The sequence below is a fragment of the Rhodococcus sp. KBS0724 genome (assembly GCF_005938745.2).
Lineage (GTDB): Bacteria > Actinomycetota > Actinomycetes > Mycobacteriales > Mycobacteriaceae > Rhodococcus_F.
The window spans coordinates 2,828,356-2,943,698 of the sequence record NZ_VCBX02000001.1; the positions used below are offsets into that span (position 1 = coordinate 2,828,356).

Sequence of the window (115,343 nt, forward strand, 5' to 3'; positions counted from 1 at the left end):
TCGGGATCGACGGCCTGACCGTTCTCGCCCCAGGTCCAGACGCCGGGCTTGCGGGCTTCGACGAGTGCTTCGAGTCCGGGCGAGCTCTTGAACCGGTCCGGGTACGACGCCTGCAGAGTCTCACCGGTGTGCAGTGCCACTGCGGGTCCGACGAGGGCCAGCAAGGTGAACGGCGACATGGGCATACCGAGTTCGGCGATAGCGTTGTCCGCGACGTCGAATGGGGTGCCTTCGTCGACGGCCGACATGACCTCACCCAAGGTGCGGGTGACGAGGCGGTTGAAGACGAAGCCTGCCTTGTCGCCGCACAGGACGGCAGACTTCTTCAGGGACTTCGCGGTGGCGAAAGCCGTTGCGAGCGTAGCGTCGTCGGTCTTGCTGCCCTTGATGATCTCGAGGAGGGGAAGAACGGCAACCGGGTTGAAGAAGTGGAAGCCGACCACGCGCTCGGGATGCTTCAGCTCGGACGCCATCTCCGTGATGGAAAGTGACGAGGTGTTGGTCGCGAGGATCGTCTCGGGAGCGATGAACTGCTCGAGTTCCGCGAAGACCTTCTTCTTGACGTCCATGTTCTCGAAGACGGCTTCGATGACGAAGTCGGTCTTGGCGAACGCGGTCTTGTCGAGCGAGCCGGAAACGAGTGCCTTGAGGCGGTTCGCGGCGTCGGGGGACAGTCTTCCCTTGCCGAGGAGCTTGTCGATCTCGGTGTGGACGTAGCCGACACCCTTGTCGATGCGCTCCTGGTCGATGTCGGTCAGGATGACCGGCACCTTGAGCTGGCGGACGAAGAGCAGCGCGAGCTGGCTGGCCATGAGGCCGGCACCGACGATGCCGACGCCGTTGACCTTGCGGGCCAGCGAGCGGTCGGGCGCTCCGGCGGGTCGCTTGGCGCGCTTGTTCACCAGATCGAAGGCGTACAGGCCGGCGCGGAGTTCGTCGGTCAGGAGGAGATCGGCGAGTGCCTCGTCCTCGGCGGCAAAGCCCTTGTCGAGCGAAGCCGCATCCGTGATGTCGGTGCTGCGAGCCAGTTCGAGCAACTCGACGGCCTTGACGGCGCCGGGTGCGTTGCCCTTGGTCTTGCCGTCGACGATTGCCTTCGCGCGAGCGATCGCGTCATCCCAGCCCTGGCCGCGATCGATCTCGGGGCGAGCGGGGGTCACAGTGCCGGCGAGGACCTGCGACGCCCAGGCGAGTGACTGCTCGATGAAGTCGGCGGAGTCGAGAACGACGTCGACGACGCCGAGTTCGAGTGCCTTCTTGGGGGAGAGCACCTTGTTCTGGTTCAGCGAGTTCTCGATCACCACGGTGACGGCGTTGGACGGGCCGACCAGGTTGGGGAGCAACTGCGTTCCGCCCCAACCTGGGACCAGACCGAGGAATGCTTCCGGCAGGCCGAGTGCACCGGCGTTGGCGGCAACGGTGCGGTAATGGCTGTGGAGGCCGACCTCGAGGCCGCCGCCCAGGGCGACGCCGTTGATGAAGGCGAACGTGGGAACGGAGGACTCACGCAGGCGTCGGAACACCTTGTGGCCCAAGCGGCCCAGCTCGAGTCCCTGCTCACGTGAGGTGATAGCGGGAACACCCTTGAGGTCCGCGCCGGCGGCGAAGATGAAGGGCTTGCCGGTGACGGCGATGGCAACCGGGTTGGCGGCAAAGGCTTCGTCGAGGGCAGCGTCGAATGCTGCGAGCCCGCCGGGGCCGAATGACGACGGCTTGGTGTGGTCGAAGCCGTTGTCGAGGGTGATCAGTGCAAACGGGCCCTCGATGCCGGGAACCGAGATGATCTTGGTGTAGGCGTTCGTCACGACCTCGTCGGCGAATGCTGTTGCAATATCAGACATCACTAGACTCCAGCTTCGTAATCAGCGTGGTTCGGGTTTTCCCAGATGACGGTGCCACCCATGCCGAGGCCGATGCACATGGTGGTCAAGCCGTAGCGCACGTCGGGACGTGTCGCGAACTGGCGGGAGAGCTGCGTCATCAGGCGCACACCCGAGGAAGCGAGGGGGTGGCCGCACGCGATGGCGCCGCCCCACTGGTTGACGCGTGGGTCGTCGTCGGCGATTCCGTAGTGCTCGAGGAATGCGAGGACCTGAACGGCGAAGGCTTCGTTGATCTCGAAGAGTCCGATGTCCTCGATCTTCAGGCCGGTGCGGGCGAGGAGCTTCTCGGTGGCGGGAACCGGTCCGATGCCCATGACGGCGGGGTCGACGCCCTGGTAGGCAAAGCCGACCATGCGCATGCCGACGGGCAGGCCGAGTTCGGCTGCGGTGTCTTCGCCGGCGAGCAGGGCGGCGGTGGCGCCGTCGTTGAGTCCGGCGGCGTTACCGGCGGTGATGCGTCCGGCCGGGCGGAACGGCGTCTTGAGCTTCGCGAGGTCTTCGACGGTGGTTCCGGGGCGCGGCGGCTCGTCCTCGGTGGCGAGGCCCCAACCGGCTGAGCTGCGGGTCGCGACGGGAACCAGGGTGTCGGCGATGAAGCCGGCCTTCTTGGCGGCGTCGTACTTGTTCTGGCTGTTCACGGCGTACGCGTCCGTGCGGTCCTTCGTGATGGTCGGGAACCGGTCGTGCAGGTTCTCGGCGGTGTTGCCCATCACGAGTGCGCTCGGGTCGACCAGGCGGTCGGCGAGGAAGCGCGGGTTGGGGTCTGCGCCCTCACCCATCGGGTGGTGACCCATGTGCTCGACGCCGCCGGCGACAACAACGTCGTACTGGCCGAAGCCGATGCCAGACGCGGTGGTGGTGACGGCGGTCATCGCGCCGGCGCACATGCGGTCGATGGCAAATCCGGGGACGGTCTCGGGCAGGCCGGCGAGGATCGCGGCGGTGCGGCCGATGGTCAGTCCCTGGTCACCGGTCTGAGTGGTGGCAGCGATCGCCACTTCGTCGATCCGCGCGGGATCCAGCTGCGGGTTGCGATGAAGCAGTTCGCGGATGGCTTTGACGACGAGGTCGTCTGCACGCGTTTCGGCGTACATGCCCTTGGGGCCTGCTTTGCCGAACGGGGTGCGAATGCCGTCGACAAAGACGACGTTGCGTTGGTTGTGTGTGGATGGAGCCACGCGAATTCCTCCTGATGGAGATGCCCACCACGCACTGGGCGGATGGGACTTACGGTTCGGCAATCACGGCCAAGCGTCCGGCCTTGTAACAAGCGTACTACTGCCCATTACTCACCGGTAACTTAACGGGTCGAATTGCTCCACCCACACCCGCGGTCGCGTCAGGATTCTCCGGTCGCCGCTGCTTCCTCTTCGGCCGGGGCAGCGTCGTTCTCCGCCGGAACCACCGAGTTCAGCGCCTCGGCGAGGACTGGGACAGTGAGTTTCCGCTGCCACGCGCGAGCGCCGCCGGACGTGAGCTTCGTCTCGATCGCGTCGGTGACGACGGTGATGTCGGATGCCGGCTCGATCGTCCAGTCCCAGCACAGGCGACGGACCAGATCGGGTTGCAGCAGATTCTCGACGGGGACCGACACCTCGGAACTGAGATCCGACAGCGCGGCGCGGGCCGCAGTCAGACGATCGGCGGCCGCCGGATCTTGACGTGCCCAGCGCCCGGGAGCGGGCGGGCCGATGTTCGGCGGAGTCTTCGGCGGAAGCTCGCTGTCCGGCAGGGCACGAGCCGATTCCAGCGCCGACATCCAGATCCGTGAATAGCGTCGTTGTCTCGGTCCGCCGAACACGGGCAGCGACCGCAGTGCGTCCATCGACCGGGGATCCTTGAGAGCTGCGTCGATGATCGCCGAATCCGGCAGCACTCGGCTGGGCGAGACGTCGCGCTTACGTGCGAGATCTTCACGCGCTTGCCACAGTGCCCGCACCGCGGCCAATTGGCGAGTGGTCTTCAGGGACGTGATGTGCGACGTGCGGCGCCAACGATCCGGCTTCGGCTTCGGGGGGCCGGCAAGTCGAATGTGCTCGAATTCTTCTTTCGCCCAATCCAATTTGCCTTGCGCACGCAGTTCGGCCTCCATGGCGTCGCGCAATTCCAGAAGCACTTCGACGTCGAGGGCAGCATAGTTCAGCCAGGGTGCCGGCAGTGGCCGCGTCGACCAGTCGGCAGCGCCGTGGCCCTTGCGAAGTTCGACATGCAACGTGCGTTCCACGATTGCGGCCAGACCGACTCGTTCGAATCCGGCCAGTCGGCCGGCCAACTCCGTGTCGAAAAGTACAGCCGGATACAACCCCAGCTCGGCAAGTCCCGGCAGATCCTGATCCGCCGAATGCAGAACCCACTCCAGCGGGTTGATCGCCTCGGCCAGCGGTGCCATGTCCGCAGCGGTGGGGATCGGATCGATCAGAAACGATCCGGCGCCCTCGCGTCGGAGCTGAATCAGATACGCGCGGGCTGAGTACCGGAACCCCGACGCACGCTCGGCGTCAACAGCCAAAGGCCCCGTGCCCGCCGTCAATTGAGCGGCAGCCTTCGCGACTCCGTCGGCAGTGGTGATGACATCCGGGACACCGTCACGCGGTACGAGGAGTGGTTCGACATCGGACGTGGGCTCGGTTGCATCATCGGTGACTTCGGACATGATCGATAACTCTACGTCGCAGGAGGCGTCGTAGTTGCGCAACCTTCCCCGTTACTTTCCTCGTCGCCTTTCTCGGCCGCTCCCAGGAGTTCGTCGAGTGCCAGGGCGAATCCTTGCGCAAGTTCGTGCAATTGGGGTGCCAAGTCCGTACAACTGACGATTCCCACATCTACCTTGCCGTCGAGCGACATCACCGTCACATTGAGTCCGGCGCCGTGAAAGATAGGTCCCAGCGGGAACATTCCCGTTATGCGTGCACCCAGGAAGTACAGCGGAACCGGGGGACCGGGAACGTTCGACACGACAAGATTCGACACAACAGGGTGGCGTTCCGCCAGCTTGAGTGAGGAGTAGACGCGCATTGCGGCGCCGAACACTGCGGGCGACGCAAATTGTGACCAGTCTTGAAGCATATTTGCGCCCAGCGCCTCGTTGTGGTTTTTCGAGGTCGCGTTGTATTCGCTGATCGCCAGCAAACGGGCTAGCGGGTCGGCGATCTGGGTGCCTAGTTGCGTGAACATGCCGGAGATCTGGTTTGTGCCTGCCCGGTCGGATTTCCCGTGAACAGACACGGGAACCATTGCGACCAACGAATCGGCGGGAAGTTCGCCCCGCTCGTCGAGGTAGTTACGCAACGCTCCGGCACACAGCGCAAGGACGACGTCGTTGACCTTGACGCCGTGCCGGTCCTTCACGGCTTTCACTTTGGCCAGGTCGAGCTGGGTGAAGGCAATATTGCGATGTCCGGTGATGGCGCCGTTGAATGACGTTCGAGGGGCAGTGAACGGCGCGGGCATCGCTGTGCCCTTGCGGGCGCGGGTCACCCATTTGGGCAGCATCGCTATGCCTCCGGGGACGAGGCGGGCCAGCCGTGCAGGCCGGGAAATCACTGCGAGGAGGCCTCCGACGGCGATATCGAGTGTGCCGGCGTCACCGGCGCTCTCGGCTGTGGTGTCTACCAACGCGGGCGATTCCGGTTCGAGACTGCACAGTTGAGCCAGGATGTTGGCACCGGTGATGCCGTCTGCGGCGCTGTGATGGATCTTCGACATGACGGCGATGGTGCCGTCGGCAAGTCCTTCGATGACCCACATCTCCCACAGTGGACGGGAGCGGTCCAGCGGTTGGCTCGCAATGTGTCCCGCAAGTTCTGCCAGTTCGTCGTGGCCACCCGGCGCCGGTACCGATGTGCGATGGCAGTGGCGTTCGATGTCGAAGTCGTGGTCGTCCACCCAGACGGGGTAGTCGAGGTTCAGGCGTGAATCTTTCAGCTTGCGCCGGAAGGTCGGCATCGCTGCCATACGGGAGTCCAACTCGCCAAGAAGGGATCGATAGCGGTATCCGCCGGGGATCGTCGACGGGTCCAGTATGACCAGGCCGCAGACGTGGAGTAGCTGTGTCGACGTTTCCAGGTACAGGAAGGTGGCATCAAGTCCGCTGAGACGCTGCATCTGCCAATTTTAGAACGGGTTCTAGTTGGATTTGGGTGGAATCATCAAACCCGCACCAGGGGTCAGTCGTTCTTTCGCGACAATTCCGTTACCCCGGCAGGTGGTAGGCCCGCGGCGTAGGCCAGTACCTCGCAGAAGGCCTCGACGTGATGTCCCAATTCCGTGGACGTGGCAGTCCACGAGGCCCGGAGTTCGAGTTGATGTGCCCGCGGAGGCCCGGCGATGTCGCCGTAGCGGACCGACGTTGTTGCCGTGACCGTGCCGCCGAGCGCAACAAACGGAGCGCCGCCGGCTTCGAGGGCGTCCACCAGCCAACTCCACGCAACTTCGGGCAACAGTGGATCAGCAGCGAGCGATTCGTCGAGATCGGCTTGGATGTAGGCGACCAGACGCATGGTGCCGTTCCAGGCTTCGTCGCCGTCTGGGTCGAACAGCAGGATGAGCCGACCGAACGCGTCGCCTTCCGATTGTTCGGAAACAGTGTCCGATTCCGGATGGAGCACCTCGGCGCCGATCGCGTGGCTGTATGGGGCAAGTCGTTGTGGCGGGCGAATCGGACCGACTTCGATCTCGGACCGGACCTGTGCTGAGCCCATTGCGGCGATTGCGGCACGAAATTCGGCCGGGTCAGCGGTGGATCCGGAAGTTGTCACAGGTCAGGACGTTAGTCGGGGAAAAGGTCCCTGAGGTGGAGGCGCGCCGATCAACTGTGACGCGGCCCGCAGAGTTAAGTGTGAGCACCGTCACGAAATGTGACGTGGACGTTTCTGCCCGCTGAACATGGCAGCATTGGGGGCGGTCGAATACACATGTTGGCGGAGAGCGCGAGGATTGATGAGCGGGTTGGACAACTTGAATTCAGGCACCATCGGGTCTGCGGAGTACAGCGCACGGCGCGTGCTTCCGGATGCGCCTTTGTTGGCGGCGGCCACCGGTCGGAAGCCGGTGCGGCGTCCGGTGTGGTTCATGAGGCAGGCCGGCCGCTCGCTTCCCGAGTATCGCGAAATCCGCGCCGGAATCGGAATGTTGGAATCCTGCTTCGATCCCGCGTTGGTCTGTGAGATCACGATGCAACCGGTCCGCCGCCACGACGTCGACGCCGCAATCCTCTTCTCGGACATCGTGGTGCCGTTGAAGGCGGCCGGCATCGACCTCGACATCGTTGCCGGTGTCGGTCCGGTGGTCGCCAATCCTGTTCGGTCTATCGACGACGTCGCGTCCCTGCCGCGGTTGGTGCCCGACGAGGTCGGTGCAATTGCGCAGGCTGTGCGTCTGCTCACCGCCGAGTTGGGTTCGGTGCCGCTGATCGGATTTGCCGGTGCGCCATTCACCTTGGCGTCGTACCTGGTCGAGGGTGGACCGAGCCGCAACCACGAGAAGACCAAGGCGCTCATGCTGTCGGATCCCGCGACATGGCACCAGCTCCTCGGCAAGATCGCCGACATCACCATTTGTTTCCTGCAGGCGCAACTCCATGCGGGTGTCGACGCTGTTCAGCTGTTCGATTCCTGGGCTGGGGCACTCTCGCTCGCGCAGTACCGCGAGTTCGTACTTCCGCACTCCGAGCGCGTGTTGGCCGAGGTGGCGAGCGCCGGCGTGCCGCGTATCCACTTCGGTGTGGGTACCGGTGAACTGCTCGGCGCCATGGGTGAAGCCGGAGCCGACGTCGTGGGCGTCGACTGGCGTATTCCGCTCGACGTCGCCGCGACGCGTGTCGGCCCGGGCAAGGCGCTGCAGGGCAACCTTGATCCGGCAGTGCTGTTCGCGGGTCCCGCGGCGGTTGACCGCGAGGTCAGGCGCATCGCGGCTGAAGGTGACCGCGCGATCGAGGCCGGCGCGATCGGGCACATCTTCAACCTCGGGCACGGTGTTCTTCCGGACACTGATCCGGCGGCAATCACGGCGGCGGTGGAGCTGGTGCATTCGCTGTGACAACAACTCGGCCGTCGGTAGCGGTGATCGGGGGTGGAATCTCCGGTCTGGTCGCCGCCTACCGGCTTCGCCGAAGCCTCGGAGCTGACGCGGCGATCACGATCGTCGACCACAGCCCCAGACTGGGCGGCAAGTTGCGAACGGTTGATCTCGGCGCCGGGCCGATCGATGTCGGCGCCGAGGCCTTCATTGCGCGTCGGCCCGAGGTTCCGGCGCTTCTGGCCGAACTCGGTCTCACCGACCAGATCGTGTATCCGGCCGGACGCACTCCGCTGATCTGGTCGCAGGACTCGTTGCATCGCCTCCCCACCGGCACGTTGATGGGCATTCCGGCGAATGCCGACGCGGTCGAAGGTCTTGTCGACGACGCAACTCTGGCGCGGATCTCGGCCGAATCCGGGCGCCGAATCGACTGGACTCCCGGTTCGGATAGCAGTGTGGCCCAACTTGTTTCGGATCGTTACGGCGATCAGGTTGTGGCTCGTTCGGTCGATCCGCTGCTCGGGGGCGTGTACTCCGGGTTGGCGGAGAACATCGGAATACGGGCCGCGTTGCCGACCCTCGCGGCTGCATTGGATTCGGGGGCACAGAGTCTGTCTGAGGCCGTGACAGCGGCGCTCCCGACGCCGGCTCCCGGGCCGGTATTCGGTGCATTGAAGGACGGTTACGGAGTGCTCCTGGATGCACTTCGGCAGGCGGCCGCCGCACATGTGGTTCATGCGGAGGCCGGGGTCGTTCGCGCCGACGGGCGCCGGTGGTTCGTGGATCCGGTTGGCGCGGTCGACGCGATTGTTCTGGCAATTCCCGCGCCGAACGCCGCAGTGCTCCTGGCTGACGTCGCGCCTGAGGTCGCCCGGATTGCGGCTCGGATCGAGCTTGCGTCGTCGGCTGTCGTGGCGATGCGTCTGCCGGGCACTGTCGAGTTGCCGGAGAACTCCGGGATCCTCGTCGCGACGGACGCAGATCTGACGGCCAAGGCATTCACGCTGTCGAGTCGCAAGTGGACGCATCTCGCCGATCGGGGTGAGCATCTTGTGCGGGTGTCGTTCGGCCGCTTCGGCGCCGCGGACATCGTCGATCGCCCCGACGACGAGCTGATCGCACTCGCTCGCACCGATCTTGCAATGGTGACGGGAATCACTGCGGATCCGGCGGCGTCCTGTGTCCAGCGCTGGCATGGGGGACTGCCGCAGTACGCACCAGGTCACGTCGAGAAAGTGGCCGAAATCGAGCAGTCGCTGGCAGCGCTGGACGGTATCGAGGTGGCCGGTTCGTGGCTTCACGGCGTCGGTGTTCCGGCGTGTGTTGCCGCTGGCACGACGGCGGCGACACAAATTTTCGAACGGGTGGCACGATAGAGGTATGGCACGCCTTGATTTCGACAAACTGAACTCTGAAATCCGATACCTCATGTTCTCCGTGTTCCAGGTGGAACCCGGTGTGCTGGGCGACGATCGGGAAGCTGCGGTCAAGGACGCCCGCTTGTTCTTCGAAGGTCTCGAAGACAAGGGCGTCGTGGTTCGCGGAATCTACGACATCGCCGGCATGCGCGCAGACGCAGACTTCATGATCTGGACCCATGCGGCCAGTATCGAGCAGCTGCAGGCCGCGTACTCGGACTTCCGTCGTACCACGACACTGGGCAAGATCAGCGCTCCGGTGTGGAGCAACTCCGCCGTGCACCGTCCGGCCGAATTCAACAAGAGCCACGTGCCGTCGTTCATCGCGGGCGAAGATCCGGGCGACTACATCTGCGTCTACCCGTTTGTGCGCTCGCTCGAGTGGTACCTGCTTCCGGATGAGGACCGTCGCAAGATGCTCGCCGATCACGGTATGGCGGCACGCGGATACAAGGATGTTCGCGCCAACACGGTGCCGTCGTTTGCGCTCGGTGACTACGAGTGGATTCTGGCCTTCGAGGCACCGGAACTCATTCGTATCGTCGACCTCATGCGTGACCTGCGCGCCACCGAGGCTCGCTTGCACGTGCGCGAAGAGGTTCCGTTCTTCACCGGACCACGTGTCGGCATCGAGAAGCTGGTTCTTTCCCTTCCCTGATCGAAAGTAGCTGCTGTGGTCACCACGCCGAATCGGCGTCATCAGCACATGTCTCACTGGGGCATGTTCACTGCCGAATCGGTAGCCGGCGAAGTCACTGCGGTGCATCCGTACGAGGGAGATTCGAATCCTTCGCCGATGCTCGGCAACTTCGCCGGTTCGGTGCGCAGTCGCAGCAGAGTGGCCGGCCCGGCAGTGCGTCGCGGCTGGCTCGAGAACGGTCCTGGTCCCACGGACAAGCGGGGATCGGACGAGTTCGTCTCGGTCGACTGGGACGAGCTGACAGAGCTGTTGGCCCGCGAATTGCGCCGGGTAGTCGACACTCACGGCAACAACGCCATCTTCGGTGGTTCGTACGGATGGGCCAGCGCCGGCCGATTTCACCACGCGCAGAGCCAGGTCCACCGATTCCTGAATCAACTCGGGGGCTACACCAAGTCGGTCCACAGCTACTCGCTCGGAGCAACGGGTGTGATCATGCCCCGGGTGGTCGGGACTCACAGCCAATTATTCGAACGGTCCACGTCGTGGGACGTCATTGCGCAACATTCGGATCTGTTGGTGTGCTTCGGTGGGGTGCCGATCAAGAACACGGGCGTCAATGCCGGTGGTACCAGTGATCATCCGACCCGCGGCGCGATCGACGCCTTTCGTCGGCGAGGCGGAAAGATCGTCGCGATCAGTCCGTTGCGCGACGACGTCGACGGTGAATGTGACTGGATAGCACCGATTCCCGGGACCGACGTAGCGATCATGCTGGCGCTGGCGTTTGTCCTCGCTTCCGAGGATCTGCACGACGCCGCGTTCTTGAACCACTACTGCGTCGGCTACGAACGGTTCGAGGATTACCTCCTCGGACGAAGTGACGGTATCGCGAAGGATCCGCACTGGGCTCAGGCGATTTCGGGAGTGTCCGCCGAGACGCTGGTCGACCTGGCCCGCCGGATGGCAACCGGTCGCACACTGGTTTCTGTCACGTGGTCACTCCAACGCATCAAACACGGTGAGCAAGCCCCGTGGATGGGTGTGACGCTCGCCGCGATGCTCGGTCAGATAGGTCTTCCCGGAGGAGGATTCGGGCACGGCTACGGCTCGATGAACGAGCCGGGAATGACCTCGATCCCATATCCACTGCCCACCCTCCCGCAAGGACGAAATCCGGTCACGGACTTCATTCCGGTGGCCGCGGTCTCCGATCTTCTGCTCTCGCCCGGCGAAGGTTTCGACTACGACGGCAGACGCCTCACCTATCCCGACATTCGCCTGGTCTACTGGGCAGGCGGCAATCCGTTCCACCATCACCAGGACATTCCGAGGCTGCGGCGGGCGTTGGCACGTCCGGACACGATCGTCGTTCACGATCCGTACTGGACGCCAATGGCCAAACACGCCGACATCGTGGTGCCCTCGACCACGTCATTCGAGCGCTCGGACCTCAGTTGTACGCGCAACGACGCGTTGCTGGTCGCGATGCACCAGGTCACCGAACCGTTTGCAGGTGCCCGCGACGACTACGAGACCTTCGCGGCGCTCGCCGACGCTCTCGGATTCGGCGACACGTTCACCGAGGGACGATCATCACAGCAGTGGATCGAGCACCTCTACGGTCAGTGGCGGCCGAGTGTTGACGCAGACGGTGGCAATACGCCGTCGTTCGCGGATTTCTGGGCTGACGGTCACTACCGCATGCACACGCGCGGCAACGAGGTGTTGTTCGGAGACTTCCGCGAGAATCCCGAGAAGTATCCGCTTGGCACACCCAGCGGGAAGATCGAGATTTTCTCCGAAACCATCGAATCGTTCGGCTACGACGACTGCGCCGGCCATCCGCGGTGGTACGAGCCGGACGAATGGCTGAAAGGTCCACGTGCGGAGGAGTATCCGCTGCATCTCATCGCCAATCAGCCCAAGACGCGACTGCACAGCCAACTCGATCACGGTGCCGTGAGCCAGGCGTCGAAAATTCAGGGGCGAGAACCCATTCGGATGCATCCACGTGCAGCGGCAGAGCGAGGCGTCGTCAGCGCGGACGTGGTGCGGGTGTTCAATGATCGCGGCGCGTGCCTGGCGGGTGTTGTCGTCGATGCCGACCTTCACCCCGGTGTTGTCCAACTCGCGACCGGTGCCTGGTACGACCCACTCGATCCGGCCGACCCGGACTCACTGTGTGTCCACGGAAATCCCAATGTTCTGACCCCGGACGTCGGTACGTCGCTGCTCTCACACGGATGCACCGGGCAGCATGTCTTGGTGCAGATCGAGAAGTTCGAAGGGGAGCTTCCCCCGGTTCGCGCATTCGATCCGCCGGTGCTGAATCCGCGCTGACGGAACCGATCGAGGCCAGGCCGCGTCGAACTTGGTGAGCACCCGATAATCGGGTGAGCACGTCGAGCGAGGTGGGGGCCATCGTGAGTACAGCGGAATGGAATTCGACGCGGGGGAGATCGGAAGTTCTTCGCGGGCAGATCGATTCGATGATGGAGGATCTGCGCGAGCGAACGCGGTTGCTTGCGCTCGCGCAGGAGAAGATCGCGTTGTCGACTGCGTCGGCTCGGTCGGCTGACGGATTGGTGGAGGTTGTCGTCAATGCGTCCGGAGCCGTTGTCGGCGTCAAATTTTCATCCGACGCGTGCGCGAAGTCGACGCCGAAAAAACTTGGTAACTCGGTGCTGTCGGCGTCGACGGCAGCGTCCGAGGACATGCGCCGGCAGAACGCGGAGATATTGAAGCCGTTCACCAATGCGACGGCGTTGGATCTTCCGGATCTGATACCGGGAGCGCCCAGCGTGCGTGGCCTCGCCGCAGTGCCAGGGGTACCCGACGACGTCAGGATCGACGATCGGCCGGATTGGGATCAGACCGTCCTGAGGAGCGCGGGCAATGTCTGAACTGTGGATCGATGTACATGTCGTGCGGGCATTGGCACCCCGATTTGTGCAACTCGCAGAGGATCTGGAGAGGTCGAGAGCGGATCTCGAACGGGAGATGACTGCCGAAGGTCCGAGTTGGGGAAGTGACGAGGCCGGCAGCACTTTTGCGGACGCGTATCTTCCGGGATCCGAGTCGGTGCTTGCTGGTATCTCGATGATGGCCGGCGTCATGCGGAACCTCACCGACGCGCTGTATCGGACTTCTGACAACTTCGAGGGCGTCGACGCAGAACTTGCCGACAATTTTTCCGGCGGTCTCTGATGGGAATCGAGATTCCGGGATACCTGCAGGCCGTTGCGAGTGTGGCAGTGGGTAGCGACTGGCCACAGGGCGACGAGACGTCGTTGTGGCGATTGGGTGACGCGTGGACCGATGTTGCAGACCAGCTGACCAGTGCATCCACGGGCGGTGATGTCACGGTCCGAGGAGTACTGACGGCAATCACCGGCGAGACGCATGATTCGCTTGACGGATTCTGGCAAGATTCCGGCGGCGTCGCGGACGTCTTCGATAGATTGATCGCTACCGCAACGGAATTAGCGGAATCCTGTAATTCCACGGCAACGGACATCGAGTACACCAAACTTGCGATTATCGCGGCGTTGATCGCGTTGGCCATCGAGTTGGCGGCTATGGCAGCGGCTGCGATTCCCACTCTGGGTCTGAGTACCGTGGGCGCCGCGGCAGCGGAAGTCGCTACCGTCATTACGGTTCGAATGTTGCTGCGGCAATTACTGATCGGAGTGCTCGAAGCCGCTGCGGTGGAAGCAGCGTCAGCCGTCTTCTCCGGCCTGGCCATTCAGCTGGGCCAGATGACAATGGACCATCGCGAGTCCGTGGACGTCGGGAAGGTCGTGACCGAGGCGCGCGAGGGGTTTGTCACGGGCGCGGCGGATGAACTGTCCACTTCCTCAGGCGCTCTGAACTGGAACTTCTGACGCCGTACCCGGGCCCGAGTGCACACAACGTTCACTCGTGCGGCTGAATCAGCGACGTTGACGGGACTAGTGTGCAACTATTCGCGGTTCCTTCACGCCGATCAGTGGAAGCAACGCCACGGCGGCAACCAGTGCGAGTACTCCGCAGACCACCAGGAACCGCCAGTCGGCGAGCCATGCACCGAGTAGTGGTGAGCCGGCGCGGGCCAACGCTGTCGGAATGGTGATCGCGGCCAGGACACTCGCGAAATGAGTAATGCCGAAGTTGTCCGCCAGTATTGACGGCCGGGCGATCACTCCGACACCTTGGCCGAGACCTACCGCCGCGACGCACAGCAACGTCAGGGGGATCGACAATCCAGCAAGAGGTAGCAGAAGTAGACCGAACCCTTGTATCGCAAACGCACCTGACGTTACCGGTGTGATGGCCAATCGGCTGCCTGCCACGGTGAGTATCAGCCGCGAAAGAATCTGCAGGACACCGACGGCAATCGGTACCGACGTTGCGACCGCAACGGAGTGGCCCTGGTCGAGCAAGTATGCGATCACGAGCAGCAGGAAGGCCGATGCCGACCCTGCCTGGGCGACGAAGGCGATCAGCAGCAACCAGAATCGGCGCTGGCGCAGTGCTGCACCGAAAGCTGTTCCCGAGCTTTTCCGGATCCGGTTACGATGTGCGGCGCGCGACGGTACGGCCCACAGATGGCCGGGCACGGCTGTAGCGACGAGTGCGGCCGAGAGGGTGATCAAGGTTGTGCGCCAGCCGAATTCGCTGTTCATCCAGCCGAGGAGTGGATACACCAGATAGGTCGACAGTCCGGCGATCATCGTCACGGTCAGAATTGCCTGGTTTCGTTGATGCGACTCGGTCGCAACCACGATGACGGCGAAGGTCGATTCGTACGTCGACATCGCCAGGGCCAGCCCGATCAGTGCAAAGGCTGCGTACAGCGAGACCAGGTTGGTGGCCTGTGACCACATCAGCACCGAGCCTGCCCCGATCAGCGAGCCGGTGGCCATGAGCGTGCGTCCACCCCGGCGGTCGAGGATGCGACCGATCGGCAAAGCGGCCAGTCCGCCCACCAAAGTCGATACCGTCGAGGCGCCTGCCACGGCGGTGCGTGAGACGTCGAGATCGGTGGCGATAGGAATGAGGATCACCGGCAGGATCTGGATCATGGCGATGAAACTGATGGAGTTCGTGAGCGCGAACACCATCACCAGATGACGTCGGAATCTTGGGCTGAGACCAGCTGGTATGGAGGTCTCGGTGCTCATCCGCGAAGTAGCGGAAGCAGCTGGTTGCCTTGGCGTTCGATCTCGTGCAAGTACGGAGTATCCGACAGAACGAAGTGGCTGATTCCGAGATCTTCGTATTTACGAAGCGATTTCGCGACGTCTTCGGCGGAACCGACCAGCCAGGTGGTCGCAGCACCACCGCCGCCCACTTTGCCGGGGGTGGTGTAGAGGTTGTCATCGAGTACCTCGCCGCGGCCGGCCAGATCGAGGAGGCGTTGTTGTCCCACTGCGCTTCGGCGGTGCGGATTCTGCGCGAGTGATTGGGGTGCACCCTGCTCGCGCTGGCGAGCTGCCATCTGCGCGACTTTCTCCTCGGCTTCCTTCCAGGCCTGCTCGGTCGTGTCCCGGACGAAAGTCGTGATGCGCAAGCCATATTCGAGTGGGGCGTGTTCTCTGTCGATCTTTCCGCTGAGTGTTGTGAGTCTGTCGATGCGTTCGGCGACGCCGTCAAGTGTTTCGCCCCAGAACAATTGGACGTCGGCCTCGGCGGCCGCGACTCTCTCGGCGGCTTCGGAGGCGCCGCCGAAGTAGAGCTTCGGGTGCGGGCGGCCTGGTCGGGTCTCGATGCGCGGCCCCACCGTCGAGTTCTCCACCTGGAAATGCTCGCCGCGGTAGGTCACGTTCTCCTCGGTCCACAGTTTGCGAACGAGTTGGAGAAACTCTCGGGTCCGGGCATAGCGATTTGCCTGGTCGCCGTCGCTATCTCCGTAGGCGGCGAGGTCGTCCTTGCCGGATACGATGTTGACGCGCACACGACCGCCGGTGAGATGGTCGAGTGCCGCCGCAGATGCCGCAAAGTTTGCCGGTCGCCAGTACCCGGGGCGGATCGCGATGAGTGGCTCGAATGTGGTTGTCCTCGCGGCCAGTGCCGTCGCCACGGTGAATGTGTCCGGACGCCCCCAACCCGCTCCGATCAGAGCGCCAGTCCAACCGTTCTCTTCCAACGCGAGTGCCTGACGAGTGAGTGTTTCGAGGCTGTTGTGCCCCGCTTGTGTGTCGTCGCCGCGGTGGCCGGGCTCAACCTGGTTGGGGATGTACCAGAGGAATTCGGTGCTCATTGATTCTTCCTGATCTGTGCGAGATGGGACAACTGGGCGTCGCGTACTTCGGCCGTTTGTCCCTGCACCAGGACGAAGAGGGCGGCGCGCGCGTACAACTGCGCGGTGTTGTCGCGAACGATGCCGCGCCCGGCTCGGGCTATGACCAGCGCGTGGGTGAGGTTGACGAGTGCTTCGCCCATGGCAACTTTTGCCGCGAGCCGCTCATCGATTCGGTGCCTCTCGTTCCCCGTGCTCTTGGCCGCGTCGGAGAGTGCGTAGGCGTCGGCCCGAAGCTGCGCGACCCGTGGGCGCCACAGGTCGGCAAGCTCGTGGGCGGACGGATGTGCCTGCTCGAGTTCACCGAGAACTCGCTCGGCCAGTCCGAAGTGATGTGGCCGGGCATCGCTGGCCGTACTGAAATCGGCTGTGCGGTACTTGGATAGCGGAATCCTGCTGATGACGTTCTCTTCCGGTACGAACACGTCGGACAATGTCACCCGCTCTGTCCGACTGCCGGCCACTGCGCTCAACTCCAAGTCGGAGGCCTGAACGCGGTCGCTGATCGGTACCAGCGCGGTGACGACAGTGCGGGTTGAGCCTTCGACGGCAGCCACCATCAACACAGTGTTCAGACCCCACCCGCTGACCCACGAGATGGTGCCTGAGAACGTCCAGCCGGTAGATTCACGCGTCGCCGCGATGAAGTGGTCGGGGTATCGCCGGACATCGCTGATCGCCGCGCCGGTAAGGAGGCGTCCGCGGAGAATTTCGTAGCCGATCGAGGGCAACTCGGTTCCGGCCGTGTATGCGTCGGCCAGTCTCCCCACAACAGGAGCATGCTGCGCCCACACCAGCCACGTATTCAGACAGGCTCCCGCCAAGATTTCGTGGAGGAGTCGATCGCCATGACGGTCGACGCCCGCCCCGTCGAATTCTGCCGGTGCAAGATGATTCAGAAGGTGCAGCTCGGAGAACTCGGCGATGCGGTCCGGAGTGACACCCAGCCGATCTGTTTCGAGTGCGGTAGGTAGCAGCACGGCGTCGGCATACCGGGTGGCACTTGCCAGCAGGGGGTGAGTGTCGGCAGCCGTAACTGTCTGTGCCGTCACGTATGTGGCGAGTCCGGAGACAGTCATACAGGCAGGTTTCCTCTCGAGATGTACTGGATACGGGCAGCGGCAAAGAGGGGATTCGGATCGCCGCGAGAAAAAGTCATTGCGTCGATCGCACGTATCCCTACCTAGAAAACTACTGTGGCTGAGACGCTTTCGCCAGTTTGTGATCACGGTGAATGCAAGCCGTGACGTGCGCCCCGGAATCGGGTTGACTTCCTACCAGTGTCTTCCTGACCTCGGCGGCTGTGTTCTGAATTCACCCGCGACGGTGATCGTACGGTCTCTCTTCGACGCCCTTTCAAGAAAGGCGAACTGCTTTGTTCACCAATAGATTTCAACGTGTCGTCAAGTCTGCGGCAACTGTGACCGTACTCGCGGTAGCTCTTGCAGCCTGTGGTGGCGCGTCAGCGTCGAACGACACCGCCGGCACGCCGGTGGAGGGCGGGACACTGACCTTCTACGACCCCGTCGATTATGCGGCGTGGAAACCTACGAACTCCCTCTGGTCGAACAGCCAGGTGTCCAACAATCTTGCCGAGCGGCTGATCTGGCAGGACCCGGAGACCGGCGAATACAGGCCTTGGCTGGCGCAGTCCTACCAGATCAGCGATGACCATCTCACGTACACGTTCACGCTCAAACCCGGAGTCACGTTCAGTGACGGCACGGCGCTGACTGCCGGGGTGGTCAAGGCGAACTTCGACCAGCACGGCATCGGCGACCCGCAGATGGGCATCACCGCTGATCCGTTCTGGACCGACTACGCGGGCACCGATGTGATCGATGACCAGACGGTTGTGGTCAAGCTGTCGAAGCCGAACGCCGGCTTCATTCAGATTCTGTCGAACTATCGGGCCAGTTCGATCCTCGGGCAATCGCTTCTGGATCGAGATCTCAACGGTCAGAGTGATCTTCGCAACTGGGTGGGAACTGGCCCCTTTGTGGTCGAGTCGGTGAACGGAACCAGTGGCGTCACCCTCGTGCGACGCGACGATTACAACTGGGCGCCTGAAGGTTCCGGTCACTCCGGCAGGGCGTATTTGGAGCGGATTGTGTTCAAGACCGTTCCGGAGGCCGGGACGCGGGTTGGCGCATTGCAGTCCGGTGAGGCGCAGGTCGCTCGCAACATCGCGCCGTACGACGAGGAGACCGTGAGCGCGGGAGGTGGGGTTCTGCTCCCTATCTCGGTGCAGGGTGAGACCAACGACCTGACCCTTCAACTGAAGGATCCGGAGGCGCCCACTCAGGACAAGCGGGTCCGTCTCGCTCTGCAGGCGGCCACGGATCGCACGGAGATCAACCAGACTGTGCTGTCCCCGAACTACCCAGTTCCATCGAGTGCTCTGGTTCAGGGAACGCCGCTACGTGGTGACGCGAGCAGCTATCTCACCTACAACCTCGACAAAGCCAAGTCCTTGCTCGACGAGGCGGGCTGGAAGCCGGGAGCCGACGGAGTGAGGGAGAAGGACGGCAAGCGGTTGGCCTTCCAATTGCGGGTCGCGCCCTACTATCAGGTCTCGCAGTCGGTTCTGGAGGTTGTGCAGTCGCAGTGGCGTAAGGCCGGTGTCGATGTCACCCTGACCCGCCCGTCGTTGACGGAGTACGAGTCCCAGTTGGCTTCCGCACCGGACTGGTACTTCACGCAAGGTCAGACCTCCACCGCCGAGCCCAGCGTTCTGCGCACGTCGTACGGGAGTGACCGTCAGAACGGGACCAAGAACTACCAGAAGGACGACAAGCTCGATCAACTCTTGGCAGCGCAGTCGTCCGCGTTCGATCCGAACGAGCGCAAAGCCGCGATCCAGGCGATCGAAGACCACATCTTCGCCGAGGGCTACTCGATCCCGCTCTACGACGAGACCCAGGTCTTCGGGCTCGCTCCCAGCGTCCACGGTTTTGCCACTGAATCCACTGGCCGGTCGTGGTTCTACGACACGTGGGTTTCCCAGTGAGAGGCAACGGCGGAATGCGTACGTACAACCTGAAACGAATCGGGCAATCGGTCCTGGTGATGTGGGCTGCTTACACGCTGTCCTTCTTCCTCCTCAGTGCGCTGCCCGGTGACGCGGTGAACAACCGTATTCAGAATCCCGAGGCTCAACTGACCCCGGAGTCTGCGCGGGCGCTGGTGGAGTACTACGGACTCGATCGGCCGTTGTTCGAGCAATACGTCAGCGGCCTTGGCGGAATTCTGCGCGGAGACTGGGGGTATTCCCTCACCAACGGGACGTCGGTGACCGGTCTTATCGGTGACGTACTGCCGAGCACTATCCAACTCACCGGTCTGGCACTGGTTTTCGGACTCGTTCTTGCTGCTGTTCTCGCAGTGGTGGCCAACTACGCGCCTTGGGCGTCGGTGCGGAGTGTGGTCGGTTCGGTTCCGGCACTGTTCGGCTCGGTGCCCACATTTGTGGTGGGTATCCTTGTGCTGCAGTTCTTGTCGTTCAAGATCCACGTCATTCCCTCCTCCGACGACGGTTCGTTCCTCGCGCTGCTGGCGCCGGCGGCAACGTTGGCCATTCTCATCGCGGCGCCGTTGGCGCAGGTGCTCACTACCTCGATTGCCGCAACCCGAGACTTGCCGTTCGTTCACGTGCTGCAAGCGAAGGGCGCAGGGGAGGGGTATGCCTTCCAGCGGGGTGTGTTGCGAAACTCGGCATTGCCGGTGCTGACGCTGCTCGGGCTCGCCTGCGGTGAATTGATTGCCGGATCCGTGGTCACCGAGGCCGTCTACGCCCGGCCGGGGCTCGGCCAACTGACCGTGAATGCCGTTGGTACCCAGGATCTCCCGGTACTGCAGGGTGTGGTGTTGGTGGCGGCCTTGGCGTACGTGGCAGTCAACCTCGCGGTCGACCTGGCGTATCCGTTCATCGACCCGCGGATTCTGGTGGACGGGCGAAGCCAACGCGTTACGTCTCTTCGGGCCCGCGTGAAGATCGCGCTTCCCGGTCTCGGAGTGAAAGCAGCAGGCGGGGCAGTCGTACCCGTTTCGGTTCAGCGTGGCCTGCCGGTGGAGGTGTCGATGCCATGACCGCAACCATCGAAGATACGACGGGGCAGAATACGGCACCGACAGGAGCGGCAACTCCGGCCCCAGCCGCGTCGAACGTCAGGGAAGTAGTGCGATGGGCGGCCCGGAACTGGGGGTTGGTGCTGTCGACCGTCATTTTCACGCTCGCGGTACTGTGGGCGCTGCTTCCAGGTGTGTTCACCAGCTTCGATCCGATCGCCATCGACAACAGCCGTAAGCTGTTGCCGCCGTCGAGCGAACACTGGTTCGGTACCGACCTTCTCGGTCGTGACATGTACGCACGCGTTGTCTACGGCGCCCGGGCGTCGTTGCTGGGTGCGAGCATGGCGGTGGCTGTCGCAGTGATCGTCGGTTCGGTGCTGGGCGCAGTTGCCGGCTGGTTCGGCGGCTTCGTCGACACCGTCGTGATGCGGCTCATCGACGTGGTGCTCTCGGTCCCCGGGTTCTTGCTGGCGATCACGATCGTGGTGGTGTACACGGCAAAGGCCGGTCAGGCGGGTCTGATTCCCGCTGCGATCGCGGTGGGTCTGACCTCCGCGGCGACATTCGCGCGATTGATCCGATCCGAGGTCCTCAAAGTGCGGGCAAGTAACTATGTCGAGGCGGCGATCACCAGCGGGGCAACAACCTTCACGGTTCTGCGGCGACACGTGATCCCGAATTCGCTGGCTCCGACCGTATCGCTGATTGCAGTTCAGCTCGGCATCGCCATCATCTGGATTGCCTCGCTGAGCTTCCTCGGGCTCGGTGCTCAACCGCCGAATCCCGAATGGGGACTGCTTGTTTCGGATGGGCGCCAGTTCATCGCGACCCGAGGCTGGCTCACGCTCTACCCCGCGCTCACCATCATCGCCGTGGTTCTGGCGACCAACAACATCTCTCGCCACCTCACGGCAAGGAGCTCACGATGAGCCTGGATCCAGTCTTGTCCGTCAAGGGCCTTACCGTCGGCTATCGGACGAATCGCACCCTTGCGCCGGTGGTGCACGATGTCAGCTTCGACGTCGGTCCCGGCCAGGTCCTGGCTCTGGTGGGGGAGTCGGGGTCGGGCAAGACCACTACCGGCCATGCAATCCTCGGCTTGCTCCCCACGAACGGGGAGGTGATCTCGGGATCGATCACCTTCCGCGGCCGAGAATTGACCGCGTTGAACCCCAAGGGGTGGCGCGACATTCGTGGCCGTTCGGTGAGTTTGATTCCACAGGACCCGACAGTGTCCCTGGACCCGGTCCGGCGGGTAGGCCATCAAGTCGAAGACGTGTTGCGCCTGCACACCGACCTCGAAGCGCCGGCACGGCGTGACCGTATTCACGAGCTGTTCACGCTCGTCGGTTTCGATGATGTAGAACGCCGATATCGGCAGTATCCGCATGAATTGTCAGGGGGTATGCGGCAACGAGTGCTGGTTGCAGCGGCAGTCGCAGCGGAACCCGATCTGATCATCGCCGACGAACCCACATCGGGACTCGACGCGACCGTGCAAAAGCAGGTCCTCGATCTCATCGACAGTCTGCGGGCCCGGTCGTCGACAAGCATGGTTCTGGTGACACATGATCTTGGTGTTGCCGCAGACCGCTCCGATCTCATCGGAGTCATGCGCAACGGACATCTGGTCGAAGTCGGACCGAGCGCCGACGTCATCGCGAATCCGCAGCACGCGTATACCCGGCATCTGTTGAACAGCGTGCCGTCACGGTTGTCCCTGCGCGAGAATCGACGCTCAGTGCTCTCGACCCGAAAGACGGTCATCGAGGTCACCGACCTACAGAAGGATTACGGTGAAGTCCCTGCCGTGGACGGTATTTCGTTCCATGTCCAGCAGGGGGAGACGTTTTCGATCGTGGGCGAATCCGGTAGCGGAAAGTCGACCACAGCCCGGATCCTCGCGGGCCTCACCAACGCGACGTCGGGTCACGCGTCCGTGCTGGGCACTGACATCACAGCACTGAGTCGTGCGGAGTTTCGGCCACTTCGTCGGGACGTGCAAATCGTGTACCAGAATCCGTACTCGTCCTTCGACCCCAGGTTCACAGTCTTCGACGTGGTCGAAGAACCGCTGCGGTCATTTCAGAAGGCGCGGTGGGGGCGGCGCCGGGGCAACGTCGACAGGGTGGCCGCGGCGCTGGAAGCCGCTGCACTTCCGGCGGACTTTGCGCGGCGTCATCCACGTGAACTCTCCGGTGGCCAACGCCAACGCGTGGCGATCGCCCGCGCGCTTGTGGTCGAACCGAAAGTGGTCGTGCTCGACGAACCGATCTCGGCGCTGGACGTATCGGTCGCCGCACAGATTCTCGAACTCTTGCAGCGCCTCCAAGAAGACCTTGGTCTCACCTATGTCTTCATCTCGCACGACTTGTCCGTTGTCTCCGCAATCTCCGACCGAGTCGCAGTGATGCAGCGCGGACGAATCGTCGAACAAGGTTCTGTGGAACAGGTCTTTTCGAATCCGACGGACGACTACACCGTGCGGTTGCTGGACGCGATCGCCGGACGCGAACTCACCACTACCCGAGGAATCTCATGACTACTCGACCCGACACACTCGAAGCCGCACTGGTTCGGTTCCGGTCCATCTTCGGCGAACTGGCAAAAGGTGCCGGTGAGCGTGATCTTGTCGGTGAACATCCGTACGAGCTGGTACAGGAGCTTGCCGACGCCGGATTCGGCAAGCTGCGGGTGCCCCGTGAATACGGCGGATTCGACGTTGACCTACCCACCTTGTTCGCCTTGCTCGCGGAGGCAGGCCAAGCCGATTCCAACGTGCCGCAGATCTGGCGCGGGCATTTCACCACTACGGAGATCCTGCGGTCGGAAACCGATTCCGATGTGCGTCGGCAGTGGTTGGCCGCCGTCGCCGGCGGCGCGGTATTCGGCAACGCGCAGTCGGAGCCGGCCGATCGTGTGGCAGGTCTGGATACAGGCTCGGGTTGGGGCACGATCACCACGCGGGTCAGGAAGAGTGACGCGGGCGAGCGAGTAGTCTCCGGCACCAAGTTCTACTCGACCGGCTCTCGCTTCGCCGATTACATTCGGGCGGCGGTTGTCGACGGCGACGGACACCGGGAGTTCGTGGTGCTGCCCGCCCGGCACCCGGGCGTGGACCACGTTGACGACTGGGACGGCGTCGGGCAACGTCAGACTGGCAGTGGTACAACAGTTTTCACCGACGTCCCGGTGGAGTCCCACGGTGAGATCGGCCGCCACACCGAATCTCTGCGCGGACTGGACTCGTTCGTTCAGATCGTGCATCTGGCGAATCTGGTCGGGATTGCGCGCAGTGTGCTTGCCGAGACCGTCGACATCGTCCGGAATCGAACCCGCACCAGCCGACATGCGCTGACTCAGGACGCGGCAGCCGATCCGGACGTGCTCGGTGTTGTCGGAACGCTCTACTCCCGCACGCTCACCGCCGAGACCTTGCTGGCTCACGCCGCGCGGCGACTCGAAGACGCGCATGGCACTGGCGACGAGGCCGACTACGCCGATGCCTATATCCAGTCCTCTGCAGCGCAGGTGGCGGTCATCGATGCCGTCCTTGCCAGTGCCACTGATGCCTTCAATGCCGGTGGTTCGTCAACGGCTCGCGCGCGAGTACATCTCGATCGGCACTGGCGGAACGCGCGCACTCTCGCGTCGCACAACCCGGTCATCTACAAGCCGAGGGTCATCGGCGACTACTACGTCAACGGAAACGCGCCGGTGTCAGGCTATTACGCGGATCGACCGTCCGCCGCCGATGCCGACGGGGACATCGAAAGGGCTCAGTCGTGAGCAGGCAACTGCACCTGAACGTCAACATCCTCAATGCCGGTGTGTTCGGAGGTTCCTGGCGGTTCCCGGATACCGACGCACTGGCGAGCTACACGATCGACCACTACACCTCGATCGCCAAGAAGGCCGAGGCTGCCAAGCTCGACGCGGTCTTCCTCGCCGACGGTCCATCGCTGGACCCGAGTATCAGGCACCGACCCGGCAACAACCTGGAGCCGACAACGGTGTTGGCGCGTGTGGCCGCACAGACCGACAAGATCGGACTGATCGGGACACTGTCGAGTTCGTACAACGATCCGGAAGAAATCGCCAGGCGGCTGGGCGACCTCGACTACGTCAGCGGCGGCCGATTCGGGTGGAACGTGGTGACAACGGCAGGTCCGGTCGCAGCACGCAACTTCGGCCACATCGGAGAGCCGGAGCACGGTCTCCGCTATCGCCGTGCCGCGAGTGTCGTCGAGCAGGTAGTGACCAGGTGGGGCGCGCGAACCGAACTCGTATCACCACAGGGGCGGCCGGTCATAGTGCAGGCGGGAGGTTCCAGTGACGGTAAGCGATTGGCCTCGCAGATAGGCGAGGTGATCTTCTCCGCTGAACAGGACTTGGACAGGGCACGAGCATTTCGCACCGAGATCCGGGAAGGTGCAAGGAAGTTCGGTCGTTCCCCGGACGAGGTAGTTGTTCTGCCGGGGCTGTCGACGGTGTTGGGCAGCACCGAGGCGGAGGCCATCGCGCGGCGGGAACTGCTCGACGAACTGTTGCCCGACGCCTACGCGCGCGATCGCCTGGCCGGACAACTCGGGTCTTCCCTTGACGGGCTCGACGACGATCAGCCCATTCCAGCTGAGCTGCTGGGAAATCCAGACCACGCCGGCGGATCTCAGACGTTCTACCGGGTGGTGCTCGGCATCATCGAGCGTGAGAATCCGACCCTGCGTCAGTTGTTGAAGAAGCTCTCCGGAGGTGGTGGTCACCGCATTGTCGTGGGTACACCGGAACAGATCGCCGACGACATCGAGCGCTGGTACCGGTACGGCGCGGCGGACGGATTCAACGTGATGCCGGATGTGTTGCCTTCCGGGTTCGACGATTTTGCCGATCATCTTGTGCCCGAACTGCGCCGGCGAGGGCTGTTCCGCACCGAATACGAGGGGACAACCCTGCGTGATCATCTCGGGCTCGGCGTTCCGGGCGTTCCCCACAGCACCATCACAGACGAGTACCCGCTCGTGAGCGCGGAATGAGGAGAAACAGATGACTGTGTTCGTGGAGTTGGCGGTGGGTGATTCGGAGGGACAGGTGTCCGTCGCCGCCGCAGATGCAATCGCACGAGTTGCCCAGAGCGTGAACGCGAGTGGGATCAGACTTGTCGACGCCGTCGACGGTCGGCCCACGATCGATCCTTCGATCGTCGGCAGTTACCTGGCCGGTCGGTACGGCCATCTCGGATACCTGATCGATGCGCGGACAACGCACAATGCGCCGTACAACCTGGCGCGGCGAGTGCTCTCGCTCGATCGCGCGACCGACGGCCGTGTGGGTGTTGTCCTTCAACCGGGAGACAGTGACGAGGTCAGCGCTGCGACAACGCCGGATCCGCCGGCGTCGGACCCCAGCGAGCGGTGGGTTGAATATGCGGAGATCGTCTCGCGGCTGTGGGAGTCGTTTCCACGGGAAGCGCTGCTCGGAGACCAGGAGCGTGCCACCTTTGTCGACGACACGTTGATAGCTCCGATCAATCACGAGGGTCGGTTCTATCGCGTGGCCGGACCGTTGGATGGACCGGCGTCGGTGCAAGGCCGGCCCGTGGTCGTCGCCGCGGCCCCTGTCGCTCTGGGATGGTCGCAGGTTGCGGTACTCGCCGACGTCGTCATCGTCGAGCGCGACAACATCGAGGGCGCGGACGCTGCCCTGTCGGCAGCCCTCGATTCCGCCGGGCGTCGGCGAACAGATGTCGCACTGCTGGCCAGACTGACCGGTGCCGTCGATGCGGTAGAACTCAAGAAGTGGGCGCCGGACAACGGTGTCGACGGTTTCGTTCTGGCAACAACCGGCCGTGACGACGCTGCGGTTCTGGACCTGGTGAGGGACGTGGTTCCTCAACTTGCGGGGCCGATCGGGCGCACGCTGCGTTCGACGCTCGCCTTGCGTGAGAGCGCGGAGGTGTTCGCGTGACGGCCGTGGATGTGTCTCCGGCATCTGCACCGGAACACGCTGGAGAACGTCAGGCGGAAAAGCTGACCGTCGCCGGAATCCGCGCAGCCGCCGCTCCGGTGTTGGCCCGACTCGGTGCCACTGTCCGGGTTCGTGAAGAGTCACGTGACTATGCGTTCGACGATGTTCGTGAACTTGCGGACCGCGGAATAGCGCTGACCGGTATTGCGACTGTCGACGGCGGCGGCGGTGGCACCGTCCGGGATGTCGTGGAACTTGTCATCGATATCGCGCGCGCCGATTCCAATGTCGCACAGGCGCTTCGGCCGACATTTCTTGCCGCGAACCAGGTTGCCAGTCGTGAGGACGTTCCACTTCGGGAGATCAATCTGGAGCGTCTACGCCAGCGGGCGCTGTTCGTAGGGACCGGTAACGAGCGCAACGGCGGGGCGAGCGGCAGCGTGTCCACCACAGCCCGCCGTGACGGCGACGGTTATGTCGTGAACGGACGAAAGTTCTACTCGACCGGTGGTTTGTACGCGACGTATTTCTCTTCGCAAGCCGTCACCGAGGACGGAACCACCATCCGATTCACCGTGCCGGTTGATCGCGCGGGAGTCGACCGGCGTGATGACTTCGACGCTATCGGCCAGCGGCTGACGCAGAGCGGTTCCACATGGTTCGACGACGTGCGGGTGAGTGATGACGAGGTTGTCGTCGCGGGGGAGTCGCTCCCGGACAATCCGTGGCAGGGCTCTTTTGCGCAGCTCTATCTCGCTGCCGTACAGGCAGGTATCGCGGCGCGCGCACTCGATGATGCGGTGTGGTTCGTTCGGGAGCAGGCTCGCCCGATCAAGCACAGCTCGGCGACACGGAGTGTCGATGATCCGTATGTGCGTGCGACCGTCGGCGAACTCGGCGCGCGGGTACGGGCAGCACGTGCGGTGGTGTTGTCGGCCGCCGAAGAGCTCCAGAATCTGCGAGGGTTGACGGGCGAGGACGCACGCCGGGCCGGTGCGAATGCGGCAGTTGCTGTTGCCGAATCAGGCGTCATAGCCATTGAATCCGCGCTTCGTGCTGCGGAATTGCTCTTCGACGTCGGTGGAGGCTCGATCACCAACCGGGAGTGGGGTTTCGACCGTCACTGGCGCAATGCCCGTACGGCCGCGAACCACAATCCGCGTCAATGGAAAGCGGCGGTTGCCGGTGCCTACCACCTCACGGGCGAAGAGCCCCCGACTACGGGGCTGTTCTGAACACATGCGTGCACAGCACTATCGAAGGAGAAAGGGAACCAATGACCATCGAGGTTGACCGCGTGCTCGGACGAACCGGGGTCCGGATCACTCCACTGACACTCGGGACGATGAACTTCGGACGCTGGCAGGAAGAAGGCGAGAGCCTTCGGATCATCTCGTCCGCTCTGGATTTGGGTGTCTTGGCGATCGACACGGCAGACGTGTATGCCCAGGGCGTGTCGGAGGAGATTGTCGGGAAAGCGATCGAAGGTCGGCGCGACGACGTGTTCCTCGCGACCAAGTTTCACGGCCAGATCGGGACCGACCCTCGCCACGCCGGAAATTCGCGCCGCTGGATCACGCGGGCGGTCGAGGACAGCTTGCGCAGGCTGAGGACCGACTACATCGACCTCTATCAGGCGCATCGCCCAGATCCGGATACGAGCCTGCTCGAGACGTTGCACTCGCTCAACGATCTGATCCGTCAGGGCAAGATCCGCTACTACGGAACGTCCGCTTTTCCGGCACACCTGCAGGTCGAAGCTCATTGGCTTGCAGAGAAATACGGCCTCGTCGCGCCGCACACCGAGCAGCTTCCCTACTCACTGCTGGTGCGGGGCGCCGAGCGCGAGGTGTTCCCGGTGGTGCGGAAGTACGGAGTTGGCGTCCTTTCGTACGGTCCGCTGGCTGCCGGATGGTTGTCGGGCAAGTATCGCGTGGGTGCGCAGCAACCTGAATCGGCACGAGCCGACCTGATCCCGGGTCGCTTCGACGTGAGCAACCAACGCAACCAGCGCAAGCTCGTGGCGGCTGACGCGCTTGCTCAACTGGCGGAGGACAACGGAATTACGCTTGTCGATCTGTCGATCGGATTTGCCCTCAATCATCCGGCTATCAGCAGCGTCATCATCGGGCCACGAACGCAGGAACATCTCGAAGCGTATGTGAAGGCAGCGACCGTGCAGTTGAGCGATCAGATCCTGGACCGGATCGATGAGATCGTCGATCCGGGTACGCAATTCTCCGAGCGAGACACCGGCCGGGACACTCCTTCGTTGACACCGGCCGAGCTTCGCCGCAATCACCGCTGACTTGTCGAAAACTACTGAAAGACTATAAAACTCATGAGCTATGGCACCTTCGAAACCACCTACACCGCTGACGCCGACCGCTACACCAAGATCCCGTACCGCAGAAGTGGTGCGTCCGGGCTCGATCTTCCGGCGTTCTCTTTCGGACTGTGGCAGAAGTTCGGTACCGATTACGCGTACGAGACGCAGCGGGAGATCATCCTGCACGCTTTTGATCTCGGGATCACCCACTTCGACAATGCGGACCGCTACGGCCCCCCGCACCGCGCTGCGCAGAAGAACTTCGGGAGGGTTCTCGCCAAGGACTTGGCGTCCTACCGGGACGAGATCATCCTGTCGACCAAGGCGGGGAACGCGATAGGACCCAGCCCGTACCTCAAGGGCGGCTCTCGCAAGTCCCTTCTGGCCTCGCTCGATCACAGCCTGCGTGACTTCGGCACGGACTACGTGGATATCTTCTACAGCCACAGCCCGGATCTGTCGACTCCCCTCGAAGAGACTGTCGGAGCACTTGTGTCGGCGGTGCAGCAGGGTAAGGCCCTGTACGTGGGACTCTCGAACTATCTCCCCGAACGTGCGCACGAGGCCGCAGTGTTACTGCGCGAGGCTGGTGTTCCACTGCTCATCCACCAGCCGAGGTACTCGATCTTCGATCGGCGCATCGAACAGAACGGATTGCTCGAGCTGGCGCAAGAGGACGGCTTCGGTCTGGTCGTGTATTCGCCGCTGGCTCAAGGCTTGCTCACGAACAAGTACCTGGAGACCATCCCGGCTGATGCCCGGGCAGTCAACAGCACGTTCCTTAGCCCTGATGTCCTCACCGACACCTACCGGCAGCGTGCGTCCGAGCTCAACAAACTGGCTGAATCGCGTGGACAGTCGTTGGCGCAGTTGGCGCTTCAATGGGTTTTGCGGCAGCCCGCGGTCACGTCGGCGCTGGTGGGAGCCAGCTCGACGTGGCAGCTCGACCACAATCTGCAGGCTCTGAGCTTCCCGGACTTGACGGATGAGGAACTCGCAATCATCGAAGAGCACGGTGTCCATGGCACCGGGCTGAACCTCTGAGATGACAGGCGTCGCAGCGCCGATCGGCGCCGGTGTTGCAGCGCCGATCGGCGCGGGCATCGAGGATGGACGACCGTTCCGGCTTAATTTCCTGCTCCACCTGGACCGGGATCTGTCACCAGCGGAGGCCTACCGCGAGGCGATCGAATTGTTCGTTGCCGTTGAGGAATTGGGCTACGACTCCGGGTGGGTGATCCAGCGGCATTTCCGTCAGGGCAATGAACACATCTCGGCCCCGCTGGTGACACTGGCGGCGATCGCCCAGCACACAAGCAGGATTCGTTTGGGCACAGGGGTATTGGTGCTTCCGCTCGAGGATCCGCTGAAGGTTGCCGAAGACGCTGCGACGCTTGATGTGATCAGTAATGGGCGGTTGGAGTTGGGCCTGGGTTCAGGACCATTCCCGGGGGCATGGGAAGCGTTCGGGAGGGATCTCGCCGGCAAACAGCGGTTGGTTGACGAGTCGATCGACCGACTGCACAGCGTGCTGGAGGGGAAGTCCCTCAACAGCATCGGGGAGGTCCTGTATCCACCCGGCCAGGGTGTGCGGGATCGACTGTGGCAGGCAACGACGAGTGACCCCGAGCGCGCTCATGCGGCGGCCGAAGCCGCGGCTCGGGCCGGCGACGGCTTGCAGTTGTCCAGGGCCAACACCTGGCGGGGCGGAAGTTCACGGGAGGCGCAGGAGCGGCAGGCGACGTGGATCGAGACCTACCGCGCGGCCTGGAACGACCGGGTGCGCTCACCGCGGGTGCAGGTATCGCGTGCGGTGTATCCACACCCGGACCGCGCAGCGGCGGTCCGGCTGGTGGCTCCGGGGGTGCGGCGTTGGCAGAGCTGGAACACGTCGGGTGAACCGACCCGCAGCCAGAGCGTCGAGGACTATCTTGCCGCAGACCGGGCGTTGATCGGACCCAGCGAGACGTTGGCAACCGAACTCGCAGCCGACCCGGCACTGCGTGACATCACAGACTTGCTGGTGAGCTTTGTGCCCGGCGTACCGGACCGGGATGAACATCTCCGGTTGCTCGAAACCAGCGCCCGGGAGCTGGCCCCGTTGTTGGGCTGGCGACCGGCAGCTGTGCCCGTTCCTTCATAACCTGATTGTGAGATTTTTGCGATGACTGGATTGCACCTGAATTTGTCCCTCATGACACCCGGACATTTCCGGCACGCGTGGCGGTTACCTCACGCTGATCCGGTGGCCTATCTGGACGTCGATCATTTTGCGCGGCTTGCTCGGATCGCTGAAGCGGCCAAGATCGACGCCGTTTTTCTCGGTGACGGTCCGGCGTTGCGGGGAGAGATCGAGGAAGCACCAGGCACCGGAATTGACCCGCTGGTGCTGCTGGGCCACCTGGCAGCGATCACCGAGAACCTTGGCGTGGTGATCACCAGTTCGACTACGTATAACTCGCCGTACAACCTGGCCCGCCGATTTCAAGCACTCGACCACGTCACCAAGGGCCGAGCCGCCGTCAACATCGTGACCACCGGGACGCCGGCTGCGGCCGCGAACTTCGGATTGTCCGAGCACCCGGACAAAGAGACTCGCTATCGTAGGGCCTGGGAGTTTCTCGAGGTCGTGACCAGCCTGTGGGACAGCTGGAAACCGGATTGGCTTGTCGCGGACAAGAAGTCGGGGCACTACGCAGATGTCTCCAAAATTCGCGCCAGCGACCATGTCGGGGAGTTCTTTTCGGTGGCCGGTCCGCTTCCGGTCCCGCCGGGGCCACAGGGGCGTCCGGTGTTGGTGCAAGCCGGCGGATCAGAGGGTGGGTTGAAGCTGGCCGGAGATTTTGCCGATGTCGTGTTCACGGTGGCACAGACGCAGTCGAAAGCGGTGGAGTTTCGCGATGACATCCGCCGTCGGGCCGCCCTTGCCGGTCGCCGCGAAGACGACGTGAAGATCTCACTCGGAGTGGTTGTACTGGTTTCGGCAACGGAGGCGCAGGCGCGGGCACGAGAGAAGGAACTGTATGCGACATTGCCGATCGAACGACTGACTGCGGTGCTGCTTGCCAATCTGGGTCTACCCGAGGGCTCGTTCGGCCCCGACGACGTGATCTCCGAAGCCGATCTACCGGAAGAGATTCCGACCGGGGCGTTCTCGACCGGATTCAGTGTGTCGACGCGGGCCCTGATCCACGAGCGTCCACTCACCCCGCGTGAACTGGTCGCGCGCGGGGCGGGCGGATCGGGACATCGGCTCGTGGTGGGTTCGGCGGAGCAAGTTGCCGACGATCTTCAGGCCTGGTTCGAGGCCGGAACAGCCGATGGTTTCACCATCATGCCTGCGGATACCGCCGTCGACCTCGAGAACTTCGCAACCCTGGTCGTGCCCATTCTGCAATCGCGTGGTCTGTTCCAGCGTGAGTACACAGCACCGACGCTGCGAGAGAGATTGGGCCTGTCCTTCGGGACTCGTGAAAGCCCCGGGCCGCAGCGGTCTAGCGCAGAGTTTTCCGATGGATCGACTCGAGTGGCGGCGCCGCTCCCGGTGTAAACCTCGATTCAGATTGAAAACTGTTGTGGAGGTGCCGGACTACCGGGCGGATACCGCGGCGTGCTCCGAACGCGTCAACACGAGTGGAGTACCGTCGGCACGTCCCATGTTGGAGACGTGTGGGTCTTCGTGCATGGTGCGACCGAGATATCGCCCAAGCGGTTGCCAGGCAGCGCAGCGGCGATCCCTGCTGCCAACGCACGTTCGGTGGCTTCGATGAGGCGCACGTCCTGAGCTCGGGGGACGCCGACGATGACACTCCGAGCCGGATCGGCGGCCCAACCGTCAATCGACACTGCGATGTCCATGGTCAGCAGGTCGGCATCGCGCAGTGCATAATCATGTGGCATCCCGTGCAGCACTGCGTCGTTGACTGCCAAGCAGACGACGTTGCGGAACGGACCTCGCCCGAACGACGGCGCGTAGTCCCAGTAGCACGACTGAGCGCCGCGCTGGTTGATCAGATGGCGGGCGCGATGTTCCAGGTCGAGTAGGTTCACCCCCGGCTTGGCCCGGACGGGGAGGTCGTCGAGCAACTCTGCGATGAAGGTGCCGGGGTTTCCTCTCCAACGGGCCCCGTGGCCGGTATTAAAATACCGGAGTCAGGCCGACGAAGGCGGAACCGCAGTCGCGGAGAGTAGAGCGGATGGCAGGATTCGAACCCACGTGGACGGTTTTGCAGACCGCTGCCTCGCCTCTCGGCCACACCCGCAGTGGTAACCAATTATGTTTGCAAAAACCAACATTCACCAGGTTTGCAATCACGATGAGTTGAATGAACCGAGCAATCGACAACGAGCGGTGGGGAGGTCGCTGCCGCTTCTCGGACTACTTGTCACGTCTCGGTATCGGGCCGCGCTTCGATAAAAGTACCGATCATCGGGAATTATGCATGTGAACTTCGATCGACGACCCGCATCGTCTCTGTGTCAGCCATCACAACGATGTGTTCGAATGACTACGAGGTGAATCATGCGTCACGAAGGAAGTACCACCGAGCAGCTCGCACTACCGGCCAGGACGGTCCGGAAAGTCATGCTCCGTTTCATGCCGGTCATCGGATTGGCCTACATCGTCCTGTATCTCGATAGATTGAATATCGGTGTCGCAGCATTGACGATGAACAAGGAACTCGGCATATCTGCATCGATGTTCGGGTTCGCTGCCGGGATCTATTTCTGGAGCTACACGATCTGCGAACCGCCGAGCAACTACATTCTCACGAAGGTCGGCGCGCGCCGCTGGATCACCAGAATCATGATCACGTGGGGGATCGTCACCATCGGAACGGCATTCGTGCAAGGGGCTTCGGGCCTGGTCGCGGCACGATTCCTACTCGGTATCGCCGAGGCCGGATTCTCGCCCGGAATGCTGTTCTTCGTATCGAAGTGGTTCCCTAATCGTGACCGGGGCAAGGCGATGGCCTGGATCGTCACGTTCATCTGTTTTTCGGGGCTGGGTACGCCGATCACTACGCATCTGATGGCTATCGACGGATTTCTCGGGCTTTCGGGTTGGCGGTGGGTCTTCATTCTCACGGGCGTCCCGGCTGTCGTGATGGCCTTCGTGATCTACAAGGTTCTGCGTGACAAGCCTTCCGAGGCCGAGTTTCTCACCGAAGAAGAACGTGGTTGGCTCACCGACACTCTCGAAGCCGAGGCGCAGGAGCGTGAAGCGGTAGTCGGTAAGCACAGTTTCCTGCAGGGCCTAGTGCATCCACGTGTCCTTGTTCTGATCGCCGTCTTCATCTGTTTCACATTCAGTCTCAACGGGTTCCAGATCTGGATGCCACAGATCTATGCGCAGTTCGGGATGACCACCACGCAGATCGGCTGGGTTGCCGCGTTGCCTGCTCTGATCGCGATCGGGCCGATGATCTGGTGGACACGGCATTCGGACCGCGCCGGTGAACGTCCCGTGCACTTTGCCATAGCGGCGTCGGTGGCCGCGCTCGGATTTGCCATCGCCGCACTGTTTTTCACCACTCCCGTCGTCGCGATCTTCGGATTCTGCATCGCTGGTATCGGTCTCTACAGTTCGATGAGCATTTTCATCACCATGCCGTCCAGCTTCCTTACCGGCGCCGCTCTTGCTGCCGGATTCGGAGTGATCAACGGAATGGGCAATCTCGGTGGCTATTTCGGCCCTCAGGTGACCGGCTGGATCAAGGATGCGACCAACAGTTTCACGCCGGCCATCGGCGTGTACTCCGGGGTGCTCGCCATGGCGGCACTGATCGTGCTGATCCTCAAGCTACTCACGAGGAAAGCCGACAAGGCGAATGCTCAACTGACGCTGGACTACCGGTCGGAACGGGACGCAGGCACTCTCGTCACACCCGAGCAGGGTTGAGCGCACACGTTCGAGCAGCAACAAGTCCCGATCAACGGGAATTATGCATTCTCCGTGCGCTCTGTCGCGGGACATCATCAGAGCATCCGGATCACGGCCGTCGACGGTCGGGGCCGGCGCCAACGACAAACGAGGACCTTCGTGAGTAAATACTTTGGGCCATTGCGCCAATTGGGCTACGTCGTGCGCGACATCGACAGTGCCCTGAAATACTGGATCGACGTGGTCGGCGTCGGACCGTTCTTCTTCGTGGAGGACCAACCCTTGAACGACTTCGTCTTTCGCGGCGAACCGAGTGCACCGCGATTCAGTGTTGCGCTCGCGCACAGCGGTAGTGCACAGATCGAACTGATTCAGCAGCACAACAACGAACCGTCGGCATTCCGCGAGTTCACCGATCGTGGTCTCGAAGGACTTCAGCATGTCGCCTACTGGACTACGGATTTCGATCGCCATCTGACGGAATCCAAGCAGCGCGGACTCGTCGAACTGCAGAGCGGACGCTCCGGCAGTGGTGCTCCCGACGAACGCTTCGTCTACTTCGAGGAAAGTGTGTACCCGGGAACCGTCGTCGAACTCTCCGAGGTCAGTGGGCGCAAGGGGAATCTGTTTCGCGCCATCGAGGCGGCATCGCAGGGATGGGATGGGTCTGACCCCATTCGCGACATGCGGAAGGTGCTGTAGCCGTGAGCCGAAAGGTAGCAATCGTGACGGGCGGCGCTTCCGGGATCGGGCTGGCTACATGCAGGCGCTTTGTCGCCCAAGGCTGGAACGTCGTGTCCGCAGATCTGTCGCACGCACCTGGCGACGGTGTTGCGTCTGCGGACAATCGGTCGATCGACATTCGGACGGACGTCACCGATGAGGGTGATCTCCGCCGACTGCGTGACGTCGCCGAAGGAGCGTTCGGCCGCGTCGACGCCGTCGTGACCTCCGCCGGAACTGCGGACAACGCTCCGGTTCGCCAGACGACACCCGAACGATTCAGACGAACACTCGAACTGAATCTGGTCTCCACGTTCGCCGTTGTACGTGAGTTCGTGGACCTACTCGCTGCCGACGGCGGCGGGTCGGTAGTCACGATCGCCTCGGTATCGGGTCTGCGCGGCAGTGTCGACCGGGCGTCGTATTCGGCTTCGAAGGGCGGAGTGATCGCCCTGACCACTCAGCTCGCGATAGAGCTGGCAAGTGAGGGCATCCGCGTGAATTGTGTGGCCCCCGGATCCACACTGACACCCTTGGCGCGGCGTGCGCAGAGTCCTGACATGCAACGCGCGATCCTGGAATCCATTCCGATGCACCGCTATGCCGACCCGAACGAGATCGCCGAAGTCGTGACGTTTGTCGCCGGTCCCGCTGCCGGTTTCGTGACCGGTCAGACCTGGACGGTTGACGGTGGTCAGTCGATGGGCGCCGGCTGGAATCTACCGAAGGATCGTCATGACAACTGATCAATGGACCGCTACGACAGACAAGCCGGTGGTCATCGGTGTTCACGTCAACGAAAACACCATGCGCGAACCAAATCCCCACATACCGTGGACACCTGACGAAATTGCGCAGACCGCGCGAGCGTGCGAGGACGCGGGAGCATCGGTGATGCACTTTCACGGGCGAACGGTGGACGGCGGCGCCGATCACTCGGCGGCGACATACGGTGCGATCATCGAGCGAGTTCGCGCGGTGTCGAATCTTCTGCTCGCACCGTCCATGGCAAACGTCCCCGGGCGCACAGTCGACGAGCGACTGGCGAATCTTGCTCCGAATCAAACGAATCCGAATACACGTTCCGACTTCTTGGTCATCGACATGGGTTGCGCGGCGATGGACCTGATCGACTCGAAAACCGGTCACTACGTCACCGACTCCGCTGTCTTCGTCAACGACACCCGAACGCAGATCGAACTTCTCTCCCGAGCGGCCGAACTGGGAATGGCGCCGTACCTGACGTCGTTCAACGTCAGTTGGACACGCGCCATCGTTGCACATGCCAGATCGCAGAGTCTGGCATTGCCGTTGGTCGTTGCGTTCATCCTCGGCGGCGACGAGTTCCCGGCGGCGCATCCCGCTACTGTCGCCGGGGTGCGTGCACAATTGGACCTACTGCCACCAGATCTGCCGATGGAGTGGATCGTGTCCGCCTATCGCGGCAATGTCCTTGCAGCAGCAGAGGAATCGATCAGGCGCGGCGGCCATGTGGCGATCGGTGCGGGTGACTATCACTACGCGGAACTGGGACATCCGTCGACACCTGACTTGGTGAAGGAAGTTGCGGCTATCGCTCGCCGGTACGGTCGCGAACCCGCAACTCCGGACCAGGCGCGTCGGATTCTGGGGGTGGATGTTCATGCGAGTCGTTGAAACAGAAGGCGCCGAACCCACTTTGGTGCTCACCGCGAACGGGCAGCGTGTCTGGATCATGGACTCCATAGCGTTCGCGTCGCGTGCGCAGGGTGGTGACGTGATCGTGACCGGTTCACACGGCGGAACGAGTGCCGGGGAATACGCAGTGGAGTACGGCGTGCGCGTAGTGGTGTGCAACGACGCCGGCGTCGGAAAGAACCGAGCGGGTATCGCGGGCTTGGCGGCGGTCGACGCACAAGGCATTGCGGGTATTGCAGTCGGACACAACAGTTCGCGCATCGGCGACGGCAAGGACGTGTGGGAAAGCGGCATCGTCACTTACGTCAATCCGACTGCTGCTCGAGCAGGAGTGCGTCTGGGAGCGCGCCTGTCGGAAGAAATTCTGGCGCTGGTTCAGAGAGGAGTCGGTTGATGTTTCGGGGCATAGTCGGTGAGGAGAACGGCAGGTTGATCGTTGTCATGGACAGCATGTCGCAGATCGAACAGGCGGATCGAGACCGCATCGTTGTCGCGGCCTCCAACGGTGGCCAGGAATCCGGACGGATGGCGATTGCAACCGGTTGTGCATTGGCCGTCATGAACGACGCGGGCGTAGGCAAGGACCAGGCAGGGATCATCGGAATTATTCACATGGGGGAGGCAGGTCTTGCCGGCGTCGCGGTCAGTCATGACTCCGCCGAGATCAGCAATGGAATGGATATGTGGCACAACGGAACAATCTCGTACGTCAACGGCCCCGCTGCCTCCGCGGGGATGAGGGTGGGCGACAACGTCCGTACGAGCGTGGCCGGATTTGCTCTGCGCTTTCCCCTCGGCGCCACCATCGGATCCGAGAGCCCGTCATGAGCAGCCACGTTGTCAACCGGCCCGAAAATGTTGTGCGAGAAGCACTTGAAGGTCTTCAGATTCTTTATCCGACCACGATCTCGTATCACCGAGACCCGACTTTCGTGACGCGGGCGCAGGGCAGTCGAGGCAAAGTTGCCCTCGTGTCCGGCGGCGGTGCCGGACACGAACCGCTGCATTCGGGATTTGTGGGGCTGGGCATGCTCGACGCGGCCGTTCCCGGAGCGGTCTTTGCAAGTCCCACGGCATTCCAGATTCGCGCAGCGGTCGAGGCAGTCGAGAATGGCCAAGGCGCATTGCTGATCGTGAAGAACTACACCGGCGACAAGCTGAATTTCTCGATCGCTGCAGAGCTCCTGGGCACCGAACGGCAACTGGAGATCGTGGTGGTCGACGACGACCTCGCGACAGTGTCGACAGACAACGACGGCCCTGGAAGGCGAGGCACTGCGGCAGTGATTGCCGTGGAGAAGATATGCGGCGCTGCAGCGGAGCGAGGGTTCGCGCTTGCCGAGGTAGCCGAACTGGGCCGTCGGGTGGTCTCGGCCTCGGCGACGCTCAGTGCCGCCTTCCGCTCATGTACACCTCCGGGACAGACCCGCCCTTCGTTCGAACTGGCACCAGGCGAGATGGAATTCGGAGTCGGTATCCACGGCGAGCGTGGCCGGGAGACTCGGCCGGCTGTGACCGCAGCGGAACTGGTGGAACAACTGGCAGCGCCGATCGTCGAGGCGATCAGCGCCGAGCGCGGCGGCGGAGTCATTGCGATAGTCAACGGTCTGGGAGCCACCCACGACCTCGAATTAGCTATCGCCACTGCCGAATTGAAATCATTTCTGGACGGGGCCGGTATTGCTCTGGACCGCGTCATTGCCGGGTCGTTTGTCACAGCCCTGGATATGCACGGACTCTCGATCACTCTGGTTCGTTCGACCGACGAGTTTCTGGATCTGTGGGATGCGCCGGTTCGAACCGCCGCGCTGTCCTGGTAATTCACATCTGCACTACCGAAAAGAGCTTCATGATGACAACGCTGAACGTCGGCGACACGCATGCTTGGATCAATCGATTTGCCGCCCAGGCCGAAGACCAGTTCGATGCCCTCACCGACCTCGACCGGCTCGTCGGTGACGGGGACTTCGGTATGAATCTGCGCTCCGGTCTGCGCGGCGCGGTGCGCCGGATCGACCTGGATCCGCCGTCTGACCCCGGTGGGATATTCGCTCGCGTGTCCGACGCTTTTCTCGACACCGGCGGCACTAGCGGACCACTGCTCGGGCTGTGGTTCGGCAGGATCGGAGCGATAACCGGAGATGCCGTCACCGCAGAAGATTTTGCGTCTGCTCTGACGGCGGCGACCTCGGCGGTTCAGCGCTTGGGCAATGCGCAGGTGGGTCACAAGACAATGGTCGATGCCATGGTTCCAGCCGCTGACGCGTTGTCGGATGCCGCAGCCTCCGGATCGACCGTCTTTGCTGCGCTGGACGCTGCCGCCGGCGCGGCGCGGCGCGGGGCAAAGTCGACGCGCTCGATGCTTGCGCGGCGTGGACGCGCTACGTACGTGGGTGAACATGCCCGTGGTGTCGAAGATCCGGGTGCAGCCGCGATCGCGATGTTCTTTTCTGCGGCGCAGCGGGAAGGTGATCCGGCGTGAACGATCTCAGGGACAAGGTGATTGTGACGGTTGCCCCCACAGGCGGCTTCCTCACAGCGGCGGACAACCCACATATCCCGACACAGCCCCAGCAGATTGCCGCGGATGTTGCGAGATGTCACAGCGCCGGCGCGAGTGTGGCGGCGCTGCACGCACGCAGACCGGACGATCAAGCGACGTGCGACGCTGCCATCTATCGCCATATGAACACGCTGGTCCGTGAACGTTGCGACATCGTGCTGAACAACTCGACCGGTGGTGGCGTCAACGGTGACATGGTGCGTACCCGCAGCGACGGAAGTCGCGTCGTCGACTGGGACGCGAGGCTGCAGGGCCTGTACGGCGGCGCCGACACGTGCACGCTGGATGCGATCACCGCGTATGTGATCTCTCCGGTTGGTGAGGTGCTGATGGATACGCCGCCGAGTCGCGCAGCCGAACTCGCGTCCGCCATGCGCGCGCTGGGAATCACCCCGGAGTGGGAAGCGTTCAGTCCCACCCATCTGCTGCAGGAAATCCGGGACCTCACCGCCGGATATCCGGGGCCCCACCTCGTCAACCTGGTTCTCGGTCTCGACCACACTTTTCAGAATGCGATGCCGTACTCCCCGAAGAACTTGCAGGAGATGGTGGAGTACTTGCCGGAGAATTCCGTCTTCTCGGTGAGCATCAGTGGTAGCGATCAAATACGTGGACTCACCCATGCGCTCGTGCTCGGCGGACACGTACGGGTAGGGATCGAGGACTATCCATTTCTCGAGACCGGCGAGCCGGCCGAGAACGTCCGGTTGGTGGAAAACATCGTCGGGATCGTCGAGAGTCTCGGATTGCAACCGGCGACCCCGGACGAAGCCAGGGCCATACTCGGATTGGACCGCACTGATGGATAGAACACTACGATCACAGGATTGGTTCGGTGGCAACGATCTCAATGCCTTCATCCACAGATCGTGGATGAAAAACCAGGGCATCCCCGACCGAATGTTCGACGGACGTCCGGTTATCGGAATCTGCAACACCTATTCAGAACTCACTCCGTGTAACGCCCATTTCCGGGACTTGGCCGAGCAGGTTCGCCTGGGAATCATCGAAGCTGGAGGATTCCCCGTCGAGTTTCCGGTGATGTCGCTGGGAGAGACAATCATTCGACCGACGACGATGCTGTACCGCAACCTCGTGAGCATGGATGTGGAGGAGTCGATTCGGGCAAACCCTGTCGACGGCGTCGTATTACTCTGCGGCTGTGACAAGACCACTCCGGCGCTGGTGATGGGCGCCGCGAGTTGCGACCTTCCGACCATTGTCGTCTCCGGCGGGCCCATGCTCAACGGCCGTCATCAGGGTAAAACTGTGGGATCGGGGACGTCGGTATTCGAGATGAGTGAAGCCGTTCGAGCCGGTTGCATGAGCGAATGTGAGTTCAGGGCAGCCGAATCGGCGATGTCGCGGTCGCCGGGCCATTGCAACACGATGGGTACCGCCTCGACGATGGCATCGATCGTGGAGGCGCTGGGTCTCACTCTTCCGGGAAATGCGGCGATTCCCGCGGTGGACTCACGGCGGCGAGTCCTGGCGCGAGACAGCGGGGTTCGGATCGTGGAGATGGTGGCCGAGAATCTTACGATGTCCGCGGTGGTGGACCGACGGTCGCTGGAGAACGCGATCAGAGTCAACACGGCCATCGGTGGTTCCACCAACGCTGTGGTGCACTTACTTGCCATCGCGGGAAGGCTGGAGATACCACTGGAACTCGCTGACTTCGGTGAGCAGAGCCGAGACGTTCCGCTACTGGTCAACCTCATGCCTTCTGGCACATTCCTGATGGAAGACTTCTTCTACGCCGGCGGCCTGCCTGCAGTGATCGCCGAACTCGGCGACGCACTTCACCGGGATGCACTGACAGTCACCGGTAAAACGCTGGGCGAGAACAATTCCGGTGAAGTGGTGTGGGACTCTGACGTCATCCGCAGCACGGAAACTCCGCTGCGTGAGCAGGCGGGAATCGCAGTGCTGACGGGGAATCTCGCACCGAACGGTGCCGTGATCAAGCCGTCCGCCGCGTCACCTGAGTTGCTGAGTCATGTGGGGCGTGCAGTCGTCTTTCACGGAATGGACGACTTCACTGCACGTATCGACTCACCGGATCTCGACATCGAAGCTGATGACGTCATCGTTCTCACGGGTGCGGGACCGAAGGGATTCCCCGGGATGCCCGAGGTGGGTAACCTGCCGCTTCCACGGAAACTGCTGGAGCAGGGCGTACGAGACATGGTGAGGATCTCCGACGCGCGAATGAGTGGAACTGCATTCGGTGCCGTGGTGTTGCACGTTGCGCCGGAGGCGGCCGCGGGTGGACCGCTTGGCGCCGTCCGAGACGGTGACATGATCGAACTGGATGTTCAGCGTGGCGTGCTGCGCCTTCTCGTCGACGACGAGGAGTTGGCGCAGCGACTTCTGGCGTTGCCGCTGCCCGCGGCGAAGTTCACGAGTGGGTATCAGCGACTGTTCGTCGATCATGTGATGCAGGCTGACAGGGGAGTAGATTTCGACTTCCTCGTGGGGAAACGCGGAACGGAGGTCCATGGTGACAATCACTGAGCGGGCCGCTCGCGTTGCAACTGAGCGGGCTGGTCGGGTTGTAGTGGTGACGGGTGCGGGATCGGGGCTCGGCCGCGCCATGGCCACGGGCTTACTCGATGCCGGACACCATGTCGTGTTGGTTGGCCGGAACAGGGAGAAGCTCGAAGCGGTAGCCGAAGGGTACGAGCGTGCGAATGTGCATTCCGCGGACGTCTCGTCGGCCGACTCGGTTCGCGAACTCTTCGCTGCGGTGTCGGCAAGATTCGGCAGACTCGATGTGCTGATCAACAATGCGGGGACTTTCGGGCCCTCGGGAAGCGTGGACGAGATTGATCCGGCTGCCTGGAACGAGACCGTCGCGGCCAACCTCACCGGCGTGTTTCTCTGTGCACGGGAGGCAGTTCGGATCATGAAGACTCAAGATCCTCGAGGTGGCCGCATCATCAACAACGGTTCGCTGTCCGCGCACACGCCGAGACCGGCGAGCGCTGCTTACACGGCCACCAAACACGGCGTTTCCGGATTGACGAAGTCGATATCCCTCGACGGCCGCGAGTTCGATATCTGTTGCAGCCAAATCGATATCGGTAACGCCTCAACGGATATGACTGCGGGTGTCAGCCACTCGGCCAGGCAGGCTGACGGTACAACGAAGCCCGAACCGACTTTCGATCCGCGTCATGTGGCCGATACCGTTGTGCAGCTGATAGATCTGCCGTTGGATGTCAACATTCCGACGTTGACCATCATGGCCAACCGCATGCCGTACGTCGGACGTGGCTGAGACTTCAGCGTCGCTGCAGCACCGGCCGGACAACGGACTGTGCGTTCGACAGGTCACGTGAGATAGCGATTGCAGTGGTTCGCACGGCCGCATCGATCCGGGTCAGATTGATGCGGCCGGCCATTCCGGAGATGGAGATGGCGCCGAGAACGTCCTCGTCGGGACCGAAGATAGGCGCAGCTGCGCCGACAATTCGAGGAAGGGCTTCTTGGCGGTCGAAGGCAACGCCTCGCTTTCGGACCCGATCCAGTTCGCTGTGGAAGAGTTCGGGATCTGTGATGGTGTTCTCGGTGTGTGCTTTCAGGATGTCGGGAATCGCGACGTCGGCTAGGTCGGTGAACGCCAATATTGCTTTGCCGGAACAACTTGCGTGTGCCGGCCATCGACCCCCGATCTGTTGTGGAAGGCGTGGACCGTCGTCGCCGCGGAAGACATCCAGGTACACCACGTCGAAACCGTCCAGGACTGCGAGGCCGACATTGTGCCCGGTTGCTTCACGAAGGGCCGAGAGGTGCCGCCGCGCTGCTTCACGGAGGTTGCGCTGCCGTGGAACGGATTCACCGATCTCGAACAGCAGCAGGCCGAGTCGGTAGTTGGTACCTTGTCGTTCGAGCAACCCGACGCGGACAAGATCGTCGACCATTCGATACACGGTCGTTTTTGCCATGCCGGTACGACGGACCAGCGCTGCAGCGCTGAGAACGCCTGAGCTGTCACGGAATGTCTTCAAGATCTCGGTGGATCGACCGATCGCTGAAATCTCGCCATCGGTCCGATGAATGGGACTCACTCTGAGTATTCTGTCCGCCTGGCGACGGATTGTCGAGCGGCTGATGGACAGACGAAAGCAACAGTGAGAGGCGCGCTACCCGAAGACTTTTTCGAAACAGTTCGAAAACGGCATTACTTCGTAAGGAGAGAAGATCGGTATCCGCGAATATCCGCTCTTTTCATACAATCTGACTGCGTCGGGTTGACGGTCCCCGGTCTGGAGAATCAGGCGTGGCCGCCCAGCCTTCCGGGCTGCATCCTCGACCGCGTCCAAGAGGAGAGTGGATACTCCGCATCCGCGATGTGTGGGGCTGACGTACATCCGCTTCAATTCCAGATCCGCGCCGTTCCAACGAAGTGTGGCATGACCCACCGCTTGTGGTTCGACGGTTTCGCTGTCACTGGCGTACACCACCACAGTCAGGTGAACTGATTGTGGGTCAACCGAATTTGCAGCGGCACGGTCGACGTCGGATACGCGATCGGAGTACCGCGGTCCCACTTCGGCAGCCATTGCGCCGCGTAGTTCCTCGGCATCAGGATCGGACCACGGCACCTCGCGAATATGCAGGGACGAAGTCTCGATGTCTTGTGTCATACGTGGTGTCCATCCGAAAATTTACGGCAGGTGCGAGTTCGAACATCCTGACGCAGGGGTGTGGTCAGTTCGACACGAATAGTATCCACAAGTGAAACTCTGCGGCGGCCGGACGCCCGGAGGCTGAGGTCCCGGTGCCTACCTGAGGAAGATGGGACTGGCGAGAATTGACAGCTCGATGACCGATGAATCCTGGAATCGGACCGAAGCGGATCCATTCGGATCCGAACGATTGCAACTCGTCTCGCATGAGCGTGTGCCCGTGTGATGGGGAATAGGTCCGATGATCGGGAATTGATGGTTGAGGCCGCAGTGGTGTGCGGTCAGTATTTTGTACGGTGCGCATTACACTGATGTGCCCGAGTGAATCGAAGGGCAAGGCGGATGAGCTTCGGCATCGACATCGGATCAGCGCACGTAACACAACTGACAGAATTGGCGTACTGGCCGTTTCCGGCGCGCGATCTGTTTCCGATGATCAGCGAGGCGGAAATCGACGCTGCGTCCGGTCTTTTGGCGGAGCCTTTCGTGGACAGGCGCAGTGGGGATCTCGTGCTCGCGATCCACACCTACGTCGTGGAAATCGGTGGTAAGACGATTGTTGTGGACACCGGAAACGGCAACGACAAGAATCGGCCGAATCTATTGCCGCACCACATGTTCGATACCGATTACCTCACGCGTTTTGCGGCCACCGGAATCGACGTCGACACTGTCGATCTTGTCATCAGCACCCACCTGCACCCCGATCACTGCGGTTGGAACACCACACTCGACTCGGGTGTATGGAAACCGACATTCCCAGGTGCCACATACGTTTTCGGACGCATCGAACTCGAAGGACTCCAGCAGCTCGCCGCATCAGGTGCTGACGACGGGGTGGTCTCCGACCTGGTGAAGACCTTCGAGGACAGCGTTCGTCCGGTACTCGACGCGGCGGCATGGGTGGCCGTCGACGACGGCCATATTCTGGTGGAGCACGAAGAGACGACGGTTGTGGTGCGGGTTGCGCCGGGGCATACCGGTGGTCATCTCACGGTGGAGATCCTGACTCCCGATGGCGGCGCGGTCATCTCGGGTGATGTCATTCACCATCCCATCCAGTTTCTGTACCCGGACCTCTGCCAAGCCGGCGACGCTGATCCAGCTGTGTCGTTGCGTACCCGCACCGGGTTGGTCGATCGGTGTGCGCGCGAAGGAATCCTGCTGCTACCAGCGCACTTTCCGCTCGATGAACCGATCGTAGTCGGATTCAACGCAATCGGAGTGCCCGAGGCAGCGTCTGTTCTTGCTGTGAGGGAACCTGCAGACGGCGTATGACGGCAGCGTTGACGTCGGTTTTTCCGGTTCGGACCGGGTACTGCTGCGCCAGCAGCTACGGTGAAGAGACACTGTGCCGAGGTCAGGAGTCCGTCGTGCCCAAGTTGGAGATCAAGCGGAAATCCGAGCTGTCCCGGAAAGAGGTCTCCGAGCGGCTCATTGCGCTCGGACATGCCCTTGCGAGCGGTTCGGAGGTGGAGCTGGGCTCGGAGGGCGACTCTATTGAAATCGTCGTCGCCAATCGGGTCCGGTGGGAGTTCGAGATAGAGGTCGACGGAGACGAGACCGAGATCGAGATCGAGATCAGTTGGCGAGACGATCCGTCCGGTGACACGAAGGTCGAGGAGACGCAAACGAAAGCGTCGACTCCGCCTCCGGCCAAAACTGCGCGTCGTGGCCGGCCGCGCAAGAACCCCGCCACCTGATCGGCATGCAGCGCCAGGCGAACCGCTAGCCGACCGGGCTCCGTCAGCGGTTCGACGGAGTCGGTTTCAGCTGGGCGTCCTTCTGGGCGTCGAGAGTTTCCTGGGACACGGGGGCTTGTAGTAGTGCTTCCCATCCGTCGATCAGGGCGCACAGCTGCGCATGGCTGGGGCGCGTGCTTTGTCTGTCGTAACCCGCCAACACCCGAAGATAACTTGTGTACACGATCTGGATGCGTTGCGCTCGAACGTCTTCGGAGAATTCGGCCAGGCTGTCGTTGAGGCTCTGATTGACGGCGGATCCACTTGTTGTCACGGTCGGGTCTGCGGTGGTGAAGACGCGACCGAGGATAGCCGTTTCCATCAGCCGATCGAGTAGCGCCACGTAGTGGTTGTCCGGGCCGATGCTGTTGGCCAAGGGCTGCACGATTGCCCACAACGCCTCGCGCGTGGTCAGATTCGCACCCTGTGAGCTTGTCCGGAGCATCATTGCTTCCCTGTCCGCGTTGATAGCGGGTAGGCGATGAGCGAATATCGCGTGAAGCAAATTTTCCTTCGAGCCGAAGTAATAGGCGATTACCGATGCATTCTGCTGGCCTGCCGCAGTGCGGATGTCGGAGACGGAGACGCCCTCGTACCCGCTGAGTGCAAAGAGTCGCTCCGCGGTTTCGATGAGTTGTACGCGTGTCTGTTCTCCCGCGCGGTATCGGCCACGTTTTGAGGTCACACTCGTCGACCCTACCGGCGACTGTGTTGCTGCCTGACCCGTCAGGGGGACTTCCCGCGGCCGTCAGGGTATCGGCTCGCCGTCAATACTTTTGCGCTGGGGGATCGAATGTGGCGGGACGGCATGAGCATTGGCGAATTCCGGTGCCCGAACATCGGAAGACCCAGTGGCGGCGGTGAAACCGATTGCGCTGCTGGGGTTGTGGGTCGTGTCAGAGGCGAGCGGCCTGGCAATGGTGACGGGTGCGCGAATATACGGGTCAACGAGCCGTTCGTCAATGCTTAAATCATCGAAATTTTAACGATGCTCAAAATAATAAAAGTTGATTACTTTGAACGCAGTCCAATTTGCACACACCCGCATACGTTTCGAGGAAGATTGATGACCGCAATCGCAGAACCCACGACAACTACAATCGTGCCCCTCGCCGGCAAGATCGGCGCCGAAGTGCGGGGACTCCGGGTGGACTCTCTGACGGACGCCGACGTTCGACTGGTCAAGGACGCGCTGTACCGCTACGGCGTGCTTTTCTTTCCCGAACAGGGCCTCGATCCGGCAATCCACCGGGCGTTCGCGCAGCACTTCGGCGAGGTAGTTCTTCCGCACGAGCACCTGTCGAACCTCGGCGACGAGGGCTACCGCGAGATCAGCGTGATCGGCACCGAGAACGGAAGCGCGTACCAGGCCAATCGCTGGCACTGCGACGTTTCGTGGCGTGACGCTCCGTCCAGGTTCAGCATTCTTCACATGCAGGTTCTTCCGGAGTTCGGCGGCGACACCATGTGGTCCAACCAGTCCGAGGCACTCGACGCTCTGTCGGCGCCGTTGCGTGAACTCCTGTACGGCTTGACCGCTAAGCACCGCATCGCACCGAGGGAGAATGTTCCCGAAGCCGATCACCCGTTGGTGATCCGGCATCCCGAGACCGGGCGCGAAGCACTCTTCATCAACGACCTGTTCACCAGCTACATCAACGAACTCGACGCGGACGAGAGTGCTGCGATCCTGGGCGTACTCAAGGCAGTGTCGATCCGGCCGGAATTCACGGTCCGCCGCCAGTGGACCGTTGGCGAAATCGCTATCTGGGACAACCATTTTGTCCAGCACAATGCGATCTACGACTACGCGGATCAGCCGCGCCGCATCCATCGCATCGAGGCTGCTCCCGAAGCTCCCATCCCTGCTCGCTGACACTGAAGTCGTCGCGCGTCTCTCCCTGCCGTTCACGAACCACTGTCCGTGAGCAGCATGATCTTTCATCCCGACCACCAGCAGCACTTGCCCCTGCAGGGCCCCTCGAAAGGTTTCTCCGTGAACAGCCGCTCCATCCTCAGACGTCCCTCCCTGCGGGGGCTGGTCGCCGTTGCTCTCTTCGGTGCTCTCACCGTGACGGGATGTAGCTCGGCCGTGGATCAGGCCGGTGCGGGAACGGAGGTTGTCGAGGGCGGCATCTTGCGGATCGGCGACAGTGGGGATCTGACCCCGGCCTCGTTCTTCTCGGGCGTTCCGGTGAATGCCGCGCTCTCCGGACTCGTCTACGACACGCTGATTACCTATCCGGCGGGAAGCCTCGACCCGCAGCCTGCGCTTGCCGAATCGTGGCAGGTGTCCGAAGACGGGTTGACGATCACGCTCACGCTGCGGCCCGACGTCACGTTCCACGACGGACGCCCGATGACGTCGGACGATGTGCAGTTCAGCCTCGAAACCTACGCGGACCCAGCCCGTTCCGGCCAGCTCGCACGAACGGCGCAGCTGATCACCAACTACAACAGGCCTGATGATCACACGATTGTGCTCACACTCGCGCATTCGGCCGGCAACTTTTTCGATCTGCTCGATGTCGTGCCCGTCATCGACCGCAACACCATGGCCGACTTCGATTCGGGTAAGGCATACAACGGAACCGGAGCTTTCACCTTCGCCAACTGGCAACCCGGCACCGGAATGACCTTCGAGGCCAACGAGCAGTACTGGGACGGCGCACCCAACCTCGACGGCGTCGAGTACGTCATTGTTCCCGATGCCCAGACGCGGGTGTCGCAACTTCGGTCGGGGCAGCTGGATCTGCTGCTCAACGCGGCTCCGCGTGATGCCGATATGCTCGCCGCCGACCCCAACTTCGAGGTCGTCGATCAGACCGGCGTACTGCGCACGTGGTACATCGGTGCGAATGTGCAGGCCCCGGGTCTGGGGGATGTCCGCGTCCGCCAGGCAATCGCTCATGCTGTGGATCGCGAACGGCTACTCGACGACGTGAATCAAGGGCATGGCACATCCGACAACCTGCCGTGGCCGGAGTACTCGCCGGCGTTCGATGCGAGCCTCAACTCCACGTACAACCATGACGTCGACAAGGCGAAGGCACTCGTCGCCGAGGTTGGCGACATCCCGGTCATTCCGATCAGCTACACCGCGGGATCGAGCGAGTCGGAATCCATCGCTCAGATCATTCAAGCGGACCTTGCCGCAGTCGGTATCACGACGGTCATCGAACCAATCGATGCTGCGACGTCGGTGAAGAATCTGATCGGCGGAACGTATGGCGGGCTCTGGATCACCTCGCATGTATTCGCGCAGTACACACCCTCGACGCTGCCGACCAGCGCCTATCCGTTCAATGCCTACAAGAACACGTCGAATTTCATCGATGCGGATTACCAGGCTGCTACCGAAGCGGTGTGGCGAATCACCGATCCGAAGAGTCCGGAAGCTCTTGCGGCATACCAGGTTCTGAACCACGAACTGCTCGACAATGTCGTGGTGATCGGACTGCTCAATGCAGACAATACGCTCGCGATGTCCGCAGCTGTCCACGACGTGGACTGGTCGAAGAGGGCGGAACTCGATCTGAGCAATGCCTATTTGAGCGAGTGATCGGTCATGCTCTCGTATGCACTTCGCCGACTGCCCTCGGCCTTGCTGGTTCTGGCAGTCGGCTCGATAGTGATCTTCACTCTGTTGCGACTGGTACCTGGTGACCCAGCCAGTGTGTTGGCCGGTCCGGATGCAACTCCGCAGGCTCTGGAAGCACTGCGTGACGAGTTGGGGCTGAACGGTTCCCCACTGGTCCAGTACTTTTCGTGGATCGGCGGAATTCTGACCTTCGACCTCGGTCGGTCGTTGATTCTCGGTGGCGAGATTTCCGCGCTGATGCTCGATGCGCTTGGTAATACCTTGCTCCTCTCGATCACCGCGTTGATTTTTGCGGTTGCTGTTGCCCTCGGCTTGAGTACGGTGTCGGTCATCATCGATCGGCGGTGGCTCAACAGCATCGTGACAGCGTTCGGCACTGTCGCCGTCGCGATCCCGAACTTCGTGACGGGAGCGCTCCTGGTGGTGTTGTTCGGTGTGGTCTGGGCGGTGTTGCCGGCCGGTGGAATTCCCCGCAAGGGTTTTCTGGACGACCCGGGCATCACGGTGCAGTATCTGATCCTTCCCGCGATATGTCTCGGGCTTCCGATTGCGGCCGCGCTGACCCGGTTTCTCACCGAGTCGCTTCGCAGTCAACTCGCCGAGTCGTACGTCACAACGGCTCGAGCCCTGGGTATTTCGCGTCGACGGATCATTCTGACTCAAGTGCTGCCCAACGCGCTGCCGTCGACCGTGACGGTATTGGGGATGCAGATCGGTCATCTCCTCGGTGGCGCCGTACTCGTCGAGGCGATCTTTGCCTGGCCAGGCCTCGGAAACCTCATCGAGCGTGCGATCTCGAGCCGGGATTACCCGGTGGTCCAGGTAATGCTGTTGTTCTCCGTGGTTCTTTTTGTCATCGTTCAGCTCGCCACGGATCTCGTCAACGCGTGGCTCGACCCTCGAATTCGATTGGGGAGTCAGCCATGACCATGTCTCTCGAGAAGTCTGCCGACGGTACCGGCGCCGACCGGGACGACCGCTGGACTGCGCTGCGAAGCGGTCGCGGACTGATCGGCGCCGCGTTGGTCGGGGCAGTTGTCCTTGCCGGACTGCTCGCGCCGTGGCTCGCTCCGTTCGCACCGGACGAACAGATACGTGGGGCGACTCTGCTCGGCCCGAGCAGTGATCATTGGTTCGGTACGGATTCTGTTGGACGCGACGTGTTTTCGCGGACGCTGTACGGTATTCGCATCGACCTGCTGGTGATCTTCGTAGCTGTCCCGGTGGGAGCTGTGATCGGCTCGTTCCTCGGTCTGGCCGCATCGCGCGCCGCCTGGCTCGATACCGTGCTTCAACGCTCTTTCGACCTGATTCTCGCATTCCCGACAATCGTTCTCGCTATCGCATTGACGATGGTTATCGGCCCGGGAATCGTGACGATCTCGGTTGTTATCGTGCTCGCCGAAATCCCGGTGTTCGGCAGGCTGATGCGAACGTCGGTGCTGACTGTGCGCGAGCTGCCGTACGTCGAATCGGCCCGAACTCTGGGTGCGGGTGAAGGTTGGATCTTACGACGCCACGTTCTGCCCAATTGCCTTGAACCACTTACCGTTCAACTCGCACTGGCGATGTCGGTCGGTGTGTTCGTCGAAGGCGCGATGAGCTTCCTCGGGCTCGGTGTCATTCCGCCGATGCCGTCGCTGGGTTCACTCATCAAAGAGGGAACCCAGAATGCCTATCATTCGCCGTTCTTTGTTTTCGGTCCGCTTCTGGTCGTTGTTGTTCTGGTCCTCGGACTGCTCCTGATTTCGCAAGCGCTGGCCGCCAGGTCTCGGCGCCGATAACTACTCTTCTTCCGAACAAGGACACCCTCGTGCGAACTGCTCTCCTCTCCGTCCGCGACCTGCATATTGCCTTCGGGCAGCAGCCTCCCGCCGTCAACGATGTCACTCTCGAGGTGTGCCGGGGTGAGGTCGTCGCCCTCGTGGGGGAGTCCGGTTCGGGTAAGTCGATGACGGCCCGCGCGATCCTCGGTCTACTCCCTGACGGAGCCGAGGCGCGCGGTTCGATCGACCTGGACGGCACATCCGTACTCGATGCGACCGAGGACGAATTGAATCGGCTGAGGGGCTCCACAGTCGCGCTGATTTTCCAGGAACCGCAGAGCGCGCTCAATCCCGTCCGTCGTGTCGGATGGCAGATCAAAGAAGCGATTCGCGCACATCGCACAGTCACATCCCGTGATGCTCGCGCCCGCGCAATCGAACTCCTCGAGCAGGTGGAGATTCCGGATCCACAGCGCCGCGTCGATTACTTTCCGCATCAACTCTCCGGCGGGCAGAAGCAGCGTGTTGCGATCGCGTTGGCGCTGGCCAACGAGCCCGATCTGCTGATCGCCGATGAACCGACCACCGCGCTCGATGTCACCGTGCAAGCCGAGATCCTGGCACTGCTCGACCGGATCCGTCAGCGGACCGGAATGGGAATTCTGCTCATCACTCACAACATGGGAGTTGTTGCGCAGCATGCAGATCGAGTGATCGTCCTCCGGCATGGTGAAGTTGCCGAGGTGGGGGACACGCACGCACTGTTCGCAGCGCCGACCCACCCGTACACCCGCCGACTGCTGGCTGCAGTGCCGCGCCTTCCCGAGGAGGCGGCTCCGGTTCCGGTTTCGGTTCCGGTGGAGTCGACCGAGGATACTGTGCTCGAATTCGCGAGCGCCACAGTGCAGTTCCCGGCCAGACATGGCAGTCCTGCCTTCCTGGCAGTTGACGACGTGAGCCTTACGGTCCGCCGGGGCGAGGTCCTCGGTCTTGTCGGTGAGTCGGGTTCCGGAAAGACCACGCTCGGCCGCGTTGCTGCCGGTTTGGTGCCGTTGGCGGCTGGACGTGTTCTGTTCGGTGACCACGATCTTGCTGAAACACCGCCACGGCAGCTGCAGGAACTACGCCGTGATCTCGCATTTGTTCACCAGGACCCCGCCGCCTCCCTCGACCCGAAACTGACGATCGCAGCAACCATCCGTGAGCCGTTCGACGTCCACAAGATCGGTACGGCGGGGGAAAGGCGCGCTCGCGTACTCGAGATGCTCGACGCCGTTCGGTTGCCCAGTACGTTGGCCGACCGTTTTCCACATCAACTCTCGGGTGGGCAACGGCAGCGCGTTGCACTCGCCCGCGCACTGGCGCTGACGCCCAAGCTGGTGATTGCGGACGAGCCGACCAGCGCGCTCGACGTCTCGGTGCAGGCCGAGGTGCTGGAGCTGTTCACCGAGGTGCAGCGTGATCTCGGGTTTGCTTGCCTGTTCATCAGCCACGACCTCGCCGTTGTCCACCAGGTCGCGGACCGGGTTGCAGTGCTGCGATCCGGCTCCGTTGTTGAGATCGGCAGCGTCGACGCGGTCTTCACCGCACCGCGTGATGCCTACACGAGGGCCTTGATCGACGCCGTTCCGGTGCCTGACCCCACGATTGCCCGCGATCGCTCGACTCACTTGGCCTCGCTCGCTGTGTAACCGTGCGCAGTGGTGCGTGCACACGGGTCACAGCTAGGCGCTTGCCGGGGCACTGGTGTGAAGGCAACGCAGAAATTCCGTGACGATGACGGAATCTTCACCTGCGCGGGTGGCGACCATCAGCGACGAGGACGGGGCGCCGTCGATCGGCAGGATAACAGTGTCAGGGGTCTGTACTCGTGACACCGACGCAGGCAGTATTGATATCCCGACGCCGGCGGACACCAGGCCTACCACGGTTTCGTGATGGATCGCTTCTTGGACAACATTCAGTTGGACAGTGTGGTCGCGCAACATGTCCCACACTTGACCGACGAATCCCGGCATCATCTCACGTGGAAACAGTACGAGCCGTTCGTGTGCTAGTTGGGCGGGCGCAACCGATCGTAGACGCGCCAGCGAATGCTCCTTGGGTACTACTGCGACCATTGGCTCTGTAAGCAGCGGCTCGATGTTGATGTCGTCGTCGACCGTGGCTGTCCGAACAAGACCGACGTCGAGGGAGTTGGTACGTAGGGCTTCGAGCTGCTCTCGGGTGGTCAAGGGATCCAGCTTCACCTCCACTGAAGGGTGCGTGTCCCGGAATCGTCGCACCGCGCGGGGCAGGATGGTGACGCTGGCAGAACTGACGAAGCCGACTCGCACGCGGCCTCGTTTCCCAGCGCCGAAATCTGCAGCTTCGATGACGGCATCCTGGAGTGTTGCAAGCAGCACGGTCACTCGTTCCCGGAATGCCTCCCCGGCAGGCGTCAAGCTCACCCGTCGGGTCGACCGATCGAACAACCGCGTACCGATCTCGGACTCGAGCTCGCGAATATGCACGCTGAGCGGAGGTTGTGAGATATGTAGGCGTGCAGCCGCTTTACCGAAGTGCAGCTCTTCTGCGACTGCGACGAAGTAGCGAAGATGTCGAAGTTCCATTCGATGATTATTCCGTATCTGTTATCAATTACCCCAATTTAAGTATTGGACTGCAAACAATTAGTGCGATGTACTGAATGAACGAACATCGTCACGCCATCCGGACCCGGTCCATGACTTCGATGTCCGCCAGCCACATTGAACGCCACGCTTCTGCCCGCGCGGGGGCGTCGACCCGCGATGACAACTTTATCCAATTGCGTTACGCCGTCATTTATTTCGTATCCTCGCCGTCCCGTCATGTAATCCTCCAATGCTGCACCGATTGGGTGCGGCCCGACGAAAGAACTCGCTTGTGAATACATCCACAGTCGGCCCGGCAACCGTGGTCGGCCTGATGTCCGACATAGCCGCTGTCGGAAACGATCCCACTCGTGGCGGCTATAGCCGACCCATCTACTCCGCCGCTGACATGGAACTTCGCGAGTGGTTCATTTCCGAGGCGCAGCGTCGCTCGCTTGACGTCGAAACCGACCGCAACGGCATCATCTGGGCGTGGTGGAACCCGGCAGGTCTGCCCCTGTGTGACGCCGTAGCCACCGGCAGTCACCTCGATTCGGTTCCGGGGGGAGGCGCCTACGACGGCCCTCTCGGCGTTGCGACGGCATTGATCGCCATCGATCTTCTTCGGGCGCGCGGCTTCGTTCCCCGTCGTCCCGTCGTGTTGGCCGTATTCCCGGAAGAGGAAGGTTCACGCTACGGACTCGCCTGCCTCGGTTCGCAATTGCTCACCGGCGATGTCGATCCTGACCGCGTCCGCGGGCTCGTCGACTCCGACGGTGTCACATACGCCGAACTCGCGATCGCGAATGGGCACGATCCACGGCACATCGGCCCCGATCCGGAGCGACTCGCCGGCATCGGGGTATTCGTCGAGCTTCACGTCGAGCAGGGGAGGGGCCTGACCGACCTTGGTCGGCCGGTTGCCATCGGCTCGTCGATCATCGGGCACGGCCGATGGCGTCTGTCGTTCAACGGCCAAGGCAACCACGCCGGAACCACATTGATGACCGATCGACGTGATCCGATGATCGCAGCAGCGCAGACGGTCCTTGATGTGCGACGTCTCGCGGGCAATCACCGCGACGCCCGCGCGACCGTCGGCAAGCTCGATCCAATCCCAGGTGGTACCAACGTGATCGCGTCGCGGGTCGACGTATGGCTCGATGTCCGCCATGACTCCGATGCCGTCGTCGCCGCGATCGTCTCCGATATTGCCGATGCAGCCCACCGTTCCGGTGCCGACGAAGGATGTGACGTCACCCTGACTGAAGCATCCATTTCCCCTACCGTTTCCTTTGATCCGATCTTGCGTGACCGGATCAGCCGTGTTCTGCCGGACGCGCCGATTCTGGCCACCGGCGCTGGGCACGACGCCGGCGTGCTGGCTGCATACCTACCTACCGCGATGTTGTTCGTCCGAAATCCCACCGGAATCTCTCATGCGCCACAGGAATACGTCGAGGACGTCGATGCCGAGGCTGGTGCCGTCGCTCTCGCCGACGTACTTCAGGACTTGTCAAATCGCTGATATCCACTGGTAACCAACAGATTTAACATGTGCATCGTGTAAGTACCGGACCGAAGGAATAAACAAGATGACCGAGACTACCAACTACCTCATTGTCGGAGGCGGCCTCGAGGGATTGGCGATCGCGTGGTCGCTTGCCGACCGCGGTGAGACCGACATCCTCGTAGTCGAACGAGACACAACCTGTTCCGGTATGACCGGCAAGTCAAGCGGAGTTGTCCGGTCTCATTACGGCACTCCGTCGCTGGCCGCCATGTCCTGGTACAGCGTCGATGTCTTCGAACGAGCGACGGAACTGTTCGGCGACGACATGGCCTTCCAGCAGTGTGGATACGTCGTGGGGGTAGCGGAGAACAACGTCGAACCGCTCCACAAGAACGTCGCCATGATGCAAAGCTTGGGAATCGACGTCGATCTGATCGGCCATGACAAGATGCATGAACTCTGGCCCCAACTTCATCTCGACGATTTTGCCGCTTTTGCCTACGAGCCTCGCGGTGGACGCGGGGAGGCGTACATGGCAGGTATGGCGTTCGGTGCTGCGGCCCGTCGGCTCGGCGTAACGATTCGGCAGTCCACTGAGGTCGCCGAATTACTTCGCGGCGACGACGATCGCGTCTACGGTGTGCGCCTTGCCGACGGCAACGAGATTCACAGCGGCACAGTTATTCTCGCGACAGGTCCCTGGGCGCCTGCGCTCACCGCGCCGCTGGGCTTCGATCTGGACGTCAAGGCGCAACGAGCTCAGCTCGTCCTCGTCGATCAGGGCGAGCCGACGCCGGTGGTGCCGGTACTCTCCGACCTCGCCGGCCTTTCCTATGTGTGCCGTGAGCCGAATGGTGAATTGTTGGTGGGTAATTCGGATCACCAAGCCCCGCAGTACATCGACCCGGACAACTACATCAATCGCGCGGACGAGAGCACGCTCGAGATGATCGTCATGAAGATGGGGCACCGACTCCCTGACATGCCGGACCCGCGTATCACCAGCTCGTACGTCGGGGCGTACGACGTCACGCCGGACTACAACCCCATCATCGGTCCGTCGCCGGTGGACGGCTTGTTCTTGGCCACCGGATTCTCCGGGCACGGATACAAAATCTCCCCGGCAGTCGGCAAGCTTGTCGCTGAATTGGTAACCGACGGTTCGACTACTCTGCCGAATGTGGACCCCCGCGACTTCCGGTATTCCCGTTTTGCCGAGAACGACCTGCTGGTGAGTCTGAACCCCTACGAAGGTGCCGGCGAAATGCGCTGACGAGAGGTCAGAGCGACGTCGGTTGCGCGGGAACCGCAAAGACCAGCTGACCGCCACCTCGAAGAGACGACGACGTTGGCGTTCGCTTCGAGGTGGTGGTCGTGGTGGGGCAAAAGGGTTTCGCTGGACCTGTTGCCCACTCAGGAAGTGGGCAACAGGTGCGCGTCAGACCCGAGGCGGTGTGCGGGAGACAAGGCCTCGGAAGTTGCCGGCGTGATGTACGAGCGGATCTCGTTCGGTGTCGACGTCAAGCCCGAGCACCCGGAGCAGCACGATGACGTGGTCTCCTCCAGGAAACAGGCTGTGAATCTCGCACTCCAGCCACACGCCAGCTCCCTGCACGAGCACTGCTCCGTCGGACGTCACGACGGTCTCCACGCCCGCGAATCGATCCCCCTCCTTTGCGCCCAGGGTGCGACACAGCGTTCCCTGATCCGCTGCCAGCACGCTGACACCGAGCCGCGGCGTGTCCTGAAGGCGCCGCCAGGTCCGTGAGCCGTTCATGGCGCACACCGAGACCAGCGGCGGATCCAATGACACTGCAGTGAAGGAACTTGCCGCCATGCCGACCAGCTCACCGTCGATTTCGGCGCACACGGCAGTTACCCCGGATGGCAGGTTGGCGTATGCGGTCCGCAGGGCCATCACGTCGTCGCCGATCGTCGTCAATTTCATGAGCCTGCTCCCGTAGTCGTGATGGCCTGTCGGTGGGTAGTGGTGGGTGTGAGCGGTCAAGCGTTGGTCGGAGTGAGGCCGCCGTTGCCGTTCACCGAAAATCCCTGCGCGAGTAGCGAAGCACCGAGGTTGCGGGTGTAGTTGTCCACCCGGTAGTGCAGTGAGAATGCCCTGGTGTCGCGGTAGAAGCGTTCGAGCGGGTATGTCTTGAACATGGAGCGTGAGCCGCAGATGTCGAGGCAGCGCCCCGTGACCTCGAGTGCTACTTGCTTGGCCGTCGTGAGTGCGTGGACTCCGCGGAACTCGCCCTCCGACGGCTGGCCGGCATCCCATACCGCTGCGGCGTCGAACAGTGCGGCGCGAGCGGTCGACAGCTTGGCTGCCAGTTCGCCGAGCTGGAACTGGATCAGCTCGCTGGTGGCCAACTGCGGACGCTCGCGCACCCATTCGAGAGTGAAGTCGAATGCTCCCCGAGCGGCGCCGAGGTGGTTGGCCGCGAACGCGAGTGTGAATGTGCGGGTGTCGTCGGTCTCCCACGCACCGGGCTTACCGAAGATCGCGTCGTCTGGCAGTACGTAGTCGGTGACCTTGACGGCCCAGCTGACGGTGGAACGCATTCCGAGCACGTCCCAGTTGTCGATCAATTCGACCTCGGGTACATCGCGCGGCACGAGCACGGCAACCGTGCGGTGGTCGTAACTCTCCGTTCCCGGCAATGCGAGCCAGATGATGTAGTGCGAGGCGCCGGGGCCGAGAGAGGCGAAGTGCTTGGTGCAGTTGAGAACCCACTGACCATGATCATTGCGGGCCAGCTGGTTGCTCGAGGTTCCGACGTTGTTCTTGCCGGGTGTCGCCTCACTGCCGACCGACGCGACCAGTTCGCCGGCCTTGGCGATCGGGACGACGTACTTCTCCATCTGGGCGTCGGTGGCCGCGTGCGCCAGCATGCCGATGGCGTGGGAGTGGACCTGGAACAGCTGTGCAGTCGGGGCGTCGATGGCGGCCATTCGCTCGATGAGCTCGTAGTAGTCGGCGAATCCGCCTTCGCTCCACAGTCCGGGTCCGCCCCACTTCTCCGGGAGGGTCAGCGCGAGGAGGTCCGCCTCGTGCAGTTCGGCGAAGTTCTCGGTCGGGAAGATCGCTTCGTCGTCGTAGCGGCGGGCACGGGCTCGGAAACCTGCTGTGAGGGCGTCGATCGCGGCCAGGCGTTTGGTCTGCTCGGGGGAAGTCATGGTTTCTCCTTCAGTGCTGGAATGTGAGGGCTGGAATATGAGGGCTGGTGTGTGAGTGCAGGGCGAGGGCGATCAGTGTGTGTTGTGGTGCCTCATTTCAACTGGGTAGGTCAGCGCGCACATCGGATCGACGGCCACCAGGTTTCGGGTCTCGGCGGGCAGCGGTTCGGCATCGAAAGCGAACCAGCGCTCGTCGGGGATCGTGGGGAATTTGTTTCGCACCACGGACTCCCAGTGCGGGTCGTCCGCGTTTCCGGCGGCCGAGCACAGCCCGCTCTCTACTGTTCGGCCATCGGCCAATGTCACTGTGAGAGAGCTGCGTCGGACTGCGGGGAACCCGGCTTCGAGGTCGGGATCGACGACAATCTCCACGACGCCGGCTGTCCGAGCGATCGCCGGATCCCCGAGATCACGCGTGATCGACTCGAGTCCGAAGCCGCCGGTGGTCAGGTACGCGGCCAGCGGCCAGATCAGGTTGAACTGGGCCTCTTCGCTCGTGGACGGCACCATCCGGGCCAGGTCGGCCGCGGCTTGGAAGGTGCGCACCTGGACGCGTGTTACTTCGGCGGCATCAAGGCGCTCCCGCCCTAGCCGGCGCAGGATCTGCTCGGCGCCGGCCAGCGCCGGGTGCACCCAGCGGCAGCACGGAAACGGTTTGACGTAGGTATCCATCAGCTGCCATCGGCGGCCCAGATCGGCGACCACGCTACGAAGGCGGTCGGCGACGAACTCGGAGCGATGGGCAGTGAAGCCGGCCGCAGCGAGCTGGGCGCTGGTGACACCGACGTGCGCTCCCCACCCCATAGCGTCCTTGGCCATGGTGGGCTCGGCGACTGCGCGCATGATCAAGTCGACCGGGGCGTGATACTCCGCCAAACCGATCGCCGCGTCCACTCGCTCGGGCGCCAGCTTCAGAAGGCGGGCGCTGGCAGCCGCGGCTCCGACGGCGCCCCACGTGCCGCTGCTGTGAAAGAGAGGCCAGCGATCGTGCTGCGCAATCGCGGCGCGGAGACCGACCTCGTAGCCGATCACTATGGCGAGGAGGAATTCCTCATGGCTGGCGCCGGTCGATTCGGCCATCGCGAGCGCGGCCGGGATGATCACCGCTCCGGGGTGGCCCTTGGCGAGTGAATGTCCGTCGTCGTAGTCGACGGCGTTCATCACGGTCCCGTTGGCGAGCGCTGCGCCGGGTGCCGAGACTCGGCGTCCGTCGAGCAGGCACGTTGCCTCGTCGCCGCGCATGGTTGCCGCGACGTAGTCGGTGATGATGCGCGCCGAGCGCAAAGGGGTTCCGGCGCGGGCCGCAACGGAGGCGTCAAGGCACAGCATTCCCAGCCGGCGTCGAACCTCGGGCGGTAACTGCTGCCAGGTGAGCCCGACGACGAACTCCAAAACGTCGCTCACATCAGTTGTTGGGTTATGCACAACTGTGATCGTCATATTTGCAACACCTGAAATATGCGTCGGCGACTCGTTTTTCATACGTGGTCCTCCTGGTTCGGCAGGTGTTCGGCGAGGCGCGCAGCGTGGCCGATGAGCGCGGCGAGCATGGCAGTGCGCGGAACAACCGAGTCGCGCACTACCGTCTCGGCGCGACTGCACTGGTCGAAGGCTGTCGGTCCAAGTCCGTCGAGCGCGAGGGGTGCGAACTGGGCGACGATGCTGGCGTCCGATCCACCCATCTCGTCGATCCGACGCAGCGCCAGTCCGGCGGCGGACGCCAAGTCTTCGGCGAGTGTGTAGACGGGGCCGGTGGAGGTTCGGGGGAGTGCGGGTCTGGTGATGCCCCCGGAGATTTCGACGGTGATGCCGTCACCCGCGCGTGCCTCGGCCAGGCGGCGAACTTCGGTGACCAACGACCGGCCCGCTGCGTCATCGGGGGCTCGCAGGTCGAGGTGAAGTTCTGCATGATCTGGCACGACCTGGCGCGCGGTGCCGCTGCGCAGGATTCCGACACTGCAGATCGTCCGACGATCCCGGTCCGTGAGCGATTCGAGTTCCTCGACGAGCGGCGCCAACGCACGGAGGGCACTCTCTCCGGTGACGTCGGTGGAGTGTGCCGTGCGACCGTGGCCGGTGATGATCATGGCCCCGACCGCGCCGCGGGAGACGATCACTCCACCGTCGATCAGACCGGCCTCGAGCGCGAGACACACGTCCGTGCGCCGCCCGAGGTCCGCTAGCCAACTTCGGCTGTCGACGCTGCCGAGTTCCTCGTCGGGTACCAGTGCGTACGTGATCGTGGCGATGCCAGGCACCGACGTGTTGAGGGCTGCCTCGATAGCGTGGACCGCCATCGCGAGGGCACATTTCATGTCGCCGAGTCCGGGCCCGGACATGATCGGCGCGTCGGTAACGATTGGCCAGTCGTTTGTCGTGTCGGCGGGCCACACCGTGTCGGCGTGGCCGAGTACGAGGAGCCTGAGCCCTGGTCGACCGGTCTCGAAGGTTGCTTCGAATGCCTTACCCCGATCCGGTGCGATTGTGTGCCAACTCGTGGTGAAGCCCAGTGCCACAAGCTGTTCCGCGACAATTCTGCTCACCTCGTCGACTCCGGCCGGCAGGAAGGATCCGCTCTCGACAGCCGTGAGTCGCTCGGCAAGATCGAGAATGTCGGGCAGTCGCGGTTCGAGTAACAGGGTGAGCTCGGCGACAGACGCGGGCACCGGCGATGGCTCGGACGGCATCAACTCAGACATCGGCATCCTCCGCGCCGGGGGCTATGCCACGCGCAGCTTCAGGATTGAGGGCCCGGCTGACGTACTCTCCCGCGGCTGGTCCGTACAGCTGCCACAATCGGCGAAGCTCGCGCAGGGGTTCGGGGTGCTCGTCCACCCGCAGGTCGACGAGTGGGAACGATTCGTGCCCGTGCACACGCAGGCAGGCCGACCGCAGCGGGTCCGGCTCGCCGCCGGCAACCAGTCCGGCCTCGAGCGCACGGACCAGTCGCTCGCCCAGCTCCATTTCGGCGTCGGCATCGAAGGCTGCACTCGCAGCCACGCCGACGGCGTCACCGACCAGGATGTTGCCGACGACGACATGATCGGCAGCAGTGACAACGGAAACCCCGTTCGGGTCGACGTGAGCGCCGGTCCAGCCGACGCCGGGCCCGGTGATGCCGATGGCTGCGAGCTGGCGCCAGTCTGCGTGGACACTGGAGTGGCGAACTCCCTCGACGGCTTCGATGGCGCTCGCTCCGAGCGTCATCAGATCGAGCATCCGTGGTCCGAGGCGGGGATCGGTGCGATGTTGGGTGACGACGGCGCCGACTCCACTTCGCAGCCACGGCACGCGTGCGCCGACCGCGACGTCGGAGGTACTGGTCGCGACACCGAGCTGCCCGGTTCGCTCGCACCGGGCGACGATGGAATAGGTCATCGGGTCACCGCCCACATGTCGGTGCGGCCCCATGAGACTCGGCAGGGCGCGCCAACGGTGACACTGGCGGGCAGGGTGCGGCTGGCTAGGTCGGCTGTGATGACCTGGCCGTTGGCGAGTTCGACGCGCACCGAGGTGCGTGCACCGAGAAAAGCGATATCTGCCGCGATGCCCTCGGCACGGAAATCGGCGTCGTCCTCGGACTGGAGCGCGACCATTTCGGGGCGAAGGATCAGGGTCACTTTCTTGTCGGCCGGGACCTCGCCCACTCCGGCGACGCGGCCTTGACCCACACCGGGAATGACCACGTCGTACGAGCCTGATCCTGCACCGGTGACGGCTGCGTCCAGGCTGTTCGACGCGCCAACGAATCCGGCAGCGAAGCGTGTGGTGGGTTGGTGGTACACATCGGTGGGTGTCGCGACCTGCACGAGGTCGCCATTATGCATGAGCCCGACCCGATCGGACATCGCGAACGCTTCCTCCTGATCGTGGGTGACGTAGACGAAAGTGATGCCCAACTCGTGCTGCACCGACTTGAGCAGAACCTGCATCTGTCGTCGCATGCGTAGATCCAAAGCGCCAAGAGGTTCGTCGAGCAGTAGCACCCGCGGCCCCAGGACGAGCGAGCGCGCCAGCGCGACACGCTGTTGCATACCGCCACTGAGCTGGCGTGGGCGGTGATCCTCCTTGCCTCCCAGTTCGACCAGATCGAGGAACCGGGTGACCTTCTCCTTGATGGCGTGCTTGTTTTCCTTGCGTTCGCGAAGTCCGAACGCGACGTTCTCGAAAACATTCAAGTGTGGAAAGAGCGCGTAATTCTGGAAGACGGTGTGCACCGGTCGCTTGTGTGGTGCCACGCCCTGGATCTCCGTGTCGTCGACGAAGATGCGGCCGGCGGTGGATTGCTCGAGACCGGCGATCATGCGCAATGTCGTGGTCTTGCCGCAGCCGCTCGGCCCGAGCAATGAGAAGAACTCGCCGCCCTTGATATCGAGGTTGATGCCTTTGACGACTTGATGGTCGCCGAAGGCGCAGGCGAGGTCCTCGAGCCTGAGCGAGGCGGGGTTGTGGTCCCGGTCGGCGGTGGTTGTCATGAGATTTCTTCTTCCGAGGTGACGCGACGTGCCTGCTTCGTGGGCCAGAACGAGGCCAACGCGACCAGAGACATCAATACGAGCGAGACGAACATGAAGGCGACAGCGATTGCGTTTACTTCCGGCGACGTTCCGTGGCGGGAGAGGCTCAGGATCAGTACCGGTAGCGTCTCGGTCTCCGGCCCGGCCAGGAAGACTGTGCTGACGACGTCGTCGAACGAGAAGGTGAAGGAGAGCAGCGACGCAATGACGACGGCGGGCATCATCATGGGCCACAACACCCGCAGGAACACCCGGTACGGCGGTGCGCCCAGGTCGGCGGCAGCTTCGTCATACGTCCCGGTCAAGGTCGCGAAACGCGATTGCAGTACCAGTGTCGCGTAGGCCGAGCAGAACACGATGTGTCCGGCTACGACCGACCAGGTGCCGGTGGTGAGCCCCAAGCGCTGGATGACGACGAGGATGCCTGCGGCAATGACAACTTCCGGGATCATCAATCGGGCATAGGTGAGGGTCTGCAATACCGCGCCGGTCCGCTTGGGTAGGCGCGAGACAGCCATAACGGCGGCCAGCGACAGAATCACTGCGATCACCGTGGAGAGCATTGCGATCAGGCAACTCGTCAGGAAATCCTGGCGGACCCGTTCGTCGGCGAACACCCCGGTGATCCACCGCAGAGTCGCACCACCCCAACCGATCAGATTTTCGTTTGCATTGAACGCATTGACGATCACCATGCCGATGGGCAGGTAGAGGAACGCGAGGACGAGGCCGGTGACGATCGCTGCCGGGCTGATCCGACGCTTCATGTGATGTCTCCCAGACGGTCGAGTCGCTTACGCGAGGCGAAGAGCACGGCGAGCATGACGACCATCAATGTGGTTGCGATGGCCGCGCCGAACGGATAGTTGCCGGTGGACAGGAATTGTTCCGCTTCGACATTGCCGATCATGAGAGTCTTCGAGCCGCCGAGGATTGCGGGGATGGTGTACTCCCCGGTTGCCGGAATGCCGACCAGGAGGACACCCGCGATGCTGCCGGGCATGGCCAGTTTCACCGTGATCTTCCAGAAGGTCCGTCGCCTGCTCAAACCCATGTCGGCGGCCGCCTCTTCCAAGCCCGGATCGATGCGATCGAGTGCCATGAACATCGGAAGGATCATCAGCGGTAGGTAGCCGGCGACCATGCCGATACCGATTGCGAGCGGCGAGTATCCGAGCTGAGTGCCCTCCGGGACGATCCCCAGAAGCGCGGCAAGTTTCGAGACTGCGCCGCTCGGTGAGAGTAGTTCGAGCCACGCGTAGGTGCGCACCACGAAGCTGATCCAGTACGGCACGATCACGGCGACCAGGAGAAGTGCCTTGAGCTTGCCCGTCGCACGCGAGATCGTCAGCGCGACAGGGAATCCGAGTAGGACACATACCGCAGTCATGAGAGCCGTCATGCCCAGTGAACGCACCACTGCGCCGACGTAGGTACTACTGAACAGTTCGCTGTAATTCTGGAGTGTGAAACCTGACTGCACCTCGAACGTGAGCAGGTCGAACTTGGAGACGCTGTAGACCACAAGGAATGCCAGCGGGACAACGAAGAAGGCCACGACGTAGACCGTCATCGGTGTCGCGAGCAGGATTCCGGACCAGCCTCGACCCCGCCGCAGCGCGTTGCTCTGGCGGGGAAGCCGCGGCGAGGGCGGGGTGCCCTCCACCCGGTCCGTCGATTCGCCGGGCGGAGCGACGAGTTGATCCTGGGTCATCAGTTTGCCTTGATCCGGTTCCACATCTTGGCCCGTAATTCGGTGTCCTCGGCGGACAGGAACTTCTCCGCTACGAATGGCGAGTTCGGGTTCGGTTGGAGCGCAGGGTTTTCCAGGATTCCAGGCTCGATGTACTGCTCGGCCGATGGCATAAGGTATGAGGCGCCGGTGTTGTTGATGAACCCGCCGTACGTCTGCGGCTCCAGGCGGAAGTCGAGGAACTCGAGAGCTTCCTCGGTGTGCTTGCTCCCGGGTAGGAGAGCGACGCCCTCGATGTAGCCCGGAGTGCCCTCCGTCGGCGAGACCCAGCCAAGCGAGTCGTTCTCGGCCCCCGCGTATGCGTAGTCGTAGGCGACGGCGATGAGTGCCGAGCCGTCGATGATCGCCTTCGCCTGACCTTTTTGCTGGAATGAGAGAAGGTGCGGCTTGATGTCCTTGATCTTCTCTTCTGCTTCGGCGAGCTGGCCGCTGTCAGTGGTGTTGATGTCGTAGCCGAGCGCCAGTAGGGCGATGGACACTACGTCGAGGTCGTAGTCCGGCAGCACGATCTTGCCCGTCCACTGCTCGGCGTTGTCGAAGAGTTCCTTCCACGACGTCGGGGGATTAGGCACCTTCGTCTTGTCGAAGATGATTCCGACCTTGCCGAGGTCCGTAGGGATTCCCCACGGGAACTGGTCGCGGTACTCCTGCGGCACGTTCGCGAGGTTCGGAACCTGGGCAGGGTCGAAGTCGGCCAGTAGATTGCCGGCCTCCAACCGGGCAGCCGTGGCGTTGCCGACCGCGACGAGATCGTAAACACCTTTGTCCTTGGCCAGTTGGGCTGCCAGCGCCGACGAGCCGCCGTCGGGCAACGCGAACTGCTCGATCGTGATCCCTGGGTGAGCATTCTCGAAATCCGCGATCTCGGTCTCGCCGACCCAATCGCCGTAGTTGAGGAACTTCAAGGACACAGTGTCGGTGTCCGCCGTCCCTTCGCCGCATGCCGTGAGCGCGACTCCGAGCGTCACACATACGGTGGCCGCAGAAAGTATTCGCCAGGTCTTCCGACGCATGAGTCCTCTTCTCGAATTGGCTATATGGCAACTCCAGTTGCCGTATGGACACCATGAATACTGTCCTGACGATATGCCTGGCTGGTGTCGTCGTCGTTACAACTCTGTTTCCAATGTTGCAAAAAAGGCATCTACTGTTGCGCTATATGCAACTAATGAAGGAAGCTTGCAGCATGCCACCCACACGCGACACCAGTATTCGGCGAGGCTTGGAGGTCCTGCTTGTCCTTCAAACGAGCCGCGCCCGCGAGAAAGGGGGGCTCGGTGTCACCGAACTCGCCCAGATCCTCGACATGGACAAGAGTCAGATCTCGCGCAGTCTCAAGGTGCTCACCGAGTACGGAATGGTCGACCGGGATCCCAAGACGCGCGCTTTCCGGTTGGGCTGGCGGATATTCAACATGGCGCAGGTGAGCGGAGACCAGCGTCTATTGGAATGTGCGGGTGAGGTTCTCGACGACTTGGTCATTCGGCTGGATGAGTCCGTGTACCTTTCCGTGCTCTCGGGCTTCGAGGCTCTCACTGTTGCTGAACGGACCGCCAAACACTCGATTCAGGCGATGCCCGCACAGTGGTCGCTGTACTCGACGTCGGTGGGCCGCGTACTGCTCACCGACAGAACTTCCGCCGAAATCCGCGGGATGTACGAGGGACGGACATTGCGCACGGCGCGCGACGGTGGTGTCAGGACGGTCGACGATCTCGTCGAGACAGTCTCCAAGGTCCGCGACGATGGCCATGCGATCGTGGTCGACGAGTTCGAGGTCGGTCTGGCTGCTGTCGGCGTACCAGTACGTGATTACCGGGGTGTGCTCATCGGCTCGCTCGGCGTCTCCGGCCCGACTTTCCGCTTGGAACCCAAACTCGAGCGAGCCGTAACCGATCTGAAGCAGTCAGCGCAGCAACTCGAGGACCTCCTTGCTGCGCGCAACGTCGAGCGCTTTCCTCTCGGATGGGGCGCATGACGGCGCCGGCGCAGGTAGCAGTCATGCAGGTGGCGCCTCGCATGCTCGATCTCGACGCCAACGTGGAACTCACTGTGAGCGCCGTCAAGACAGCCCGTGAGCGAGGAGCCGACATCGTCGTCCTCCCCGAACTGTCCTTGAGTGGCTACATGTTCGAGACCATGGACGAGGTTTACTCCTGCGCCGTTACCGCCGAGCACCCGGTCTTTACGAGATGGGCGCAGGCGCTCGAGGGCTCACCGGGGTTGGTCGTGGGCGGGTTCGCAGAGCGATCGGGTGACGACGTACATATCAGTGCAGCCATGGTCAGTGCGTCGGGAGTCCAGGCCGTCTACCGGAAGACGCATCTGTGGAACCGGGAGAAGCGCTTCTTCACCGCCGGCGTCAAGGCGCCTCCGATCGTCGATACCGGTTTCGGTCGAGTGGGCGTGCTGATTTGCTACGACCTGGAGTTCCCGGAGATGGCGAGGAGCCTTGGCATACGAGGCGCCGACTTGATCGCGGTGCCGACCAATTGGGCGCTCGACGCCCGCCCATACGGTGACGAACCGCCTCAGGTCATGCTGGCCCGCGCCGCCGCGCGGACAAACCACATCTATATCGCGTGCGCTGACCGCTCGGGCCGCGAGCGAGATCAGGAATTCACCGGCGGCTCTGCTGTCATCGACACGGCTGGGTGGGTGGTCGAAAGGCCTGACGCCGCAGGGCTTGCGCTCGCTTCACTGTCTCTGTCGAGGGCGCGCGAGCGGCAAATCTCCAGCGTGAATCACGTCTTCGGAGATCGCCGCCCCGAGTTGTACACCGGGGTGTTCAAGGCCCTCGACGCAGTGTGAGGTGTTGGGGCCGGAACGCACACAAGTCTCCCTCGGATGGCTGATCCAGCCACGCAGGGGAGACTTGTGTGCACTTGTACCTGTCTCAGGGACCCCGAGGACTACTTCGCGGGATTCAGTACCAGTGAGATTGAGTTGATGCAGTACCGCTGATCCGTCGGCGTGGGGTAGCCCTCGCCTTCGAAGACGTGGCCGAGGTGGCTGTGGCACTTCTTGCAGATAACCTCGACGCGGCGCATTCCGAGGCTCACGTCTTCCTTCAGAATGACGGCGTCGGAGTTTGCGGGATCGAAGAACGACGGCCACCCGCAATGCGATTCGAACTTCTCCGTGCTGCGGAAAAGTTCGGCGCCGCACGCGCGGCAGGAGTACACACCTTCGGTGGTGGTGTCGGTGTATTCGCCCACGCCGGGCCGTTCGGTGCCGGCTTGACGCAGGACCGCGTACTCGGCCGGAGTCAGTTTTTCGCGCCACTGCTCGTCGGTGAAGGTGACTTCGGGGGTGTTCTCTGTAGAACTCATGCGTACACGCTAATCCTTTACTGCAGGTTCGGCTTTGTTTGCAGGTGGAGCGGCATCCACAGGCGGATCGAGCAGATAGACGGGATCGATTCCGCGGTCGAGACGGCCTTCGCGTCGGGCAACCAGATACCGGTATCCGAGGACGCAGAAGATCACGATCAGCAGCAGACTCCACCCGAGAGTGCTCTTCATGTACTCCGCTGCTCGGCCGAACGCGGGCCAGCGGAGTGACCACCAGTCGTCGAATGTCATGCAGCCGTACACGGCAAGCCAGGCCGGCCAGTTCCGCATGACGGAGTTCTTGAGAATCACCGACATCAAGAGCGGGAACAGCATCATCGAGTAGTACATCTGGCCGAGCGACGGGAGCAGGAACGACGCGGTCATGATGACACCGGTTGTAGTGGTGAGGAAGAACAGATCGTCGTTGCGGTAGTACCGGTAGAGAAGCCACAGCGAGATCAGAACCATGACGGCGAAGACCGCGCGCAGGGCGAAGACCAACCACTCGGGAAGCCCGAAGTAGGCGCCGTTGCCGACTATCGAGCTGTTGAAATAGTCGCGCGATTCCAGCAGATACGGCACGGTGCGTTCGACAAATGCCATCGGGTCCGCGGACAGCGGCACCGCGACAACGGTGAGGATGAACGGGATACCGAGTGCCGTGACAAAGACCTTCCACTGACCACGAACCAAGGGCAGCAGCAGCAGCGGCGCAAGAGTGGGTTTGACGGCGAGGGTGATGCCGATCGACGCGCCCGCCCACAGATCCTTACGGCGCATCAGGAGGAGTAGGAACGCCATCTCGCTGAGAAGCACGATGCCGTTGATGTTGGTGAACACCAGAGTGTTGGTGACGGTCTCCGACGAGAATGCAGCAAGCACGAGAATTGGCGCGGCGATGGAGCTGATTGTCAGGTCGAACAGACGCAGCAGCAGATAGAGCGCGACCAGGATTGCAATCGCGTTGGCGCCGATGAACAGCCAGCGCGAGCGCTCGGGATCGAGGATGGCCAGCGGTGCCATCAGCAAGGATCCCGATGGGGGATACAGGTAGTGCGGATCTACGGAGTTGAAGTCCGCGGTGTAGACCTCGCGGCCGTTCCAGAATGCCAGCGCGGCGTTGTAGACCGGCCGGAAATCATCGGTGATCGACCCGTTGACGGCTTTGACGACAACGCGATTGATCACGGTCATCACGGCGATCGGCCACAAAACGTAGTTGACGACTTGTTGGGTTGTCCGCCCGGTGCGAGGCTCGATTTGTCTAAGGAACACTTCGGAACGGTACACCGAGACACGAACAGATCTGGGGATGCACCCTGGATTGGCGGGTGAGCACCGTCATATTCGGCTAGGCAGGGCACACATTGCCGTTGGCGGGCAGGCTCTGATTCTCCAGGTAGGACACCGCGGCCTGTTGGACGCAGGCGGATTGCATCGCGGGGTGTCCGGAACCTTGCCAATCAAGGCTGGCAAATCGGGCGCCGGCGTTGGTGACAACTCCGGTGACGGTGGCCAGTCCGCTGTTGCCGACGGCGGGGTCGGCTTGGCCGCTGAGCACGAGAACAGTCGGTTTCAACGCGGTGGGCAATGGCGTCGGAGTGGTAGTCGGCCAACTCGCGCACGCCGACAATCCGAGTGCGGCTTCGTTCCCGAACACGGGGTAGGACTTACCCCATGATTGTTGGAGTTCGCGGATGCGGCCCACTCCCGGCCACTGAACGCCGTCGGTGCAGCGTCCGACGAACTGACCGTCACTGGCGAGGGCCTTCTCCGCGGCTGCGGCACGCTCGCGCATGGGTACGGGGTTCCCGGTTCCGAGCGCGCTGAGTGCGTCGGCAAGGGACGTTGTGTCCAATTGGCGATTCTGGCTCGCGATGGCGAGACTTGCCGAGATCGCGCGGGCGATCGATGCCGCGGACAGGGGGCGGAACTCACCGGCTCGCGCCCGTTCCATCAGTGCAACGACGGCGGCGTGGGGGTCGGGGCCGAGCGAGCAGGACAGCGCTGCGCAGCGAGTGGCAAACGCCGTCAACGCGGCTTCCTGGCCTTGGACTCGGCTTTCTTCCTCGGTGGTGGCATCGGTTGCGATCGGTGCCGGCGAGTCGAGGATCAACCGGGCCAGATTGTCGGGATATGTTGCGGCGTAACTCAATCCGATGTCAGAGCCGGAGCCGGCAGCCCACAGTGCGATGGTGTCGACATCCCATCGCGTGCGGAGCGCGTTGATGTCGTCGGCTGCGGCGTCGGCTCCGAATTCGAGTTCTTGTGGATCGAGGTAGTCCGTGCAGGAGATAGTTGCGTCGTGCCCGAGTGCAGCGACGGCGTCGGCCGCGTCTCCGCTGGAACTCGGCTCGAACTGGCCGAGATCAGCGAGTCCACGCCGAGTATCGGGCTCCATGCATTCGATGGGTGTGGAGCGGTCGATACCGCGGCGGTCGAGAGCCACAACGGGGTGCGCTGCGAGGACGGCGGTCAGTCCGGTTGCGGACAGCATGGCCAGGGTGCTTCCCGACGAGCGATCGGTCCCGGAGGTGAAGACGATCGGGTACGCGTTCGCGGGAGTCGACGACGTTCGGGCCCGGGTCGCCGCGGCGGTAAATGTTCCGTCGATGCGGCCGCTGGTGTCGATGGGTGCGCTGAATTCGGCGCATTCGATGATGACTCCCGTGCTGGTCGCAGACAACGCAGCGTCGGCAAGAGATGTTCCGCTGCAGTCGCGCCACGGGAGGTCACTGGTCGGGACGGCCGGAGCGGGAACCGGGGGAGTTGTCGTCGCTGATGTGTCGGAACTCCCGGGGGTACCGCCGCTATGACCTTCGACGGCGACATCCGGGCGGATGGAGGGCCCTGCGCCACAGGCACAACACGTCGCCAGGACAAGTGCAATCAAAGCCGCTCTGCGCATGCCGACCAGAGTGCCAGGTTCAGTGCCGGGGACGTTGACGAACCCACCGCGACAGCACCGTGCCGTCGGAGTCCGTGAGGATATGTGCGGGCGTCATCGGGGTGGGAAGGGACTGCGCGGAGAGGGAAATCCGTCCCGCATTGCCGCCGACCAGTTGCGGAGATGTTGTGACGCACAGTTCGTCGACGGCGTTGTCCGTGATCAGTTGGCCGAACAGCGATGGTCCGCCCTCACACAGGATCCGGCACAACTTCAGCTCGGCAACCGTGTTCTCGATGTCCACGCTGCGCACCGCCGCACCGACGCTGCGGTGAACGTCGGCACCGGCAGCGCTCAACTTCGAGACGGCAGAGGCGTCGGCGTCGGCGCCCACCAGCAGAATCGGTGGGACTTCGGCGTCCCGAAACAATCGGCTTTCAGGGTCGATCGACGCGCGCGACGAGACAACCAAGATCGGGGGCACCGGCGCAAGCCCCGACGCGACCCGGCGCGCCCGAGCGTCGTCGGTCATCACCGCGCCGCGGTAGTTCTCGGCCCGAGCTGTTCCGGCTCCGACAACAACCACGTCGCACAGCTCGCGCAGCGTGTCGAACACGGTCTTGTCCGCCGGAGTGCCCAGGCCGCCGCTGAGCCCGCTGACGGAGACGGCACCGTCGATGCTGGACACGAAGTTCACCCGTATCCAGGGATGCTGCAAGTTTTCCGGATATGAATAGAGTTCTCGGAGCCGCTGCGGCTGATCCGGTGTGAAGTAGGTCGCAAAATCCAGATGGTGCATATGAGAGATCACACCACGTAGATACCCTTGATGGATGCCTCAACGTCTTGTCGATCGCAGTCCGGTGGTACCCGCCGATCAATTGGTCGCTCAAATGGTTCCACCCGCAATGTTCGACGACGTGAGCTTTGCGTCCTACATCCCGGATCCCAACGAGCCGAGTCAGGCAGCTGCTGTTGCAAAGACCGAGGAATTCTCGAAGCGCGTAGCCAAGATCCGGGCCGGCGGTCGTCGTGGATTGTTCGGCAAGAAGACTCAGGCAACCGGCGCTGGTCTGTACCTCGACGGCGGTTTCGGTGTCGGTAAGACCCACCTGCTGGCGTCGATCTTCCACAGCGTTCCCTCGCCCAAGGCATTCGGCACGTTCGTCGAATTGACGCACGTCGTCGGCGCACTCGGCTTCAACAAGGCCGTCGAGGCATTTTCGGAGCACAGCGTTCTGTGCATCGACGAATTCGAGCTCGATGATCCGGGCGACACCATGCTTGTTTCTCGCCTGTTGTCCGAGCTGTCGACGCGCGGTGTGTCCATCGTCGCGACGTCCAACACACTTCCGGGCCAGCTCGGTGAGGGCCGCTTTGCGGCGCAGGACTTCATGCGTGAGATCAAGAAGCTCGGTTCGATCTTCGAGACCATTCGCGTCGACGGTCCCGACTACCGCCACCGCGATCTGCCGCCGGCCCCCGAGCCGATTTCTTCGGAAGAGTTGATCGCTCGCGCCGAGTCCGTCGACGGCGCAACGCTCGACAACTTCGACGAGCTGTGCAAGCACCTCAGCACGCTGCACCCGTCGCGATACAACAAGCTGGTCGAGGGTGTTCGTGCTGTTTACATCGACGGCGTGCACCCCGCGACAGACCAGTCCGTTGCGCTTCGGTTCGTGGTTCTCGCCGACCGTCTGTACGACGCGAGCATTCCGGTGACGGTGTCCGGCGCTCGTCTGGACGAAATCTTCACCCCCGAGATGCTGGCCGGCGGTTACAAGAAGAAGTACCTCCGTGCCATGTCGCGTCTGCTTGCGTTGTCTCGCTTCGAGGTTGCCGCGAGCTAGTCGGCGCGATCAGCCGACCGGTCGCTCCATCACAAAATCGTGATGGAGCTGGGTGCCCACGACAAAGGTCTTGGTCCCGACCTGTGCGAATCCGTGCTTTGCATAGAACTTCTGAGCTCGCGCGTTTTCCTGGTTCACACCAAGCCAGATTCCCGTGCTGCCACTTTCGCGGGCGTGAGCGACCACTGCAGTCATCAATGATGCTGCGGCGCCGCTGCCGTGGTTTCCGGGTAGCACGTACAGCTTGCTCAACTCTGTCGTCGGGCGGAGTGTGAGTGCCGCCCGCACATCGGGATCGGACGGTTCGGCGTCGATGAGCATCGCGTAACCGACTATGGCGTCGCCGGAGATCACTTTGAGAACCGTGCGCGTCGGGTCGGTCAGGTATTCGGAGAACTTGTCGACCGAGAGCACGTTGTCGATGAAGGCGTTGATGTCGTCGGCGGAAGCGTCGGGCGGGCAGGCGAGTGGAAACGTCACCGCTGCCACGTCGGCGATTGCCTCGGAATCCCAGATTCCGGCCCGATCAACGGTGATACTCACGTAACTTCGTCCTTCCCTGCACGTGCAATGGTCGCTCAAGTACACCACTTGCCGTGCTCGCGGCGGCTATCCGGTTTTCTCGGCTGCCACGCTTTCGACGCTTTTCGGGGCGAACGCCGGTGCGAGCGCAATCAGAATCACGCAGAACGCCAGCGGTATGAGGAACCCGATCCGCAGGTCGCTGAATGCAGCGACAGCTCCGACTATTCCGCCGCCGACCACAGTGCCGACGTAGTTGAAGAGGTTGATGCGAGCGATGACGGAATCGATCTGATCGGGCGGAGCCATACGTCCGGCGGCGCTGAAGCAGATCGGAGCGATCACCGGTAGACCCAGGCCGACGATGAGGAATCCGGCGATGGCAATCGAGGGAGACTGCGCCGTCACGACAACGGTCATACCGATCACGCCGATCAGTGATCCGGCGCGGACGACCATGGTCTCACCGAACTTGCCGACCCAGTAGTCGCCGGTCAACCGCGCGACCAATGCCGCGATCTGGTACGCGGCCATCGACAGCGCAGCGGTGCTCGCATCAGCCAGAAGTACGTCTTCGAGGTACAGCGTCGACCAGTTGCCGATGCTGAAATCGACCGCATAGAACAGTGCCATCGCGATTCCGAGCAGGACAAACGCTCGCATCGGGACGGTGAGCGTGACGGCACCACCGACGTTGGAGTCGACGGCGGTCGTTGCGCTGCGATCGAGCAGCGACGGACCGAACGCGAGAAGCAGAAGGGCCACAATCACTCCCGCACACACCTGGGTCACCCGCACCGAGATGTCGAGGCCCGCGGTTGCGGAGATGAAGAGCGCGCCGGCAATTGCCCCGACGCTCCAGGCCGCGTGGAACGAGCTGAGAATGAAACGTCCCTTGGCGTGTTGGATCGAGACTGCCTGCATATTCGCTGCCGCATCCACGATGCCGAGGCCGACCCCGTAGAGCGCGAGACAGACAAAAAAGAGCGCTGAGTTGGGAGCCAGGCCGGTGGCACCTCCGAAGATCGCGATGACTGCCAGTCCGGTGCGCAGGGTGGTTTTGCTCGAGGTGCGGACTGCGAGCCGTTCGGCGAGAACGCTGCCCAATCCGGCGATCACCGATATCGACACAACCGCGACCACCAGTAGTGACTCACTGAGCGCAAACATGTCTCGATACGACGGCAGTTGCGTCAGGATCGACGCGAGAAGGAAACCTTGGAGTCCGAAGGCCACGGAGGTGGCGATCCGTGCCCTGCTCAGGGTGCGGGTGTGATCCGTCATCGAATGTGGCCTTTGTCTTGGTTTGGCTGCTTTGCCGAACGGTACTGGATCTCGGTTCTGGTCGAGTGTCCAACAAACTCGCGTGTCGCGCAGCATTCTTTGGTTAACTGACCATCATGAGTGGACATCCAACAGCAGCCTTCCCGCCCGAGTTTGTGTGGGGGACCGCGACGGCGGCGTACCAAATCGAGGGCGCAGTCACCGAAGGCGGTCGTGGACCGTCGATTTGGGACGACTTCTGTGCCCAGCCCGGTGCCATTGTCCGTGGTGAAACCGGCGCGGTCGCCGCCGATCACTACCACCGCTGGGAATCCGACGTCGACTTGATGTCGCAACTCGGGCTCGACACGTATCGCCTGTCGCTGTCGTGGTCGCGGATCCTTCCCACCGGATCGGGCGCGGTCAACCAGGAGGGTCTCGATTTCTACGACCGCCTGATAGACCGCCTGTGTGCCGCCGCAATCACACCCGCTGTCACGCTCTTTCACTGGGATCTGCCGTCGGCTCTGCAAGAGCAGGGCGGATGGATGAACCGTGACACAGCATTTCGGCTGGGGGAGTTTGCCCAGATCGTGGGCGACCGGTTCGCAGATCGCGTCGGCATGTGGATGCCACTCAACGAGCCTGTTGTTCACACCCTGTACGGCCACGCGCTGGGGGTACATGCGCCGGGGCTCTCTCTGGGATTCGCAGCCTTCCAAGCCGCGCATCACCAACTACTCGGACACGGTGTGGCTGTTGACGCGTTGCGGTCGGCGGGATGTTCGGGCATCGGTATCGCGTCGAACCACGCGCCGGTGCGGGCCGCATCGGATTCGCCGGAAGACGTGATGGCCGCAGACATCTACGACCACGTCGTCAATTGGATGTTCGCCGACCCGATACTGCTCGGAAAGTATCCGGCCGACGAATTCGCGCAGTTGCTCACCGGGCCGATCGACGAGGATCTGACGATCATCAGTGCGCCCCTCGACTGGTACGGCATCAACTACTACGAGCCGACGATGATCGCCGCCCCCGTCGAGGGGCAGGGCACCGACGGGGTTCTCGAGATCGACCTGCCACCGGGACTTCCTTTTGCGCCGGTGGCGATAACCGGTTATCCGACAACCGATTTCGGATGGCCGATCGTTCCCGAAGGGCTCGGGGAGATCCTGCGGACGTTCCACTCACGGTTCGGTGAGTCCCTGCCACCGATCTACATCACCGAGAGCGGATGTTCGTTCCACGACGCACCGAACAGTGCGGGCGAGGTGAGCGACACTGCCCGGATCGAGTATCACGACGCTCATTTGCGGGCTTTGCGATCGGCCATGGACGACGGCGTCGACGTACGCGGCTATTTTGTGTGGTCGCTGCTCGACAATTTCGAGTGGGCAGCCGGCTATCAGGAGCGATTCGGGCTCGTCCACGTCGATTTCGAAACTCAACAACGGACGCCCAAGGCGTCGTTCGAGTGGTACCGCAGCGTGATTGCGGCGCACAAGGCAGTCACCTCGTGATTATTCCGGAGGCCAGACTGTCGCGCTGAGCAGTGATCGGATCTCTCTCTTGACGACCTTGCCGTATGCAGATTTCGGCAGCTGGTCCCACATGTAGAAGTGGCGGGGCACTTTGTACGACGCCAGCCCCTTCGCTGCCCACGTTCGAAGTTCTTCGGTCCCGATAGTGGATCCGGCCACTGGGACGCATACCGCCACACCGGTCTCACCCCAAACTGGATCGGGCATACCGAGCACTGCCACTTCGGCGACGTGGGGGTGTGTGAGGAGCTTCTCTTCAATGTCTCGAGGATGAATATTGGAACCGCCCGAAATGAACATGTCGGAGAGTCGGCCGGTGATGTAGAGAAACCCACTATCGTCGAGCAGTCCGATATCGCCGGTCCTGAACCATCCGTTGCGGAAGGCCGATTCGTTGGCGACAGCGTTGTCGAGGTAGCCGGCAAAAACCCCTGGCCCCGCGACGCAGATTTCGCCGCGCTCCCCGAGTGCTACCTGGCCGCCGTTCGAATCTTGAATGCTGACCTGCATGCTGGTTCGGGGGTAACCGCACGTGCCCGTTGCGACTCCTTCGGGGCTAGGCCGTCCATGTAGACGGGGTGGCAGAACGGTGATGTTCCCGGTGACTTCACCCAGGCCGTAGTACTGCACGAGTACCTCGCCGAGTACCTGGCGCGCGTGCGCCTGGTCGGTGGCATTGATGGGCGCGCCCGCATACACGACGTAGCGCAGCGACGAATGGTCATGGGTCAGGGCGGCAGGATGGTCTACCAGCAATTTGAGGATGGTCGGCACCGTGAAGACGTTGGTGACGTGCTGAGATTCTACGAGACGCCACACTTCTGCCGCATCCATCCTGGGCGAGGCCGTCAGCACGGACCCTGCTCCCACGGCAACCTGCGGGAGCAGGTGAATTCCCGCGCCGTGCGACAGCGGAGCGACAACCAGCGATACATCGCGTTCATCGGTTCCTGGCATCAGATCGCACAGGTGACTGGTAATGACAAACCCGAGTTGGTCGTGTGTGAGGATCGCTGCCTTCGGTGGGCCACTCGTTCCGGAAGTAAAGAAATACCAGGCTGGGTCGCCGGGCATGACGTCGGCGTTACCGGAATCGTGGCGCGGGGCAACGCCGGCGACACTGTCCGGTTCGGACTGCGCTGCTCCGATCCAGAGGACCCCGCCGGGAATGTCGATCGCCTCCGTGATGGCGCGGGCGTGGTCGGTGTGGGAACGCTCGCACAGCACCGCAGTGGGACGAACGGTACCGGCTATGGTCACTACGTCGTGTGGCGCGAGTCGTGAATTTGTCGGTGCCAAGACGGCGCCGATTCGCAGCACTGCGTATATCGAAATCACGTATTCCACATGATTGCCGCTGTGAATCAGGACCGAATCGCCCTGCCGGACGCCGCGTCGTTGCAATTCATCACCTAGCCCAGTGGCTGCATCGTCGAGTTCCCGCCACGTAAGCACCTTGTCGGCACACGACACCCCCATCCGGTCGGGGAATCTGCGTGCGGTACGGGTAAGTGCGGTAGCGAGATTCACTGCGCGCTTTCGGAGTGGCGTGTTCATTATTTTGCCTCCAGAATCGTCGCGTAATTGGCGACCGCGGCGCCGCCCATGTTGAAGACTGCGGCGCGCGCGGGGTGATCGAGTTGCATGGCCCCGGCTTCACCGCTCAATTGCATTGCAGCCATGACATGTTGAGAGACACCCGTCGCTCCGATGGGGTGACCTTTCGACTTCAATCCTCCCGAGACGTTGGTGGTGAGGGCGCCGTCACGCGCTGTCACGCCCTCCTCCACAACACGGTGTCCGTGGCCGGGTTCGGCAAGTCCGAAGGCTTCGTACTGCATCAATTCGGCTTGAGTGAAGCAATCGTGTGTTTCGAGCAGATCGAGGTCGGCGAGTGTCAGACCCGCAGACTCGAGCGCGCCGCGAAACGCCGTTGCGGCACCGTCGAAGAACAGCGGGTCACGTCGTGCGGCTACTGCAAATGGTGAATTCGCATGCGATCGTGATCGAATGCCGATGCTGCACAGGCGATGCCGCGACGTTGCTGCGTCCGCCACGACGAGTGCTGCTGCGCCGTCGGAGACCAGCGAGCAATCGGTCCTTCGGAGCGGCCCAGCAACGAGTGGGTTCTTCTCGGAGACCTGGGAGCAGAACTCGAGCCCGAGATCCTTGCGCAGGTGGGCATACGGATTGTCGACGCCGTAGCGATGATTCTTGGCCGCAATAGCAGCGAGGGTGTCGGACTGATCGCCGTAGCGCGCACCGTAGCCTCTCGCCAATTCACCGAAAATGGCTGCAAAGCTGCCGAAATCAGCCTCGGTACGTTGGTGCGATGCCCCGAGGAGGATGTCGTTCACCTCAGCTCTCGAGGCCCTGGTCATCTTCTCGGCGCCGATCACCAGAGCCACTCGGCCACGTCCGGATTCAACGAAGTCGCATGCCGCATAGAGCGCGGCAGAACCTGTGGCACAGGCGTTTTCCATGCGGGTTGCCGGAACATACGCCAATTCGGGGCATGCGGACCCGACGAGCGCGGCATCGAAACTCTGCTTGGAAAATCCGTTGTTGTACACGCCGACGAAGATGGCGTCGACGTCCTTTGGCGCGACATCGGCGTCGGCGAGCGCCGCGAGTGCAACTTCACCCATCAGTGTTTCGACATCGGGTGCGTCGAGTTTGCCGAAAACGGTGTGCGACCAACCGATCAGATTTGTTGCATGGGTCATTCTGGGACTCCTGTACATGTGCCGAAAAAGAGATGCGGATCAGAGATCGAGGACGAGGACGTCCTCCGTCGAGCGTGAGCAGCACACCATCATCACTTCGTTGGATTCTTGTTCGGCGGTCGTCAGATACGAATCGCGATGATCCGGAATACCTTCGAGGACAACCGTTTCGCATGTGCCGCAAGTGCCCTCACGGCACGAAGTGGGGACGTGGATGCCGGCTGATTCCAGTGCGTCGAGTATGGACTGGCCGCAACCGACCCGTACCGTGACTCCTGTTTCGTCGAGAATCACGTCGAATTCGGTGTCCGTCCCCGACAACGCGCCGTCCCGTGGACGGAAACGTTCGACATGAACCGTGACTTCTGGATGCGCTGCGCCCTCCGATTCCACGGCATCGACGAGTGTGCTTGGCCCACAGCAGTAAACGGCGGTACCGGACGGGACTTCGCTGACGAGTCCCGCCACGTCGATGCGTCCCTGAGCATCAGTCGGATGGATACTCACGTTGGGGTCGTATCGGCGAAGCGTCTCCGTGAACGCCATCGTCGATTCACTGCGACCGGTATACACGAGACGCCACGACGCCTTTCGGCGATCGCACGCGTCGATCATCGCGAGAATGGGGGTTATTCCGATGCCGCCGGCGACAAAGAGGTAGTGTGGCGCGTCGACCAGCGGAAAGCGCGCGCGAGGCTCGCTGACTGTCAGCGTTTGCCCGACGTGAATGTTGTCGTGAATCCACGCCGATCCGCCTCGACTCTCCGACTCGCGGTGAACGGCAATACACCAATTCGGCGAGTCGGCATCGCCGCACAGCGAGTACTGACGGATGAGATCCGTGGTGAGCGCGACCTCGATGTGCGATCCCGGCTCCCACTTCGGAAGTGGAACGCCGTCAGGTGCGGCCAATGTGATGTGAAGGATATCGGCGGTCACGTATTCCACGCCGGCGACAAGCACTGCGATACGCGGCTCGACGACGAGCGCCTCAGGCATCTGTCGCTGCGTTTCGCGTCGCAATGTGCCGAGTTCGTTGTGTTCCCGCTCGCCGCCGCGAGGTGTCCACTACGACGTACATGTCCTCGGTCGTGACTTCGTAACCTTCCATGATGTGTGGTCCCGGCGTCCTTTGTGCTTCATCCGTCGAGATGTCGGCTGCGGTGACGACCGTGTCGACTTCGTACTTGCGGACGCGGGCGTTTGCCGGGTCGTACCAGGACTGACCGGTCCGGAGATCGAATTCCCATTGATGCCACGGGCACCGGATGGAGCGGTTGCGGACGTATTCGATTGAGTCCCCGGGCTTCTCAGCCGAGGCTGATCCGAAGACAGTTCCATGCTCACACAGCGGTGCGCCGGCATGTGGGCATTGATTGAGAAGGGCAAAGAATTCACCGTCCACGTTGAAGACACCGATCGACCGACCGTCGAGCGTGACAATCTTTCGTTCACCCGGTTTGATGTCGCTGACCGCCGCAACAATGTACCTACTCATGGCTCAGTCCTCGATCCTGAAGAGTCGTTTGCCGTTCTCTCGCATGACTTTGTCCCGGAGGTGCGGCGGAAAGATGCGCGGAAAAGCTGTGTCTGGATCGTCGAAGTCGAAGTGAGGATAATCCGACGCGTAAAGAATGTTGTCGATGCCGAATTCTTCGATCATCTCGACCAGGTGTGCGGAGTTGGGCGGCTCGTCGATGGGCTGTGTCGACAGCCAAACATGATCGCGCACATACTCGGACGGCTTTCGTGTCAGATGGGGGACTTCGGATCGTAGAGTCTCGTAGTGGTAGTCCAGCCGCCGTAGCAGCGGAACAAAATGTGCGACATTTCCTTCCACGAAGACGATGCGTAGATCTGGGTAGCGGTCGAAGATCCCCGAAACTATGACACTGAGTAGCTGCGACTGGAAGCTCTGTGTGTGTCCGACGTGATATTCGGTGTGGTAGGAGGTCCACCCTGTGCCGGTGTTTGCATGCCCGCCGCCCTGGGACAAGTGGATCTGGAGGGGCAGACCGTGCTCGACAGCGGCAGCGTAGATCGGCCAGTACTTTCGGTTGCCCATCGGCTCCAGGGTCTTGCTGAGTCCGAGGATGGACACCACGCCGGGATTGTCGCCGATACGGTTGATCTCGTCGACGGCGAGGTCGGGTGCTTCGAATGCGACGGGGATGGACGCGCGAAGGCGTGGTTCCTCGTAGACGAGGTGTTCGAGTTGCCAGTCGTTGATAGCTCGAGTGAGCGCTGCGGCGAGTTCGGGGTTGAGTGCTTGTCCAGCTGGGTTGAGGGCGGCTCCACCGGGAGTGAGGCATTGCAGAACTCCGAGTTCGACGTCGTGCTTGTCGAGCAACTGGCGACGAATCATGTCCAGATCGGAACCGGGCGAACCGAATTCGGGCCACGCATCGGCTCGGGCTGCGCCTCCGTACAGTTGGGGATACTCGCCGAGATCGGCAAGGCCGTTTGTCGTTCGCACACCGTATTCATCGATGTGCCGGCGCCAGCGCTCCGAGAGATAGGGGCGTAGGACACCGGGTTTGGGCACCGGATGGATGTCGACATCGACGATTCCGGATCCCACGGTCGGGGCTGCCAGGCTCTCTCGTCCGGCGGGCTGATCGTACGAAACGCTCATGCTTGTTCACCTACGCTTTCTGCTCGAGTCGACGCGCTCAGCCCGAAGAGGTCGAACGCATTGTGTCGATAGATCCGGTCGATCAGATGGGAATTCGTGGTCCCGTTCGCAAGATCGTGTGAGCCGGAGGTGTGGCTGTGCGGGTAGTCGCTGGAGTAGACGAGCATGGCGTCGGAACCCATTCGATCGACTGCGCGATCAAGTTCTCCGGCAGATTCGGCGCCGTCGGAGGGGCTTGTCGTGAAGCGGACATGCTCACGGATCAGTTCGGACGGTGGGCGATCGATCCACGGCACGTCCGGTCGATAGCTCTTCCAGAGTTTGTCGAACTTCCACAAGTACGGAGCAACCCAGTTGAATCCGACCTCGGAGGCCACGACCTTGGTTCCCGGATACTTGTGGAGGACGCCCTCGGAGACGATCGAACTCAACTGTGCTTCGATGTTCGACTGCTGACCGACGTACCACTCGAGATACGTCTGCTGCCATCCGACCGAGGTCGGCGCCTGTCGGAAAACTCCACCGATATGGATGGCGACGGGGAGGCCGGCCCGCTCCGCCGCCGCCCAGATCGGCCAATTCGATTCCCGTCCGTACAGCAACTCGGATTGTCCCAGCAGCAGCACCTGGACAAATCGAGAGTCGTGCGACCAGTATTCGATTTCTTCCGCCGCAGCCTGCGCGCTGCCGACGGGGACGACGATCGACGCGCGTAGTCGTGGGTCTCGATCCAGCCACTCACGCGCAATCCAGGTGTTCAGCGCCCGTGCGTGTGCGCGCTCGCGTTGGGGCTGATGGATTTGTTGAACTGCGTACAGGCAATTGAGTATCGCGTAGTCGGTGCGGCCGTCAGCGAAGACGTCCGTGGTGAGACCGTCGACGTGGGTTGCGGCGCGATTGTCGATATCGGTTGTTGCATGGGGCAATTGGGCTATTGCAGATCCGCGGGGGTGGTAGTTGGGCTCGTATGTCGGAGTCAACTGTGCGACGAGTTGGTCTGCCCAGTAATCGTCGAGGTACGGCAGCAGTTGTTCCGAGGACGTGAGTACGGGGTGGACGTCGCAGTCGACGACGGCGGCAGTGAGCGGTGAGTGGTCATGGGCAATGCGATCAACCATGGGAGTTCAAGCCTTTCTGCGGGAGAAATCGGCGGTTCCCGCACCAGCGATCGGGGCTCGAGTGGGCCTTCGTGGGATTCGGCTGTATCGGGAGCGATGTCGAACGTCGAATGCCAGAGTTACATAGTTCACGCGTGCTATCTGCCCGGACGGAGCATTTCCACAGAGTGTCGAAGTTCGTCGTGAAATTTCCGACAGATAGAGGTAGATCAGTCCAGTTCGGCAGTGAAGACTTCGAATGCAGGGCGGGACACAAGTTTCCGTGTGTACGAAGAGGAGAATTCAATGGTGTCGTCGACGGATATCGAATTGTTGACCAGGCCGGCCGTCGTGATCGGTGGAAATAGTGGAATCGGCCTCGCGGTGGTTCAGGCGATGGTCGGTCGCGCCGACGCGATCACGGTCTTCGACCTCGCAGCCGAACCCTCGGCGGAACTCGCGGCGCTGGACTCCGTCAACTATCGACAGGCAGACATCACTGATCCATCGCTGCTGCGCAACGCATTTGCCGCTACGTTCGAATCCGGGCCTATCGGGAGTGTCTTCGTTTCGGCGGGAATTACACTGCCGCGCACAATCGTCACCGTGACCGACGAGGAGGCTCATCGCTGTTTGATGGTCAATTTGATGGGATCGATCAACGTCCTCAAAGCGGCGCTGGGATTCCTGGCACCGGATGCGTCGATAGTGTTGACGGCGTCCGCGGCCGCCTACACCGGCGGCGGATATGTAGGCGGCTCGATCTACGGCGCATCAAAAGCAGGCGTGATCGGCTTGACGCGTGGTGCCGCGTCGGAGTTGGCCGCTCAGGGGATCCGGGTCAACTGTGTTGCCCCCGGCGCCACGGCGACGCCGATGGTGGGATCGGATACGGACCGGGTGGAGCGATTGGCTTCCAAGTCGCTACTCGGCCGGTTGGCCACGCCAGCTGAGATTGCCAGCGGCGTGGTATTTCTTTGGTCGTCGGCCGCGTCGTACATGACAGGGGCGACACTGGATATCAACGGGGGCTCACACCTCGGTTGAGGCATCCTCGCCGATGGGGTTGGTGTCGGGATGGTTGATGTCGGAGTTGTTCGCATTCAACGTCAGTCGCAGACTCAAGTGGAGAAGTAGTCGATTCTCACCGTCGTCGAGATCAAGTCCGGTTAGCTCGCGTATCCGATCCAGGCGGTAGTACAGCGATGTGCGATGCAGGTGGAGGGCCGCGGCAGCGCGTGGCACGGACCCGCCGTGATCGAGAAAGGCACGCAGTGTCTTGGTGAGCGTCCCTGAGGTGTCGGCGGAGCGGAGCGCTCGGATCGACGCAGGCTCGAGATAGCCGGATTCGGTGCGCTGGGTGAGTTGCACGAGTAGGGCATCGGCTCCCAGCGTCGCCCAGTCTGCGACGGGACGTCGATGAGCGTGAGTGCGCGCCGCGCATAATGCGATATCTGCGGTCTTTCGAGATTTCCAGGCGTCGTGTGCGTTGGCGACGAGCTCGCCGATCCCGGCGATGACACTGTCGTTCGGTGCGGCGATCGACGTCAGGATTCCGACGAGGTCGACGATCGGTGCGCGGACTTGGTTGTCGGAAGGCACAAACGGCCAGGTCCGAACGAGGTAGGCAAGGTTATTCTCGAAGCCGATTTCGGCAGATTGCCCGGTGTTGCGCCGCCACGCGCGGATATGGTGAACGACCGTCTCCTTCATTCGCAAATCGTGATCGTCCGGGATCGAGATCCCCACAACGTTGACGTGCGCGGGTCCGGCCGAAGCACCGAGTATCCGTATCCCTGTCTCGCGCTGCTGCGCATCGTCGCTCAACGCAAGCACTGTCGCTTCTTCGCGTGCGCGGTCGGCGTTGCCTGCTGAAGAATCGTCTGCCGCGAGCGGTGTGGCGATACGGGTTGCGAGTGCGGTTATCAGTTCGATGTCGTTGGGGGTGAGGTCGCCGTGTGCGTCGATGACAAGCACATATCCCAACACGTGCCGGCCGGCGCGGATCGGAGCACACAGTCGTGCGGACATTCCGATTTCCGGCTTGGCCGGAATGATTCCGGTTCTCGACCAGTGGCCGACGTCTTGTTCGAGTACGTGCCGCGCTGCTTCGGGGCCGGATTCGCGCTGCAGCATTGCCTTGACTCGCTGACCGTCCGCGTCCCCGAAATGTCTACTGGCACAGATAAGTCGTACTACCGGGTCGCAGATAACCACCGCTCGCCGGAGAGTTTCGGCGAGTTCGTCAACTGCGTCTTGAATGTCGTCGGTGCGCAAGCGTCGGACCTTTCTCGGAGGATGCCGATTGTGCTCGGCATTCGCGGCGGGCGTCTGTACGAAAGGAATGGGTGTCGGCCAGCGGCTACCGGGCCGCGAGGTCGACGGCTTCTGGGGCCGTATCAAGGCAGCTGCCGAGCAGAAATTGGTCCGGAAGCAGACCGGATCCATCATGACGCCGGCGATGCGCTCCGCGCAACCACGGCGGTGAAATGGCATTTTTCGGGCGAAATCTTAAGCCGTGCAGAAGATTGCGATTGACGTGTGCGTCAGATCACACTATCTTTAGACTGACTAGTCGATAGAGAGGGTTCAGAATGACTATCCAGGCACTTGGTTCGCTGGTCGAGCGACAGTGTGAGAGCAACGCACACCGACGATTCCTGGTTGAGGTGGGTGGGCGGGGAGTCACCTACGGCGAACTACGCTCATCCGCCAGGGCCTGGGCAGCTGCATTGTCTGAACCGGGTATACAGGTGGGCGACAACGTAGCGCTCATGATGCCGACTTCGATCGATTGGGTTGCCAGCTGGGCGGGAGTGGGCGCAGTGGGAGCACGATGTGTCGCCGTCCACGCCTCGCTCCTCGGTTCGAGTCTTCGATATGTGGTCGAGCAGTCGAAATCTGTTGTCTGCGTGGTTCATGTCGACTACTTGGACGAAATGGTAAAGATGTGTTCGGATCTGCCATCGGTTCGCGCATTTATCGTGGTGGGAGGTGGGGGGAAGAATGGCGTTCGCAGTGCCTTGCCATCTGTCTATTACGCTGATTCTCTTGTCCAAGAGGGAAAGTCGGTTCATCGGCTTGACGACGAAGAAGCGTCCAATGGCGAATTCGGCATCGTCTACACCTCGGGCACGACTGGGAAGTCCAAGGGTGTGCGCATGTCATGGGCGCTGCTGGCGCGATTGTTCGGTGGCACTCCGTTTGACGCGCTAACTGACGAGGACACGTGGTACCTCCCGTTGCCGATGTCGCACCTGGCGGGAATGGCGGCCGTTCACAGTGCTGCTGCCGCCGGTTCGATGGTAGTTTTGCGTGACGGTTGGAGAACGCAGGACTTCTGGGACGATGTTTCTGAATATGGTTGCACTGCTTCCATTCTGGGTGGATCGATGGCATCGTTCCTCCTGAAGTCTCCGCCGACGACGCTGGAGAACTCGACATCGCTGCGGTACCTGTCGGTTACGCCGATTCCCGCCGACGTTGCACAGTTTCAAAGTCGTTTCGGCGTTCAGATCTTCACGCTCTGGGGCTTGAGTGAAACCGGTTCGGTGACCTACTCCGAACTCGGGCCGCAATGCCCTGGAACCTGCGGTCGACTGCGGCCAGGCGATCAGCTGCGACTGGTCGACGCGGATGGAAATGATGTTGCCGACGGTGAGGTGGGTGAGGCGTGGGTCAAAGCACCGCACGACGGCCTGACCGCCGGGTACTTCGACATGCCCGCCGAAACAGCCGCGGTATTCGTCGACGGATGGTTCCACTCGGGTGATCTGCTGCGCCGCGATGAGGGCGGCAACTACTATTTTGTCGGACGCTTGAAGGACTCGATCAGGCGTAGCGGCGAAAATGTTTCAGCAGCGGAACTAGAACAAGAAGTCAACGCTCACAACAAGGTCCGCGACAGTGCTGCCGTCGGTGTTCCGTCGGGATACGGTGACGAAGACATCAAAGTATTTGTCGAGGTGCTTCCGGGTGAAGACTTCGATGCCGACGAGCTCCGCGAGTTCCTGCGTAGCAGAGTTCCCAAATTCATGATCCCGCGCTATATCCAGGTGATCGACGTGCTTCCGCGCACGGACACAGGTCGCGTCAAGAAAGATCAGCTGCGTGCGCTGTCGGCCACCTGACCATTCATCAGTTGAGAACCGGCCGATCGCCAGATCGGCAGGGTAGTTCAGAACGTCGGGAACACCCGACGGACTCATTCGAGCCAGAGGTAACGATATGAATCCGAACACTTCGATCAATGCTGCCCGGAAACAGGGAGTTTCGCGAGTAATGAGCAAACCGGCGCTGGTTCTGGCTATCGCCGGTGTCAGTGCGCTTGGTCTTGTCGGGTGTTCGTCATCCGAAGAGGACTCGGGCACGATCAAGGTTGCGGTCGTGGGGGACATGACGGGAAGCGGCGCCGCAGTGGCCGGCCCGTTGGACGCCGGATTCCGTACGTACATCCGGTCGGTGAACGATTCGGGTGGCGTCAACGGCACCACGATCGAGTTGCCATCGACCTTCGACACGCAATCCGACGCGACCACGGCACGCTCACAATACGAACGAGCGCTTGCCGACTCGCCGATCGCTCTGGCAAATCTGGCGCTGACGTCTCAGATTCAGGCGGGTATTCCGGTCCTGACCACCGCGGACACTCCGGTGCTCAGCGCAGGACCGGAGTCGACTTTGCTTGGTCCGCCACCGGTTCCGTGGTTCTTCAGTATCACCGCAGGTGTCCAGACTCAGGCGGAATTACAGGTGGCCAAAGCTCAGCAGTTGCTCGGCGGGAGTCTTACAGGAAAGAAGATTGCCATCGTGTATGTCGAAACGCCGGGTGGGGAAGCATGGATGAAATCCGCCAGGACTCAGATCGAGGCAGCGGGTGCCACTGTGATCAACCCAGTTCCCGCACCGCTGCAGTTGACGTCGTTCCCGCAAGCGGCCCCACTTGCCGCGGCAGCACCGGATCTGGTTATGACATTCTTCTTCGGCAACGACAATGTGCCGGGCTTTCAGGCACTCCAGGATGCCGGGTACAGCGGACCGATCGTCGCAAACGTATCGGTCACGGCATCGATTCTCGAGCGCGCCAAGAACCCGAACATCTACGCGATGAGCTACAACCCGATGGTGCCCCCGGCCGCGGTGAGCAAGGCAATTTCGGACGCAGGCTACGGAAATTTCGCCAACGATCCGTGGGCTGAGGTCGGCTACGGGCAGGCAGCGGTCCTGGTCGAGGCACTCGAGACGTGTGGTGAGGATTGCGATACCGCTTCTCTGATGTCGTCTTTGCAGGATGTTCGTGACTTCAACACTCCGGAAGGAGTTTTCGACGGAGTTCTCGGATTTTCTGCCGACGACCATACGGCTGTGAATGCGGTGTCTTTCTACACCTGGAGTAGTGCGGGAGTTACACCCTCAGGGGATCTCGTCACTCGCAAGTCGGTTGGATAGCTCATGTCGACTGTGCTCGAAGCTCAGAATCTGAGCGTCAGGTATCCCAGTGGTGCCCTCGGAATTCTCGATGTGTCGCTGCGCGTCGGCGCGGGACAGGTCGTGACACTGCTGGGAGCGAACGGCGCCGGTAAGACCACGACGGTACGAGCCTGTACCGGATTCCTCCCGTCTGAGGGCGCCCGCGTTGTGCGAGGCAGTGTGTCGGTCCTGGGCGAGACGATGAACAACCGAAAGCCGCACGAATTCTCGCAGCGCGGAGTCGCGTTCATTCCGGAGCGACACAAGGTGATTCCCGCAATGACGGTGCGGGAGAACCTGTCGATGGTTCGCACCAGACCGGATGGCCGTAGTCGAAAAGAGGGTCTCGAATTTGTCTTCGACCTGTTTCCGATGGTTCGGGACAAGCTCAACAGTCCCGCCGGCCTTCTCAGTGGCGGCCAGCAACAGATGTTGGCGCTCGGGCGAGCTCTGATTGCCAGTCCACTGCTGCTTGTCGTAGACGAGATCACGTTGGGTCTGCATCGGAGTATGCATCCGCAGTTGGTCAAGGCAGTCCGAACGATTGCCGATAGCGGGGTGTCAGTACTACTTGTAGACGAGAGCACTTCCTTCGCAGTCGGTGTTTCCGATTACTGCTATCTCATCGCCGGTGGCGAACTCGTGTCATCAGGGACGGCATCGGACTATCTCGCCGGCCCGGCGGATTCTGCTGAAGTCGGGAGCACGTTATGACGAATGGAAATTCTCAACCTGTGGCTCGTTTAGATTCTGTCACAGCCGAATTCGGAGCCTTGCGAGCTCTGGATGACGTCAGTTTCGATATTGCCCGCGGTGAGATACTGGCGGTAGTTGGTGCAAACGGTGCAGGGAAAAGCACCCTTCTCAACGCTTTATGTGGTCTGATTCCGCTCAGTGGTGGTCGAATAGAGCTGGCGAACAAGCGAATTGACAATATTCCGACGCGCCGTATTGCTCGGGCAGGCGTGACGCGTTCGTTCCAGGAACCACGACTCATCGAAGCTGAGAACGTTCATTCCAACGTGATGCTCGGGATGTTCATGTCCACCGGATACTCGGTTGCCTCGCAACTGCTCGCGCCGTGGAAGGTGCGACGAAGGGAAGCCGGACTAGTGGATCGGGCCGAAGAGATCCTCGTTGAGCTGGGACTAGGCGGTCGCGGAGAAGACATGCCGGACGCGCTGTCGTACGGCGAACGCAAGTTGGTCGACATCGCACGTGCATTGGCGGGCTCGCCGACCATCCTCCTTCTGGACGAGCCGTCGTCCGGCCTCGACCGTGCCGAGCGTGCGGTTGTGGAATCGCTGTTGCTCGAGTGGGGTAAGTCCGGCCAGCGCACTGTCGTGATGGTCGAACATCACCTGGACCTGGTTGGTTCCACCGCTCATCGGGTGCTGTGCCTCGAGGCCGGTGCCGTGATGATGATCGGCCAGACGGACGACGTCCTCACGTCCGAAGAATTCGGACGAAGTCTCGGAGGTGCGGTCCCCGACGTGGTGAGGACACCGACGGACTCTGCGGGGCCGATTGCAGGTCGACCTTCAACCGAAAGCGTGGGTACGAAGTGAATACCGTTATATCGACACTGTTCTCGGGGCTGACTCTTGGTGGTCTTTACGCACTGGTCGGACTTGGCTTGGTTCTGATCTACCGAGCAACTGGTGTATTCAACTTCGCCCATGGACAACTGATGTTGTTTGCGGCCTATCTCGTCGGCTACTGGACGTCGAATGGATGGGGAAACGTTGCCGCAATTTTTGCCTCCCTCGCGGTTGTGGCCGTCATCGGCATGGGGTCCCATCTTGCGTTTCTCCGGCGAACAATCGGGCGTCCGGAGTTCATGGCGGTGATTGCTGCGTTGGGGTTGGCAACAGTTCTCGACGGTGTCATGGGTATTGCCTTCGGCTCGACCCAGTACACGTTGCATTTCCCGGGTACTGGGGACGGTACGGTCGATATTCTCGGCTCGACAATGTCGGGCCGCAGCATCGTCATCTTCGTATTCAGTGTCGTACTGATTGCGGTGGTTGCTGCCGTGCTCCGATTTACAACGGTTGGTGTCCGGTTACGCGCTGCTGGTCAAGCACCGCTGCTGACGAGCCAAGCCGGAATCAACATCTCGCGGTACTACCTGGTCGCCTGGGCGATCGGAGCCGCTCTTGCCGGCGTGGCGGGTGTCGTCTACGGCAGCGTCTACGTCGCTAATCCTGCGATGGTCGCAATTGTCTTCTCCACGCTTCCTGCCATCTTCCTGGGCGGCCTCGACAGTGTTCCCGGAGCCTTGGTCGGCGGTTTGACCATCGGAATCTTGCAGAACTTCGCTGCTGTCTATCTCGGCGGCGAAGTATCTGTACTCGTTGTGTACCTGATTCTCATCGGAGTCCTGGTCGTCCGGCCCCATGGTTTGTTCGGTACACCCGAAATCGTGAAGGTGTGAGTATCCATGACACTGACAGTCGAAAAAGCTTCGACAGCAGCCGCACCGCGAGTGCGAAAGCCTTTGATTTCCAAGGCTCCTCGTAGCCTCTGGTTGATGCTCGCGGTTGCCGCGATCGGTATCACCGTGGCTTCGACACAGTCGTCCTACACCGTTCTTGTATTGAACACGGCCCTACTCGCCTGTATCGGGGCGCTGGCGCTGAACCTTCTGATGGGAACTGCAGGCCAGATTTCGATCGGAAATGCCGCTTTCCTCGCCCTGGGCGCGTTCGGTGCTGTTTTTGCCCAGCGCGCTGGGTGGGCCTTTCCCGTCGACGTGATTTTCGGAACTGTCGTCGCAGCGCTCGGCGGTTTGGTGGTTGCGATTCCGGCGCTCCGGATCCGAGGGCTGTACTTGGCGCTCGTGAGCCTGGCAGCAACGTTTATCGTGGCCTATGTTGCGCACAGCTACCAATCCTCAGCAGTCGGTGAAGGTGCTTTCATCATCGAACCGGTATTCCGTGGCGGACTGCTGAAAGCGCAGCAGATGTGGACGTGGACCTTGCTGCCGATCGTGGCGGTAGTGATTGTCATGGTCTCTGTTCTCATGCGCGGCAAATCAGGGCGCACTCTCCGGCTGATTCGAGATCACGAGGTTGTCGCCGGTGTGGTCGGAGTTCGGGTCGCCGGCTACAAGTTCGGCGTATTTGCCTTCACTTCGGGCCTGATCGGAATGCAAGGGGCACTCAGCGTCCACTTGCTCGGAAGTCTGTCCTCGACAACATTTACGTTGGTTGTGGCTATCTCATACGTTGCGATGGTGTTCATCGGTGGTATCGACACGTTGTGGGGCCCGGTGATCGGCGCCTTTGTCGTGATCGGATTGCCGTTGCTCATCCCGCAGGTGTTCGGCGTATTCGGAGGAGCCGACAGTTTCGAAAAATACGTTCCTCAACTTACGCAGATCATCTACGGCGGTCTTGTCATTGTTTTTGCCACAGCCGTTCAAGGCGGTCTTGTCGGTGCCGTCAAACGCTCCGTTCAATCGTGGTTCAACCGCAGGAACGCTCGAAACGCGGGGGGAGTCCTACCGCAGTAGATCAGGACTGACAGTCGATCATTTTCGCACTATTCCCCAGGAGCTCTCATGAAATTTGGAATGCTCGTAATTCCTTCTGCAGCAAAGGGAACATCGTTCCCTGAGGCAATCGCACAGTGCATCGAACAGGCCGAGATCGCCGAAGCCAACGGGTTCGACTTCTGTTTGGTTCCCGAACACCACCAGTCACGAGGATTCATCCCATCGTCGCTGCTTGTGGCGGCCGCGATTGCGTCCAGAACAACAACACTCCGGATCGGTACCGGTATCTCGCTGATCGGCCTCAAACACCCCATGCAGGTTGTCGAGGAGTTCCATTCGCTCGATGCCATCTCCGGTGGACGCGCAATCGCGGGTGTTGGAATGGGTTACTGGGAACAGGATTTCACCATGTTCGGGCTGAAAGTGAACCAGCGTCCGAGCCGCTTCGAAGATGCATTGAACGTGCTGAAACAAGCTCGGACAGAACGCTCCATCAACTACGTCGGGCGCCGGACCACCGTCGACAACGTCAAGGTCATGCCGCCGCCGACGCAGCCAGGCGGCGTGCCGATCTGGATGGGTTCGTCCTCGGACAAGGGAGTAGAAAGGGCGGGAAAGTTTGCCGACAGCCTGTTCATCGACCAGTTGACGGACACGGATCGAGCCGTCGAGATGAATGACATTTATCAGAAAAGTGCAGCGGAGCATGGCAACAAAGTCTCGCTCATTTTGCAGCGTCACACCGCTATTGCCGATAGCAAAATGGCCGCACAGGAGATCATCGAACCGCCGGTGATGCGAACTCTTCGGTCGTACTGGGAAAAGGGTGCTCCCGATCTGTCGACAGCATGGCAAACCGCGAAACAGGCGTCCGACATCGTTTTCGATGATTTCCAGCATCGATTCGTCTACGGAAATGCCGATGATTGTGAGCAATCGATTAGAGCGTGGGAGCAGCATATGCAGGTCGACATGATGTTGCCGCTCTTTCACACGGCGACGGGTCCGACTCATGATGTCGTGTGCGAGCAACTTCGCCGATTCGGTTCCGAAGTAATTCCTCGCTTTGCCTGATCACACAGCATGGTGCTCGATCGTGACGCGAATGCTCACGTTGAAATCGAATATCTCCGATGAGGAACTGACATGACATATCAATACATTCGCTACGAGCACGTCGAAACGGATATCGTCCGCATACTCCTCGCGCGCCCAGAGAAAAGAAACGCTCAGAATCTGGGGATGCTGTACGAAATCGACGATGCGTTTACTCGCGCCGGTGCAGACGAGTCGGTCAAGGTCGTGATACTTGCAGGCGATGGCCCTGACTTCTCGGCAGGCCACGACACCAGTCCCGGCACCGGCATCAATGTAGATATGGTCGATGTTCTGGATAAACCCGTTGTGGTGCAGTCGGTTCGGGGAAGTAAACCTGGCATCGAAGGTTGGATGGAATTGGAATGTGACGCGTTCTTGGGGCTCTCGCGTAGATGGCGGGACTTTCCGAAGCCAACCATCGCCCAGGTTCAGGGAAATGTGATCGGCGGCGGCCTTATGTTGGTGTGGCCGTGTGATCTCATCGTAGCGGCAGACAATACGTCGTTCCGTGATCCCATCGTCGCCTTTAACGTCAACGGTCACGAGTACTTCACACATGTGTGGGAGTTGGGCGCGCGCAGGGCAAAGGAATTTCTGTTTACCGGAGATGCAATATTTGCGGACGAAGCTCGCCGTGTTGGCATGGTTAATCATGTCGTCTCGCTCGAGGAACTTGCCGGCTTCACCGAGGACCTCGCACGCAGGATCGCGAGAAATCCTGCATTCGGTCTTCGGTTGGCGAAGATGAGTGTCAACAGTTCGCTCGACAGCCAGGGACAGTCCGAAGCTCTGCGGACGGCATTCGCGTATCATCAACTGGCACATGCTCACAACCTCGGTCAGACGGGGACGCTGGTCGAGCCGGGATCCCTCGAAGAGGTCCGTAAGCGTATTCGCCAGTCATCTTGACCACAGGTGAATCGAGTGCTGAGGATGAAGAGGTAAACGGGTGGCAGATACACGAGCGGCGGACTCGAAAGAGCGGATACTGCAAGGAGCCACAAAAGTTTTTGCAGAAAAGGGTTATCTCGGTGCAAGCATGACCGACGTCGAGCGTGCGTCGGATGTGAGACGTGGAACGCTTTACTATCACATTGCCAACAAAGAGGCACTGCTCTTCGAAGTATGTGACCGCCTCATGACGGCGATGGTCTCGGATTGGCAGGACGTCATGAGTGCGAACGTCGACTCCGAAGAACGTGTCAGGTTGTTCGGGCGTTTGATGATGCGTCAGATATCGCATAATCGCCAGGCAATTCAGGTTTTCTTCCGAGATTGGGTGTGGCTCGAAGGCGACCTGCGGGCGCAGATCGAGAAATCACTGCACGACTACGAACAAGGCGTGATGAATATGCTCGCCGGGGGAGTAGCGGAGAATCGGTTCTCGATGTCGGGTCGGCTACCGGCGTACGGCCTGCTGGGTCTGTTCATACATGCGTACACATGGTTCGATCCGGATGGTCCAGCGACAGCAGAGGAAGTCGCCGATCAGTTTTCTGACCTCGTTCTGAACGGATTGCTTGTACGTAAGTGAGTCTGTCGGCCAAAGTCGGTGAACTTGTCGAGGTAAGAGGCTGCTTCGTGGCCAGGTTTGCATTCTGGCTCCTGGCCGCCTAGCCTCACTCACATGAAGCGCATTCTCGTAGTACACCGCCGTAGCGGGGTCTGAATCGGACCGACCCCCCGCTGCGGGTCGTCGTGCTACCAGTTGGTCCTCCACTTCATTCCAGGAAGACCACGACAATGACTTACAACTTCGCTTTCGCTTCTGATTCTGCTTTTTCCTTTGCCGGTGATCCTTTTGCCGCGCGACATGGAAAATCCCTGCCTACCGGCCTGCGTTCCGAATGCGCTGAGATGTCGTGGAACGAATTCGAATCCACGTACGCGGCAATGAGTGGTCCGATCCGTCTGGGTGCATGGTCGAGCGAGAAGATCGCACCCGGTCGCTGGGCGTACGAAGCGACTCTCGGTCTGGGGGAGCGCATCGCGACGGCATCCGCCACCGCAACCGGAGCAATTTCTGCGATGACATCGATGTTGCACGACGCAGGAATCTCGCTGGAGATTCTCTCGTTCCATCAGCACGAAATCGGCCACCGCACGGCAACCTTCATTTTCACGGAGTGCAACGGTCGCCGGAACTGGGCCATGGGCATCGGCGAGTCGGCAACCGAGTCGTCACTGCGTGCGATGACGTCGGCAGCCAACCGCTTCGCGAACTGAAGAGTCGAACTCACGATCCGCACGCACTGATCCGGAACCCTGACAGGGTTCCGGATCAGTGCGTGCGGATGCATCAATAATTCGGCGTACAACGAAAGAAAGCCGGAAACCCGTGAGGGTTTCCGGCTTTCTGCATATTTCCGTGGTGCGCGATACTGGGATTGAACCAGTGACCTCTTCCGTGTCAGGGAAGCGCTCTCCCGCTGAGCTAATCGCGCGGGTCTGGAGATAAAAATGGAGCGGACGACGGGATTCGAACCCGCGACCCCAACCTTGGCAAGGTTGTGCGCTACCAGCTGCGCCACGTCCGCATGTGTAATGAACTCCGTTACCGGCGCTCAGTACTTGTCTAACCTATCAGACCCGCAAGCGGATCTTGACCATCAGGCCCGAGGGCCTGACGTGGTGCGCGATACTGGGATTGAACCAGTGACCTCTTCCGTGTCAGGGAAGCGCTCTCCCGCTGAGCTAATCGCGCGAGGTGGAGACGGGAATCGAACCCGTGTGCACGGCTTTGCAGGCCGTTGCCTCACCACTCGGCCACTCCACCGTAAAAGGTTGAGTTACACCTCTCGAGCGGACGACGGGATTCGAACCCGCGACCCCAACCTTGGCAAGGTTGTGCGCTACCAGCTGCGCCACGTCCGCATCGCACCGTGTTGCTTGGGGAGTTGGTTGCTCTCCTCGGTGCGTTGAAAACATTAGCCGACGGTGTCGGATTCATACAAATCACCAGCTCAGTCGGTGTTTTGGTGGTGGGATCGCTCAAATTTGCGATGTTTTCAGTCGGTTGAGCGCGCATGTGAGGCTCTGGAATGGGTGAAATCGGGCGCTGAGCGAGGAGAATGAATGCCAACCTGGTGATTCGTATTCAGGGCGCGAGCGTGTTAATGTTCCAACTCGTTCGAGCGCATGCGTTCGAACGAGTTTTGAGGTCCCGTGGCTCAGTGGGAGAGCGTCCGCTTCACACGCGGAAGGTCGCTGGTTCGATCCCAGCCGGGACCACAAGTACACCCTGAAGGCGTTCCCGAGATATCGGGGACGCCTTCAGTCGTTTCTGCACCCGACGAGACAATCCGGGCGCACCCAAGATTTCGGTAGCCTGGGGCGCAAGACGTGCTCTATCTATGGAAACAGGTGAGGGAAGCTGACTACCAAAAAGGTCGACCCTCCCGTCGACGATTCCGACCTGACCCTCTTTCGCGAAGCCGAGTCTCGTATCCACGAGGCAGAGTCCCGCTGGACGAAGTGGCGCGCACGTATTGCCAGCAGTCCGAGTCTCAATCTTGCGTATCGAATCGCAGTGGGTTTTGTCGGGCTCATCGTACTGGCGGCCGGCGTTCTGGCGATTCCTTATCCAGGACCCGGTTGGCTCATCGTCTTTGCCGGCCTCGGAATCCTGGCGTCGGAGTTCGCGTGGGCGCATCGACTACTGCATTTCGCCAAGGCGCGGTACGACCGTTTCATGACGTGGTTCGGCAAGCAGTCACTGGTTGTGAAGGGAATCGGCGTTCTGTTCACCACAGTGATCGTCATCGCGACGTTGTGGCTTCTGGGCACCTTCGGCCTGATCGGGACCTGGGTTGGCCTCGACTACTCCTGGCTCGAGTCGCCACTCTGAGCTGAAAGTGGCTTGTTAACTTCAGTCGGTTGACTCCTCGGGTCGGCAGGGTAGATAACATGATCGTGCACGTGCTCGCTGTGGGTGCGATGCACGATTTACTAGCCGCAATACATTAGGAGCACATCGCCGTGACCAGTCCCGCGCCAGAGCACTCAGCCGCCCCACTTCGGGTGCCCGCGGGGACGACCGCCGGGACTGCGGTGCGTGAGGCTGGATATCCCACGAAGGGGCCGGACGTCATCGTCGTCGTTCGTGACAGTGAAGGAACGCTCAAGGATCTGTCGTGGACCCCGGAGGTCGACGTCGAGGTGGAACCCGTTGCAGCCTCCACCGAGGACGGCCGCAGCGTTATCCGTCACTCCGCCGCACACGTCTTGGCGCAGGCAGTGCAGAAGGAATTCCCCGACGCGAAGCTGGGAATCGGCCCGCCGATCACCGATGGCTTCTACTACGACTTTGCCGTCGATCGTCCGTTCACCCCGGAGGATCTGACCAAGCTCGAAAAGCGGATGAAGCAGATCATCAAGGGATCGCAGCGATTCTCGCGCCGAGTTGTCGATTCCATCGAGGACGCTCGCGTCGAATTGGCAGACGAGCCGTTCAAACTCGAGCTCATCAACGACAAGTCGGGCATCGACGATCCGGAGATCATGGAGGTCGGTGGCAACGAACTGACCATCTACGACAATCTCGATCCGCGTACCGGCGACACCATCTGGTCCGACCTGTGCCGTGGCCCGCATATCCCGACCACGAAGCACATTCCGGCCTTCAAGTTGACCCGAAGCTCTGCTGCCTACTGGCGCGGCAACCAGGACAACGCCGATCTGCAGCGTGTCTACGGCACCGCCTGGGAGTCCACCGAGGCGCAAGACGAATACCTGGAGCTCTTGGCCGAGGCCGAGCGCCGCGATCACCGCAAGCTCGGTACCGAGCTCGATCTCTTCAGCTTCCCGGACGAGTTGGGCTCTGGCCTGCCGGTCTTCCATCCGAAGGGCGGCATCATCCGCACCGAGATGGAGAACTACTCGCGTAGCCGCCACATCGAGGCCGGCTACGAGTTCGTCAACACCCCGCACATCACTAAGGGCCATCTGTACGAGGTCTCGGGTCACCTCGACTGGTACAAGGACGGCATGTTCCCCGCGATGCACGTCGACGCGGAGCTCAACGAGGACGGCACGGTGCGCAAGCCGGGCCAGGATTACTACCTCAAGCCGATGAACTGCCCGATGCACAACCTGATCTTCCGTGCGCGTGGCCGCTCGTACCGCGAATTGCCTTTGCGGCTCTTCGAATTCGGCTCCGTGTACCGCTACGAGAAGTCGGGCGTCATCCACGGTCTGACGCGCGTGCGCGGCATGACTCAGGACGACGCGCACATCTACTGCACCCGCGAGCAGATGCGCGACGAGCTCACCACCACGCTGCAATTCGTGCTGAATTTGCTCAAGGACTACGGTCTCGACGATTTCTACCTGGAGCTGTCCACCAAGAACCCGGACAAGTTCGTCGGTAGCGACGATGTCTGGGAAGAAGCGACCGCAACACTCGCCGAGGTCGGCGAGGCATCAGGCCTGAACTTGGTGCCGGACCCGGGTGGAGCCGCGTTCTACGGCCCCAAGATTTCCGTGCAGGTCAAGGACGCGCTCGGCCGCACGTGGCAGATGTCGACCATTCAGCTCGACTTCAACCTGCCCGAGCGTTTCGACCTCGAATACACCGGCAGCGACGGCGTCAAGACCCGGCCGGTCATGATCCACCGGGCGCTGTTCGGCTCGATCGAACGGTTCTTCGGTGTGCTGACCGAGCATTACGCGGGCGCGTTCCCGGCGTGGCTCGCGCCGGTGCAGGTTGTCGGTATCCCGGTCGCTGAGGCGTTTGTCGATCATCTCTTCGATGTCACCAAGAAGCTCAAGGCGGCAGGCGTTCGCGCCGAGGTCGATTTCAGCGACGACCGGATGCAGAAGAAGATCCGCAACCACACGACGCAGAAGGTTCCGTTCATGCTGCTCGCCGGTGAGCGAGACGTCGAGGCAGGCGCGGTCAGCTTCCGCTTCCGCGACGGAACGCAGATCAACGGCATCCCCACCGACGACGCGGTCCGGATCATCACGGAGTGGATCGCTCGACGCGAGAATGCTTCTCCGAGTGCGGAACTGGTTCAGTCAAGCGTGGCGCCATGAGCGCGCCGGGTAGTGAAGGCCCAGGTTCGTTGATCGATCAGGGTGTCGGAGATCCGGACCATCTTCAGCGGATCTGGTCGCCCCACCGGATGTCGTACATCACGGAGGCACCCAACACCCCGGGCACAACGGGTGAGCCGTTCATCGACATTCCCAAGATGTCGGATGAGGAAGGGCTGATCGTCGCCCGCGGTGAGCACGTGTACGCGGTCCTGAACCTTTACCCGTACAACCCTGGTCATCTGATGGTGGTGCCGTACCGCAAGGTCGCGGCGCTCGAAGACCTGACGCCGGAGGAAAGCGCCGAGTTGATGGCGTTCACGCAGCGCGCGCTGCGGGTCATCAAGAGTGTGTCCAATCCGCATGGCTTCAACGTGGGTCTCAACCTCGGCGCCGCTGCCGGTGGCTCGCTGTCCGAGCACCTTCATCAGCATGTGGTTCCGCGGTGGGGTGGCGATGCCAACTTCATCACCGTCTTGGGTGGGGTCAAGGTAATGCCGCAGTTGTTGCGCGAGACCAGGGGATTACTCGCTCGTGCTTGGCAAGAGTGAGCGGGCCGAGGTGATTCGTCGGGTCCCGGTTCGGGGCTCACTAGGTGGAGGTTTCCAGAGGTGTTGAGCTTCTTCGGACGCGCATCGGTGTCCAAGGTGACGGCACCGATGGGTAAAGCTCTGATCAAAACAGGTTTGACGCCCGACGCGGTCACGATCATCGGTACGGTCGCAAGCATTGCCGGCGCCGTGACGTTGTTCCCGTCCGGGCATCTCTTCTGGGGAACTATCTTCATCTGGTTCTTCGTCATGTTCGACATGCTGGACGGCGCTATGGCGCGCGCACGGGGCGGCGGAACCCGCTACGGCGCGGTTCTCGACGCCACGTGTGATCGAGTTGCCGACGGCGCGATTTTCGCGGGTTTGGCGTGGTGGGCCGTCTACCACGAGAACAACAAGTGGCTCCTGGTGGCGACGCTTATCTGCTTGGTCACCAGCCAGGTCATTTCGTACGCGAAGGCCAGGGCAGAGGCGAGTGGTCTGACTGCCGACGGCGGCTGGATCGAGCGGCCAGATCGTCTGGTCATCGTCTTGGTCGGTGCCGGACTCACCGGACTCGGATTGCCGTGGGCGATCCACATCGCGATGTGGGTACTTGCCGCGGGCAGTATCGTGACTGTTTTCCAGCGTGTGCTTGCGGTGCGGAATTCGCCTGGTGCGCGGGAACTTCTACCGATCGCACCGGCTGTATCCGACACCGAAGGTGAGTCCGACAAGTGAGTGTTGCCGAACGCGCTACTGATCTGGGTTACGCCGCGGGATGGCGACTGGTTCGCAGCCTGCCGGAGTCCGTCGCGGTCAAGCTCTTCAATGTGGGCGCGGATCTTGCGGTGCGTAAGGGTGGTCCCGAACAACTGCGGAAGAACCTGGCCCGAGTTCTCGGGGTCACGCCGGCTGAGGTTCCGGATCAGCTGATCAAGGAGTCGATGCGCTCGTACGCGAGGTACTGGCGCGAGGCCTTCCGGTTGCCTTCGATGGATTTGGCCGCCACGGGCAAGGCGCTGAACGATCTGGTCGAGGGGCAGGAATACCTCGAGAAGGCAATGGCGGACGGCAAGGGTGCAGTGTTGGCCTTGCCGCACAGTGGCAACTGGGACATGGCCGGCGTGTGGTGTGTTCAGCAGTGGGGTGGATTGACCTCGGTCGCAGAGCGATTGAAGCCGGAATCGCTCTACGAGCGTTTTGTGGAGTATCGCGAGAGCCTCGGTTTCGAGATCTACCCGCTCAGCGGCGGGGAGCATCCGCCGTTCGTGGAATTGTCGAAGCATCTGCACGAGAACAAGATCGTGTGTTTGTTGGGGGAGCGTGACCTGGCAAAGAAGGGCGTGCCGGTGACGTTCTTCGGCGAACCCACTCGTATGCCGGCGGGCCCTGCAAAACTTGCCATCGATACCGGAGCGGCCTTGCTGCCGGTGCACTGCTGGTTCACCGACGACGGTTGGGGATTCAAGATCGATCCACCGGTCGATGTGTCCGAGGGAATCGGCCCGGCCACTCAAGCGCTAGCCGATCAGTTTGCGATCAACATCGCGGCGCACCCGGCAGATTGGCACATGCTGCAACCACTCTGGCGTTCCGACCTTTCCGAATCGCGGCTCGCCCGCATGGAGGGTGAATGAAAATCGGCATGATCTGCCCGTATTCGTTCGACGTACCCGGTGGGGTGCAGGCGCATGTGGTGGATCTGGCCGAGGTGTTGATCGAGCGCGGGCACAAGGTGAGCGTGTTGGCGCCGTCGTCGGATGACGACGAGCTGCCGGAGTTCGTCGTTTCGGCGGGCAAGGCCGTCGCGATTCCGTACAACGGTTCCGTTGCTCGGTTGTCGTTCGGCCCCACTGCAAATGCGCGCCTGCGTAAGTTCATCGCCGAAGGCGGCTTCGACGTACTGCATATTCACGAACCCAATGCGCCCAGTCTGTCGATGCTCGCGTTGCGCATTGCAGAGGGCCCGATCGTCGCCACGTTCCATACGTCGACGACGAAGTCGTTGGTGCTGAGCACTTTCCAAGGCGTGTTGGCTCCCTACCTCGAAAAGATCAGTGGCCGCATCGCCGTCTCGGAGCTGGCCCGTCGGTGGCAGGTCGAGTCTCTGGGATCGGACGCCGTCGAGATTCCGAACGGCGTCGACGTTGCTGCGTTTGCCGGGGCGGAACTTCTGCCCGGTTATCCACGCGAAGGTGGAACCATCCTGTTTCTCGGTCGCTACGACGAACCGCGCAAGGGGATGGCTGTGCTGTTGGGTGCATTGCCGGCGCTGGTGGAGCGTCATCCGGACCTCGAGGTCATCGTGGTGGGGCGCGGCGACGAGGACAAGCTTCGTAAAGAGGCGGGGAAGTACTCCCGTCACCTGCGTCTGCTCGGTCAGGTCAGTGACGAGGAGAAAGCGTCGGCGTTGCGTAGCGCCGACGTGTATTGCGCGCCCAATCTCGGTGGAGAAAGTTTCGGAATCGTGCTGGTGGAGGCAATGGCAGCCGGTACTGCTGTAGTGGCCAGCGAGCTCGACGCCTTCCGCCGGGTGCTTCGCGACGGACAGGCCGGATTGTTGGTTCCGATCGGGGATTCCGACGCGCTTGCCGCGGCTATCGATTCGGTCCTCGGCGATCCCGACCGGCGCAGGGCATTGGTCAATACCGCGACTGCGGTGGTTGCCGAATATGACTGGCCGGTAGTGGCTGAACAGATTCTGCGGGTCTACGAGACCGTGACTGTGGGCGGCACCGGCGTGCACGTGGTGGGATCGTGACTTTTTCTGCACTGACAATTTTTGTCCTCGGGCTCATTGCTGCCGTCGTTCTGGTCATCGGACTGTGGGCGTACGGAACGGCAAACCGGTTGGACCGCTTACACGTCCGTTCGGATCAGTCGTGGCTGGCGCTTGATGCGGCACTGTCGCGTAGGGCCGCCGTGGTTCGAGCTGCGGCGGTCGACATGAGTGCCGAGGACGCTCGACGGTTCGTGACGCTGGCGGATGCGGCGGAACGTGCCGATCGGCAGGACCGTGAGTTGGCGGAGAACAGACTGTCCAATGCTCTCGCCGCATATGGAACGACGTCGTTGCGGCCGCAGCTGGTTGCGGAGTTGGCTGACGCGGAGGCCCGGGTGCTCATCGCTCGGCGGTTCCATAACGACGCTGTGCGTGACACCCTCGCGCTGCGAACCCGCCGACTGGTCCGCTGGCTTCACCTGGGCGGAACCGCGCCGCTGCCACAGTATTTCGAGATCACCGAACGGACGACAGCTGCCGCAGTTCCCGAGGGAATTACCGTCGATACGGCTCGGACGTCGGCGCGAGTGGTGCTGCTCGATCAACAGGACCGCGTGCTGCTTCTGCGCGGACACGATCCGAAGATCCCGGACCGGCAGTTCTGGTTCACTGTCGGTGGGGGAATCGAACGTGGTGAACAGATTCGCGGCGCCGCAGTTCGTGAAGTTGCCGAAGAAACAGGGTTGACGATCGCGCCGGAAGATCTCCGTGGACCGTTGTGGCGTCGCGTCGCGATTTTCCCGTTCGACGGCGAGTTGATCCGTTCGGAGGAATTGTTCTTCACCACTCGAACCTCCGGCTTCACTCCGGTGTTCAAGGGCCACACCGAATTGGAACAACGCGCGATTTCCGGTTTCCGCTGGTGTAGCGCCGACGTCATTCGTGAACTGACAAAGGCAGGTGAGCCGGTGTACCCGCTCGATTTGGCAAATCTGCTGGCAGAAGCTGCGACCATCGCTGATGGCACCGAAGATCCTGAAGTGCGCTCGATCCGCTGATCGTATTTAAGGCCAGCAATGGCAAATTGGCTACGGAATCAAAGGCCGGTTCGTTCTACAGTTCTGGGGTTCGATCATGACGCCACTATTGCAGGAGTTTGCTGTGAGCACCCCCGATTCCGCCCCCACCACTGCCGTTGGCACCGCACGCGTCAAGCGCGGTATGGCCGAGATGCTCAAGGGCGGTGTGATCATGGATGTGGTCACCGCCGAGCAGGCCAAGATCGCCGAAGATGCCGGCGCGGTTGCCGTCATGGCACTCGAGCGTGTCCCGGCCGACATTCGCGCCCAGGGCGGCGTCTCGCGGATGAGCGACCCGGACATGATCGACAGCATCATCGCCACCGTCAGCATCCCCGTCATGGCGAAGGCCCGCATCGGCCATTTCGTCGAAGCGCAGATCCTGCAGAGCCTCGGCGTCGACTACATCGACGAGTCCGAAGTTCTCACCCCGGCCGACTACGCCAACCACATCGACAAGTGGAAGTTCACGGCACCGTTCGTCTGTGGCGCTACCAACCTCGGTGAAGCACTGCGTCGCATCAACGAAGGTGCGGCCATGATCCGTTCCAAGGGTGAAGCCGGCACCGGAGACGTCTCCAACGCCACCACCCACATGCGCACCATCCGCGCCGAGATCCGTCGTCTCACCTCGCTCAGCGAAGACGAGCTGTACGTCGCGGCAAAGGAACTGCAGGCTCCGTACGACCTGGTCGTCGAGGTTGCCAAGGCCGGCAAGCTCCCCGTCACCATGTTCACCGCCGGTGGCATCGCCACCCCGGCCGATGCCGCGATGATGATGCAGCTCGGCGCCGAGGGCGTTTTTGTCGGATCGGGCATCTTCAAGTCCGGCAACCCGCAGCAGCGTGCCGAGGCCATCGTCAAGGCCACGACGTTCTTCGACGACCCGGACGTGCTCGCCAAGGTTTCCCGCGGACTGGGCGAAGCGATGGTCGGCATCAATGTCGACGACCTGCCCGTCGGACATCGTCTCGCCGAGCGCGGCTGGTGATTCTCGCAGGGCGGTAATCTGACTCGGTGCCTGATCGTCAATCCCTTGCGGCTCTACTCCCGTTGGGGTTGGCGATGGCATTGGTCGGTGCTTCGTTCGGGGCGGTTGCGGTAGCGGCGGGGGTGTCGTTGCCGCAGGTTATTGCTCTGTCAGGCATCGTCTATGCGGGCGGAGCTCAGTTTCTCGTGGTGGCGGCGGTGGTTGCAGGTGCAGCCCCCGCCGCCGTCGTTTTTGGTGGGCTGCTTCTCAACGCACGTCATCTGCCGTACGGCCTGGTGCTTGCCGACGTTCTGCGGGGGAGTTGGCCCTCACGCATCTTCGGCGCGCACCTGATGACCGACGAGGCCACGGCTTTCACCACAGCGGAACTTGCGTCGCACGGTGATGTGTCCCGGGCCCGCAAGACATTCTTCGCCGCCGGGATCACGCTGTTTCTCGCGTGGAATATCGGCACGGCAATAGGCGCGGTCGGCGGAAATCTTCTGGGCGATCCCAACGCGCTGGGGATCGATGCTGCATTTCCGGCCGCTCTGCTGGCGCTCACAGCCGGCGCGTGGCGAGACCGTGTCGATCGTCGGGTTGCGTTGCTGGGGGCGGCAATTGCGGTGGTTCTGACGCCCGTGCTGCCTGCCGGTCTCGGCGTCATTGCCGGGTTGCTCGGTTTGATCGCGGCGGGCCGTAGCCGATGAGTTGGTGGATCATCGGTCTGATCGCCTTGGGGACCTTCGGGTTTCGTGTTTCAGGGCCGCTGTTGCGGGATCGGATACATCTGAGTCCGCACACAGTGCGCATGCTCGGGTTGGGTGCCACGGCACTTCTGGTGTCGCTGGCCGCTACCCAGACGGTCTACTCCGGCGACGGTTTTGCCGGGTGGGCGCGAGTGCTCGGCGTCGCCGTGGCAGGCGTACTCATATGGCGTCGTGCACCATTCGTGGTGATAGTCGTCGGTGCGGCGACGGTGACCGCGCTGCTTCGAGTCGTCGGCATCGCTTGAACGGTATGTGTGTCACATGGTTTCGGCGGCCGAGGTCATGATCCATGGAATGGATGTCGGCACCGGCAGAATTCGAGCAGCCCAGCGTAGTAGTCCATGGCCACGATCTCGGCACACCGAGCAGGCTGTGGTGTGAGTTTGAGGCAGCGTTCGATCCACCCGCGTCCCAGAGAGGGAGCGGGGTGAGTGCAGTTCACGCATTGACCGGGGCGATCCGCGACACGGACGCCGGCTGAGTGCATCACGGGCATGCGCCCATGCTGGCAGCATGCGGTCACGCGAACAATGATTTGGCTCGAGCGGAAATTATCTCGGCAAGGTCGACGACGGCGTTCGTAGCTTGAAACGTCGAAAGCTCGAGTCCTAGCGGCGAGGCTACAACCGAACAGATTCGGATCGCCGCGAAATCTGGCAATTCATTCTGAGAGAATCGACGCGATGACACAGGCAAGCGGCGATTTCGAATTGACGATGGACGAGTTGCGCACGGTCGCACGGTTCGCCGCCGAGAGCGCTCAACCATTGCTGTCGGCATTCGAGGCCGATGCGCCTGACGACCGACGTCCGCGAGCAGCGCTCGTCGCTGCATGGGTTTTTGCCGACGGGGCCCCGAGAACCAACATGCAGCGCGTCACCGCCCTCGATGCTCACCGGGCTGCAAAGGAAATTGGGAGCGAGATCGGACAACTCGCAGCGCGTGCGTGCGGGGACGCCGCCGCTGCCGCCTACTTGCATCCCATCGCGAGAGCGACGCAAGTCGGCCACATCTTGCGAGCGGCGGCGTGTGCCGCTCGAGTCGCTGAGTTGGATGCAGACGGAGATGAAGCCGCCGCAGCACAATCCATAAAGTCGACGTGCGATCGCGCTACATCCGTGTTGCTCGACGTCCTCGGGCGGTACCCGGCCGCACCTGTGGGGAAGAGCAGGCTTGCCCAAATCATGAGCACTCTCGACGTTTCCCTACGCCGACGCGAGCCCTAGCTCCGAATCACCTTCTCGCGGAATTGCGTTTCGATCAGATCGGCCCCGGTGCTGCCGTCATCGCCGACTGTTCGGACCGGACCGCTCAGGCAACCCCGACGTTGCTGATATAGAACACTATTTCATTTCATCTGGGGGCGATATGACCGGCAGGTCCGAACTCGATACTGCACCAACATTCGAACGGGTGTCGATAACTTGATGTTTAGTGGATCCATGGCGGCTCTGGACTTCAGTCCGACCAGGCTCTACTCTCAGGACTATCGCTCAAATAGAACACGGTTTCATTATTGACCATTGGGTCTAGTGGATCAAAGGTGGAGGAGTCACAGGTATGACGCCATTCGAGGGCATTCCCATCGTCGACACACTTATCGGGTTTCGTGAGTCCGGTGGGCACGAGTACGACTTCATCACCAAGCAGACCAAGGACCGGGAAAGCCGCGAGTCGTTCGAGTTCCCGGCCGAGTACATGTTCAAGGGCGTTCCCAAGGATCTGTCTACCGCGGATCCGGTGTCGGTGACGTTGCATGAGATGGACAAGCACGGTATCGAAATCGGGATGGTCACTGTGGCGACCGAGTCGGGTAGGAATGCAGTGCAGCAGTTCCCCGACCGTTTTGTGCCACAAGGTTCGGCTGTGGACCCCAACAACATCATGGGCACTCTGTCGACAATGACGCGTGAATACGAGGAATTCGGCATCAAATCGGTGAGTTCGTTTGCCGCGGGCACCTTTCCGCAGGTCGCTCTCAATGCGCCGCAGATGTATCCCATCTACGCGAAGTGTGTCGAACTGGATATTCCGATCTTTGCGTGTGCCGGTATCGCCGGACCTCGATTGAAATCCGCGGTACAGCACGTGGAACTCATCGACGACGTGATGTTCGATTTCCCTGATCTGGTGTTCGTCACCAGGCACGGCTGTGAACCGTGGGAGGAACTGGCCGTCAAGCTGATGCTCAAGTGGCCCAACTTGTACTACTCGACTTCGGCTTTTGCGCCGAAGCACTACCCCGAGGCGATAGTCGATTACGCCAATTCGCGTGGCGCCGACAAGATTATCTACGCAGGTTACTTTCCGGCCGGATTGACGTTGGACCGTATCTTCGCAGACATGCCACACGTGCCGTTCAATGAGGACGTGTGGCCGAAGTTCTTGCATCTGAACGCCCGCAAGGTTTTGAAGCTGAAGGAGTGATCGAGCGATGATCGATGCGTCGGCCGCGGTACCTATGAGTGCCGAGAACATGACGGCTTCGCAGCAGGAGCGTCGGAAAGCGCTCACCGACACCGTAATCGACATGCTCGCGGACATGAGCCCGGACTCCGTCCAGATTCGCGAGGTTGCTGAGCGTGCGGGCGTCGCCTTGGGAACTCTGTATCGCTACTTTCCTGCCAAGCAGCATCTGATGGCGGCGTCGATGGTTGCGTGGAACGCACGTTTCGACGCCAGTGTTACCGGTGAGCGTTCAACGCGTTCCGGTAGTGAATCGGTCCTGAATCGAGTCCTGGAGATGTACGCCAGGCAGATGAATGCATTTCACCGCAGACCGAATTTCGCTCGCCTCGAGATCGAGCTGCAGACCTGCGCAGACCCGTACGTCCGAGACGAGATGGACGACCGCGCCGCTGCCAATCGGATAGCGTTGTTCGGCCTGATGAACGGGGTGCCACCCGAGCTTGCCCGGGTGGCTTCACTGTCCATCGGCAGCACGATGTTGAACTCGTTGATTCTCTGGACTACGGGGCGTATCGGTTTCCCGGAGGCCCTTCGGAACGTTGAGGACGTTTGTCGCTTGGTTCTCGCGGACTACGCCTGAGGCTGTCGATCGCCCTGTGCTCCGCAGATCCCCAGGTCGGATATCTGGGGGATCGGGTCGGGCGGATAAGGGTTGGGCGGCGGTGGGGTCGGAGGCACGGGTGGCGGTGTCGGCGGGACAGGGCCAGGCGCTGGCGGAATTGGTTCAGGCACAGGGTTCGGCGGCACTGGATCGGGCCCAGTATCCGACGGAAGCGGAATGCTGTGCGCCAACGCAAAAGGATCGATCATGCGGGTCATGTACCCCGATACTCCGGTCGCAAACACTGATGCGGGCGGGGAGTCGGATAGGTTGGTCGCATGGGGGAAACCAGGGGACCTGATCCGATTGCCGTCGAGTCGGATTCGGAGGAGCAGGCCGGTAATTCGACGGTTCGGAAGCCGCGACGGCGATTCCTTCGCGTGGTGCGATGGATCTGCGTTGCCTTGCTTGCGATAGTTGTTGGTGCTGTGTCGATTTCGACCATCAATCATCGGTGGCAAACTCCTCGGGACAAGCAAGCCATCGAGCAACTTATCGGACCTTCGCACCGCTATGTCGATGTGGACGGACATCGGATGAGCGTCGCTGTTCAAGGCTCAGGCCCACGCACCATTGTTCTCATGCCTGGTATGGGTACGCCTGAGCCGATTCTCGATTTTGCGCCACTCGCACGACGTCTGGCGGAGGCGAACACGGTGGTCACCGTCGAGAACTTCGGGTTGGGGCTCAGTGACGGCACAGACGCGCCGCGAACCAGTGAAGCAATCGTCGACGAGACGCGTTCTGCGCTGAGCGCCCTGGGATTGAACGGTCCCTATGTTCTCATGCCACATTCCATTTCCGGTCTGTACGCGATGTGGTGGGCTACCAACCATCCTGGCGAGGTTGCCGCCGTCGTGGGGTTGGATGACGAGCGCTACACGTCCGAACTTGCCGAAGGGCTACCGGAGTGGCCGGGCTGGATGTCTACGGTTACGGCACTGGGCGGGGTCCGGGACTTGATCTTCCTGGATATGCACACCGATTATCTGGGGCTGGCGGCCGACTACCGAGAAAGCCTCGAGGACGCCGGTGAATACACCCCGGAGCAGCAAGAACTCTATTTACGCTCGTACTCCTGGGTCTTGAATTCGACGATGCTCGCCGAGACCGCTCACGAAGCTGAGAACGTGCGCGGCGCCGAGGGCGCTACTTTCCCTCCGACGATGCCGGCTATGTCGATCCTGGCGTCGTCGTCACTCACGGCCGACCCGGAATGGGAGTCTTCCCACCACGCGGCAATCACCAACCCGTCCATTCAACAGGTCGAAATAATGGACGGCCACCACTACCTGTTTCATGCACACGCGTCCGAGATTGCCGAGATGACTCAGCGATTCCTCGATGAAAACGTACCGCTTCGCTGAGTCAGTTCGGGGGTGGTGGTGAACCCGCGATAGTTGTCGGCGGCGATCTGAGTGCAGAGGTTTCGATAGTTTCCGACCCCACCGAGATAGGGCATGAAGATTCTCGGTTTACCGGGTACGTTAGCGCCGAGATACCACGAATCTGCCTGCATGTAGAGACTTTCCGCAGCTATGGAGGTCACGTGATCCACCCACTGCTCCTGCGCGGAAGTGGTAGCTTCGGCGAAACGCGCGCCGACGCGGCGCATGTGGTCGATGTAGTCCGCGACCCACTCGACGTGTTGCTCGATCGAGACCACGACATTGGACAAGACCGAAGGACTGCCCGGTCCGGTGAGGGCAAACATGTTGGGGAAGCCGGCAACCGCGACGCCGAGATACGTGCGTGGCCCAGTCGCCCAGGCATCGCGTAGTGCGATGCCACCTCGCCCGCGGATATCGATGGCGTTCAGCGCCCCGGTCATGGCGTCGAATCCGGTGGCAAAGACGATCATGTCGAGTTCGTGCAGGCCAGCAGACGTCTGGATTCCCTCAGGTGCTATTCGCTCGATCGGTGAGACGCGGAGGTCCGCCAGTGTGACGTTGGCTCGGTTGTAGGTCTCGTAGTAGTCGGTGCCGATGCACAGTCGTTTCGAACCCAAGGGATACCCCTTGGGGCACAGCGCCTCTGCTGTAGTCGCATCTTCGACGGTTTCGCGGATTTTCGACCTGACGAATTCAGCGGCAGTCTCGTTGGCGTCGACGCTCGTCATGATGTCGCCGAAGGTGTTCTGGAACGCGATTCCGCCGCCGGCCCAGCGGCTCTCGTATTCCTTGTCGCGGACCTCGGGAGCGGTCTCGAGTGCCAGTCCAACGGGCGGCGGGAGAATCCAGCCACCGTGGGATTCGCGCAGATTCTGGCGACGAGTGGGGTAGTCGGCCTTGATCTCGTCAAGCTCGCGGGGTCCGAGTGGCCGGTTGCGTGCCGGGATAACGAATCCCGGTGTTCGCTGAAAGACGGTGAGGTGTTCGGCCTGCTCGGCGATGAGCGGGATTGCCTGTACTCCGGACGATCCGGTGCCGATGACACCCACGCGCTTGCCCGTGAAGTCGACACCCTGTGACGGCCAGTGCCCGGTGTGATGGACCTCGCCGCGGAAATCGTGCTGGCCGGCTATGTCCGGCATTCGGGCGGAGGACAGTGCGCCGGTGGCCATGATCAGCCACTGACTGATGACAGTCTTTCCGTCGTCGGTGGTGATCGTCCACAATCCCACCGGCTCGTCGAAACGAGCAGACGTCACGCGAGTTCCGAACGTGATGTCTTCCCGCAGGTCGAATCGATCGGCGACGTGCTCGAGATAGGAGAGGATCTCAGGCTGCGCGGGGAAGCGTTCTGTCCACACCCACTCCTGTTGAAGGTCGTCGTCGAAGGAATACGAGTAGTCGGCGCTGTCGACGTCGCAGCGCGCGCCGGGGTAGCGGTTCCAGAACCACGTTCCACCGACGCTGCTGCCTGCTTCGAACCCTCGCACGGACAAGCCGCGCTCTCGAAGGCTGTGCAGCGCATAGAGACCGGCGAATCCGGCGCCCACGACAATTGCATCGAAGGTGGGCGACTGCGGAGGGTTGTTCAACATGGGGACTGCCTCGTTTCACGGTGAGGGGTGGGGACGACAAGCCGTGCCAGTAGCATCAGTGCAGGCAGTGAGTACGCCGCACGGTGTTCGGGTGTAACGGGAGGAATGCAAACGTGGACGCAGGGCCCAACGACAGGCCGGCGCAGTTGGATCCCGCGTCGTTGCCCAAAGGTCAACAGGCGCGGCGTCAACACATCATCGATGTCGCCAGCGAGTTGTTGGTCACCGACGAGTTCGAACGCATCCAAATCCGTGATGTTGCAGAGGGTTCCGGCGTTGCGCTCGGCACGGTGTATCGATACTTCACGTCCAAGGAGCATCTGTACGCGGCGGTGTTGCGGGACTGGTCTTCGACGGATCCGATCAAGCACGGAAACCCGGTTGACACGTCGCGTTCGCCCGCCGAGCGGATACGCGAGCGTCTGCATCACTCGGTCCGTCGGTTCGAGGAGTATCCGACCTTTCTGCGGCTGCAAAGCAGTCTCCGGCAGTCCACTGATCCGATTGTGTCCGAGATCTTCGCCGAGTTCTCCGATCAGGTGCTGACCTCGTATCGCGCGCAACTCGCCGATCTGCCCGCGGGCGATGCTGCCGACATCGTGTCGATCGTGACCGCTGTGTTGACTCACCAGTTGGTGCTATTCGGTTTGGGACGCCAAGACGCAGTAGAAGTGCATCGACTACTCGATCGCACTGTCGACATGATTTTCTCGTTGAACGGCACGAGCTGAGCGACGGCAGCGTTCTGCGCTGGTAGGCGAAGCCGCGCACCGACTCGCGACTCAAGTGTGACTGTTGTCATATTCACAGACTAGAGTTAGATTCTAGTTCATGACAAGTCGTGTGCAGGAACGAAGCGAGTTGGATCCGGCATTACAAGCCGTCGCCGACGCGGCGTCAGGGGCAGGGCTCCCGCCGATGGTCGAACTCACCCCACCGCAGGCGCGTGAGCGGATTCGGGGTGCGCTGCAAGCCTGCGCTCCCGGACCCGAGGTGGCGTCGATCAAAACGTGTTCGGTGACGGACGGAGTTTCGGTTCGAATCTACCGGCCGACGCAGGTGACACACGCCGGTACCGTCGTACATTTTCATGGTGGTGGTTGGGTCACAGGGGATTTCGACTACGCCGACCCGCTGTGTCGACTGCTCGCCGACACTTGTGGCGTCCCGGTGGTGAGCGTGGATTACCGGCTCGCACCGGAGCACCCATTCCCCGCCGCAGTCGACGATGCGGAGACGGTGCTGCGATGGGTTGCCTCAGGATCCGAGGGGCTGGATCCGCGAATCGTTGTCACGGGCGACAGCGCCGGTGGAAACCTGGCGGCCGTGAGCGCACTGTTGATGCGGTCCGATGATGAGGTCACGCTGGTAGGGCAGGTGCTCATCTATCCGGTGGTGGACGCCGACCTGACGCGGGACTCGTACGTCGACAACTCCGGAGTGTTCCTCGGTGCGCGAGAGATGGGATGGTTCTTCGACCACTACTGCCCTGATGTGAACGCTCGAATCTCGCCGGACATTTCGCCGATTCATGCTGCGGACCCGTCGGGACTGCCGCCGGCTGTTGTGGTGGTGGGTGGGCACGATCCGCTCTTGGACGAGGGACTCGAGTATGCCGAGCGACTGCGCGGCGCCGGGGTCCTCGTCGAGGTGCAGCACTACCCAACTCTGCCGCACGGTTTTCTCCAGTTCACCGCCGTATCGGGTGCCGCCGCAGCGGCCGCCGAGGCGGTGGCAGCATCCACGCTGCGTCTCTTCGAAGACGCTGCCCGGCAATCCGATTCGATCGAGGCGGTAGATCATGCATGATCTGGTGATTCGCGGCGGCACCGTGGTGGACGGAACGGGCAGCGCGCCGCGGCGAGCGGACGTCGCTGTCGACGGCGGCACGATCACGGCAATCGGCGACGTATCCGAGGTGGGACGTCGTGAGATCGACGCGTCGGGCAAGCTTGTCACTCCCGGTTTTGTGGACATCCACACGCATTACGACGGACAGGTCACGTGGGACACGTTGCTGACACCGTCGTCGCTGCACGGCGTCACCACCGTGGTGATGGGTAACTGTGGTGTGGGCTTTGCGCCTGTCAAACCTGAGCAGCGCGACTGGCTGATCAGCTTGATGGAAGGCGTCGAGGACATTCCCGGAAGTGTTCTTGCCGAAGGGATGAGCTGGAATTGGGAGTCTTTTCCCGACTATCTCGACGCGATCGATACGCCGCATGCCATCGACTTTGCCGCCCAACTGCCACACGGCGCGCTTCGTACCTATGTGATGGGGGAGCGCGGAGGTGACCATCTGGCTCGGCCCACCGAAGCCGAAATGGACCGGATGCGTGATCTTGTTGCCGAGGCAGTCGAGGCCGGTGCGCTCGGGTGGTCGACGTCGCGGTCTGCGGTGCACAAGACGTCCGCCGGCGAGCCGACGCCCAGCCTGACAGCTTCTCGGGAGGAGTTGACCGGGCTGGCCCGGGGTCTGGCGAAGGCCGGTGCCGGTGTCATCGACTTCATCTCCGATTTCATGGACGAACCGGAGGAGATGGAGTTTGTCAGCGCGATAGTCGAGGCGGCGCAGCGGCCGATGTCCGTGTCGATCGTCCAAAGCGAGCGGGCTCCGGACAAGTGGCGGTCACTACTCGACGGACTGGCGGAAGTCTCGGCGCAACAGAATATTCCGATTACGGGTCAGGTCGCGCCGAGAGCTGTCGGAGTGATGCTCGGCTGGGAGTTGAGCTGGCATCCGTTCATGGCGTATCCCAGTTACGCGGCGCTCGCGGATCTTCCTCGCGAGGAGAGAGCGTCGCAGCTTGCTCGCCCCGAGGTCAAGGCGGCACTGCTCGCCGAGCAGCCCGTCACAGACAGCGAGTTCGTCCAGAAACTCTCGACTCGTTTCGACAGTGTTTATCTTCTCGGCGATCCGCCCAACTACGAACCGGGACCCAATGATTCGGTTGCTGCGCTTGCCGAGCGCTCCGGTGTGTCACCCGTCGAGGTTGCGTACGACGCGATGATGGCGCAAGGCGGGCGCGGACTCCTGTACTTCCCGATGCTCAACTATGCGGGCGGGAATCTGGATGCGGTTCGCGAGATGCTTGCTCGGCCGGATACTGTGCCGGCGCTCGGTGACGGCGGCGCGCATTGCGGCGCTATCTGTGACGCAAGCTTCCCGACAACACTGCTCACTCATTGGGGACGTGACCACCGAAATCCCGAATTGTTGTTCCCGATCGAGTGGTTGATCAAGCGGCACACCGCCGACACGGCAGCTGTGGTTGGTCTGCTGGACCGTGGTCAGCTGCTGCCGGGATATCGGGCAGACCTGAACGTGATCGATTTCGAACGCCTGCAAGCCGATCAGCCGGAAGTGCTGTACGACTTGCCAACCGGCGGTCGTCGGCTGATGCAAACCGCCACCGGCTACGTGGCGACAGTCGTCGCGGGTGACGTTGTATTCGAAGAGGGCGAGCACACCGGAGCTCTACCCGGACGCCTGGTTCGTGGTGCTCGGCCCATTCCCGAATCAAACATGCGCTGATCGGTATATCCTCCCCGAACTTCCTAGGAAAGAAGGTCTACATGCTGCGTAGTTCATTCGCTCGTGCCGCGACCACGTTCACTGCCTTGGCGGCGGCGACGGTGCTGGTTGCCGGCTGCGCCGGGGGTGGGTCCGGTTCGGAGACCGATACGTCGGACGTGACGACCGGCCTGGTTGGCGAACAGGGGGACGGCGGTGACCCAACGTCTGGTGGAACGCTGTCCTTCGCGACGTACAACGGCGTCAGCAGCCTCGATCCAGCCGACCGCCAAGATGGCGGCGCGACCGGCGGCAACGAGATGGCCGCGATCTACGACCTCCTCATTCGGTACGACCCCGAAACGAAGACGTTCGAACCGCAACTTGCACAATCGCTGAAAGCCAACGCGGACAACAGTATATGGACGTTGACGCTTCGTGACGGAGCGAAGTTCAGCGACGGCACACCGGTGGACGGCGCTGCGGTGTTGTGGAGCATCAACCACTATCTGGAGAAGAAGGGGACCCACACGCAAGTGTGGAAGGCGACCGTTGCCGACGTACAGTCACCGGATCCGGCTACCGTTGTCTTCACGCTCAAGCAGCCGTGGAACGAATTTCCGATCATGTTCACCACCGGTCCCGGGATGATCGTGGCACCGTCGTCCATGACATCAGGGACCTTCGCGCCGATCGGAGCGGGCCCCTTCGTCGTCGAGAAGTTCGCTTCTCAGGATGAATTGGTGCTCGCCGCCAACCCCGGGTACTGGAACGGCAAGCCGAACCTCGACAAGCTGCGATTTCCGGCAATCGTCAGTGAGCAGGCCAAACTCGATGCCCTGCACACCGGAGGTGTTCAGGCCGCATACCTACGTGGCGCGGACGTTGTTCACAACGCTCTGAG

General features: G+C 61.9%; 108 protein-coding genes, 7 tRNA genes and 1 pseudogene (2 of these 116 only partly in view). 74 read left to right on the forward strand and 42 right to left on the reverse strand.

Annotation, left to right across the window (positions count from 1 at the left end; translation table 11 throughout):
• From FFI94_RS12985 to FFI94_RS13005, 5 genes are all read right to left on the reverse strand, one after another.
• Window positions 1–1,841, reverse strand: the 5' portion of a protein-coding gene (locus FFI94_RS12985; RefSeq protein WP_138868223.1) for a 3-hydroxyacyl-CoA dehydrogenase NAD-binding domain-containing protein. The gene continues 265 nt to the left of window position 1, outside the view; the window shows 1,841 of its 2,106 coding nt (coding positions 1–1,841); the start codon lies at window positions 1,839–1,841; its stop codon lies beyond the left edge, outside the window.
• Between the two features lie 2 nt (window positions 1,842–1,843).
• The gene (locus tag FFI94_RS12990) at window positions 1,844–3,061 is read right to left on the reverse strand and encodes a thiolase family protein (RefSeq protein WP_138868224.1); all 1,218 of its coding nucleotides are present in this window, start codon (window positions 3,059–3,061) and stop codon (window positions 1,844–1,846) included.
• Between the two features lie 161 nt (window positions 3,062–3,222).
• Window positions 3,223–4,536, reverse strand: coding sequence for a ribonuclease D (locus FFI94_RS12995; RefSeq protein WP_138868225.1), 1,314 nt, complete (start codon window positions 4,534–4,536; stop codon window positions 3,223–3,225).
• An 11-nt stretch (window positions 4,537–4,547) separates the two neighbouring features.
• Complete coding sequence (locus FFI94_RS13000; RefSeq protein WP_138868226.1) at window positions 4,548–5,987, reverse strand: wax ester/triacylglycerol synthase family O-acyltransferase; 1,440 nt, start codon at window positions 5,985–5,987, stop codon at window positions 4,548–4,550.
• 62 nt (window positions 5,988–6,049) lie between these two features.
• Window positions 6,050–6,640, reverse strand: a complete 591-nt coding sequence (locus FFI94_RS13005) for a DUF3000 domain-containing protein (RefSeq protein WP_033234757.1) — start codon at window positions 6,638–6,640, stop codon at window positions 6,050–6,052.
• Between the two features lie 181 nt (window positions 6,641–6,821).
• On the opposite strand from FFI94_RS13005, the gene hemE reads away from it, so the two are divergent.
• The 7 genes from hemE to FFI94_RS13040 all read left to right on the forward strand — a co-directional run bounded on the left by hemE (window position 6,822) and on the right by FFI94_RS13040 (window position 13,846).
• The gene (hemE, locus tag FFI94_RS13010) at window positions 6,822–7,919 is read left to right on the forward strand and encodes a uroporphyrinogen decarboxylase (RefSeq protein ID WP_138868227.1); all 1,098 of its coding nucleotides are present in this window, start codon (window positions 6,822–6,824) and stop codon (window positions 7,917–7,919) included.
• Complete coding sequence (locus tag FFI94_RS13015) at window positions 7,916–9,277, forward strand: protoporphyrinogen oxidase (RefSeq protein ID WP_138868228.1); 1,362 nt, start codon at window positions 7,916–7,918, stop codon at window positions 9,275–9,277. The genes hemE and FFI94_RS13015 overlap by 4 nt, the downstream gene beginning before the upstream one ends.
• A 4-nt stretch (window positions 9,278–9,281) precedes the next feature.
• A complete protein-coding gene (gene hemQ, locus FFI94_RS13020) occupies window positions 9,282–9,977 on the forward strand; it encodes a hydrogen peroxide-dependent heme synthase (protein WP_138868229.1) in 696 nt (231 codons plus the stop codon).
• A gap of 48 nt (window positions 9,978–10,025) precedes the next feature.
• Complete coding sequence (locus FFI94_RS13025; RefSeq protein WP_138873160.1) at window positions 10,026–12,302, forward strand: molybdopterin-dependent oxidoreductase; 2,277 nt, start codon at window positions 10,026–10,028, stop codon at window positions 12,300–12,302.
• An 83-nt stretch (window positions 12,303–12,385) separates the two neighbouring features.
• Complete coding sequence (locus FFI94_RS13030; protein ID WP_260684062.1) at window positions 12,386–12,865, forward strand: YbaB/EbfC family nucleoid-associated protein; 480 nt, start codon at window positions 12,386–12,388, stop codon at window positions 12,863–12,865.
• On the forward strand, window positions 12,858–13,169 hold the full coding sequence (locus FFI94_RS13035; RefSeq protein WP_138868230.1) for a WXG100 family type VII secretion target: 312 nt from the start codon (window positions 12,858–12,860) through the stop codon (window positions 13,167–13,169). The genes FFI94_RS13030 and FFI94_RS13035 overlap by 8 nt, the downstream gene beginning before the upstream one ends.
• A complete protein-coding gene (locus FFI94_RS13040) occupies window positions 13,169–13,846 on the forward strand; it encodes a hypothetical protein (protein ID WP_138868231.1) in 678 nt (225 codons plus the stop codon). The genes FFI94_RS13035 and FFI94_RS13040 overlap by 1 nt, the downstream gene beginning before the upstream one ends.
• Window positions 13,847–13,912: 66 nt before the next feature.
• On the opposite strand, the gene FFI94_RS13045 is transcribed toward FFI94_RS13040, so the two are convergent.
• The 3 genes from FFI94_RS13045 to FFI94_RS13055 are packed head-to-tail and all read right to left on the reverse strand — an operon-like array spanning window position 13,913 to window position 17,321.
• The gene (locus tag FFI94_RS13045) at window positions 13,913–15,124 is read right to left on the reverse strand and encodes an MFS transporter (protein WP_138868232.1); all 1,212 of its coding nucleotides are present in this window, start codon (window positions 15,122–15,124) and stop codon (window positions 13,913–13,915) included.
• A complete protein-coding gene (locus FFI94_RS13050; RefSeq protein WP_138868233.1) occupies window positions 15,121–16,203 on the reverse strand; it encodes an LLM class flavin-dependent oxidoreductase in 1,083 nt (360 codons plus the stop codon). Before FFI94_RS13050 ends, FFI94_RS13045 begins: the two co-directional genes overlap by 4 nt.
• A complete protein-coding gene (locus FFI94_RS13055; protein WP_138868234.1) occupies window positions 16,200–17,321 on the reverse strand; it encodes an acyl-CoA dehydrogenase family protein in 1,122 nt (373 codons plus the stop codon). The genes FFI94_RS13050 and FFI94_RS13055 overlap by 4 nt, the downstream gene beginning before the upstream one ends.
• Window positions 17,322–17,617: 296 nt before the next feature.
• Between FFI94_RS13055 and FFI94_RS13060 the strand changes: the two genes are divergently transcribed.
• The 12 genes from FFI94_RS13060 to FFI94_RS13115 are packed head-to-tail and all read left to right on the forward strand — an operon-like array spanning window position 17,618 to window position 32,156.
• Window positions 17,618–19,252 (forward strand): ABC transporter substrate-binding protein, encoded by a 1,635-nt coding sequence (locus FFI94_RS13060; RefSeq protein ID WP_138868235.1) that lies wholly within the window; start codon window positions 17,618–17,620, stop codon window positions 19,250–19,252.
• A gap of 14 nt (window positions 19,253–19,266) precedes the next feature.
• Window positions 19,267–20,331, forward strand: a complete 1,065-nt coding sequence (locus tag FFI94_RS13065; protein ID WP_138868236.1) for an ABC transporter permease — start codon at window positions 19,267–19,269, stop codon at window positions 20,329–20,331.
• Entirely contained in the window at window positions 20,328–21,242 is a 915-nt protein-coding gene (locus tag FFI94_RS13070) for an ABC transporter permease (RefSeq protein ID WP_138868237.1), read from the forward strand. The genes FFI94_RS13065 and FFI94_RS13070 overlap by 4 nt, the downstream gene beginning before the upstream one ends.
• A complete protein-coding gene (locus FFI94_RS13075) occupies window positions 21,239–22,855 on the forward strand; it encodes an ABC transporter ATP-binding protein (protein WP_138868238.1) in 1,617 nt (538 codons plus the stop codon). The genes FFI94_RS13070 and FFI94_RS13075 overlap by 4 nt, the downstream gene beginning before the upstream one ends.
• Window positions 22,852–24,102, forward strand: coding sequence for an acyl-CoA dehydrogenase family protein (locus FFI94_RS13080; protein ID WP_138868239.1), 1,251 nt, complete (start codon window positions 22,852–22,854; stop codon window positions 24,100–24,102). The genes FFI94_RS13075 and FFI94_RS13080 overlap by 4 nt, the downstream gene beginning before the upstream one ends.
• A complete protein-coding gene (locus FFI94_RS13085) occupies window positions 24,099–25,346 on the forward strand; it encodes an LLM class flavin-dependent oxidoreductase (RefSeq protein ID WP_138868240.1) in 1,248 nt (415 codons plus the stop codon). The genes FFI94_RS13080 and FFI94_RS13085 overlap by 4 nt, the downstream gene beginning before the upstream one ends.
• Before the next feature lie 10 nt (window positions 25,347–25,356).
• Window positions 25,357–26,277 carry an LLM class flavin-dependent oxidoreductase gene (locus tag FFI94_RS13090; protein ID WP_138868241.1) on the forward strand — a complete coding sequence of 307 codons (921 nt, stop codon included), beginning with the start codon at window positions 25,357–25,359 and terminating at the stop codon, window positions 26,275–26,277.
• The gene (locus FFI94_RS13095) at window positions 26,274–27,512 is read left to right on the forward strand and encodes an acyl-CoA dehydrogenase family protein (protein ID WP_138868242.1); all 1,239 of its coding nucleotides are present in this window, start codon (window positions 26,274–26,276) and stop codon (window positions 27,510–27,512) included. The genes FFI94_RS13090 and FFI94_RS13095 overlap by 4 nt, the downstream gene beginning before the upstream one ends.
• Window positions 27,513–27,553: 41 nt before the next feature.
• A complete protein-coding gene (locus FFI94_RS13100) occupies window positions 27,554–28,585 on the forward strand; it encodes an aldo/keto reductase (protein ID WP_138868243.1) in 1,032 nt (343 codons plus the stop codon).
• Between the two features lie 33 nt (window positions 28,586–28,618).
• Window positions 28,619–29,650 (forward strand): aldo/keto reductase, encoded by a 1,032-nt coding sequence (locus FFI94_RS13105; RefSeq protein WP_138868244.1) that lies wholly within the window; start codon window positions 28,619–28,621, stop codon window positions 29,648–29,650.
• Between the two features lies 1 nt (window position 29,651).
• A complete protein-coding gene (locus FFI94_RS13110; protein ID WP_138868245.1) occupies window positions 29,652–30,749 on the forward strand; it encodes an LLM class flavin-dependent oxidoreductase in 1,098 nt (365 codons plus the stop codon).
• A 21-nt stretch (window positions 30,750–30,770) separates the two neighbouring features.
• Complete coding sequence (locus FFI94_RS13115) at window positions 30,771–32,156, forward strand: NtaA/DmoA family FMN-dependent monooxygenase (RefSeq protein WP_138868246.1); 1,386 nt, start codon at window positions 30,771–30,773, stop codon at window positions 32,154–32,156.
• Between the two features lie 96 nt (window positions 32,157–32,252).
• On the opposite strand, the pseudogene FFI94_RS13120 reads toward FFI94_RS13115, so the two are convergent.
• Window positions 32,253–32,701 (reverse strand): annotated as a pseudogene (locus tag FFI94_RS13120) (M24 family metallopeptidase); the annotation flags it as partial.
• 96 nt (window positions 32,702–32,797) lie between these two features.
• Window positions 32,798–32,868, reverse strand: a tRNA-Cys gene (locus FFI94_RS13125).
• A gap of 260 nt (window positions 32,869–33,128) precedes the next feature.
• On the opposite strand from FFI94_RS13125, the gene FFI94_RS13130 reads away from it, so the two are divergent.
• From FFI94_RS13130 to FFI94_RS13180, 11 genes are all read left to right on the forward strand, one after another.
• Complete coding sequence (locus FFI94_RS13130; protein ID WP_138868247.1) at window positions 33,129–34,508, forward strand: MFS transporter; 1,380 nt, start codon at window positions 33,129–33,131, stop codon at window positions 34,506–34,508.
• A gap of 141 nt (window positions 34,509–34,649) precedes the next feature.
• The gene (locus FFI94_RS13135) at window positions 34,650–35,192 is read left to right on the forward strand and encodes a VOC family protein (protein ID WP_185993185.1); all 543 of its coding nucleotides are present in this window, start codon (window positions 34,650–34,652) and stop codon (window positions 35,190–35,192) included.
• A gap of 2 nt (window positions 35,193–35,194) precedes the next feature.
• Window positions 35,195–35,959 (forward strand): SDR family NAD(P)-dependent oxidoreductase, encoded by a 765-nt coding sequence (locus tag FFI94_RS13140; RefSeq protein ID WP_138868248.1) that lies wholly within the window; start codon window positions 35,195–35,197, stop codon window positions 35,957–35,959.
• On the forward strand, window positions 35,949–36,869 hold the full coding sequence (locus tag FFI94_RS13145) for a 3-keto-5-aminohexanoate cleavage protein (protein WP_138868249.1): 921 nt from the start codon (window positions 35,949–35,951) through the stop codon (window positions 36,867–36,869). Before FFI94_RS13140 ends, FFI94_RS13145 begins: the two co-directional genes overlap by 11 nt.
• Window positions 36,856–37,284 (forward strand): hypothetical protein, encoded by a 429-nt coding sequence (locus FFI94_RS13150; protein ID WP_138868250.1) that lies wholly within the window; start codon window positions 36,856–36,858, stop codon window positions 37,282–37,284. The genes FFI94_RS13145 and FFI94_RS13150 overlap by 14 nt, the downstream gene beginning before the upstream one ends.
• Window positions 37,284–37,718, forward strand: a complete 435-nt coding sequence (locus FFI94_RS13155) for a hypothetical protein (RefSeq protein WP_138868251.1) — start codon at window positions 37,284–37,286, stop codon at window positions 37,716–37,718. Before FFI94_RS13150 ends, FFI94_RS13155 begins: the two co-directional genes overlap by 1 nt.
• Window positions 37,715–38,710: a dihydroxyacetone kinase subunit DhaK gene (locus FFI94_RS34180; RefSeq protein WP_138868252.1), complete on the forward strand. Its 996-nt coding sequence runs from the start codon at window positions 37,715–37,717 to the stop codon at window positions 38,708–38,710. Before FFI94_RS13155 ends, FFI94_RS34180 begins: the two co-directional genes overlap by 4 nt.
• A gap of 32 nt (window positions 38,711–38,742) precedes the next feature.
• The gene (dhaL, locus tag FFI94_RS34185; RefSeq protein ID WP_138868253.1) at window positions 38,743–39,372 is read left to right on the forward strand and encodes a dihydroxyacetone kinase subunit DhaL; all 630 of its coding nucleotides are present in this window, start codon (window positions 38,743–38,745) and stop codon (window positions 39,370–39,372) included.
• Window positions 39,369–40,262, forward strand: coding sequence for a 3-keto-5-aminohexanoate cleavage protein (locus FFI94_RS13170; protein ID WP_138868254.1), 894 nt, complete (start codon window positions 39,369–39,371; stop codon window positions 40,260–40,262). The genes dhaL and FFI94_RS13170 overlap by 4 nt, the downstream gene beginning before the upstream one ends.
• Entirely contained in the window at window positions 40,255–41,970 is a 1,716-nt protein-coding gene (locus FFI94_RS13175; RefSeq protein ID WP_138868255.1) for an IlvD/Edd family dehydratase, read from the forward strand. The genes FFI94_RS13170 and FFI94_RS13175 overlap by 8 nt, the downstream gene beginning before the upstream one ends.
• Window positions 41,957–42,736, forward strand: a complete 780-nt coding sequence (locus FFI94_RS13180; RefSeq protein ID WP_260684075.1) for an SDR family oxidoreductase — start codon at window positions 41,957–41,959, stop codon at window positions 42,734–42,736. Before FFI94_RS13175 ends, FFI94_RS13180 begins: the two co-directional genes overlap by 14 nt.
• Before the next feature lie 4 nt (window positions 42,737–42,740).
• Here FFI94_RS13180 and FFI94_RS13185 read toward each other — a convergent pair whose 3' ends face one another.
• The gene (locus tag FFI94_RS13185; protein WP_138868257.1) at window positions 42,741–43,526 is read right to left on the reverse strand and encodes an IclR family transcriptional regulator; all 786 of its coding nucleotides are present in this window, start codon (window positions 43,524–43,526) and stop codon (window positions 42,741–42,743) included.
• Between the two features lie 75 nt (window positions 43,527–43,601).
• Window positions 43,602–44,105 carry a GNAT family N-acetyltransferase gene (locus FFI94_RS13190; protein WP_138868258.1) on the reverse strand — a complete coding sequence of 168 codons (504 nt, stop codon included), beginning with the start codon at window positions 44,103–44,105 and terminating at the stop codon, window positions 43,602–43,604.
• A gap of 384 nt (window positions 44,106–44,489) precedes the next feature.
• On the opposite strand from FFI94_RS13190, the gene FFI94_RS13195 reads away from it, so the two are divergent.
• Together FFI94_RS13195 and FFI94_RS13200 are read left to right on the forward strand one after the other, a co-directional pair.
• Window positions 44,490–45,425 carry an MBL fold metallo-hydrolase gene (locus tag FFI94_RS13195; RefSeq protein WP_138868259.1) on the forward strand — a complete coding sequence of 312 codons (936 nt, stop codon included), beginning with the start codon at window positions 44,490–44,492 and terminating at the stop codon, window positions 45,423–45,425.
• A 95-nt stretch (window positions 45,426–45,520) separates the two neighbouring features.
• Entirely contained in the window at window positions 45,521–45,850 is a 330-nt protein-coding gene (locus tag FFI94_RS13200; protein WP_138873163.1) for an amphi-Trp domain-containing protein, read from the forward strand.
• Window positions 45,851–45,893: 43 nt separating this feature from the next.
• Here the strand turns inward: FFI94_RS13200 and FFI94_RS13205 are convergent, their stop codons facing one another.
• Window positions 45,894–46,574: a TetR/AcrR family transcriptional regulator gene (locus tag FFI94_RS13205; protein WP_138868260.1), complete on the reverse strand. Its 681-nt coding sequence runs from the start codon at window positions 46,572–46,574 to the stop codon at window positions 45,894–45,896.
• A gap of 381 nt (window positions 46,575–46,955) precedes the next feature.
• Between FFI94_RS13205 and FFI94_RS13210 the strand changes: the two genes are divergently transcribed.
• From FFI94_RS13210 to FFI94_RS13230, 5 genes are all read left to right on the forward strand, one after another.
• A complete protein-coding gene (locus FFI94_RS13210) occupies window positions 46,956–47,765 on the forward strand; it encodes a TauD/TfdA family dioxygenase (RefSeq protein WP_138868261.1) in 810 nt (269 codons plus the stop codon).
• Between the two features lie 120 nt (window positions 47,766–47,885).
• On the forward strand, window positions 47,886–49,451 hold the full coding sequence (locus tag FFI94_RS13215) for an ABC transporter substrate-binding protein (protein WP_260684079.1): 1,566 nt from the start codon (window positions 47,886–47,888) through the stop codon (window positions 49,449–49,451).
• A 6-nt stretch (window positions 49,452–49,457) separates the two neighbouring features.
• On the forward strand, window positions 49,458–50,417 hold the full coding sequence (locus FFI94_RS13220; protein ID WP_138868262.1) for an ABC transporter permease: 960 nt from the start codon (window positions 49,458–49,460) through the stop codon (window positions 50,415–50,417).
• A gap of 2 nt (window positions 50,418–50,419) precedes the next feature.
• Window positions 50,420–51,274 carry an ABC transporter permease gene (locus tag FFI94_RS13225; protein ID WP_397495560.1) on the forward strand — a complete coding sequence of 285 codons (855 nt, stop codon included), beginning with the start codon at window positions 50,420–50,422 and terminating at the stop codon, window positions 51,272–51,274.
• A 29-nt stretch (window positions 51,275–51,303) separates the two neighbouring features.
• On the forward strand, window positions 51,304–52,947 hold the full coding sequence (locus FFI94_RS13230) for an ABC transporter ATP-binding protein (protein WP_138868264.1): 1,644 nt from the start codon (window positions 51,304–51,306) through the stop codon (window positions 52,945–52,947).
• Window positions 52,948–52,980: 33 nt separating this feature from the next.
• Here the strand turns inward: FFI94_RS13230 and FFI94_RS13235 are convergent, their stop codons facing one another.
• Window positions 52,981–53,868 (reverse strand): LysR substrate-binding domain-containing protein, encoded by an 888-nt coding sequence (locus FFI94_RS13235; protein WP_138868265.1) that lies wholly within the window; start codon window positions 53,866–53,868, stop codon window positions 52,981–52,983.
• A 295-nt stretch (window positions 53,869–54,163) separates the two neighbouring features.
• Between FFI94_RS13235 and FFI94_RS13240 the strand changes: the two genes are divergently transcribed.
• Window positions 54,164–55,399 carry an allantoate amidohydrolase gene (locus tag FFI94_RS13240; RefSeq protein ID WP_260684081.1) on the forward strand — a complete coding sequence of 412 codons (1,236 nt, stop codon included), beginning with the start codon at window positions 54,164–54,166 and terminating at the stop codon, window positions 55,397–55,399.
• Window positions 55,400–55,466: 67 nt separating this feature from the next.
• Window positions 55,467–56,657, forward strand: coding sequence for an FAD-binding oxidoreductase (locus FFI94_RS13245; protein WP_138868267.1), 1,191 nt, complete (start codon window positions 55,467–55,469; stop codon window positions 56,655–56,657).
• Between the two features lie 165 nt (window positions 56,658–56,822).
• On the opposite strand, the gene FFI94_RS13250 is transcribed toward FFI94_RS13245, so the two are convergent.
• The 9 genes from FFI94_RS13250 to FFI94_RS13290 form a co-directional block, all read right to left on the reverse strand.
• A complete protein-coding gene (locus FFI94_RS13250) occupies window positions 56,823–57,332 on the reverse strand; it encodes a flavin reductase family protein (RefSeq protein WP_138868268.1) in 510 nt (169 codons plus the stop codon).
• 56 nt (window positions 57,333–57,388) lie between these two features.
• On the reverse strand, window positions 57,389–58,564 hold the full coding sequence (locus FFI94_RS13255; RefSeq protein ID WP_138868269.1) for an acyl-CoA dehydrogenase family protein: 1,176 nt from the start codon (window positions 58,562–58,564) through the stop codon (window positions 57,389–57,391).
• A gap of 72 nt (window positions 58,565–58,636) precedes the next feature.
• Complete coding sequence (locus FFI94_RS13260) at window positions 58,637–60,004, reverse strand: MmgE/PrpD family protein (RefSeq protein WP_185993186.1); 1,368 nt, start codon at window positions 60,002–60,004, stop codon at window positions 58,637–58,639.
• A gap of 38 nt (window positions 60,005–60,042) precedes the next feature.
• Window positions 60,043–61,263: a M20/M25/M40 family metallo-hydrolase gene (locus tag FFI94_RS13265; RefSeq protein ID WP_185993187.1), complete on the reverse strand. Its 1,221-nt coding sequence runs from the start codon at window positions 61,261–61,263 to the stop codon at window positions 60,043–60,045.
• Complete coding sequence (locus FFI94_RS13270; protein ID WP_138868272.1) at window positions 61,256–61,942, reverse strand: DUF1028 domain-containing protein; 687 nt, start codon at window positions 61,940–61,942, stop codon at window positions 61,256–61,258. Before FFI94_RS13270 ends, FFI94_RS13265 begins: the two co-directional genes overlap by 8 nt.
• Entirely contained in the window at window positions 61,939–63,039 is a 1,101-nt protein-coding gene (locus tag FFI94_RS13275; protein WP_138868273.1) for an ABC transporter ATP-binding protein, read from the reverse strand. The genes FFI94_RS13270 and FFI94_RS13275 overlap by 4 nt, the downstream gene beginning before the upstream one ends.
• Window positions 63,036–63,848 (reverse strand): ABC transporter permease, encoded by an 813-nt coding sequence (locus tag FFI94_RS13280; RefSeq protein WP_138868274.1) that lies wholly within the window; start codon window positions 63,846–63,848, stop codon window positions 63,036–63,038. Before FFI94_RS13280 ends, FFI94_RS13275 begins: the two co-directional genes overlap by 4 nt.
• Window positions 63,845–64,795 carry an ABC transporter permease gene (locus tag FFI94_RS13285; RefSeq protein ID WP_138868275.1) on the reverse strand — a complete coding sequence of 317 codons (951 nt, stop codon included), beginning with the start codon at window positions 64,793–64,795 and terminating at the stop codon, window positions 63,845–63,847. The genes FFI94_RS13280 and FFI94_RS13285 overlap by 4 nt, the downstream gene beginning before the upstream one ends.
• Window positions 64,795–65,847 carry a PotD/PotF family extracellular solute-binding protein gene (locus tag FFI94_RS13290; protein ID WP_138868276.1) on the reverse strand — a complete coding sequence of 351 codons (1,053 nt, stop codon included), beginning with the start codon at window positions 65,845–65,847 and terminating at the stop codon, window positions 64,795–64,797. The genes FFI94_RS13285 and FFI94_RS13290 overlap by 1 nt, the downstream gene beginning before the upstream one ends.
• Before the next feature lie 173 nt (window positions 65,848–66,020).
• On the opposite strand from FFI94_RS13290, the gene FFI94_RS13295 reads away from it, so the two are divergent.
• Together FFI94_RS13295 and FFI94_RS13300 are read left to right on the forward strand one after the other, a co-directional pair.
• On the forward strand, window positions 66,021–66,812 hold the full coding sequence (locus tag FFI94_RS13295) for an IclR family transcriptional regulator (RefSeq protein ID WP_185993188.1): 792 nt from the start codon (window positions 66,021–66,023) through the stop codon (window positions 66,810–66,812).
• Window positions 66,809–67,645, forward strand: a complete 837-nt coding sequence (locus tag FFI94_RS13300; protein ID WP_221937747.1) for a nitrilase-related carbon-nitrogen hydrolase — start codon at window positions 66,809–66,811, stop codon at window positions 67,643–67,645. Before FFI94_RS13295 ends, FFI94_RS13300 begins: the two co-directional genes overlap by 4 nt.
• Window positions 67,646–67,746: 101 nt before the next feature.
• Here FFI94_RS13300 and msrB read toward each other — a convergent pair whose 3' ends face one another.
• The 4 genes from msrB to FFI94_RS13320 form a co-directional block, all read right to left on the reverse strand.
• The gene (msrB, locus tag FFI94_RS13305; RefSeq protein ID WP_138868279.1) at window positions 67,747–68,166 is read right to left on the reverse strand and encodes a peptide-methionine (R)-S-oxide reductase MsrB; all 420 of its coding nucleotides are present in this window, start codon (window positions 68,164–68,166) and stop codon (window positions 67,747–67,749) included.
• A 9-nt stretch (window positions 68,167–68,175) separates the two neighbouring features.
• On the reverse strand, window positions 68,176–69,459 hold the full coding sequence (locus tag FFI94_RS13310) for a glycosyltransferase family 87 protein (protein ID WP_138868280.1): 1,284 nt from the start codon (window positions 69,457–69,459) through the stop codon (window positions 68,176–68,178).
• Window positions 69,460–69,520: 61 nt separating this feature from the next.
• Window positions 69,521–71,077, reverse strand: a complete 1,557-nt coding sequence (locus FFI94_RS13315; protein WP_138868281.1) for an alpha/beta fold hydrolase — start codon at window positions 71,075–71,077, stop codon at window positions 69,521–69,523.
• Between the two features lie 19 nt (window positions 71,078–71,096).
• Window positions 71,097–71,855 carry a pyrimidine reductase family protein gene (locus tag FFI94_RS13320; protein ID WP_138868282.1) on the reverse strand — a complete coding sequence of 253 codons (759 nt, stop codon included), beginning with the start codon at window positions 71,853–71,855 and terminating at the stop codon, window positions 71,097–71,099.
• 34 nt (window positions 71,856–71,889) lie between these two features.
• On the opposite strand from FFI94_RS13320, the gene zapE reads away from it, so the two are divergent.
• The gene (zapE, locus tag FFI94_RS13325) at window positions 71,890–72,906 is read left to right on the forward strand and encodes a cell division protein ZapE (protein WP_138868283.1); all 1,017 of its coding nucleotides are present in this window, start codon (window positions 71,890–71,892) and stop codon (window positions 72,904–72,906) included.
• Window positions 72,907–72,915: 9 nt separating this feature from the next.
• Here zapE and FFI94_RS13330 read toward each other — a convergent pair whose 3' ends face one another.
• The gene (locus FFI94_RS13330) at window positions 72,916–73,449 is read right to left on the reverse strand and encodes a GNAT family N-acetyltransferase (RefSeq protein ID WP_138868284.1); all 534 of its coding nucleotides are present in this window, start codon (window positions 73,447–73,449) and stop codon (window positions 72,916–72,918) included.
• Window positions 73,450–73,515: 66 nt separating this feature from the next.
• Window positions 73,516–74,808 (reverse strand): MFS transporter, encoded by a 1,293-nt coding sequence (locus tag FFI94_RS13335; RefSeq protein WP_138868285.1) that lies wholly within the window; start codon window positions 74,806–74,808, stop codon window positions 73,516–73,518.
• 20 nt (window positions 74,809–74,828) lie between these two features.
• On the opposite strand from FFI94_RS13335, the gene FFI94_RS13340 reads away from it, so the two are divergent.
• Entirely contained in the window at window positions 74,829–76,214 is a 1,386-nt protein-coding gene (locus FFI94_RS13340) for a GH1 family beta-glucosidase (RefSeq protein WP_138868286.1), read from the forward strand.
• Here the strand turns inward: FFI94_RS13340 and FFI94_RS13345 are convergent, their stop codons facing one another.
• Genes FFI94_RS13345 through FFI94_RS13370 form a run of 6 tightly spaced genes read right to left on the reverse strand, consistent with a single transcriptional unit; the run spans window position 76,215 to window position 82,714 of the window.
• On the reverse strand, window positions 76,215–77,792 hold the full coding sequence (locus FFI94_RS13345) for an AMP-binding protein (RefSeq protein ID WP_138868287.1): 1,578 nt from the start codon (window positions 77,790–77,792) through the stop codon (window positions 76,215–76,217). It abuts the gene before it with no gap.
• Window positions 77,792–78,961 carry a thiolase domain-containing protein gene (locus tag FFI94_RS13350; RefSeq protein ID WP_138868288.1) on the reverse strand — a complete coding sequence of 390 codons (1,170 nt, stop codon included), beginning with the start codon at window positions 78,959–78,961 and terminating at the stop codon, window positions 77,792–77,794. Before FFI94_RS13350 ends, FFI94_RS13345 begins: the two co-directional genes overlap by 1 nt.
• A gap of 39 nt (window positions 78,962–79,000) precedes the next feature.
• Window positions 79,001–79,960 carry a PDR/VanB family oxidoreductase gene (locus FFI94_RS13355; RefSeq protein ID WP_138868289.1) on the reverse strand — a complete coding sequence of 320 codons (960 nt, stop codon included), beginning with the start codon at window positions 79,958–79,960 and terminating at the stop codon, window positions 79,001–79,003.
• Entirely contained in the window at window positions 79,953–80,459 is a 507-nt protein-coding gene (locus FFI94_RS13360; RefSeq protein ID WP_138868290.1) for a Rieske (2Fe-2S) protein, read from the reverse strand. Before FFI94_RS13360 ends, FFI94_RS13355 begins: the two co-directional genes overlap by 8 nt.
• Window positions 80,460–80,462: 3 nt before the next feature.
• Complete coding sequence (locus tag FFI94_RS13365; protein ID WP_138868291.1) at window positions 80,463–81,596, reverse strand: amidohydrolase family protein; 1,134 nt, start codon at window positions 81,594–81,596, stop codon at window positions 80,463–80,465.
• Window positions 81,593–82,714, reverse strand: a complete 1,122-nt coding sequence (locus FFI94_RS13370) for an amidohydrolase family protein (RefSeq protein ID WP_138868292.1) — start codon at window positions 82,712–82,714, stop codon at window positions 81,593–81,595. Before FFI94_RS13370 ends, FFI94_RS13365 begins: the two co-directional genes overlap by 4 nt.
• A 285-nt stretch (window positions 82,715–82,999) precedes the next feature.
• Here FFI94_RS13370 and FFI94_RS13375 point away from each other — a divergent pair, with 285 nt between their 5' ends.
• The gene (locus tag FFI94_RS13375) at window positions 83,000–83,740 is read left to right on the forward strand and encodes an SDR family NAD(P)-dependent oxidoreductase (RefSeq protein ID WP_138868293.1); all 741 of its coding nucleotides are present in this window, start codon (window positions 83,000–83,002) and stop codon (window positions 83,738–83,740) included.
• Here the strand turns inward: FFI94_RS13375 and FFI94_RS13380 are convergent.
• Complete coding sequence (locus tag FFI94_RS13380) at window positions 83,726–84,970, reverse strand: helix-turn-helix domain-containing protein (protein WP_185993189.1); 1,245 nt, start codon at window positions 84,968–84,970, stop codon at window positions 83,726–83,728. The two genes, FFI94_RS13375 and FFI94_RS13380, sit on opposite strands and share 15 nt — an antisense overlap.
• 67 nt (window positions 84,971–85,037) lie before the next feature.
• Here FFI94_RS13380 and FFI94_RS33650 point away from each other — a divergent pair, with 67 nt between their 5' ends.
• From FFI94_RS33650 to FFI94_RS13430, 11 genes are all read left to right on the forward strand, one after another.
• On the forward strand, window positions 85,038–85,181 hold the full coding sequence (locus FFI94_RS33650) for a hypothetical protein (protein WP_185993190.1): 144 nt from the start codon (window positions 85,038–85,040) through the stop codon (window positions 85,179–85,181).
• A 106-nt stretch (window positions 85,182–85,287) separates the two neighbouring features.
• Window positions 85,288–86,823 (forward strand): class I adenylate-forming enzyme family protein, encoded by a 1,536-nt coding sequence (locus tag FFI94_RS13385; protein ID WP_138868295.1) that lies wholly within the window; start codon window positions 85,288–85,290, stop codon window positions 86,821–86,823.
• Between the two features lie 151 nt (window positions 86,824–86,974).
• On the forward strand, window positions 86,975–88,141 hold the full coding sequence (locus tag FFI94_RS13390) for an ABC transporter substrate-binding protein (RefSeq protein ID WP_185993191.1): 1,167 nt from the start codon (window positions 86,975–86,977) through the stop codon (window positions 88,139–88,141).
• 3 nt (window positions 88,142–88,144) lie between these two features.
• Window positions 88,145–88,876 carry an ABC transporter ATP-binding protein gene (locus FFI94_RS13395; RefSeq protein WP_138868297.1) on the forward strand — a complete coding sequence of 244 codons (732 nt, stop codon included), beginning with the start codon at window positions 88,145–88,147 and terminating at the stop codon, window positions 88,874–88,876.
• A 20-nt stretch (window positions 88,877–88,896) separates the two neighbouring features.
• Window positions 88,897–89,730, forward strand: a complete 834-nt coding sequence (locus FFI94_RS13400; RefSeq protein ID WP_185993192.1) for an ABC transporter ATP-binding protein — start codon at window positions 88,897–88,899, stop codon at window positions 89,728–89,730.
• Entirely contained in the window at window positions 89,727–90,599 is an 873-nt protein-coding gene (locus FFI94_RS13405; RefSeq protein WP_185993193.1) for a branched-chain amino acid ABC transporter permease, read from the forward strand. The genes FFI94_RS13400 and FFI94_RS13405 overlap by 4 nt, the downstream gene beginning before the upstream one ends.
• 6 nt (window positions 90,600–90,605) lie before the next feature.
• On the forward strand, window positions 90,606–91,679 hold the full coding sequence (locus FFI94_RS13410) for a branched-chain amino acid ABC transporter permease (RefSeq protein WP_138868300.1): 1,074 nt from the start codon (window positions 90,606–90,608) through the stop codon (window positions 91,677–91,679).
• Between the two features lie 48 nt (window positions 91,680–91,727).
• Window positions 91,728–92,735, forward strand: a complete 1,008-nt coding sequence (locus FFI94_RS13415; protein WP_138868301.1) for an LLM class flavin-dependent oxidoreductase — start codon at window positions 91,728–91,730, stop codon at window positions 92,733–92,735.
• A 72-nt stretch (window positions 92,736–92,807) separates the two neighbouring features.
• Entirely contained in the window at window positions 92,808–93,668 is an 861-nt protein-coding gene (locus tag FFI94_RS13420; protein WP_138868302.1) for an enoyl-CoA hydratase, read from the forward strand.
• 40 nt (window positions 93,669–93,708) lie between these two features.
• A complete protein-coding gene (locus FFI94_RS13425; RefSeq protein ID WP_138868303.1) occupies window positions 93,709–94,293 on the forward strand; it encodes a TetR/AcrR family transcriptional regulator in 585 nt (194 codons plus the stop codon).
• Window positions 94,294–94,502: 209 nt separating this feature from the next.
• Complete coding sequence (locus tag FFI94_RS13430) at window positions 94,503–94,985, forward strand: alpha-isopropylmalate synthase regulatory domain-containing protein (protein WP_138868304.1); 483 nt, start codon at window positions 94,503–94,505, stop codon at window positions 94,983–94,985.
• Window positions 94,986–95,128: 143 nt separating this feature from the next.
• On the opposite strand, the gene FFI94_RS13435 is transcribed toward FFI94_RS13430, so the two are convergent.
• The 5 genes from FFI94_RS13435 to FFI94_RS13455 all read right to left on the reverse strand — a co-directional run bounded on the left by FFI94_RS13435 (window position 95,129) and on the right by FFI94_RS13455 (window position 95,633).
• Window positions 95,129–95,203, reverse strand: a tRNA-Val gene (locus tag FFI94_RS13435).
• A gap of 17 nt (window positions 95,204–95,220) precedes the next feature.
• Window positions 95,221–95,296 (reverse strand) — tRNA-Gly (locus FFI94_RS13440).
• Window positions 95,297–95,388: 92 nt separating this feature from the next.
• Window positions 95,389–95,463: transfer RNA gene (locus tag FFI94_RS13445), tRNA-Val, on the reverse strand.
• 1 nt (window position 95,464) lies between these two features.
• Window positions 95,465–95,535: transfer RNA gene (locus tag FFI94_RS13450), tRNA-Cys, on the reverse strand.
• Between the two features lie 25 nt (window positions 95,536–95,560).
• Window positions 95,561–95,633, reverse strand: a tRNA-Gly gene (locus tag FFI94_RS13455).
• Between the two features lie 285 nt (window positions 95,634–95,918).
• On the opposite strand from FFI94_RS13455, the gene FFI94_RS13460 reads away from it, so the two are divergent.
• The 15 genes from FFI94_RS13460 (at window position 95,919) to FFI94_RS13535 (ending at window position 109,306) form a co-directional block, all read left to right on the forward strand.
• Window positions 95,919–95,990 (forward strand) — tRNA-Val (locus tag FFI94_RS13460).
• A 214-nt stretch (window positions 95,991–96,204) separates the two neighbouring features.
• On the forward strand, window positions 96,205–96,606 hold the full coding sequence (locus FFI94_RS13465) for a TIGR02611 family protein (protein WP_260684483.1): 402 nt from the start codon (window positions 96,205–96,207) through the stop codon (window positions 96,604–96,606).
• Window positions 96,607–96,737: 131 nt separating this feature from the next.
• Complete coding sequence (gene thrS / locus FFI94_RS13470) at window positions 96,738–98,795, forward strand: threonine--tRNA ligase (protein ID WP_138868306.1); 2,058 nt, start codon at window positions 96,738–96,740, stop codon at window positions 98,793–98,795.
• Window positions 98,792–99,346 (forward strand): HIT domain-containing protein, encoded by a 555-nt coding sequence (locus tag FFI94_RS13475; protein WP_138868307.1) that lies wholly within the window; start codon window positions 98,792–98,794, stop codon window positions 99,344–99,346. The genes thrS and FFI94_RS13475 overlap by 4 nt, the downstream gene beginning before the upstream one ends.
• 60 nt (window positions 99,347–99,406) lie before the next feature.
• Window positions 99,407–100,066 (forward strand): phosphatidylinositol phosphate synthase, encoded by a 660-nt coding sequence (gene pgsA / locus FFI94_RS13480; RefSeq protein WP_138868308.1) that lies wholly within the window; start codon window positions 99,407–99,409, stop codon window positions 100,064–100,066.
• A complete protein-coding gene (locus FFI94_RS13485) occupies window positions 100,063–100,965 on the forward strand; it encodes a phosphatidylinositol mannoside acyltransferase (RefSeq protein ID WP_138868309.1) in 903 nt (300 codons plus the stop codon). The genes pgsA and FFI94_RS13485 overlap by 4 nt, the downstream gene beginning before the upstream one ends.
• Entirely contained in the window at window positions 100,962–102,089 is a 1,128-nt protein-coding gene (locus FFI94_RS13490) for a glycosyltransferase family 4 protein (protein WP_138868310.1), read from the forward strand. The genes FFI94_RS13485 and FFI94_RS13490 overlap by 4 nt, the downstream gene beginning before the upstream one ends.
• The gene (locus tag FFI94_RS13495) at window positions 102,086–103,108 is read left to right on the forward strand and encodes an NUDIX domain-containing protein (RefSeq protein ID WP_138868311.1); all 1,023 of its coding nucleotides are present in this window, start codon (window positions 102,086–102,088) and stop codon (window positions 103,106–103,108) included. Before FFI94_RS13490 ends, FFI94_RS13495 begins: the two co-directional genes overlap by 4 nt.
• Window positions 103,109–103,211: 103 nt before the next feature.
• A complete protein-coding gene (pdxS, locus tag FFI94_RS13500) occupies window positions 103,212–104,120 on the forward strand; it encodes a pyridoxal 5'-phosphate synthase lyase subunit PdxS (protein ID WP_138868312.1) in 909 nt (302 codons plus the stop codon).
• A 26-nt stretch (window positions 104,121–104,146) separates the two neighbouring features.
• Window positions 104,147–104,809 carry an AzlC family ABC transporter permease gene (locus tag FFI94_RS13505; protein WP_260684089.1) on the forward strand — a complete coding sequence of 221 codons (663 nt, stop codon included), beginning with the start codon at window positions 104,147–104,149 and terminating at the stop codon, window positions 104,807–104,809.
• Window positions 104,806–105,114, forward strand: a complete 309-nt coding sequence (locus FFI94_RS13510; protein ID WP_138868313.1) for an AzlD domain-containing protein — start codon at window positions 104,806–104,808, stop codon at window positions 105,112–105,114. The genes FFI94_RS13505 and FFI94_RS13510 overlap by 4 nt, the downstream gene beginning before the upstream one ends.
• A gap of 438 nt (window positions 105,115–105,552) precedes the next feature.
• A complete protein-coding gene (locus FFI94_RS13515; protein ID WP_138868315.1) occupies window positions 105,553–106,095 on the forward strand; it encodes a putative immunity protein in 543 nt (180 codons plus the stop codon).
• 334 nt (window positions 106,096–106,429) lie between these two features.
• Window positions 106,430–107,296, forward strand: coding sequence for an amidohydrolase family protein (locus FFI94_RS13520; RefSeq protein ID WP_138868316.1), 867 nt, complete (start codon window positions 106,430–106,432; stop codon window positions 107,294–107,296).
• 7 nt (window positions 107,297–107,303) lie between these two features.
• Window positions 107,304–107,918, forward strand: coding sequence for a TetR/AcrR family transcriptional regulator (locus FFI94_RS13525; RefSeq protein ID WP_260684092.1), 615 nt, complete (start codon window positions 107,304–107,306; stop codon window positions 107,916–107,918).
• A gap of 299 nt (window positions 107,919–108,217) precedes the next feature.
• On the forward strand, window positions 108,218–109,306 hold the full coding sequence (locus FFI94_RS13535; protein ID WP_138868318.1) for an alpha/beta fold hydrolase: 1,089 nt from the start codon (window positions 108,218–108,220) through the stop codon (window positions 109,304–109,306).
• Here the strand turns inward: FFI94_RS13535 and FFI94_RS13540 are convergent.
• Window positions 109,270–110,925, reverse strand: coding sequence for an NAD(P)/FAD-dependent oxidoreductase (locus FFI94_RS13540; RefSeq protein WP_138868319.1), 1,656 nt, complete (start codon window positions 110,923–110,925; stop codon window positions 109,270–109,272). The two genes, FFI94_RS13535 and FFI94_RS13540, sit on opposite strands and share 37 nt — an antisense overlap.
• A gap of 113 nt (window positions 110,926–111,038) precedes the next feature.
• On the opposite strand from FFI94_RS13540, the gene FFI94_RS13545 reads away from it, so the two are divergent.
• The 4 genes from FFI94_RS13545 to FFI94_RS13560 form a co-directional block, all read left to right on the forward strand.
• Window positions 111,039–111,656 (forward strand): TetR/AcrR family transcriptional regulator, encoded by a 618-nt coding sequence (locus tag FFI94_RS13545; protein WP_138868320.1) that lies wholly within the window; start codon window positions 111,039–111,041, stop codon window positions 111,654–111,656.
• Between the two features lie 100 nt (window positions 111,657–111,756).
• Window positions 111,757–112,734, forward strand: a complete 978-nt coding sequence (locus tag FFI94_RS13550) for an alpha/beta hydrolase (RefSeq protein WP_138868321.1) — start codon at window positions 111,757–111,759, stop codon at window positions 112,732–112,734.
• A complete protein-coding gene (locus FFI94_RS13555; RefSeq protein WP_138868322.1) occupies window positions 112,727–114,460 on the forward strand; it encodes an amidohydrolase family protein in 1,734 nt (577 codons plus the stop codon). Before FFI94_RS13550 ends, FFI94_RS13555 begins: the two co-directional genes overlap by 8 nt.
• 41 nt (window positions 114,461–114,501) lie before the next feature.
• Window positions 114,502–115,343 carry the 5' portion of an ABC transporter substrate-binding protein gene (locus FFI94_RS13560; RefSeq protein ID WP_138868323.1) on the forward strand. Its footprint extends 772 nt past the window's final position, so 842 of the gene's 1,614 nt are visible here — the first part of the coding sequence; its start codon is at window positions 114,502–114,504; its stop codon lies off the right edge, out of view.

Excerpts from the sequence above, each read along its gene's own strand:
- FFI94_RS13535 (WP_138868318.1), top strand. The coding sequence starts at position 108,218 with ATGGGGGAAACCAGGGGACCTGATCCGATTGCCGTCGAGTCGGATTCG.
- FFI94_RS13190 (WP_138868258.1), bottom strand. The coding sequence starts at position 44,105 with ATGACACAAGACATCGAGACTTCGTCCCTGCATATTCGCGAGGTGCCG.
- FFI94_RS13040 (WP_138868231.1), top strand. The coding sequence starts at position 13,169 with ATGGGAATCGAGATTCCGGGATACCTGCAGGCCGTTGCGAGTGTGGCA.
- FFI94_RS13290 (WP_138868276.1), bottom strand. The coding sequence starts at position 65,847 with ATGCGTCGGAAGACCTGGCGAATACTTTCTGCGGCCACCGTATGTGTG.
- FFI94_RS13110 (WP_138868245.1), top strand. The coding sequence starts at position 29,652 with ATGACAGGCGTCGCAGCGCCGATCGGCGCCGGTGTTGCAGCGCCGATC.
- FFI94_RS13045 (WP_138868232.1), bottom strand. The coding sequence starts at position 15,124 with ATGAGCACCGAGACCTCCATACCAGCTGGTCTCAGCCCAAGATTCCGA.
- FFI94_RS13355 (WP_138868289.1), bottom strand. The coding sequence starts at position 79,960 with ATGCCTGAGGCGCTCGTCGTCGAGCCGCGTATCGCAGTGCTTGTCGCC.
- FFI94_RS13280 (WP_138868274.1), bottom strand. The coding sequence starts at position 63,848 with ATGAAGCGTCGGATCAGCCCGGCAGCGATCGTCACCGGCCTCGTCCTC.
- FFI94_RS13270 (WP_138868272.1), bottom strand. The coding sequence starts at position 61,942 with ATGACCTATTCCATCGTCGCCCGGTGCGAGCGAACCGGGCAGCTCGGT.
- FFI94_RS13375 (WP_138868293.1), top strand. The coding sequence starts at position 83,000 with ATGGTGTCGTCGACGGATATCGAATTGTTGACCAGGCCGGCCGTCGTG.
- FFI94_RS13395 (WP_138868297.1), top strand. The coding sequence starts at position 88,145 with ATGTCGACTGTGCTCGAAGCTCAGAATCTGAGCGTCAGGTATCCCAGT.
- FFI94_RS13150 (WP_138868250.1), top strand. The coding sequence starts at position 36,856 with ATGCGAGTCGTTGAAACAGAAGGCGCCGAACCCACTTTGGTGCTCACC.
- FFI94_RS13340 (WP_138868286.1), top strand. The coding sequence starts at position 74,829 with ATGAGTGGACATCCAACAGCAGCCTTCCCGCCCGAGTTTGTGTGGGGG.
- FFI94_RS13555 (WP_138868322.1), top strand. The coding sequence starts at position 112,727 with ATGCATGATCTGGTGATTCGCGGCGGCACCGTGGTGGACGGAACGGGC.
- FFI94_RS13520 (WP_138868316.1), top strand. The coding sequence starts at position 106,430 with ATGACGCCATTCGAGGGCATTCCCATCGTCGACACACTTATCGGGTTT.
- FFI94_RS13410 (WP_138868300.1), top strand. The coding sequence starts at position 90,606 with ATGACACTGACAGTCGAAAAAGCTTCGACAGCAGCCGCACCGCGAGTG.
- FFI94_RS13220 (WP_138868262.1), top strand. The coding sequence starts at position 49,458 with ATGCTCTCGTATGCACTTCGCCGACTGCCCTCGGCCTTGCTGGTTCTG.
- FFI94_RS13515 (WP_138868315.1), top strand. The coding sequence starts at position 105,553 with ATGACACAGGCAAGCGGCGATTTCGAATTGACGATGGACGAGTTGCGC.
- FFI94_RS13350 (WP_138868288.1), bottom strand. The coding sequence starts at position 78,961 with ATGACCCATGCAACAAATCTGATCGGTTGGTCGCACACCGTTTTCGGC.
- FFI94_RS13335 (WP_138868285.1), bottom strand. The coding sequence starts at position 74,808 with ATGCTGCGCGACACGCGAGTTTGTTGGACACTCGACCAGAACCGAGAT.
- FFI94_RS13285 (WP_138868275.1), bottom strand. The coding sequence starts at position 64,795 with ATGACCCAGGATCAACTCGTCGCTCCGCCCGGCGAATCGACGGACCGG.
- FFI94_RS13385 (WP_138868295.1), top strand. The coding sequence starts at position 85,288 with ATGACTATCCAGGCACTTGGTTCGCTGGTCGAGCGACAGTGTGAGAGC.
- FFI94_RS13035 (WP_138868230.1), top strand. The coding sequence starts at position 12,858 with ATGTCTGAACTGTGGATCGATGTACATGTCGTGCGGGCATTGGCACCC.
- FFI94_RS13360 (WP_138868290.1), bottom strand. The coding sequence starts at position 80,459 with ATGAGTAGGTACATTGTTGCGGCGGTCAGCGACATCAAACCGGGTGAA.
- FFI94_RS33650 (WP_185993190.1), top strand. The coding sequence starts at position 85,038 with ATGGGTGTCGGCCAGCGGCTACCGGGCCGCGAGGTCGACGGCTTCTGG.
- FFI94_RS13245 (WP_138868267.1), top strand. The coding sequence starts at position 55,467 with ATGACCGAGACTACCAACTACCTCATTGTCGGAGGCGGCCTCGAGGGA.
- FFI94_RS13255 (WP_138868269.1), bottom strand. The coding sequence starts at position 58,564 with ATGACTTCCCCCGAGCAGACCAAACGCCTGGCCGCGATCGACGCCCTC.
- FFI94_RS12995 (WP_138868225.1), bottom strand. The coding sequence starts at position 4,536 with ATGTCCGAAGTCACCGATGATGCAACCGAGCCCACGTCCGATGTCGAA.
- FFI94_RS13155 (WP_138868251.1), top strand. The coding sequence starts at position 37,284 with ATGTTTCGGGGCATAGTCGGTGAGGAGAACGGCAGGTTGATCGTTGTC.
- dhaL (WP_138868253.1), top strand. The coding sequence starts at position 38,743 with ATGACAACGCTGAACGTCGGCGACACGCATGCTTGGATCAATCGATTT.
- hemE (WP_138868227.1), top strand. The coding sequence starts at position 6,822 with ATGAGCGGGTTGGACAACTTGAATTCAGGCACCATCGGGTCTGCGGAG.
- FFI94_RS13300 (WP_221937747.1), top strand. The coding sequence starts at position 66,809 with ATGACGGCGCCGGCGCAGGTAGCAGTCATGCAGGTGGCGCCTCGCATG.
- FFI94_RS13365 (WP_138868291.1), bottom strand. The coding sequence starts at position 81,596 with ATGAGCGTTTCGTACGATCAGCCCGCCGGACGAGAGAGCCTGGCAGCC.
- FFI94_RS13260 (WP_185993186.1), bottom strand. The coding sequence starts at position 60,004 with ATGACGATCACAGTTGTGCATAACCCAACAACTGATGTGAGCGACGTT.
- FFI94_RS13265 (WP_185993187.1), bottom strand. The coding sequence starts at position 61,263 with ATGTCTGAGTTGATGCCGTCCGAGCCATCGCCGGTGCCCGCGTCTGTC.
- FFI94_RS13320 (WP_138868282.1), bottom strand. The coding sequence starts at position 71,855 with ATGCACCATCTGGATTTTGCGACCTACTTCACACCGGATCAGCCGCAG.
- FFI94_RS13275 (WP_138868273.1), bottom strand. The coding sequence starts at position 63,039 with ATGACAACCACCGCCGACCGGGACCACAACCCCGCCTCGCTCAGGCTC.
- FFI94_RS13315 (WP_138868281.1), bottom strand. The coding sequence starts at position 71,077 with ATGCGCAGAGCGGCTTTGATTGCACTTGTCCTGGCGACGTGTTGTGCC.
- FFI94_RS13540 (WP_138868319.1), bottom strand. The coding sequence starts at position 110,925 with ATGTTGAACAACCCTCCGCAGTCGCCCACCTTCGATGCAATTGTCGTG.
- FFI94_RS13130 (WP_138868247.1), top strand. The coding sequence starts at position 33,129 with ATGCGTCACGAAGGAAGTACCACCGAGCAGCTCGCACTACCGGCCAGG.
- FFI94_RS13065 (WP_138868236.1), top strand. The coding sequence starts at position 19,267 with ATGCGTACGTACAACCTGAAACGAATCGGGCAATCGGTCCTGGTGATG.
- FFI94_RS13225 (WP_397495560.1), top strand. The coding sequence starts at position 50,420 with ATGTCTCTCGAGAAGTCTGCCGACGGTACCGGCGCCGACCGGGACGAC.
- FFI94_RS13115 (WP_138868246.1), top strand. The coding sequence starts at position 30,771 with ATGACTGGATTGCACCTGAATTTGTCCCTCATGACACCCGGACATTTC.
- FFI94_RS13250 (WP_138868268.1), bottom strand. The coding sequence starts at position 57,332 with ATGAAATTGACGACGATCGGCGACGACGTGATGGCCCTGCGGACCGCA.
- FFI94_RS13370 (WP_138868292.1), bottom strand. The coding sequence starts at position 82,714 with ATGGTTGATCGCATTGCCCATGACCACTCACCGCTCACTGCCGCCGTC.
- FFI94_RS34180 (WP_138868252.1), top strand. The coding sequence starts at position 37,715 with ATGAGCAGCCACGTTGTCAACCGGCCCGAAAATGTTGTGCGAGAAGCA.
- FFI94_RS13175 (WP_138868255.1), top strand. The coding sequence starts at position 40,255 with ATGGATAGAACACTACGATCACAGGATTGGTTCGGTGGCAACGATCTC.
- FFI94_RS13000 (WP_138868226.1), bottom strand. The coding sequence starts at position 5,987 with ATGCAGCGTCTCAGCGGACTTGATGCCACCTTCCTGTACCTGGAAACG.
- FFI94_RS13430 (WP_138868304.1), top strand. The coding sequence starts at position 94,503 with ATGACTTACAACTTCGCTTTCGCTTCTGATTCTGCTTTTTCCTTTGCC.
- FFI94_RS13490 (WP_138868310.1), top strand. The coding sequence starts at position 100,962 with ATGAAAATCGGCATGATCTGCCCGTATTCGTTCGACGTACCCGGTGGG.
- FFI94_RS13210 (WP_138868261.1), top strand. The coding sequence starts at position 46,956 with ATGACCGCAATCGCAGAACCCACGACAACTACAATCGTGCCCCTCGCC.
- FFI94_RS13075 (WP_138868238.1), top strand. The coding sequence starts at position 21,239 with ATGAGCCTGGATCCAGTCTTGTCCGTCAAGGGCCTTACCGTCGGCTAT.
- FFI94_RS13345 (WP_138868287.1), bottom strand. The coding sequence starts at position 77,792 with ATGAACACGCCACTCCGAAAGCGCGCAGTGAATCTCGCTACCGCACTT.
- FFI94_RS13550 (WP_138868321.1), top strand. The coding sequence starts at position 111,757 with ATGACAAGTCGTGTGCAGGAACGAAGCGAGTTGGATCCGGCATTACAA.
- FFI94_RS13510 (WP_138868313.1), top strand. The coding sequence starts at position 104,806 with ATGAGTTGGTGGATCATCGGTCTGATCGCCTTGGGGACCTTCGGGTTT.
- FFI94_RS13080 (WP_138868239.1), top strand. The coding sequence starts at position 22,852 with ATGACTACTCGACCCGACACACTCGAAGCCGCACTGGTTCGGTTCCGG.
- msrB (WP_138868279.1), bottom strand. The coding sequence starts at position 68,166 with ATGAGTTCTACAGAGAACACCCCCGAAGTCACCTTCACCGACGAGCAG.
- FFI94_RS13295 (WP_185993188.1), top strand. The coding sequence starts at position 66,021 with ATGCCACCCACACGCGACACCAGTATTCGGCGAGGCTTGGAGGTCCTG.
- FFI94_RS13415 (WP_138868301.1), top strand. The coding sequence starts at position 91,728 with ATGAAATTTGGAATGCTCGTAATTCCTTCTGCAGCAAAGGGAACATCG.
- zapE (WP_138868283.1), top strand. The coding sequence starts at position 71,890 with ATGCCTCAACGTCTTGTCGATCGCAGTCCGGTGGTACCCGCCGATCAA.
- FFI94_RS13525 (WP_260684092.1), top strand. The coding sequence starts at position 107,304 with ATGATCGATGCGTCGGCCGCGGTACCTATGAGTGCCGAGAACATGACG.
- FFI94_RS13475 (WP_138868307.1), top strand. The coding sequence starts at position 98,792 with ATGAGCGCGCCGGGTAGTGAAGGCCCAGGTTCGTTGATCGATCAGGGT.
- FFI94_RS13390 (WP_185993191.1), top strand. The coding sequence starts at position 86,975 with ATGAGCAAACCGGCGCTGGTTCTGGCTATCGCCGGTGTCAGTGCGCTT.
- FFI94_RS13195 (WP_138868259.1), top strand. The coding sequence starts at position 44,490 with ATGAGCTTCGGCATCGACATCGGATCAGCGCACGTAACACAACTGACA.
- FFI94_RS13145 (WP_138868249.1), top strand. The coding sequence starts at position 35,949 with ATGACAACTGATCAATGGACCGCTACGACAGACAAGCCGGTGGTCATC.
- FFI94_RS13235 (WP_138868265.1), bottom strand. The coding sequence starts at position 53,868 with ATGGAACTTCGACATCTTCGCTACTTCGTCGCAGTCGCAGAAGAGCTG.
- FFI94_RS13070 (WP_138868237.1), top strand. The coding sequence starts at position 20,328 with ATGACCGCAACCATCGAAGATACGACGGGGCAGAATACGGCACCGACA.
- FFI94_RS13105 (WP_138868244.1), top strand. The coding sequence starts at position 28,619 with ATGAGCTATGGCACCTTCGAAACCACCTACACCGCTGACGCCGACCGC.
- FFI94_RS13050 (WP_138868233.1), bottom strand. The coding sequence starts at position 16,203 with ATGAGCACCGAATTCCTCTGGTACATCCCCAACCAGGTTGAGCCCGGC.
- FFI94_RS13420 (WP_138868302.1), top strand. The coding sequence starts at position 92,808 with ATGACATATCAATACATTCGCTACGAGCACGTCGAAACGGATATCGTC.
- FFI94_RS13025 (WP_138873160.1), top strand. The coding sequence starts at position 10,026 with ATGTCTCACTGGGGCATGTTCACTGCCGAATCGGTAGCCGGCGAAGTC.
- FFI94_RS13100 (WP_138868243.1), top strand. The coding sequence starts at position 27,554 with ATGACCATCGAGGTTGACCGCGTGCTCGGACGAACCGGGGTCCGGATC.
- FFI94_RS13090 (WP_138868241.1), top strand. The coding sequence starts at position 25,357 with ATGACTGTGTTCGTGGAGTTGGCGGTGGGTGATTCGGAGGGACAGGTG.
- hemQ (WP_138868229.1), top strand. The coding sequence starts at position 9,282 with ATGGCACGCCTTGATTTCGACAAACTGAACTCTGAAATCCGATACCTC.
- FFI94_RS13055 (WP_138868234.1), bottom strand. The coding sequence starts at position 17,321 with ATGACTGTCTCCGGACTCGCCACATACGTGACGGCACAGACAGTTACG.